Genomic DNA, 115,343 nt, shown 5'->3' on the forward strand with positions numbered 1-115,343 from the left:
AAACGTGCAGTCACTCAGGATGGCCGCGCTCTGCGTCGATATAAGCGTCGCTGGAAAGTCGAACGATTGTTTGCCTGGCTCAACAAATTCAAACGTGTTCTCACTCGTTGGGACCGTTGCGCTGATCGATATACAGGCTTTGTTCATCTGGCTTTCTCTATGATTCTACTTCGAAGATATTTATGAAATGAGTTCTACATACTTGGTATTGGCAAGAAACGGGGCGTTACCAATAATGTGTGCTACGTTTGGCTGTACTTCCTTATTTGCGTCGGTAGCAGCAGTCAACAAGCGAACACTGAGCGGTGTAGTTTGTCCTGCTTGAGTGACCGTGAATGTCGTCACACTCAATGTTGTTCTATTGGCTGAATAAAATGTAATCGGCGAACTCGTCTTTGTAGAATAATCGTTATAGGTTAAATCAGGAAATGGATTCGGAATTTCACCTACCATTGCCAGTGGCAAGTTAGTTTGGCCATCAAACGGATAGTTCGTGGTGAAATTCGACGCATTCACTTGGGATAACGTAGCGCCAAAATCGATGACAACTGGTGTATAAGTGCCACTATTAAAGCTAATACCAACGTCTGTGAACATCTGAAAAGCCAACAGATCGCGATGATAGATGGAATTAATTAGGCCGCGAATACCAAATGGTGCAGCACCAACACCGACCACTTCACCGCCATACGTTCCCAATTTGTAGCCTGCAAAGGCGACACGATCCTGTGGATAAATACCGGTAAAGCCAGGCTTTGCGCCGTCTTCAACGTGACCAAATATTTGATTTGTTGCGATGTAGTTCGCGTGATTTTTAGCGGCGGTATCCAAGGTCAGGCTCTGAGCCAGAAGTCCTAAACCCAATGCTTTGCGAAACCCGTTCAATTCATTGAACGTGATCAGTTCGTCCGACGTGGCAGAGTAGGTTGGCGTAGGAACGCTGGTTTGCAGCGCGACCGCATTGCACGCCGGATAGTTTGTCGCACCATTAAAGCAGGCATTGGCAACTGGTGTAGTTGGGCTGGAAGTCGAGCTACCACCACCGCCGCCACCGCACGCAGCTAACGACGCCGCAATTAACAGCACAGATATTTTTGAGAAGAATTTTGCAAACATGATTTTCCTTTTTTTCGCTTTGATTTTTTGAAAACTTCAAATCCAAAATACAGGAAAAAATGAGCGTGTCAAATTTCAGGTTTTGGTTTGTACCAGTTCAAATTTGAACTGGTACATCGCGTTTGGCGCCTGGTCGCAAATGCTCAAATTATGAGAAACTGCAGCGGGCGTGACGATTCGCTGGCTAGAGACAAACAGACTGCCGTATGGAGAAATATTAGCGTTTTTCTTGCGGCATCGACGGCACTTCACCAAACACACATAACCACGACTGAGCATCATCAACGATAGACCGCGTAATCACAAAACCCCGGCGTCCTTGAAGAGTTCGATCAGGGATGTTGATCGGGTTAGGTAGGACAGCCCTGTGTGTGCAAACATGGCAGGAACCTCTTTGTTTTCGAAGAAATGACCAGACATTACACCAACGAGTCGCGCAGGCCGCCAAGTTGGGTCATTAATGTCTCCTCCGGGACGAATTCCTCTGTTCAAAACAAATACGGGACTTCCGCTCGAACCTGAAAATGAAAGGCCAGATACAAGCATGGCATCAGTCGTTGGGATGTCTTCATGCACGAAAGAGATTCTTGGCCAAGATGCGATAGAACACTGACGGGCTATTGGCAAACCCAAGAAGTTATCTGACCAATACTTACCCTTGGATCCTGGATAACCGATGAAAACCGCTGACTCCATGACTTTGATACTACCCTCTTCGAATTCCTCGATAGTTGCGATATCTTTGAATTTCGTGATATCCGCAATCTGAAATGTTGTTGGGTCGTGGTCGTGCAGATGCGGAGCAAGCAAGACAGCGCAGTCGGCAGTCTTGGAAATGACGAGACTGTCTAAGTTTGAGACTTTAAAAAAAAACGTTTCGGGTAAAGGCACTCCCGACTCGATCCTTCGCAACTCGATTTCCGCAGAATGAAGTTTGAGCTGTGTTTCGGAGCCGAACTTCAGGGTTGGATCAACGTTATGTTTGTTAGTAACGAAATGTCGCCCACCTTTCAGATCGCTAACCCAAAATCCTGTTCCTGTTCGCTGGTTGCCTATTGAGTCGATAAAGGTCGTTTTGAGCCGGTGAACGGTCCAGATCAAGTTTTCATTGGGGGGACTATACATAGTGGTTACCTACCTTGTGGCCTAACGTTAAAATGAGGGGCGGCCGCTTATGGCCTGCCTCTCTCAAATGCAAGGTTAGATTTGAACTTCACCATCTCTATCAATACACAAAATTGCAAGATGCTGGATTATGGGTACAGCTAGGTAGGCAATTTTTTCGTCCTCAGAGTATGGCACCAGCCGAGCTTCTATATTCCCTTTTCTAGTTTTCTTTGAGTGGACTATTGCGCATCTAATTGCGTATAACCAATCAGATATTCTTTGTTCAAGATTCGGTTGCGAAATATTAACCGCATTGATTTTCACTCGAGAAGAGGTGACTAAATCCGCCTCGATATTTTTTTTATAAAAGCCATCCAAAGAGTTAATAAACTTCTTGATATCCCCAGGTGATGCGACCCATCTAACGACACATGAGATTTGCTCACGTTCAGTTTTTGCCACCTCTCCAAGTTCTTTGAAAGCCTCATCAAAAAAGTACTCTAGCACGTTGTAGAAGCATCTGAACTTAGATATCGGAAGGTGTTCTCGAACGGCGGCAAAGTAATATGACAATAAATCGGCATCAAAGTATTTGCTCGCTCGGATTTCCTCTAGAGGGAGTGTGAAGTTGCTATCGGATTTAAAACCTCTAGATATCAAAACCTGCCCATTTTTGACGTCAAGGCGGTGGGGTTGCAGGACTTCAAGCATGCGGGCTTGGTAATAAGTTAAAATTCCATCATCAACACGCACCAAAGGAAGCTCGAACTTACCTGTACCAAGTTCTTCATGATCTTTAATCTCAACTTTAACGGTTTTTTTGAGAAGAGATTGCATTGAATTGACGTAAGTCTCGATATATTCGTTGGTGTAATTGGAAACAAGGCACCAATCATTCCAAGCATCTTTAGTTGGCAAATCGTCGTTACTTACTTCAATTATTGAATCGTCATTCAATGTGTCGAGCGCCAAAGCAAGTGTATTGTTTTCATCGTAACCTAAATACGTGTACCCATCATTTCGCCAGTATTTAAAATCAGTAATCTTGCTTGTTACTTGTTCTTGAGGGTGCTTCTTGCTGTATTCAAATAGATAGTTATCGATTATGTATTCAAATCGACGCTCAAGTTCTCTATCTGATTTGTGTTGAGGAATCAATTCACTCTTCTCAAATCGAATTCGCACTGCTGACTCCATGCGACTCAAATAGTAGAGTGCTTGGGATGTAAGTAGAGGCTCTCCGTGTAACGTAGGCGCGATGATAATTGGAAATTCCAGTCCATCAAAAGACACAACTTTTTTCATGCCACTGGAGTTGGTTAGAGCATATTCGAAATTCTGTGCCATATTGAAATCTAACTTTAATTAGGCGGACAGATGCCGCCCACCTAATTCAACCAATCAAATCCATAGAGAGGCTTGTCACACGGTCATTTGACAATATACTGCATAAAAAATCAGTGCTAAATAACCAAGAAAAACGTCACTCCCAATGCACTGGCTTCAGACGCGGTTTTAAATTCAAAATTGCTCGATCAACTTAAACGTTGTATTCGAGATAAATATTATAGCTTACGCACCGAAGAGGCCTATGTCTATGTCTACTGGCCGCGCTGGTTTATTCGTTTTCATAGCTTGTGTCACCCGGCAGAAATGGGTCTTCCCGAAGTGAACGCATTTGGTGGCTTGTGTCAGGGCAAATCCGAGATTTCAAAAACTTGGGCGCAGCCCAAACCCGCTCTCGCTTGCGAGGCGGCGAGCGCAGGCGTGAAAAGCACACACCTGCCTCTTGCCTGAGCGTTTTTTCGCTGCGATGTTTGTCAAGTGACTTTCGCGGCATAAACGTGGCGGTCAAACTGCCACATTTATTTCACGTTCACTTGACAAAATCTTCGCTCCAGCAAGTTGGGAAAACCAACTCTATTAAAATCAATGACTTAGAAAAATTGATCTGGAAGTGAAAATGTTCGACTAAGCACTCGCGATCCCATTTCCTCCTTCATTTTTTTGATTTCCATTTTTCTCTTTTGGATCAGCGCTGGCAGGTCGCATGTTCGTTTTAATCTGTGCAACGCCAGCCAGAAAATGACTTTTTGCGCGATCATCGGTATCTTTGCCGATCGTGCCAACCACTTGACCACCGACCCAGGAAATGACCTGATCTGGAATAATGTGAATTAAATTAAAGCAGCCATGAATTAGCGTTAGCACAAGGGATACAAACACAAATACAAAACCTACAAACATTACAAAGCCAGTCATGCTATTGAACTGTGCATTCGCCATAGCTGGTGCAAAAAGAACGAGCAAAATTGCTCCCAATACTTTGACCGCGTATGAGCCTCCAAAAAAACCAAACACCATGAGTGTCGGCCTCAGCAGCACGCCGAACAAAAATAAATAGGTGTGCTGTGTTCGCTGTCCCATACCTTCGCCCTCGGCTTCCAAGTGCGCGAACGCGCCGACTGGCGACGCGATCAGTCCCTCCAGAACATTGGCGAACCATGCCATGATTCCGCCGTACCAGATCACAAATGGAAGCATTGGAATATAGACGGAGAGAGTAATACCGAACGCAAACAGGCCAACGATAGCCATGACGGCAAATGGCGAGAATGCGTCAAGCGCCCCTTTTGCTATGCCGCGCAGTGTTCCAACTCCAACGAAGTCAGCGGCCATTCCAACGGCTGAACTTTTGGCTCCTTCCGCAGCACCAGACGCCATATGCGCGATTGCATAACCACTCACTGCAAAACTGCCCATCCAAACCAATCCGTCGCCAAGATTTTTAAATTCAATAATGGGATTGACTACCCCGCCATTACCGGTAATGGTCCAACGCGTGACCATGTTTGTGATAGCTTGCCCGTTGAATAATTTGGAAATAATACCGTCTTCACCCGCAACTGCAGCATCTTTATTAAAGTGCTGTACGTTTGCCAGATTTTTGAGGGCGGCCTTATAGGTATCGTTAAAAGCAAATTTGTCGGGATCTTGCGGTGCCGTGATGGCAGTTTTTCCGCCGGCCACGGCCGTGATGGTGTCACCTATAACCGCTAAGGATTGATAGAAAGACCCAAGTGCCATCCAACCTTTGTTTGTGATTTCGCTCGTAATTTTGCTCATGGCCGCATTTGAAAGCGAACTCGCTTTCGGCGACAGAGCATCCGTAATTGTTTTTTCGTACGCCGCTGCAGCCGCATCAAACTTGGCTGGAAAATCAATCGATCCACCACCACCGTTTGTCGAGTTGAGATAGTCTTGCGCTAATTGCTGCATTGATGCGTTCATTGTGGCCAATGCAGATTGATGCGCAGCCTTTGCGTCGTCTACGATCGACGAAACGTCAATGACATTCGAGTTGGATGCCATTTTTGTGAGCACAATTTTGACATCGCCACAGGCTCCATCGCCGCCCGATGTGATGGGAGCCTGGCGTGAGTAGCTGTATTCAAGCCCATCTGCAGCCATGAATAAAGACACGTTGGTTTCAGGTCCACTGATATTGCCATTGATGTCAATCGCATTCGCACTGGCCATCGAATTATCGTTTGCGACAGACAGCATGCAAAGATTCGAGTTGAACATTGCTTTTGCCGTCTCTTGCGCATTCTGATGAATGACAGCGGATGCGGTATTGAAGCCGCCGAGCGAAGACAAAGCAGCAGCCACCACCAAATTCGCCATGCCGATGCCCATCTTGGCAAAGTACATCATGATGACTTGCGCTCCGCAATAACCGCCAAACATCGGCACGAGCGTCGAGATGCCCACGATGAAACGAATTGGAAACCAAATAGTAGAGAAACGCTGCCCCATGAATTCGCCACCCTCAGCCGTTTGGACTGTTGCAGCGGTAATGTTATAAGAGAACCAGAACACGCCAACCGCTAATAATGCCGCATTGAACGTGCCAAACATCGCCCCAAGCGTTGACCCGGAACCAGATCCGGGCACGCCTGGGGTTTGATAGAACGCTTGCCCAAATGCCTCTGACAAAACTTTACCTGCTAAATCTGTTCCATTGTTGGCCGCGTTGAGCATGCCGTTGGCAGTAATTGTTTGAGAAAAAGACAAGCTGCAACTTAATAGTAATAACAAAAATGGGCCGATGTTTCGGCGGTTGAAGAAGTTGAAGATTGAATTCATACAATCCTTTAAATTTTTAAATTCGAAGCCATTGAGCTAAAAAAATTGAAAGCAGATTTCAGAGAGGAATTTTTAAAATACTTGTGCCTGCTAGCCAAATGGACGGGGTGAAAGAAGCGAGCAAGGCGATTGGAGTCTGATCGGCGCGTAGCGCCGACTGCGCCTGGGCGAAGCCCAGGACACAGCCGAATGGTCAGATGCCGCCGGAGGACGGCACCTTGCCGTATCACGATGCGCCTCAAGCGCATCGCGGGTTAGAGGGCATTTGACATGATGTGAGATCATGATTTCCCTTTTTTCAGCAAAGACCTAACAATTTTCAAATTCTCAACTCCACCTTTTGGAAGACCTTTAATTTTTTCCCGTATTTGAGAGTCATGAAATTGGTAAGATTCGCTAACCCTTTTTTTATTTTTTGTTTCCGCCTCATTATCATTAGGTACAACTACAGGCAAAGAAGAGGTAAAAGTTCCGTTTTTTTGGTTTTCAACAATTTTTGAAAACCAACCAACCAAATTCCTTTTAATTTTTTTTTGCTGAATTGCTAATTGAAGCTCCAAAATCAAGAGATTTGCAATATCTGACTCGAATGGTTGCAACATTTTTAAGATTGCCATTCTTTCGAAATTCGACAATTCTGAAATCTGACCAAGTGGTGAAAATGGTGGTGGTTTTTTTGTAGAATTGTTTGGTGATTCTGGGGGTGACATCTGAAGTCACCCCCGTGGGTGACAATCTGTCGCCCTTGTTTTTAACTTCTATTTTTTTAAGGTTTAGATTCTCGATATTTAATTTATAGCGAGATGAAGTCTGTCGGCCAGCCAGAGTGAATTGCTCTTTTGTTAAAATCCATCCACCATCCTCTAATTTTTTTAACGTCCTTTGAACTGTCCTTTCCGAAACACAACAACGACGTGCAATTGTTGCAACACTAGGAAACGACTCATTTAGCTCATCAGCGTGATCAGCGAGGGCAAGCAAAATCATCTTGTCGGCCGGCGGGGCATATAGGGTCCAAACCCAATTAGACGATAAGACGCTCATAGCCCACTCCTGCTATTCACAAGCTCCCCTTTTTTTGGCCGTCCACGACCTCTTTTTTGCGCCTGCGATTGAGTAAGTTCAGTTAAGACATTTTGACTATGAGTAGTTGAAAAATTTACGACCCGGCCAAAAGTTAAAAACTCTGCCAAATCGCGCGATCTAACATATCCGCGTGAGCCATCTTTGATGATTTCAAATTGAAATGCTCCACGAACAATTTTGTTGTAAATACTTTGTGTTTTGATATTAAAAATTTTTGCGACAACTTTCAGCGGCACAAGAAGGCCGCCGTTGTTGACGCTTAAAATTTGTGCATGATGAAGTTCTAGTTGAGCGTTTTTTTGCAGCTTAACTTTAACTAGGTCGAGTTCGAATGACATTGCATTTCCTTTTCCACTCGCGATCATGAGACGAGCGCGAGCGCCTGATTATTTTTATGCACTGGTGACAGAAGCACAGCGCAGCCAAGAAAATCAGGAAAGGAAGCGTGGGGGTTGGAGAAGTGGTGAGAAGTGAAAGCCGAGGTTGAAGATAGCTGCGACTACTAGAAGCAAAAGAACGCCAAGAAAGCGAAGTTGTATACCTTTAAAAATCAAGCTCAACGCCCAGCAAACAATAATTTGAACTGATAACAGCGCGATCGCGATGGAAATAAAAAAAGAAAAATCAATCACGCCTGCAAAGGCAAGAGCAACAGCGACAAAAATCGACCCGCCAAAAATGGCAGCCACTACCACATGCCTGACAGCTAGATCCTGCGCGGGAAGCACAGTCGATTTTTTGAGTAGCGATGAGTTGAAATTTGCAAACATGAGTTAAGCATAATTAACTCAATTCTAAAATGCAACACATTTTATTTTTTAAACGTATTATGAAACGATCAAGGATTTATGAAACGATTCGAGCACAAATGTGCAGCACAAAATAGAACAAAACGATGAGTATAAACGAGTATTTTTGAGTAGTTCTGAGTAGATTTTAAATCAACATAGACAAAACAACACATACTACCAATACAATTTAAATTGCCTCTCGAAAAAACAAAAAACCCTGTAAAGCCTTGATTTCATTAGCTTTGCAGGGTTTTTGATATTCTAAAGTAGTGCTTGGTGCCCGAGGCCGGAATCGAACCGGCACGCCCGCTATTAACGAAGCGGCGGATTTTAAGTCCGATGTGTCTACCTATTTCACCACTCGGGCCCATCACTACACATGCAGCAAAGCTGCGTGTTTTGGAAAAAAAGCGCTCGAAAGCGCTTTCTGAAACTGGAGGCGGGGGTCGGGATCGAACCGGCGTCTACGGCTTTGCAGGCCGCTGCATAACCACTTTGCTACCCCGCCAAGGGTGCTTATTTATCTCAGATACTAACTCAAGATAAATGTTGATGCACGATACTACTTTTAATAAAAAAGGGAAGCTGTGCTTCCCTTCAGAATCTGGAGCGGGAGAAGAGTCTCGAACTCTCGACCTCAACCTTGGCAAGGTTGCGCTCTACCAACTGAGCTACTCCCGCATTTATACTGCGATACTTCAGGTACTACGCCATTTTGGAGCGGGAGAAGAGTCTCGAACTCTCGACCTCAACCTTGGCAAGGTTGCGCTCTACCAACTGAGCTACTCCCGCATTTACATATTACTTTTCGAAAAAACTTGGAGCGGGAAAAGAGTCTCGAACTCTCGACCTCAACCTTGGCAAGGTTGCGCTCTACCAACTGAGCTATTCCCGCATCAACGAAAGACCAGAATTATATAGTATTAACGCATTCTGTCAAGTCGACTACTCCATCTTTTCCGTCGTTTCCTTGATCAATGGCCACGCGCGACGCAGGTAATAGAACATAGACCAAACTGTTAATACCGCCGCGATCAATAACAGCCAGGCACCGAACAATCGAGTATCAAGTACATCAAACAGAACATCGTAATAAAGCAACATAGGGATGGCGACCATTTGCGCGGTCGTTTTAATTTTCCCCAGTGAGCTCACAGCAACTGATTTGGAGGCGCCTATCAGTGCCATCCATTCACGCAAAGCAGAAATGGTGATTTCTCGACCAATGATGACAAATGCAATCACTGCGCTGACGCGCTGTAAATGAACCAACTCCAATAAAGCACCAGCAACCATTAATTTATCTGCTACCGGATCAAGAAAAGCACCAAAAGACGAAGTCTGTTCCCAACGCCGCGCAAGAAATCCATCAAACCAGTCGGTGACTGCAGCAACAATGAAAATAGTTGTTGATGCAACGCCTTTTTCAAATGGAGACAACCATGTATCTGGAAGATAAAACACACCAACAACCAGTGGAATCAGAGCGACGCGCAACCAGGTCAGCAGAATGGGGAAATTAAAAGGCATATTTTTTTGGTCAACAATCGTGAGCGTAATTATATTTGGCTAACGCAGCCGCTTGTAAATTTCTTCAGCCAATTGCCGTGAAATTCCCTCGACACTCGCAAGATCCTCAACACTCGCGTCAGATACGCCCTTCAAGCCGCCAAATCGAGACAAGAGCCGCTGGCGACGTTTGGGGCCTATGCCCTCTATATCTTCAAGCTGCGATGCCTGTCTTGCCTTATCTCGCTTGGCGCGCATTCCCGTGATGGCAAACCGGTGAGCCTCGTCACGAATTTGCGCAATCAGCATTAGCGCAGCAGACTCTTTTCCCAATTCTTTTTCTGCACGACCATCAACGAATACCAAGGTTTCCAGACCCACTTTACGCCCCTCCCCTTTTGCAACACCAACAATCAGGCTGGTATCCAAGCCCAACTCAACAAATATCTGGCGAGCGACCTCTACCTGCCCTTTTCCACCATCAATCAGGACAATATCAGGCATTACCTGCTCATTCGACAAACCGGGGTCAGCGAATTTTTCATATCGGCGAAACAAGACCTGGCGCATCGCTGCATAATCATCGCCCGGCGTAATATCTTTGATATTGAAGCGGCGGTATTCGCTGCTTTGCATGGCATGATGATGAAACACAACACAGGATGCCTGCGTAGCTTCGCCTTGCGTATGGCTGATATCAAAACACTCAACTCGTAGCTGTTCAATATCAGGAACATCAAGTTCAAGTGCGGTTACAAGTGCGCGAGTTCTTGCTTGCTGAGAGCCCTGCTCTGACAACATCCGCGCCAGAGCAAGCCTGCAACCCTTGATTGCCATCTCTAACCAGATACGACGCTGTTCTTGCGGCTGAAATGACAGATGTATTCGGTGCCCGCATTGTTCAGCAAGCGCCAGCATTAAATCAGGTGCATCAAGTTCTACGTTGATCACCAGAGTAGATGGAATAAACTGATCGACATAATGTTGAGCCAGAAATGCAGACAGTACTTCAACCTCGATTGAATCTTCTGCCGTCAACTGTACATGATCAACGTGAGTCGGAAAGTACGCCCTATCGCCAAGATGGCGCCCACCTCTTATCATTGCAAGATTGACGCAAGCACGACCACCCTCGACGATCACGGCAATGATATCAATATCAATATCACCAGCCGTTTCCATACTCTGTTGATGTAATACCTTGGACAAAGCAGACATCTGGTTACGCACCGCGGCAGCCTGCTCAAACTTTAAATCAGTCGCCAAGGCTGTCATCTTTTTTTCCAGCGCTTGTATCACATCTAACTGGCGTCCTCGTAAGAAGTCTGCCGCATTCGTGACATCATTTTGATAGTCATCTGATGCAATCAGATTCACGCAAGGTGCACTACAGCGGTTGATCTGATACAGAAGGCACGGCCTGGTCCGGTTAGCGAATACGCTATCTTCACAGCTACGCAATAAAAATACTTTTTGCAGTATCTGCATCGACTCTTTGACTGCCCAACCGGAGGGAAAAGGGCCAAAGTACTGATGTTTTTTATCAATCGCACCACGGTAATACATCATTCGAGGTGTTTTTTCAGAAGTGATTTTCAGATAGGGATAAGATTTATCATCGCGAAACAAAATGTTGTAACGCGGCTTTAATGCCTTGATTAAATTATTTTCCAGTATCAGCGCTTCTGCTTCGCTGCGGGTAATCGTTGTTTCAAGACGAACGATTTTCTCCACCATCATCGCAATCCGTGGACTGGAAACGGTTTTCAGAAAATAGCTGGAGACACGTTTTTTCAGATCACGTGCTTTGCCAACGTACAAGACCTGATCCTGCGCATCAAAGTAGCGATATACGCCCGGCAAATGGGGTAATTTCGCAACGGTTTCAATGACCAGCTGCCGCGGATCCTCAGAGGAAGAATCTGAAATATTCATCATGCAGAAAATTTATTCGGAAGTTTTCTCGACAACGACAAACGCCACTGCATAATCACGCTCATCACTGATCGTAACATGCGATGTCAGACCCGAATACTGCATCCATTCAAGCAACTCTCCATTGGCGATGACATGTGGCTGACCCGAATCGGCATTCAACACCTGAACTGACTTCCATTCCATAGGGGCACGCATTCCTAAGCGAATCGCTTTAGAGAATGCCTCTTTTGCCGCAAATCTACTGGCAAGAAAACACCATCCTCTTCGCTCACTCAATGCCAGACGCTGCTGAAAGGCCAACAATTCATCTGGGCCTAGAATTTTTTCAGCGAATCGACCACGAGTAGATATAAGGGCGCGCTCAATACGGGAGATCTGAACAATATCGGTGCCGATGCCGTAAATCATATCAAGAACGGCTTTGCAGTCTTGCCTGAATCATTAAGACCTTCATATCAGCAACAGCCTTTTTCCAACCAACAAATACCGCTTGAGCAACAATCGCATGACCGATATTGAGTTCAGAAATTTCCTGAATGGCCGCAATCGCCTGAACATTCGTGTAATGTAATCCATGACCGGCATTAACTTTCAGGCCGCGCCGTATGCCTTCGATAGCACCAGCACGGACACGCTCCAGCTCAAACATCTGCTGAGCTACATCTTCTGTATCAGCATAGCGCCCAGTATGTATTTCAATCAGTTCTGCACCAGTGTCTGCAGCAGCCTGAATTTGCTCTTGGTTCGCATCAATAAACAGTGAAACCCTGATTCCCTCAGCATGCAATTGTCGTACCGCCGCTTGCACCTGCGAGAAGTAGCGCACCACGTCCAGTCCACCTTCCGTTGTCACTTCTTCCCTGCGTTCTGGTACCAGACAAACATCTTGAGGTTTGATTTTGCAGGCAAAATCCAGCATTTCTGTTGTTACCGCGGCTTCCAGATTCATTCTGGTCAATAGCTGTGGACGTATTCTCTCAACATCAGCGTCTTTGATATGTCGCCGGTCTTCACGCATATGCAATGTAATGCAATCGGCACCCGCCTCTTCGGCCATGAGCGCCGCCTGCAAAGGATCGGGATAAGATGTTCCTCGCGCATTGCGTAGCGTTGCAACGTGATCGATATTGACACCCAGATCGATTAACTGAGACTGCTCGTGAATATTCATAGGTTTTGTAAATCTATTAAAATTTGTCTGGTATTCAGAGGTATTCCATGCAAGTGATGAGACAACAAAAACCGCATCAGAACTTTGCTTTGGAACTGCGTTAAGGGGTTTGTGTAGTCACCATGCTGCATATCAATCAGGGTTTGCCCCATGATTTTAGGTACAGTGTCGCAGGTCAGAGCAGGTCTTGCCCCTAGCTCTGGATCAACGATGTAGTCCAACGATGGCTGCACTGATGTACGTGTTTTTGTACAGAAAGCAAGGTCGCCTATGAGCCCTGATTCCCGCAACAGGGACAATTCAAATTCACGTAAAACAATTGCTGCAGGCTCATTGTGAGCCAATTGGTTGAGCGTGGAAACATAATGATCAAACAGTGCGACATGTGGTTCATCCCGCATCAAAAATTTGATCAATAATTCATTCAGATAAAAGCCACATAACAACGCAGCTTTTTCGAGAGGCAACATCCCTCCGACCCAATCCGCCGCCACGAGTGTACGCAATTCAGAACGACCACTCCAGCCAATCTGTAAGGGCTGAAACGTCTGCAACACGCTGCGTAATTGAGAGTGTGGCCGCTTTGCACCTTTTGCGACAACAGCGATGCGGCCATGATCCCTGGTGAAAAGATCGACAACGAGACTGGTTTCTTTGTAGGGTCGCGAATGCAATACAAAACCCGGCTGATCAAGGATACGAATTTCTTTGATTGCAGATTTAACAGCTCTCACCCGCCCTGACTTCGCCACACCCCGATTTTGGGGTAATACTGCAAGACCATCCAGATGCCTGACGGGAATCATTACATCGCCAGCAGTGACAGTCAGTTCATCCATGCAAGGATTATTCGTAACCGTACGCGCGCAATCCAGCTTCGTTATCTGCCCAACCAGATTTTACTTTCACCCAAATTTCCAGATAAACCGGTCCGCCAAACAATTTTTCCATGTCTTGGCGTGATTGCGTAGAAATATCCTTCAGACGCGCACCTTTATTACCAATCACCATCGACTTATGTCCATCACGATCAACTAAAATTGCTACAAAAACACGCCGCAAATTACCTTCTTGCTCAAATTTCTCAATCAACACAGTACTCGTATAAGGCAACTCATCCCCAACGAAGCGGAATAATTTTTCACGAACGATTTCCGTCGCCAGAAATTTCTCACTTCTGTCAGTAATATCATCCTCACCAAACATAGGTGGATTACATGGCAAATATTGCCTTACTTCACTTTCCAGATTATCCAACTGAAAACGCAGAGTGGCAGACACAGGCACAATTGCTGCAAACGAATACAGCGCTGCTATTTTCTGAGCAAACGGCATCATGATCGCCTTGTCCTTCACGCGATCAGATTTGTTAATAATCAAGATGACCGGTACTTTTTTAGGTAACAAATCCAATACCTGTTGATCTGCGGGACCAAATGTTCCGGCCTCGATGACAAACAAAATCACATCTGCAGCAGTCAGCGTTGTCGTCACCGTACGGTTCAAGGTGCGATTCAATGCATTCGAGTGACGAGTCTGAAAACCCGGCGTATCAACATAAACAAACTGGGTGTTATCTTTGGTCTGAATGCCTGTAATGCGGTGGCGGGTTGTCTGCGCCTTACGAGAAGTGATACTAACTTTGGCGCCAATCAACGCATTCATCAATGTCGATTTACCTACATTAGGACGACCAACAATGGCGATATAGCCACAACGGAATTCTGGATTTTCTATAAGTTCGCTCATGCGGGCTCAGGCTGTTTTAGGATGTGAATGGTGGGGAGTGAGGTTATCACCCGGTAACAAAGTCGCTGAATGAACCTCAGGTTCAGTCAGACTCTTTTGTTTGCCTGCGTGAGACTTAGATTCTGTCGTACTTTCTTTTTGAGGCGTAGCAATTCCCGCCAATTTTAATTGAGCCGCTCTCGGCTTAGGCTTACGTGCAGCGGGCGTTCTGGATAAGATCGTGAGTGCCGTATCCAACGCTAATTTAGCCGCGGCCTGTTCGCCTGCCCTACGACTGCCACCTGTACCAAATACTTGTATATCCAGCTTAGGAACCAGGCACTCAATTTCAAATTCCTGGTTGTGTGCTGCACCATGAGTAGCAACCACATTGTATTGAGGCAAGGCGATTTTTTTACTTTGCAAAAATTCTTGCAAGAGCGTCTTAGCATCTTTTCCTAATGTAGTAGGATCGACAGCCATCAATACGGGCTCATACAACGATTGAATAGCGAGACGCGCTGCATCAAACCCGCCATCCAAGAAAATTGCCCCAAACAGCGCCTCTAATGTATCAGCGAGAATGGAAGGGCGACGAAAGCCACCGGACTTCAATTCACCCTCACCAAGTCGTAAAAACTGTGACAACTCAATTCTCTGAGCAATTTCGTACAAAGACTGCTGCTTCACCAAATTAGCTCTGACACGAGATAAATCGCCTTCATCGATATCAGCAAAGCTATCAAACAACAAAGCTGCGACAACGCAATTTAAAATCGAATCACCCAAAAACTCTAAGCGCTCATTATGCAAAACACTATGACTTCTATGCGTCAAAGCTTGCTGCAACAAAGCAGGATCATTGAACTGGTATCCCAGTCTTTTTTGCAATAATTGTTGATTCATACCCACACTTTTATTCTACTTTTTTAGCAGCGATACCATTTTTCGCTGTAGTACCGGTGTAATCCAATACAAGACTGGCCGGACCAAATAATGGAATTTTCTTCTGATACGCAAAGCTAACTTCGACCTCATCACCGTTTTTAACGATAGACAAATCTTTACCAGAAATAGCATCGAAATAACCTGCAGCAGCCTGTTTATCAAATGACCCCTGAATTTCGCGTACGGTAGAACCTGACACCTTTGCGATATCAATTGCCTTCTTGATAGACATGAACTCAATCACAGTCGGAACAACTTTCATCGCCAGCATTGCCACAAGAACAATCACGCCCAAGGATAAAATCAATCCGATCAAAGATATACCGCGCTGATACTCTTTGGAAATTTGTGCATTGCTCATTGTTTTATTACCTTTCATGTGGCCCAAGGTCATTGAAAACTACCAATTCTTTTAACGTTGCCTAAATTCATCCAGATAAAAAATGCCTTACCAACAATATTTTTATCCGGGACAAAGCCCCAATAGCGACTATCAAGACTATTATCCCGATTATCACCCATCATGAAGTACTGTCCGTCCGGAACGGTGCACGCAAACCCGTCTACATTATAGGTACACATTTCCCTTGAAGGGAAATTATGCGGTTCCCTGACAAATGCTGGCGCCTGCTCATCATTCAAGATGTGATGCGAAACTCCAGTCAGATTTTCTTTTAACTGTTTTGAATAAGTTAAACGCTCTTCATCAAGAAAATCTGGCAATGCTTGATAGTTAAGCTGATTTCCATTGATTGATAAACGTTTGTTTTTATAGACGATTTTATCGCCAGGGACTCCGACAACACGTTTGATATAGTCCACAGCAGTATCTTCAGGATACTTAAAGACCATCACATCACCACGTTGTGGCTGATTAATTTCAATCACTTTTTTATTGATGACAGGCAAACGAATGCCATAAGTGAACTTATTCACCAATATCAAATCACCAACAAATAAAGTTGGCAACATGGAACTGGAAGGAATTTTAAAGGGTTCATATAAAAATGACCGCAAACAAAATACCAACGCAATGACAGGGAAAAAACTACCTGAGTACTCTATCCACAAAGGCTGCTTCAGCATTTTGGCTTCCAACTCAATACGCCCACCATTCTGAAGACGGATGCCTTCTTGCGTTAACTTTGCATTTCGTGCATCAAAGTCTGCTAATGCTTTATCCGCATCCCGCCTTCGCTTCTTTGCAAAAACGAAGATATCAAGAAACCAGATTACACCGGTAACAATCGTCAACACAAATAAAATCAAGGCGAAATTGCCTAACACAGTCTGAAAGTTCATTTATCTTCCACCTGCAAAATAGCCAGAAATGCTTCTTGTGGAATCTCCACAGACCCTACCTGTTTCATGCGTTTCTTACCTGCTTTTTGCTTCTCTAACAATTTACGCTTTCGACTGATATCGCCACCATAACATTTGGCCAAGACGTTTTTACGCAAAGCTTTTACGTTTTCACGGGAAATAATATTGGCTCCAATAGCAGCCTGAATAGCAACATCAAACATCTGTCGGGGAATCAATTCACGCATCTTGGCTGCAACTGCACGACCGCGGTACTGACTATTGCTACGATGAACAATGATCGCCAATGCATCTACTTTTTCACTGTTAATCAGCATATCGACTTTGACCACATCCGCCGCACGATATTCTTTAAACTCATAATCCATCGATGCATAACCGCGCGAAGTCGATTTCAAACGGTCAAAGAAATCCAGAACAATTTCTGCCATCGGCATTTCATAAGTAAGCTTTACCTGACGCCCATGGTAGCTCATGTCCAATTGTACGCCGCGCTTTTGGGTGCAAAGGGTAATAACCGAACCGACATATTCTTGTGGCATGTATAAATTAACAGTCACAATCGGTTCGCGAATTTCTTCGATTTTTGAGGGTTCTGGCATCTTAGATGGATTATCTACCATCAAGATACTGCCATCTGCCATGACAACCTCATACACCACTGTTGGCGCAGTGGTAATCAAATCCATATCGAATTCACGTTCAAGTCGCTCCTGAACGATTTCCATATGAAGCAATCCCAGGAAGCCACACCGGAATCCGAAGCCCAAAGCCTGCGACACCTCAGGCTCATACATCAGCGCTGCATCGTTCAGCTTCAATTTTTCAAGAGAATCACGCAGAGCATCGTACTGATTTGCCTCTACAGGAAACAACCCTGCAAACACTTGTGGCTGAACCTCTTTAAATCCCGGCAAAGGCGATGGTGCTTGCTTACTTGCCAAAGTAATCGTATCACCCACTTTAGCGGACTTAAGTTCTTTAATTCCCGCGATAATAAAGCCTACCTGCCCAGCAGATAGTTGTTCACGACTCAATGATTTAGGCGTGAACACCCCCACACTTTCAACCAAATGCTGAGCTCCCGTCGCCATGAACAGAATTTTTTCCTTCGGACGCAAAGTGCCATTGACGATACGCACCAACATGACAACACCGACGTAATTATCGAACCAGGAATCGATAATCAACGCTTGCAAAGGTGCATCAGCATCACCTTTGGGGGCGGGTACCTTGACAATCAGCGACTCAAGTACATCCTCTACCCCCAAACCAGTTTTCGCGGAACAATGTACTGCATCAGTCGCATCAATACCGATCACTTCTTCAATTTCTTTACAAGCATTATCCGGATCGGCAGACGGCAAATCGATCTTATTTAACACTGGAACAACTTCCACACCAAGCTCAATCGCCGTGTAGCAATTAGCTACAGTTTGCGCCTCAACGCCCTGAGATGCATCCACTACGAGCAAAGCACCTTCACATGCGGAGAGTGAACGACTTACTTCATAACTGAAATCGACGTGCCCGGGCGTATCAATCAAATTCAAATTATAAATTTGACCATCCCTGGCTTTGTAACTCAAGGCGGCAGTCTGCGCTTTAATTGTAATACCGCGCTCACGCTCGATATCCATGGAATCCAGAACTTGAGCTTCCATCTCACGCTCTGACAAGCCACCACATAACTGGATAATACGGTCAGCCAAGGTTGATTTACCGTGGTCGATATGGGCAATAATCGAAAAATTGCGGATGTTATTCATTGAAAAGCCAAAAAAATACAAAAAGGGGCAGATAACAATTAAAAAAAAACGCTCTGATCTGGGCTTTAGTCCCCAGGCGAGCGCCTTCAGTTCGGGTTCTGCAAAGTGCCATTTTACCGGATTTAACAACGGCAAACTAACATTCGGGGATCAAAAGACTTTGAATGGCTAAGTGAAAGATAAAAAATGCATCGTTTCGTCCGCATTTTTCTGCGGCAAGCCCCACTTTTCATCATAATCAATTTTAGCCAAATACAATCCATCAGGCATAAAAGTTGGTGCCGCCAGGCTACGATTACGGCTAAGCAACAGCTCTCGCATCCACTCTGGCTCTCGCCTGCCACCACCAACAAATATCAAAGAGCCAACAATATTACGCACCATATGATGCAAAAAAGCGCTCGCGCATAAGGTGAATACAATCAACTCGCCCTGCTTGCGGATATTAATACTATACATATGCTTCACAGGCGATTTTGCCTGACAACCGGAAGCGCGAAAAGATGAAAAGTCATTTTCACCTAGCAGATAGGTTGCAGCCTCACTCATACGCTCAACGTCTAGCGGAGTAAACGTCCACCCAGCTCGGTTATTCCACATAGGGGAGCGAATTTTACTATTAAACAATACGTAGTGATAAGTTCTCGCTCTCGCACTAAATCTTGCATGAAAATTATCATCAGAATCAGGGACGAAAGTGACCTCTTTTGACCACTGTACAGCAACTGAAGGCGGCAAAAACGCATTTACTCCGTTAACCCAAGAATATGCATTACGCTCGAGTTCCGTATCGAAATGCACGACCTGCTCAATCCCATGCACGCCAGCATCCGTCCGCCCAGCACACGTTGTCTTCACAACAGTACCAGTAAAACGCAAAATGGCCTTTTCCAGAGTGTCCTGTACCGTATGACCATTGGGTTGAGTTTGCCACCCACTCCAACAACTCCCATCATATTGCACACCAAGTACTATACGTTTCACCAATATTCCACCAAAAACAAAAAAAGGGCGCCAGCGAAAGCCGCGCCCACATAACAGTAACGGAAAATTAAGCTAATTGCGGCAGCATCGCTTTTGCCTTTTCTACTTGCTCAGCGGTACCACCTTTAATCACCTCATCCAGCAATTCACGCGCGCCCTCTTTGTCACCAATTTCATGATAGGCAATAGCAAGATCAAGTTTGGTAGACATTTCTGCATTAGATTCTTGCTCTTTGACTGGCTCAGAATGGAGGCTTTCAGCACCCAAGGTAGCAGCATCCAAATCAAGATCGATTCCAGACAAGTCAAATTCGAATGCAGAAGCAGCCGGCTCACTGGACAACTCTACCTCTGGCAGTACAGGCTCAGCGGCTACGGGTTCGAATGACAAATCAAATTCATCATTACTTTTCTCCGACTCGGACAGATCATGTTCCAAATCTGAAGATGCTATGACTGGTTCTTGCACCGGAGGCAAATCAAAATTCAGACCACCGAGATCAAATTCATCATGCCCACTCGCCGACTCAACATTCGTCTGAATATCAGGCAAACTATCAGATGTAACTTCTGTTGCTTCAATCGGTTTAGCGAAATCAAAATCAATCGTACCAAACTCAACCTGTGGCACATCAATCTCTTCAGGTACATGCTTTTGCGGAACAGATTCAGGGATTTTTGGCACATCCTGGTCGGAAATATCCAAATCAAAATCGAGTGCACCATCTAATGGATGCTCAGCTGAGCCAATGTCAGAGTCAGCAAGATGCTCATCGTGAGACGCGGTATCGATGATACTAATCGACTCCAGCATATCTTGAGAAAGCGAGTTTGAGAGTAATGCCTCAGGATCTAAATCCTCTAAAGGTTGCGTACCAGCCCCCAATGCCGATGCCGGATTAAATTCTGCCTTCGCTTTTCCACCAGCATACAGAGGATTGCCTGGTTCAAGCACAACTCCCATTGAAGCGGCCTGCTCCCACTCTTCACCTTCTCCGCTAGTCATTCCATACAATTCACTCGCCAAGCGCTCAAATAATTTGGCGTCTTTACGCGCAAAATAAATTTCGAGTAATTTCACTCTGACTGCATGGCGATCTGGTTGAGTACGCAGCGCCTCTTTCAAAATTTCTTCCGCCTGACTATCTCTGCCGTAAGCAATATAAACGTCCGCCTCAGCGACAGGGTCTACTTCATTTGCATCTAACTGACTTGCAGAGGGTGCAAAATTTGAATTAAACACGCTATTGTTCGTGTCTACACTTTGCCCTCCAGTTGAGCCAAACATGGAGTTTGCCTTCATGCTTGAGCCAGTCAAAATACTGTCTTCAAACTGTTGTAATTTTTTCTTACGCTTCGTAGTGTACAAACCATACCCACCCAACAAAGCGAGGATCGCCGCGCCTGCAGGTAAAAGCATATCCGGCAAACTATCAAAAAAACCTGGCTCTGGCGGTGGAGGTGGTGGCGGTGCGACTATTTTTTTACGAACAACAGGCTTTACCTGAGATGCAGCCACTGCCTCAGACGAGGCCGGAGCCGCCACAGGCGAACTAGCTGGCACATTCGCACTCGATGCAACGGAAGGAAGTGCGGCTGAAGCCGGCGCTGCCTGAACAGACGATGCTGGTGCTGGTTGAGATGCAGCGACTGAATTTGCGACTGGGTTGGTTGTTACTTTTTGATCGGATTGCTTCGCTGCATCTTTAGCGTTAATTTCCGCCTGCTTAGCAGCCAAATCCTTATTTTTGATCTCTAATATTTTCTGCAAATCACCGACGTTTTTTTCAAGCTCTTTTAAACGGGTATTGGATTCCGCAAGCGCTTTTTCTTTGGCCAACTTATCCTCTTCAGCACTACCTTTACCATTACCTGATTTCGAGGAAGATGCTGGTGCAGCCTTGGATATCTCCAACTTATCAGGAGATGTTCCAGATGCAGTTGCTACTTCTTTTACTTTGGTTGTAATAGTGCCGCTACCGCTTTTCTTTACTGGCGTTTTATCCACACTGGACTGGCTGACATGATCTGCCAATTTGTTTCTGTATGCATTGAAATCCGCGGCATGTGCTAACACAATCGATCTAGCTTCAGTACTGGCAACTCCATTACCACGGATAGCATCAGAGTCAGGTAAATTCAATATCTGGCCCGACTTCAAGCGATTCATATTTTTACCGGCAAACGCATCTGGGTTTGCACGGTACAAACTCACCAACATCTGATCAAGCGAAACACCTTCAGACTTATACACCGCTGCGACTTTGCTCAAAGTGTCACCAGCACGCACTTGATATGTACCAGCACCCGGTTTTGATTCGGCAACGACTGCTTTTGGAGGGAGCCTGTTCGCCACATTACTTTTGGCAGTTTGCACGGCAACAGAATTATCTTGCGCAGTCACTGGCTTTGAACTAATTTGAGTGCTTTGCGCCGCGCTCGCTACCGCCGCAGGATTAGCGACTTGAGGGGATTGACTATTGCGAAGCTCAGCAGGATCTAATAAAAATGTATACTCTCTTAACAGCTTTCCATTCGAAGAATTCATCTCGAGCAACATATCGACAAAAGGCTCATTCATCGCCTGTGCGGAGCTAACCCGAATAACATACCCTGAACCACGCTGTTCCACCGCAAATCGCAACGAAAGCAAAGCGGAACTATATTCTATGTTTGCCTGACGGAAGGCTTCTGGAGAAGCCAATTTCGGCACAAGCGAATCAATCTCTTCTTTACTTGGTGAAGTTAATTCAATTTCCGCACGCAAAGGCTGCCCTAAAGAAGAGAGGACAGTTAAACGCCCCAGTCCAGTTGCATGCGCCTGGGATAACAACAAAAACGAAGATGCAACTGCTGCACTCAGTACTTTGCGCCCAAGGAAAACCACAGAAGATTTTTTTTGTTTATGCATTTTGTCAGACATATTGGGAATTTGGCGAACAAAGTCCGCTAAGAGACGATTATTATATTGTCAAGCTAAGCATTATATTGTTTTACGATAACATTACCAACCAAGCGGTGCAAGCTTAACCCGATTTGTTAATATGGTAAATACATTAAGTATCATCGATTGTAGCAGTAGCAGATATGGCTAATACTGACTTCAGCAGCAAATAAAGGTTTAATTGCGATAAATTTTGTTTTTACCCAACCATTTAGAGAAAAAATAAAAAGGGGAGTGCAAAGCACTCCCCTTTTTTACAATTCACTGCAGTCCTGATTCAATTTATATCAAGACTCAATCAAAATACGCAACATACGACGCAAAGGCTCAGCTGCACCCCATAACAATTGGTCACCAACGGTAAACGCCCCCACATATTCAGGGCCCATCGCCAACTTACGAATACGCCCGACAGGGATCGTCATCGTGCCTGTGACGGCAACTGGCGTCAAATCACGAACGCTGGCTTCACGTGTATTGGGCACTACTTTCACCCATTCGTTATCCGCAGCGATCATCGCCTCAATGTCTGCAACAGGAACGTCTTTTTTCAACTTGAATGTCAGCGCCTGACTATGACAGCGCATTGCACCGATACGGATACAGAAGCCATCCACCGGAACCGCAGCAGTACCAAAACCTTCGCCCTGACCAAGTATCTTATTCGTTTCAGCCATGCCCTTCCACTCTTCCTTGGACATACCGTCACCGAGGTCTTTGTCGATCCATGGAATCAGGGAGCCGCCCAATGGCACACCAAAATTGGCAGTTTCAGCAGCAGACAAGGAACGTTGCTTCGCAATGACCTTACGATCAATTTCAAGAATCGCACTTTTAGGGTCGTCCAGCAGATCTCTCACTTCAGCATTCAGCGTTCCGTACTGCGTCAGCAATTCACGCATATGCTGAGCACCGCCGCCAGATGCGGCCTGGTAAGTCTGAGTGCTCATCCAGTCAACCAGACCCGCTTTATACAAAGCACCGACACCCATCAACATACAACTGACTGTGCAATTGCCGCCGATCCAGTTTTTCTGGCCTTTCGCCAGCGCACCTTTAATCACTGGTAAATTGACCGGATCCAGCACAATCACGGCATCGTCGTTCATACGCAAGCTCGACGCAGCGTCAATCCAATGACCATTCCAACCGGCCGCACGCAATTTCGGGAAAACGTCGTTCGTGTAATCACCACCCTGGCAGGTAATAATAATTTCGCATTTCTTCAATGCGTCAATATCATTTGCGTCTTTCAGCGTCTTCTCATTTTTTGCCATCGCAGGCGCTGTACCGCCCGTATTCGATGTTGAAAAGAATACTGGTTCTATATGAGCGAAATCGCCTTCTTCCTGCATACGCTGCATCAGAACCGATCCCACCATCCCACGCCAACCTACCAAACCCACCAGTTTCATCATTTTTCCCTAAAAATTGCAGGACGTCCCTGCCCATCAATAAAAACCTTAACTCGCCAACGCATTCACCACTGCGCGCCCCATCTCCGCAGTACCAACTTTGGTTGTACCCGCTTCGTAAATATCCGGTGTGCGCAAGCCCTGAGCCAGCACCTTCTTCACCGCATTTTCGATACGATCTGCCTGCTCTGCTTTATTCAAAGAGTAACGCAACATCATGGCTGCAGACAGAATCGTCGCCAGCGGATTTGCCACGCCTTTACCTGCGATATCCGGCGCAGAACCGTGTGAAGGCTCATACAAACCCTTGTTATTCGCATCCAGCGAAGCCGATGGCAGCATACCGATAGAACCGGTCAACATCGCGGCGGCATCCGACAAAATATCGCCGAACATATTACCGGTCACGATCACGTCGAACTTCTTAGGCGCACGCACTAATTGCATCGCTGCGTTATCAACATACATGTGATCCAGCGCGACATTCGGGTATTCTTTATGCACATCGGTTACGATGTCTTTCCAGAACTGGAAAGTCTCAAGCACGTTTGCCTTGTCAACACTGGTCAGGCGCTTGTCACGCTTTTGCGCAGTCTGGAAAGCAACGTGGGCAATACGACGGATTTCCGTCTCAGCATAACGCATGGTATCGAAACCCTCACGCTCACCTTTGAACGGGCCGTCAGGACAAACACGCACGCCGCGCGGCTGACCAAAATAAATGTCACCAGTCAATTCACGGATAATCAGAATATCCAGCCCTGACACGACTTCCGGCTTCAGCGTCGAAGCACCCGCCAACTCAGGATACAAAATCGCCGGACGCAGATTCGCAAACAATTTCAGATTCTTACGCAAGCCCAGAATCGCTTGTTCAGGACGCAAAGGGCGCTCCAGCGTATCGTATTTCCAATCACCGACAGAACCAAACAATACAGCATCGGCTTCTTGCGCCAGCTTCAACGTTGCATCCGGCAGCGGATGACCTGAGGCTTCATAACCTGCACCACCTACCGGCGCAGTTTCCATTTCAAATGACTCACCCAGCGCATTCAGCACTTGAACTGCCTGCTCAACGATTTCCGGGCCTATGCCATCACCTGGCAAAATTGCTATCTTCATTTTTCTGTTCTTTATTAAATCGTATTCGCCAACCACGGTTGCGCGGCGATGTGACGTTCTTCAAACGCACGAATTTTGTCTGCCTGACGCAATGTCAGACCAATATCATCCAAGCCATTGATCAGACAATATTTGCGGAAGGCATCAATTTCAAACGGATAACTGACGCTGCCGTTCGATGTCGTCACCATTTGTTTTTCGAGATCAATCACCAGACGAAAACCTGGAAAAGCTTTGACCTCGTTAAATAAATGATCGACCTGAGCCTCACTCAGGACGATGGGCAGCACGCCATTTTTATAGCAATTATTGAAGAAAATATCGGCAAAACTCGGCGCGATAATCGCGCGAAAACCATATTGTTCCAACGCCCATGGCGCATGTTCGCGCGATGAACCGCAACCAAAGTTTTTGCGTGCCAGCAGTATGGAAGCACCTTGATAGCGCGCCTGATTCAGTACGAAATCCGGATTCAGTGGGCGTGCGCTATTGTCCATGCCCGGCTCGCCGTGATCCAGATAACGCCACTCGTCAAACAAATTCGGACCAAAGCCCGTGCGCTGTATCGATTTCAGAAACTGCTTGGGAATGATGGCATCGGTATCCACATTCGCCCGATCCATCGGCGCTACGACGCCATCCAGTAAAATAAATTTTTCCATATAACGGCTTATTTTTTCCCTGCGCCTTCAACAACTTCACCGGCTTTTTTGACATCTTTACCGATACCCTGCACGGTATTGCAAGCGGACAAAGTCAATACACAAGCCACACAAGACAAAATAAAGAAGATTTTTTTCATGATGATTCCTTTTGCAAATGTTTATGACAAGCGACGTACGTCAACAAAATGGCCTTCAATTCCTGCAGCAGCTGCCATCGCCGGAGATACGAGATGAGTGCGCCCGCCCTGCCCCTGACGCCCCTCAAAATTACGATTAGATGTAGATGCGCAGCGTTCACCCGGCTCCAGACGATCGGCATTCATTGCCAGACACATAGAACAGCCAGGCTCACGCCATTCAAAACCGGCGTCGCGGAAAATCTTATCCAGACCCTCGCGTTCCGCCTGCTCTTTGACCAGACCAGAACCCGGCACGACGAGCGCCTGCTTCACGTTGGAGGCACGGAATTTACCGCGCACGACAGCGGCGGCGGCACGCAAATCTTCAATTCGGGAATTCGTACACGAACCGATAAAAACCTTGTCAATACGGATGTCAGAGATAGCAGTATTTGGTTTCAATTCCATGTACGCCAGCGCTTTTTCAATCGCATCACGCTTGACTGCATCTTTTTCCTGATCCGGATCTGGGACGCGGCTATCAATCGCCACCACCATTTCCGGCGAAGTTCCCCAAGTTACCTGCGGCTTGATTTCTGCGGCATTCAAAGTCACTACAAGGTCAAACTTAGCACCGGCATCCGTATGCAAAGTTTTCCAGTATTCAACAGCACGATCCCAATGCGGACCCACCGGTGAGAATGGGCGACCTTTCACATAATCAATGGTTGTCTGATCGACGGCAACCATGCCAGCGCGGGCACCTGCCTCAATCGCCATATTGCAAACGGTCATGCGCCCTTCCATCGACAGACTGCGTATCGTCGAGCCAGCAAATTCAATTGCGTAACCCGTACCGCCAGCAGTGCCTATCTTGCCGATAATCGCCAGAACGACGTCTTTCGCGGTCACACCGGCTGGCAATGCGCCATCGACCTGCACCAGCATGGCTTTGGATTTCTTTGCGATCAGGGTTTGTGTTGCGAGTACATGCTCGACTTCGGAAGTGCCGATACCGTGCGCCAGACAGGCAAACGCGCCATGTGTCGAAGTATGTGAATCTCCACACACAACGGTCATGCCCGGCAAGGTTGCGCCTTGCTCAGGGCCGATAACGTGGACGATGCCCTGACGCTTATCCGCCATACTGAAATACGTCAGACCGTATTGTTTCGCATTTTTATCCAGTGTTTCGACTTGTAAACGGGACGTAGGGTCATCAATGCCATTGATGCGATTAGTGGTCGGCACATTGTGATCGGCGACTACCAGATTCGCGGAATTACGCCAAGGCTGGCGTCCGGCGATCTTTAAGCCTTCAAACGCCTGCGGACTGGTGACTTCGTGTAGCAAATGGCGGTCGATATACAAAATGGCAGTGCCGTCGTCTTCGGAATGAACTACATGAGATTCCCACAATTTGTCGTAAAGCGTTTTGAGCATAATCTGAAGCCTGAAGAAGGTCGTGATGAATTCGAACCGCGAAACCATAGCGGGTCTATTTTTTGTATTTGATTATGCCACAATTGTGCTATGCAAAACCACGCCGCAAGCCAAAAATGGCACCCCACATCAGTAGAAAAATCAGGATTTTAAAAAAATCACCGAATTTTCATCCGTATTAAATGGAATTTTTACAGAATAACCAGTATTTATTCCGTCGAAAATAAAACAGCAAGAGAATCGAAAAAGGGCGTAAAAACAGCCTACGGAAGTCAAAATATACTCTCCCCAGTATATTCAGAAGCCCAGTCTTTATGCTGAGATTAAAGCAAAAAGACTGGATACTCCCCAAAAACACTGAATTTAAAGACAGATTAAATGAGAGTTGGCAGCTTTAGCGTGCAAAAAAGTCCGGAGTGACCACATCACCACATTGCGCCCGGTGACGCAAGGCATGATCCATCAGCACCAAGGCCAACATTGCTTCGGCAATCGGGGTCGCACGGATGCCAACACAAGGATCATGCCGACCGAAAGTTTCCACCATCACCGGCTTACCATCCTTATCAATTGACTGACGCGGGGTACGAATAGATGATGTCGGCTTAATCGCAATCGACACCGTAATATCTTGCCCGGTAGAGATACCACCCAGAATTCCGCCAGCGTTGTTGCCGACAAAACCTTGCGGTGTAATTTCATCACCATGCACAGAACCACGCTGCGCAACCGATTGAAAACCAGCGCCGATTTCCACGCCCTTCACCGCATTGATGCCCATCATGGCAAAGGCAATATCAGCGTCGAGTTTGTCGTAAATAGGCTCACCAAGCCCCACTGGTACATTGGTCGCCACCACATCGATTTTCGCCCCGATAGAATCGCCGTCTTTACGCAAAGCATCCATGTAGTCTTCCAGTTGCGCGATCAATGCAGCATCGGCGGTCGGCGCGAAAAAGGGATTTTCTGCCGCATGCTCCCACGACTGAAAGGGAATCGCAATCTCGCCCAACTGGCTCATACCACCTTTAAATTCCGTACCGAATTTCTGCTTCAACCATTTTTTAGCAATCGCGGCGGCACCGACGACCGGGGCAGTCAGGCGCGCCGATGAACGCCCACCACCACGCGGATCACGAATACCATATTTGCTCCAGTAGGTGAAATCGGCATGGCCGGGACGGAAGGTTTCAGTGATATTGCCGTAATCTTTGCTACGCTGATCCTGGTTGCGAATCAACAATGCAATCGGCGTCCCGGTAGTTTTACCCTGATAGACGCCGGAAAGTATTTCTACCGTGTCGGGTTCCTGGCGCTGAGTAACGTGACGGGAAGTCCCTGGTTTACGCCGGTCCAGTTCAGGCTGAATATCGGCTTCGGACAATTCCATGCCAGGCGGACAACCATCAATCACACAACCGATTGCTGGGCCATGTGACTCACCAAAGGTTGTAACCGTAAATAAAGTACCAAATGTATTACCAGACATAATAATTAATCAAGGATATAGGTCAACATAGAATATTCCCATTCTAACAGTGATGAATGTGTCACGTTCCATCAAAGCCAATTTCCGACTCAGAATCGACAAACTATATCAATTACTTCATCACACATCGCAAATAAAAAATACTGTAACAGTGAGTTTTTTATATTTTTTGCCAACATTTTTGTTTTTCTTGCTGAAGAAGGGGTAATCAGACTTGGCTGGCACGTAATTTAATGTCATAGTTCAACAAGGAGCGAGATTTTATCGGATCTGTACTAGTACATATAAGCCTAAGCTTTGGAGCAGCACCTCAGATGAATGCAACGATCCATTCCGCGGAAGACGATCTCGTCTTTTTGGATGAACCGGAGGGTATCCCTCCTTTAGAAGCAGCCGAGTCAAATTCGACTTGGCGGATCATGATTATCGATGATGATCCAGACGTGCATTCAGCAACCACGTTTGCACTGGGAAGCCTGGAAATTCAACATCGTCCGCTCAGCTTCATACATGCCTATTCCGCAACTGAAGCACGGGAAATTCTTGAACGTGAATCTGATATCGCAATTATTCTGCTTGATGTCGTAATGGAGCAGGAAGATGCTGGCCTGCAGCTCGTCAGCTATATCCGCAAGACGCTCGGTCTCACCGATGTCAGGATTATTTTAAGAACCGGACAACCTGGTTATGCACCAGAAATCGATGCCATCCGCGATTACGATATTAACGATTACAAAACAAAATCTGAACTAACCCGCACCAAACTGTACACAGCAGTAACGTCAGCAATTCGCTCCTATGAACAGATTTGCGCAATCAGCTCCAGCCGGCGCGGACTGGAGATGATCATTCACGCCAGCACTGAATTGATGGCGCTACAAGGTTTGCAAAATTTTGCAGAAGGCGTATTAATTCAGATCACTAGCTTATTAGGGCTAAATACAAGCGGATTCGTTTGTGCGAAAACCAATTTGCAAGGTCGACACTACGAAAATGACAAGCTACACGTAATTGCAGCAACAGAAGATTACCATGACGCTCTGAACAAACCGATTACCGATTTACTTCAGATCAATGCAAAAGAAATTGTGCAGCGCTCTCTGGAGTTGCACCAAAGCGTATTTGAAGCAGACATTACGGCGCTTTATTTCAACAACGTCACACAAAAAGATTTCGCTTTATTCTTGAATACCGGGCTTCGTCTGAACGATATGGATAAGCGCCTCTTAAGCGTATTCTGCAGCAATGTGTCTGTTGGGTTAGATAACGTAATGTTAACCTCCCGTCTTCACAATTATGCATTTTATGATCTGTTAACAGGGCTCGCAAACAGACTGAAGTTACTGCAAACACTGAATGAGACCTTACTGTCGCCAATAAAAAGTCGCAGCGCATTATCCCTGATAGATATTGATCATTTTGCCGAAACCAATGATGCACTTGGACATCAATTTGGTGATTTATTACTTAACGCGGTGGCACAACGCCTCAGAGAAAACTTTGGCAATCAATGTCAACTATCCAGAGTAGGTAGCGACACATTCGCTATGCTAGGCGACAAAAGCCTCGTCTGCCCGGAAACGATATTAGCGCTGTTTAATTCACCATTCAATGTTGATCAGCAAGAAGTGCAACTGTCTGCCACCATAGGATTGATCAAGCTTGACGAATATGATGGCGACGGCTCCGAAGCATTAAAAGACACCAACATTGCCCTCAAACGCGCAAAAACACATCAACGCGGCGGCTACGAATATTTTACAAGAAGTATGGGCGTAGAAATTCGTGAGCGCGTTTTACTGATGCATGCACTCCGCGCTGCTTTTGAACATGAAAAGTTATTTCTGGTTTATCAACCTCAAGTAGACATGCGCTCAGGCAAGGTGTTGGGCGCAGAAGCGCTGCTTCGCTGGAAAACTGATGATGGGCGCTATATTCCACCAGATCAATTCATCCCTATTGCGGAGTATTCCGGACTGATCGTGGACATTGGCGAGTGGGTAATGGAAAGTGCCTGTTATGAATTAATTCATTTACGCAGCCTTGGTTATACCGATTTCCAAATGGCGATCAATGTCTCTCAGGCCCAGTTTTCCCACCCGTTATTCATGCAGACGTTAAGCAAGGTGTTGAAAAGTACTAACGTTCCCGCCAATTTCGTTGAACTTGAGATCACTGAGTCCATGGCAATGAAAGATCCAGATCTGCTGATTAAGACACTCCATCAGATCAAACAATTAGGAGTGAGTATTTCCATTGACGATTTTGGTACGGGATTTTCATCGCTTAGCCATCTGCAAAAACTCGATATAGATAAACTCAAAATCGATCGCGCTTTTGTCAATGATATTCAACACAATGGCAGCGAGGGCAGCATCGCCAAAATGATCGTTCAGCTCGGCCAAAACCTTGGTCTTTCAATTATCGCTGAAGGCGTTGAAAATGAAATGCAGGCGAATGCCCTGCTATCGTTTGATTGCCACCTAGCACAAGGCTATTTTTACGCTAAACCTATGACGAGCGAAGACCTGCACGCATGGTTGAAAAAACAGTCCAGCTGATATCGATATTTTACTCATCGCTCGCTTACCTAACAGCTGCGCAATGACACCTCCACACCTGATACAGATGTGGTTTGCGCAGACTATACCTACTATTTAACGTCCTGTCGCTACCTGCTGGTCATTCCCATCCAAACACATTACATTCACAAAAAGCCTGATTACTCGAAGCAGGCTGCAATCGTCAACAACCTTCGACGCAACGATCATTGTGAGCCGTATGACCACCGCTACTACAATCCAGACCATCAAGACGATAACTTCAGATCTGATTTTTTGGTTGAACAAATTTTTTGATAAAACTGCCGCGTGGGTAACGCGGCTTTCTTGGTGGAAATTTTTCCTCTTTGCTATTCTGACAATGCTTGCCGGCGCTATTCTGCAAGATATGCTTTTTACAGCAGAAGAAAGCGTGGTGGTAACAAAAAAAAATTCACTCAAAAAAACAAAAAAAAATAATCCTGCCAGTGATGAAAATACCAATATTGAAATAGACAATACGGGAATACGCATCAGAAAAAATAATACTGGGAATAAAGGCAAATTAATTGAAATTGATGAGAATGGCGTCCGCATCGGAAAAGAGGAAATAATACCGGGCTCCGTGCAATCGGCCCCTCCTGCGCCAATACCGCCCACACCACCTGACGTAGTCACACCTGCGATAACAGCACCGGCTGAGCATAATGCCAATCAAAATGACATTCATATCAAACTGCCGCCGGATATTGCCAAAGAACTTGGTGAGGATATTAATAATGCTGTAGCAGACGCCGCAGACGAAGAAGTACGAAGTTATAAAAAAACATCCTCAAAATGGTTTATTAATTTCGTGATGCTGCTGATTTTTGGCCTGCTTGGAATGAAGTCACTGATGGGCGGAAAAGTAAGAGCGGAAGAAAAAGCCAAAGAAGCCAGCTCCTCCGCAGAAAAAGAAGCTCTGTTAAGGCAGGTCAGCGAGGCACAAATGCAAATGATGCAAGCGCAGGTAGAGCCACATTTTCTGTTTAACACGCTGGCATCGGTTGAGCACCTCATAGAAACCGATCCGCCACGCGCAGCGGCAATGCAACGTAATCTGATTGCTTATTTACGCGCTGTGTTGCCTCAGATGCGTGAAAATGCCTCCACGACCAATCTCGGCCGAGAAGCCGATATGATTAAAGCCTACCTGGATTTATTAAAAATGCGCATGGAAGACAGACTTAACATTGACTTTGTCATGCCCGAAGGCCTGCGCAGCGCATCATTCCCCCCAATGATGCTGCAATCGCTGGTTGAAAACTCCATAAAACATGGCCTTGAATGCAAAGAAGAAGGCGGAACAATTCAGTTTCGCGCAGAAGTCGCACACAATAAATTACGCGTTACTGTAAGCGATACCGGCCTTGGTTTTGGCGCAATACCAAGTAATGGAACAGGTCTGGGATTGCAAAATATAAGAGAACGCCTGCGATTGATTTACAAAGATAAAGGCCAAATGATCATCACAGCAAATCAACCCAGCGGAGTTTGCGTTACTATAGAAATTCCTTATGAATTAGCCAATTAAACATTATGCCTACTGCCATTCTTGCTGATGATGAACGACTCATGCGCGACCAGTTACGATCTCGCCTTGAACAGGTTTGGCCGGATTTACACATTGTTGGTGAAGCAAAAAACGGCGAGGAAGCAATCAGCCTGACGACGCAATTGCAGCCTGATCTGATTTTTTTAGATATTCGTATGCCTGTCAAAACCGGGCTTGAAGCTGCCAGCCAAATTGCTGGTAAAACGCATATTATTTTTATCACGGCATACGACCAATATGCCGTTGAAGCATTTGAACATGGCGCCATTGACTATGTTTTAAAACCTGCCAGCACAGAACGGCTCAAACTTACAGCAGAACGCTTGAAGCGACGCCTGAATGACAAAGAGCAACCCCACGATATCAGCACGATATTATCGCAACTGGCAAAACAGATAAGTGCGCCAGTAAAGCCAAATTACCTGCAATGGATACAGGCATCGATTGGTCAGGAATTACGATTAATTCCTGTTGAGGAAATTCTTTTTTTTCAGTCTGATGAAAAATATACGAGAGTGCAAACTTCCAATTTTGAAGCATTAATACGCAAACCTGTGAGGGACCTCGCAGAAGAGTTAGATCCCTCATTATTCTGGCAAATTCATCGGTCCACCTTGGTTAATACGAAAGCCATATCTGGAGTAGTAAGGGATCTGCGTGGCCGGCATCTGGTACAAGTTAAAGGATTATCTGAAAAACTCGAGGTCAGCCGCAGCTTCGTACATTTATTCAAACAAATGTAATACAAACTCACACCAATACGTCGCTGATAAATTCCATATCATTGATTCAAGCATGATCAAATGTCGTTACCCAATAAATCAAAAAGCCTGCGTTGAAAGCAGGCTTTTTGATTTATTGGGCAACTAGGGTTTATAAGATATGACGACCTATCCACCATGCAATTGCAGCGACGAATGCAGAAGCAGGAATAGTAAATATCCACGCCCAGATGATATTGCTAGCAACACCCCAACGCACTGCAGACATTTTTTGTGCTGAACCAACCCCAACAATTGCACCAGTCACAGTATGTGTCGTGGATACTGGAATACCAAACGCAGTGGCAAAAAACAAGGTTGCAGCCCCACCTGTTTCAGCACAAAATCCGCCAACAGGTTTTAACTTAGTAATTTTTTGTCCCATCGTTTTAACGATTCGCCAACCACCAAACAATGTTCCAAATCCGATTGCAGCGTAACAACTAAGGACAACCCAGATTGGAGGGGCTTTGTCGGCAGCGGATGAATAGCCTGCAGAAATCAACAACATCCAGATAATCCCCATCGTCTTCTGCGCGTCATTACCACCATGACCCAAACTAAACATCGACGCAGATAACAGCTGCAAACGACGAAACCACTTATCAACTTTGCGCGGCGTTGATTTTACAAACAACCAAGACACAATCAACATCATCAATGAACCAAGGACAAATCCAAGCAAAGGAGAGACAACGATAAATACAATGGTTTTAATCAGACCAGCAGCAACCAATGAACTCATCCCCGACTTCGCAACGGCCGCGCCCACCATTCCACCAATCAAGGCATGGGATGATGAGGATGGAATCCCAAAGTACCAAGTGATAAAGTTCCAGAATGTAGCACCAACCAACGCACCAAAAATAACGTAATGATCAACCACAGAAGGATCAATCGTACCTTTCCCTATCGTTGTTGCCACCGTTAAAGGAAAAACCACTACCGCGATTACATTGAAAAAAGCGGCCATAGCCACCGCCTGATGCGGCTTGAGAACGCCCGTAGACACTACCGTTGCAATCGCATTGGCGGCATCGTGAAAACCATTCATAAAATCAAATAGCAATGCCAGCACCACCAAAGATGCAACAACATAAAACCCAATTTGTGATATCTGCATGAAATTTACTCTACTTTACACAACCGCATTTTCTGAGGTCTATTTACGGATGAAAAACCTTAGATCGACAAATTAACGAACGTAGGTAACATCAGGCGTTTTCTACAATAATACCTTCGATGATATTAGCCACATCTTCACAACGATCTGTCACCGTTTCCAAGATTTCATAAATCGCTTTTAACTTAATCAAATTGCGAACATCAGGCTCGTCACGGAATAATTTAGACATTGCGGCGCGCATGACGTGATCGGCATCAGACTCAAGGCGATCAATTTCTTCGCAAATTAATAAAATTTCACGAGAATTATCCATGTTGTGTAAAAGCGCGACAGCAGCTTTGACCTTTTCCGAGCAAGCGAGGCAAAGCTCAGCAAGTCGCTTTGCCTCAGGTGTAATTTCACGGATATCGTATAAGGAAATTGTCTGAGCAGCGTCTTCCAGCAAGTCCAGAATGTCGTCCATACGTGTAATCAGCTGATGGATATCGTCTCTATCCAGCGGAGTGATAAAAGTTTTATGGAGTAACTCAATAGTATTGTGAGTAACTGTATCTGCCTGTTTCTCAATGCCTTCTATCGCATGCACACGACTTTCAAGATCATTGAAATTTGTCATTAAGGCAACCATCTCCTTAGAGCCTTTGACACACAATTCAGCATGCTGGTTAAAAAGTTCAAAAAATTTGCCCTCTGTAGGCATTAAGCGTCCAAACATTTTTTTCTCACTGAAAATAGAAAATTTCTAACATTGCTTCCGAGTCGCGGCGTACAACCGAAGACTCAGATATATATTCATTACATTGACATGAATGCAATGCCGGTTGCGAGTAACTCGACGTCAAGCAAATCAGCATCACTCCCCGTCGCCGTATATCGACAACGAGCCCACATAATTATCAAACTTCGTATACTCGCCATGAAAGGTAAGCCGCACACTTCCGATAGGCCCGTTACGCTGCTTACCAATAATGATTTCCGCTGTACCCTTATCCGGGGAGTCGGGATTGTAAACCTGATCACGATAAATAAACATAATCACGTCAGCATCCTGCTCGATCGCACCGGACTCACGCAAATCTGACATAACCGGACGTTTGTTTGGGCGCTGCTCAAGGGAACGATTTAACTGAGATAAAGCAATCACCGGACAATTCAGTTCTTTTGCAAGACCTTTTAAATTTCGTGAAATTTCTGAAATTTCAGTCGCACGATTTTCACCCGCAGAATTGGCGGACATCAATTGCAAGTAATCGACAATAATTAAACCTAACTTACCGCATTGGCGAGCAAGCCGACGTGAGCGCGCGCGCAATTCAATAGAACTTAACGCTGGTGTCTCGTCGATATATAACTGGGCATCGTTCATTTTTTGAATCGCATGCGTCAAACGAGGCCAATCTTCGTCGTTCAACTTTCCAACGCGCAAACGACTTTGGTCTAAGCGCCCGACAGAACCTAACATACGCATAGCTAACTGCGCGCCACCCATCTCCATAGAAAATACGGCGACTGGCAATCCGCTATCAATCGCAACATTCTCTCCTATATTCAGGGAAAATGCAGTTTTACCCATGGATGGCCGTCCGGCGACGATAATCAGATCACCAGGCTGGAGGCCGGACGTCATTTTATCCAAATCTGCAAAACCAGTGGGAACACCAGTAATGTCGTTTTGATTGTCACGATTGTAGAGTTCATCAATACGCTCAACAACCTGTGTTAACAATGGCTGAATGGATTGAAATCCCTGTGCACCACGCGAACCTTCTTCCGCAATCGCAAATATCTTTGACTCCGCCTCATCAAGCATCTGCTTTACTTCTTTTCCTTGCGGATTAAAAGCATTTCCTGCGATTTCATCGGAAACTGTAATTAATTTACGCAATACTCCCCGATCTCGCACAATCTCGGCATACCGACGAATATTAGCAGCGGAAGGCGTGTTTTGAGCCAATGCGTTCAGATAGGTCAGGCCACCAACATCATCTGCCTTCCCCATTCCACTGAGAGCCTCAAATACGGTAATAACGTCAGCAGGCTTAGATGAGTTAATCAACTTCACCATGCATTGAAAAATGATGCGGTGGTCATAACGATAAAAATCGTCCTCGCTAATAAAGTCAGCGATACGATCCCAGGCAGCATTATCCAGCAATAAACCACCAAGAACAGATTGCTCTGCTTCGATTGAGTGGGGAGGGACGCGAATGGCGTCAAGTTGTGGATCAGAGGCGACTTTCATGGCGCGCATTATACCTGCTAAATGAAATTGTCTGACATTACAGTCGGAACTGAAATTTCTGTATTTATTTCAAACAATACAGAAAATATTATATAAATAATTTATTATTCAAATAAAAAAAGCCGGGAAATCCCGGCTTTTTCTGAATGAAGCAAACTCGCTTAAGCGTGTTCGCCTACAACAGCAACAGTCACATCAACAACAACATCTGTGTGCAAAGCAACAGATACTGTGTGCTCACCAGCGATCTTCAATGGACCTTGTGGCAAACGAACTTGCGCTTTTTCTACTGCAAAACCTTGCTTAGTCAATGCTTCAGCGATATCAGCGTTAGTAACAGAACCAAACAAACGGCCGTCAACACCGGCTTTTTGAGAGATCTGAACAGTAGAACCACCCAATTTTTCGCCTTGCGCTTGAGCCGCTGCCAATTTTGCGGCTGCTGCTTTTTCCAACTCAGCACGTTTCGCTTCAAACTCAGCAACGGCTGCAGTTGTAGCGCGACGAGCCATACGTTGAGGAATCAAAAAGTTACGTGCATAACCATCTTTAACACGAACTACATCACCCAGATTGCCGAGATTAACGACTTTATCCATCAGAATAACTTGCATATTTTTCTCCTAATACCTTGTCGTCAATTACGCTGTGTGCAGATCAGTATATGGCAGCAACGCTAAGTAGCGTGCGCGCTTGATCGCTGTATCAACTTGACGTTGGTACAATGCTTTAGTACCAGTCAGCCGTGCAGGCATAATTTTGCCGTTTTCTTGCACGAAATCTTTCAATGTGTCGATATCTTTGTAATCAACTTTTTCTACATGTGCTGCTGTAAAGCGGCAGAATTTTTTACGCTTGAACAAAGGGTTTTGTTGTTGGCGCTTTTGTTTCAATTTGCTTTTATCAAATTTTTTACCGAATGCCATTTGTGGCTCCTAATCTAGTAAATTTGTCCGTATTTCATTCACGTGGAATACGAGACTTTTGCTGTTGCGATTTTTGCGTACTAAAAAACCTGTGAACACAACTTCGACATCTAAAGGCAACTCGTGGAACTGACCTGAAATTTCACCTGCTGCTTGCGCAGAAATTTCAAATTCAACCAATCGCTTTTTATCAGCCTCCACCTGCTGAGAACTGTGCATCAATATTGCCGACGCTATCGGTATTCCAGCTGGCGTATATCGTATCGCCGATTTCTCTATGACACGAGCTACAACTGTCAGTTGATTCACTATTTTTTATACGACCTTTTTCAAATCAAATGAAATTAAGCAGCTGGCGCTTCGACGCGCTGAGCTTTAGCTGCATCTTCTTTCTGAACCGCTTTCATCATTGGAGATGGTGCTGTTTCAGCTTTTTTCATTTTGACTGTCAGGTGACGCAGAACGGCATCATTAAATTTGAATGCTGTTTCCAGCTCGAGCAATGTTTCTGCATCGCACTCAATATTCAAACAAACATAGTGTGCTTTGGCCAATTTTTGAATCATGTAAGCCAATTGACGACGGCCCCAGTCTTCAACGCGGTGAACCTGACCACCACGTGCAACAACGCTAGCTTTGTAACGTTCGATCATTGCAGGAACTTGCTCGCTTTGATCGGGATGTACAATAAATACGATTTCATAATGACGCATATATTCTCCTTGTGGACAATAAAAATAGCCCGCCTCGGCGTCAAGACGAGTGCAGGAAGAGGAAAGCCGATAATAATAACCTACTTTACAATTTTATTCAAACAATACAGAGACTTAGCTTATTTTCAGTAAAGAAAATAATTTGACTCTGTTTTTTCTTGCATATATGAAGACACTGTATAAAAATACAGACTGTTTTTATATACAGCGCAATTGGCGCAATTATTGCCACAGGTAATCCGATGCTCAAACTGACCGCTCGCCAGGAACAAATACTCAATCTCATTCGAGATGCCATTCAGAATACCGGCTTCCCGCCCACTCGTGCTGAAATCGCCAGCGAACTTGGATTTCGCTCAACGAATGCTGCTGAAGAACATCTTCAGGCACTCGCTCGCAAAGGAGTCATCGAGATAGCGGCAGGCACTTCCCGAGGGATTCGGCTATTGGAATCAGATTTATCCAGCCATCTCCCGGGCGTACCTACCTCCACACCTGCTTTACAAGCACATTTGAATCTACCGTTAGTTGGAAGAGTTGCGGCTGGATCACCCATCTTAGCCAGTGAACACGTCGAGGCAAATTACCAGGTTGATCCTGCACTTTTTTCAGCAAAACCGGATTTCCTGCTAAAAGTACGCGGGATGTCCATGCGAGATGCCGGAATTCTCGATGGAGATTTGCTCGCAGTCAAGAAGACAGATATGGCCAGAAACGGACAAATTGTGGTAGCCCGTCTTGGTGATGATGTAACAGTAAAGCGTTATAAAAAAAATGGTAACAATATAGAACTCATACCCGAGAATCCCGAATATTCAGTCATCAAAGTAAAGGAAGAAGACGAAGAATTCTCTCTTGAAGGGCTGGCAGTAGGGCTCATGAGAAGCTGGGTTTGATTGTAGATTTATAGGTAATATAAGTACCGCAGCATTTCACCATCTAATCGCTATCAGACACTTTCAGCAACAAATATGAAAAATGCCCGATCAAATATTGATCGGGCATTTTTATTTACGAACCAGCTAGGAACAGTGATCAGTGCTTCACAACTACGGGGTCAGACTGAACTTCTGCCGCCGGAGCTGAAACTGCAGCAACCACCTCATCAGTTAAAGGAATAGGCTGACTTTCCAACGCAATTTCAAGAACCTTATCAATCCAACGAACAGGAATGATTTCCAGCTTATTTTTTACGTTATCCGGAATTTCAGTAAGGTCTTTTGCATTTTCTTCGGGTATTAATACCGTCTTAATACCACCACGATGAGCTGCAAGCAATTTCTCTTTTAAACCACCAATCGGCAAAACTTCACCACGAAGAGTAATTTCACCAGTCATTGCGACATCAGCTCTGACAGGGATTCCAGTAAAAACAGAAACCAATGCAGTAGTCATTGCAATACCCGCAGAAGGACCATCTTTTGGAGTCGCTCCTTCTGGTACATGAATGTGAATGTCACTCTTTTCAAAAACATCAGGTTTGATACCCAAACGCTTAGCTCTGCTACGCACCACCGTACGGGCAGCCTCAATTGATTCCTTCATCACATCACCCAGCGTTCCGGTGCGAATAACTCCGCCCTTCCCTGGCATGGAAACAGCCTCAATCGTCAACAGATCTCCACCCACTTCAGTCCAAGCCAAGCCAACCACCTGACCTATCTGATTTTCCTTGACTGCCACACCAAAGTCATAGCGACGAACCCCGAGATACTTATCAAGATTTTTGGAATTAACCGTGGCCTTTTTCTCGTTCTTTTTAAGAAGCAACATTTTGACCACCTTACGGCAAATTTTTGAAATCTCCCGCTCAAGTGATCTCACACCTGCTTCACGCGTGTAATAACGAATAATGTCGCGGATTGCACTTTCCGCCACGGTGATTTCACCGTCTTTTAAGCCATTATTCTTGATCTGTTTTGGCAACAGATACCTCTGCGCAATGCTTGTTTTTTCATCCTCGGTATAGCCGGAAAGACGTATCACCTCCATACGATCCAACAAAGCAGCTGGAATATTGTACGAGTTGGACGTTGCCACAAACATCACATCGGACAAGTCAAAATCAACTTCAATGTAATGGTCGGAAAATGTGTGATTTTGCTCTGGATCCAATACTTCCAGCAAAGCGGACGACGGATCACCACGGAAATCAGCACCCATTTTATCGACTTCATCCAAGAGGAAAAGGGGATTACGGACACCAACTTTCGCCAGACTTTGCAAAATTTTTCCTGGCATAGAGCCAATATAAGTTCTGCGATGACCGCGAATTTCAGCTTCGTCACGCACACCTCCCAGTGCCATTCTGACGAATTTACGATTCGTCGCACGCGCAATCGATTGACCCAGAGATGTTTTACCAACACCAGGAGGACCTACCAGACAAAGTATAGGTGCTTTCAGCTTATCAACACGTTGTTGAACTGCAAGATACTCAAGAATGCGCTCTTTAACCTTATCCAAGCCAAAGTGCTCATCTTCAAGCACCTTTTCAGCATTGGTTAAATCGTTATTAACTTTAGATTTTTTCTTCCAAGGCAACCCAACAATTGTATCTATATAGTTACGAACAACCGTTGCTTCTGCCGACATCGGCGACATCATTTTGAGTTTCTTTAACTCATTTTGAGCCTTGTCTTTTGCCTCTTTAGGCATTTTGGCAGCGATAATTTTCTTTTCGAGCTCATCGATATCCGCCCCCTCTTCGCCTTCACCCAACTCTTTCTGAATAGCCTTCACCTGCTCATTCAGGTAATACTCGCGCTGCGATTTTTCCATCTGACGCTTGACACGGCCGCGTATCCGCTTCTCGACCTGCAAAATATCAAGCTCACCCTCCAACTGCCCAAGCAAATGCTCCAAGCGCTTCGTCACACTGAATATCTCAAGGATGACCTGTTTCTGCTCAAGCTTTAAAGGCAAATGCGCTGCAATCGTGTCAGCCAGTCGACCTGCATCATCGATACCAGAAAGAGATGCCAGAATTTCAGGAGGAATCTTCTTATTCAGTTTTACATATTGATCAAATTGTTGAACAATCGCTCTGCGCATTGCCTCAACCTCTGAATCATCTCCACCATCAGTCGCAACAGGCGTTACTTCTGCCGTGAAATGGGATTCAGAATCCGTAATTTTTTGGATTCTTGCTCGTTGAGAACCCTCCACCAATACTTTTACGGTTCCGTCTGGCAATTTCAACATCTGCAGAATATTGGCGACACAACCAATTTCGTATATATCATCTGCAGAAGGCTCATCTTTGGCTGCAGCCTTTTGCGCTGCAAGCATTATGCTTTTTCCTTGATCCATCGCAGCCTCCAAAGCCTTAATTGACTTTGGGCGACCAACAAATAAAGGAATTACCATATGAGGGAAAACCACCACATCGCGCAAAGGCAATAATGGCAGTTGAACTTGTTCGGTAATGAGAGTAGTCGTCATGGCGCACCTTTCATAAATACTGATTAATAATGTTGGCGCACTAGGCCAAAACACAAGCCCACCATCAGAAAAAAACAAAAAAGCTACACAGAGAGCTTCTCCGAGTAGCTTGGCGAATGAAGCCTGAATGTTTTCTCAGTTCATTCTACTTCGAATAAAAATAAAGTGTTGAATAGCCCAATAAAAAAAGGGAGCTATTTCTCCCTTTTTTTATATTAAAACCAGAAAATCAAGCACCAGATACTTTAGGTTGCTCGTGATAAATCAGTAATGGCTTCGCAGCATTAGTAATCGTATTTTCATCAATAACAACTTTGGCAACATTCTGATGACTTGGTAAGTCGTACATAATGTCCAGCAAAGCATGCTCCAGAATTGAACGTAATCCACGCGCACCGGTTTTACGTGCAATAGCCTTTTTTGCAATAGACTGAAGTGCGGCCGGACGAATTTCAAGTTCAGTGCCTTCCATTTCCAGTAATTTTGCATACTGCTTGATCAAGGCATTTTTTGGCTCAACCAAAATTTGAATCAACGCTGCCTCATCGAGCTCATTGAGAGTTGCGATGACAGGCAAACGCCCTACCAATTCCGGAATCAGGCCAAATTTAATCAAATCTTGAGGCTCAGCATCCTGCATCACCTCACTGGCACTTTTTTCAGTCTGACTCTTAACGCTAGCGGAAAAACCAATACCGCTCTTCTCAGAACGATCTGAAATGATTTTTGACAAGCCATCAAATGCACCACCACAAATAAACATAATATTTGTCGTATCGATCTGAATGAAATCCTGATTAGGATGTTTGCGCCCGCCTTGCGGAGGCACAGACGCCATTGTTCCCTCGATCAATTTCAACAAAGCCTGCTGAACACCTTCTCCCGATACATCGCGGGTGATGGAAGGATTATCCGATTTGCGGGAGATTTTATCGATCTCATCAATGTAGACAATTCCTTTTTGAGCACGCTCCACTTCATAATTGCAATTTTGCAATAATTTCTGGATAATATTTTCAACGTCCTCACCAACATAGCCAGCTTCGGTCAGGGTCGTTGCATCAGCAATGACAAATGGCACATTCAACATACGAGCCAATGTCTGCGCAAGCAAAGTTTTACCTGAACCAGTTGGCCCTACAAGCAAAATATTACTCTTAGACAACTCCACATCATCTTTTTTACCAAGATGCTTTAACCGTTTATAGTGGTTGTAAACAGCGACAGCAAGGATCCGCTTTGCCGTCTTTTGACCAATAACATATTGATCCAGCAATTCAGTAATCTCTTGCGGCGTTGGCAATTCGGTCTTTGCACTTGCAATATTGTCGATTTCAGATACTTCATCACGAATGATGTCGTTACACAAATCAATACATTCGTCACAAATAAAAACGGAAGGCCCTGCAATCAGTTTTTTAACCTCATGTTGACTCTTGCCGCAGAACGAACAATAGAGCAGCTTCTCGCCACTGGAGGATTTTTTATCGGGCATGATACGAATATAAAATAAACAAAATTAATCTAAATCGAAACGAAAAACATATTACCTGTAAAAACCGATTTCGTCATCGCGCCTTCTCTGAACCGTACAATAAAACTTTTACCGCCATTATAAAGCAGAATAAAAAAACGCCCGGACCTTCGAGGAGCGGGCGTTCGGAATATATAAAATAATCAAGTACGATGAGTCAGCACTTTATCGATCAGGCCATACTCAGCGGCAGCGTCTGCAGACATAAAATTATCCCTGTCAGTATCTTTTGCGATCTGCTCCAAGCTACGCCCTGTATTTTCAGCCAGGATACCATTCAGACGTTCGCGCAAATAGAGAATTTCACGAGCCTGAATTTCGATATCAGATGCCTGACCTTGCGCACCGCCTAACGGCTGATGAATCATAATACGCGAGTTAGGCAAAGAAAAACGTTTGCCTTTAGCACCTGCTGAGAGCAGAAATGCCCCCATCGATGCAGCCAAGCCAGTGCAAAGAGTGGAAACATCAGGCTTAATAAAGCGCATCGTATCGTAAATCGCCATACCAGCAGATACCGATCCACCAGGAGAGTTGATATACAGAGAAATATCCTTATCAGGATTTTCACTCTCTAGAAATAACAACTGAGCAACGACAAGGTTAGCTGTTTGGTCATTAACAGGGCCAACCAAGAAAATGACGCGCTCTTTTAAAAGCCGAGAGTAAATGTCATATGAACGCTCGCCCCGACCACTCTGCTCAACCACCATAGGCACCATGCCCAGCATATTTGTATCCAACGCCGAATTACGGATGATGCCTGTCATGTGATTTCCTTTTACTTAAGCTTGTGCGTTATTGCCCATCAATTCATCAAAAGGCAAAGTCTTATCTGTTACTTTTGATTTACCCAACACATAGTTGACGACGTTTTCTTCTAAAACAAGAGCTTCAACTTCTGCCAGACGATTACGATCGCTAAAATAATACTTTACTACTTGCTGAGGGTCTTCGTAGCTTTGTGCAAAATCTTCAACCTGCGCTTTAATTTGCTCTGGTGTAGCCTGCAGATTATTAGCTTTTACCAATTCAGCCAAAATCAAGCCCAAACGAACACGACGCTCTGCTTGAGCATTAAACAATTCTGTTGGAAACGGAACATCTTTTACATTCATGCCGCGCTGCGCCATATCTTGACGTGTCATTTCAGCCAGACGCTCGCTATCCTGAGAAATCAATGACTTAGGAACATCAAAAGAAACGGCTTTCACCAATGCGTCCATCACGCTTTCTTTGGTTTTTGCTTTTACGCGACCTTTAACTTCGCGTTCGAGATTTTCTTTGATGTCAGTGCGCATTTTAACCAGATCACCGTCTGCCACGCCGAGCATTTTCGCAAACTCAGCATCAACCTCTGGCAAATGTGCCCACTCAAGTTTATTCAGTGTGATAGTGAATTCAGCTGTTTTACCCGCAACATCCTTACCGTGGTAATCTTCAGGGAATGCCAATGGGAAAGTCTTTGCCTCACCGACCTTTAAGCCAATCGTTGCAGCCTCAAACTCAGGCAACATGCGGCCTTCGCCCAAAACGAAAGCGAAACCTTCAGCTTTACCACCTGCAAACTCAACTCCATCAATCTTACCAACGAAATCAACAGTAGCACGGTCACCATTCTGCGCGGACTGATCAGCACCGCCGTCACCATGAGCACCTTGCTCACCTTTAACGTGGTAATGAACACGCTGTTTACGCAAAATGTCGATTGTTTTGTCGATTTCTGCGTCTGTCACTTCAGACTTTACCTGCTCGACTTCAGCGCCAGATAAATCACCAACGACGATCTCTGGATAAACCTCAAAAGTAGCATCAAATGCCAAAGTGCCTTCAGCAACGGATTCGCCTGATTTTGGCTCAATGCTAGGATAACCTGCAACACGCAGGTTGTTTTCGTTTGCAGCAACAGCGAATGCTTGCCCAACTTTATCATTCAATACTTCAGTTTCGACCTGATAGCCGTACTGTGCAGCAACCATTTTCATTGGCACTTTGCCTGGGCGAAAACCTGGTGCTTTTGCTGAGCGTGCGCGCACTTTCAAACGTTTCTCTACTTCCGATTGCACATCAGCGATCGGGAAAGAAATTGTAAGACGGCGTTCCAATTTATCTAAAGTTTCAACTGCAGTTGCCATGAAAATCGTCCAAATAGTAAAAATTCTGTGGTGCGAGGAGGGGGACTCGAACCCCCACACCATTGCTGGCGTCAGGACCTAAACCTGGTGCGTCTACCAATTTCGCCATCCTCGCGGGATGAGTTATGTTACATACCGGTACACATCCAGCACAACCGGTACAAAAGCAAAGGGCGACCCGATATTCAAGCGTCGCCCAAAACTATTGCATGTGGCATTACAACTCCAACCCAATATTCTACTGGATTTTGAATCAATGTGCCGCATTTTTTTGATACCCATAAGAAAACGCTTAGTATCTTTTCAGGCGCCACATGCAATCGTATTTACTTATTAGACCGGCTTCTTTACCCGGAACCAAGCTGCATAAAGAGCAGGCAAAAATAACAATGTCAGCGCTGTGGCAATGATTAAGCCGCCCATAATTGCAACCGCCATCGGCCCCCAGAACACCGATCTGGACAGCGGAATCATTGCCAACACTGCCGCCGCTGCCGTCAGAATAATGGGCCGGAAACGTCGCACTGCTGATTCGACAATGGCATCCCAGGGATTTTCGCCAGCCTGTATATCGTGCTCAATCTGGTCAATCAAAATGACTGAGTTACGAATAATCATGCCAAACAAGGCAATAACACCAAGTTGCGCAACAAATCCAAACGGCCTCTGCAATATTAACAGTGCCATTGCTGCACCAGCCACACCTAACGGACCAGTCAAAAACACCAGTAAAGCACGGGAAAAACTATGCAATTGCAACATCAACAAAGTGAAAATGATAAAAATCACCAAAGGGACGTTCGCAGCAATAGAGTCTTGCGCCTTGCCACTGTCTGCAGCAGCGCCGGCCAGCTCTATTTTAAAACCTGGTAACAAGGTCGCCCGAATAGCGTTAAGCTTGGGTGATATCTGCCCAGATACAGTTGGCCCTTGAATTCCATCCACCACATCAGACTGCACGGTGACAGCCCACTCCCTACCCTCACGCCAGACGACACCCGGCTCCCACACCAACTGAATGCGCGCAAGTTGAGACAAAGGAACAGATTTTCCACTTGCTGTAGGAATGTTTGCATTATCCAGAGCATTAATGGTCGAACGTTCATCAACGGGCTGACGCACAACAATATCAATCAGCTTATTGCCATCGCGGAATTGCCCCACATTAGAACCCGTCAAAATCGTATTAGCAGCGCGCATCACCGTTTGCGATGTTACACCGATGGCTCGCATCTTATCCTGGTCAAGATCTATACGAACCACTTTGACGGACTCATTCCAATTATCGTTAACACCGATCGCATTAGGGTTTTCACGCATGATCTGCTTCACCTGATCCGCGATTTCCCGGACTTTGGCAACCTCAGGTCCAGTGACACGGAACTGCACAGGATATGGCACCGGCGGCCCGTTCGGCAGCATCTTCACGCGACCACGTACATCTGGAAAATCGGTTTTAAATATCTGTACAATTTTCAGACGTAAGGCCTCGCGAGCCGCCAGATTTTTGGGCAGCACGACAAGTTGAGAGACATTCGTTTGCGGAAATATTTGGTCTAATGGCATATAAAACCGCGGACTACCAGTGCCGACATAGGTAGTTACACTCTCAACACCATCTTGCTTTCTGATGAAAGTTTCAAATTTTTTCGCCTGAGCCTCCGTCGCCGCAAATGAAGAACCTTCCGGCAACCACAATTCCACCATCAGCTCCGGACGACTGGAATCCGGGAAAAATTGTTGTTCAATGAAATTAAATCCGAATACACCAAGACCAAATACAGCCAATGTAATTGCAATAGTCGTTTTGCGCCACTCAACACACCATTGCACCAACACTCTGAAGCGACTATAAAATGGCGTATCAAATAGCTCCAGATGCTTTTCAGAGGCATTGTGAGGCTTGATCTTCAACAATAAAAATCCGAGGTAAGGCGTAAACAAAACCGCAGCCAGCCACGAAATGATTAATGCCAGTGCATTCACTGAAAACATAGAGAATGTGTATTCACCTGCCGCTGATTTGGCAAGGCCAATCGGTAAGAAGCCAGCCGCCGTAATCAATGTGCCTGTCAACATCGGCATCGCCGTTGATGTGTACGCAAAAGTCGCAGCATCGAAGCGGGAGAAACCCTCTTCCATTTTACGCACCATCATCTCAACAGCAATAATCGCATCATCCACCAGCAAGCCGAGCGCAATGATCAAGGCTCCCAGCGAGATTTTATGCAAATCAATATCAAAAATGCGCATAAACAGGAAAGTAATCGCCAGCACCAGTGGAATAGTCAACCCAACCACCAGACCCGGCCAGATATCAAGTCGAAGCGGCTTGGTATGCAAACCAAGTGACAGGAAACTCACCGCCAGAACAATAATCACCGCCTCAATCAGCGTGTGCACAAACTCACCGACGGACGACTTCACGGCATCCGGCTGATTAGTGACCTGCTCCAGCTGGATACCAACCGGAAGCTTAGCCTTAATATCAGCAAGGACCTTTTGCAGGTTATTCCCCAAGTCGATGATATTCCCACCCTTCTCCATCGAAATACCTAGGCCGACGACTTCTTTTCCGTTAAAGCGCATTTTGTCTTGTGGTGGATTTTTATATTCACGCTTCACCGTTGCAAAATCTCCCAGGCGGAAGGTTGTTCCATTGGCGCGCAATTGCAGATTTTCAAGGTCTTTAACGGTCATCAAAGCACCGGATATCCTCACCTGCAAATTATCGCTGGAGATCGTCATAACACCGGTACCTTCGATGGTGTTCTGAGAGTTAATCTGTGCCGTCACTGACTCAAACGGAATACCTAATTGTGAAAATTTCTTTTGGGAAAATTCAATATTCAGCTTTTCATCCTGAACACCAAATAACTCCACCTTGGAAACAGACGGAATATGCAGCAATTGTTGCCGGACGAAATCTGCGTATTCCTTTACCTGCTCGTAGGAAAATCCGTCGCCAGACAAGGCAAAAATAGAACCATAAGTATCGCCAAACTCATCGTTAAAATAAGGGCCTTGCACACCTGGTGGCAGCGTTGCCTTGATATCCCCAATTTTTTTACGAACCTGATACCAGGACTGACTGGTTTCTTTTGGCGGCGTCGACTCTCGCAATTGCAAAATAATCAAAGTCTCTCCAGGTTTGGAGTAACTTCTGATCGTGTCGATATAAGGCGTTTCCTGTAATTTTTTTTCAAGCTTATCAGTGACCTGCTCTGCCATCTGCAAAGCGGTCGCTCCAGGCCAAACGGCTCTGACGACCATAGCACGAAATGTAAACGGCGGATCCTCATCCTGCCCAAGCTTGCCGTAACTCAAAATCCCACCGAGTAACAGCACCATCATCAAATATCGCGTGAGCGGAATATGCTCCAATGCCCACCGCGAAAGGTTAAAACCACCAGAGGATTTACTCATTTCTTATCCCCTTTTTCGGCCGCTATTGCTGATACTGCTGTTGCGGCTGTTGCGGCTGTTGCGGCACTAGCTGTTCCACCTACTGCCCCAGCCGTTACTCCGCCTTTTACTTCAGTGGTTGCTGCCTTTGATTCTTGCTTCACTGTTTTATTAGCAGCTTTGTCAACTCCGCTCGCTTGAGCAGGCTCCCCACCGAGAATGCTGACTTTTTGTCCGGACTTCAGCAAATTAACACCAGCAGTCACGACCAACTGACCATTATTGATGCCGCTGGCTATCAAAACATCTTCACCAGCAGTTCCTCCGATTTGTACTGGATACAATTTCACAGTTCCCTTATCCAGCACCCAGACGGAAGTTGTATTTTTTTCCTGAAACAATGCAGTCACTGGCAGTCTTATCATTGCATCTGGATTGATTGCACTGAAATTTACAAATGCAGTCATCCCAAGGCGCACTTCTTTTGCGTCGGCTGGCAAACTCACTTTGGCGATATAGGTTCTGGTCACTGGATCAGCGATAGGAGAAAGCTCGCGCAATTGTGCCTTCATAACCTGATTTGGATTAGCCCATGTCTTAACTGTAATATCTTTCACCTGACGAATAGTGTTAATTTTATCTTCAGGAATACCGACCACAACATCCATCTCACCTAGCTGAGCAACTCGTATCACCGGAGTGCCAGCCGAAACCACCTGACCAATTTCAGCGTCGATTCCCGTTACGACACCATCCACATCCGACGTCAGCGTCGCATACCCGGACTGATTAGACTGATTTTTATACGCTGCCAATGCCTGCTCATAACTGGACTGCGCGGCTTTATACGCAAACTCTTTACTATCCAACACGGCAGGCGAAACAAAATTCTTACTGCGCAACTCCTGATAACGCTTAAACTCAGCAGAGGCAATATCACGATTACTCTCTGCGGCCGCCAGACCTGCTTTCGCCTGCGTCTTTGCCAATTCCAGATCCTGAGGATCCAATTGCATCAATACCTGACCGCGCCGCACCAGCGTTCCTAAATTAACTTTGCGGGTCACTATTTTTCCATTCACCCTGAACCCAAGGCGTGACTCTATGCGCGGACGAACCTCACCAGAAAACTCTGTATTCACTTCCGAGCCACCAGACTGAACCTGCACCACCCTGACCGGGCGAATATCTTCCGTTTTTTCTGCTGGCTTTGAGCAGGCGGACAAAATGGCAATCATCGCCACCGAAAGCGAAAAAGAGAGTAAGGCAGATACATTACGGCGCTGATGAACATCTTGTTTTTTGATGGGATAGCGAGATTCAAGTGTTGACACGGGAATTTTCCTTTACTATGCAGACTTCAAAACCATGGCTATCTCTTGAGAATATGGGCATTGACCCAGCCTGGCGGCAGACTTTAATTATGATGAAAAAGAACACAAATTAATTACTGACTTTTCGGTTAGTTATTATAGTGAAGTGATTTATATTTGCCAATGACTTTTCAGTCATTAAAAATTCCAACTATCTTATGTCGGTAGAACACTACGAAAATTTTCCAGTTGCTTCCATTTTACTTCCCAGGCATTTACGACCCGCAGTGGAAGCCATCTATGCATTTGCGAGGACAGCAGACGATATTGCCGACGAAGGCGATGCCCAACCAGAACAGCGTATCGCACAACTGACAGAATTTGAACATGAACTTGATCAGATAGAGCAGCGCCATCGTAGCGCGTCGCACCTGTTTCAGAATCTGTCGTCCATCATTGAACAATATCAACTGGATTTACAAGCATTCCGTGACCTGCTTTCTGCATTCAAACAAGATGTCGGGATCAAACACTATAACAACTTCCATGATCTGCTGGATTACTGCAGAAGATCCGCCAACCCGGTTGGTAATCTGATGCTGTGCTTATATCAATCGTCAACCCCTCAGAATGTTGCAGATTCAGATGCAATCTGCAGCGCATTGCAGCTAGCTAACTTCTGGCAAGATATTGGTATTGACTGGAAAAAAGAACGTATTTACGTGCCGCTGGAAGATTTACAAAGATTTGGCATCACCGAGCAACAACTGGCAGACAACGCAAACAATCAAACCATTGACGCGCAATGGCGCCACATGATGCTGTTTCAGACCCAAAGAACGCGTGGCATGATGCTCGCCGGCAGCGGGTTAGCGAAACGTCTGCCCGGCAGAATAGGATGGGAATTACGTCTGGTCATCCAGGGAGGATTACGCATACTGGAAAAAATAGAAGCGGTGGATGGAAATGTATTTCGTCATCGCCCTGTTCTTGAAAAATCCGACTGGGCGATCATGCTCTGGCGCGCCATTTGCATGTAGCGTGAAAGAAAATGCCTTCAATGTTATATTCGATTCATCCTGTCCATATTCGCTCCTCAAACCAGCCTCACCTGACGCTTGCGGGCGCGATGATGCGCAAAAATCAGTCAATAAAAATTCATCCGGAGTTTGTATGAGCACTTGTATATCCCGCATTGCTTTCCTAGTATGTATGCTGACATGCATGTTAACGTTGGGCGGCTGCACTGTTCTGGCAGTAGCAGATGCTGCCGTATCAACAACCGTCAAAGTAGGCAGTGCCGTCGTGGGAACAGCCATTGATGTCACCAGGGCTGGCGTCGGCGTGGCAACAGGCGGCGGCAAATAAGCCCTTTCCTTCACAAAAAAAATGAGAGCGATCTGATCATTATGCCCACTGCATCGCAAATCAATGAGCACCGCAAAATCCAGGCAGTTGCCAAATCTGTCCTCGATCATCTGTCTGAAATTATTACCGCGCAGGATACGGAAAAAAGCATTGCGGACAAAGCTTATGAAATGATGCGCATCAATGGCTATCCGGAAACCTGGTACCACAACTGCCCGGCACTGGTGTTACTCGGCTCACGCAGTTGCGTTTCTGTCTCGGGCAGCAATTACGCACCAAGCGACGAGACGGTGGGCATGTCGAACCTGATCACGGTAGATCTGAGCCCTATGCACCAGCATTACTGGGGTGATTGCGCCAGATCATTTGCGGTTGAAAAAGGTCGTGTAACCAGCCATCCGCAGTCGCTGGAATTTCAAAATGGCCTGCATTTTTTGCACCACATGCACACTACGATGCAACGCATAGTCAAGCCAAGTACCACGTTCGGCCAACTATTCGACTGGGCGAATATGCGCATACGCCAGAACGGCTTTGTGAATCTCGACTATCGCAACAACGTCGGACACAGCATTGTGACTAATCGCGATGACCGCGAATATATTCAGGCATACAATCAACTTAAGCTGGAAGATGTCGCATTTTTCAGCTTCGAACCATTTGTTCGCCTGAAAGGTGGGCACTGGGGCTTTAAACGCGAAGGTATCTTCTACTTCGATCAGCAAGGAATTCTTGAGGAGTTGTAACTTTTAGCGTGCTCACCATCGCACAGCAAGTGACAAACAGCACACAAACATCAAAAACATCAAAAAAAACAGCCTGAAAGCAGAACATCATCTGCAAACAGGCTGTTTTTTACCAATACACGTTTTAACTGATCAGTCATCACTGATACATGGCGTTCATTCTTACATTCTTAATGTACATTACACAAAAAATCACACCAAACTGTCAGTATTGATGGCATTCACAATATAAATAATTCATGACATTGATTTTACCGGCTTGATTTCACGGTATTCATTTCATCAATTTTTAACGCATTTCACCGCAATATTGCTGGCGCCAGTCGGGTTCGCCAGATCAGCAACGCCCGCACCATTGCTGACAGTGCAAGTTTGCCCACTTGGCTGAGTATCCACTGAGGCTGAATAATTTGCTCCGGTCAGCAAACTCCAGTTAAAGCTATAAGTACCATCAGCTGTGACCGCATATTTATCAACGATGCCGATCGCTGTATCCGCCATCACCAAGGTTGAACCTGATGTCAGTCCGCTGACAGTAAATTTGACAGGAACCGCAGGAGCGCAAGTCACCGCCACATTACTGCCACTCAGTAAATTGGAATTATTGACCGTACCGGCGCCATTGGCTACGGTACAGAATTGTCCTGCAGGCGGTGTCGATACAGCAACTGAGTAAGGATTGCCGCTCACCACATAGCTGGCAAACTGAAAAGCGCCGTTCGCCGACAATGTCAGAGTACTAGTCGCGTTATTGCTCAATATGATAGTGCTACCATCAGACATTCCTGACAAGGTTCCGGCAACTGGTACGTTCGGAACACAGTTCACCGATACATTCGTCACCGCGGCATCGCCAGTCATCGTACCGGTGCCATTGGTCAAGGCGCAGCTCACCGAATTTGGCTGGGTTAATATGCTGATAGCGTAGCTGCCATTACTGGCAACATTGAATGCAAATGTTCCGTCTGCGGTTAATGTTTTTGTGTAATTAGCATCATTACGCAATACCAGTGAGTCACCAGAACCAAGGCCTTTGACCGTTCCACCAACTGTGGTGTAAACAAAGCCACCACATCCGGCAAGAATGAGGCCAATGGAACCAGAGATGAATGCGAGTGTCGTTTTATTCAAAATATATATCCAAATTGAGTGATTTCGTGTCAAAAGCCAGGCTCTTCCGGTGAGAGCGATACTATAATGCGCGCACTATTATACGAGCTGACACCGCTCAACAAAGCGATTGTGTCTTAAGATTACATTCTGTTACCCATTGAGTTACCAATGGAATTACTCAGGATTGATGCAAAATTGCTCCAGCAAGGCCAAACAAGCTTTCTGTACTTTGAAAAACATCATTTGCAAGCGATGTTCGTTGCGCCAACAGGCAACACCAAAGTGGCGATGGCACCAGCTGTACCGGGCTTGTCGAGGCTTGCACTCGGCTTGTAAAGAGCTTTACAACAAGGCGTCGTAACGCCGTCGAACAGTTTTGCGCCAGTTCTGTCAGTTCTGTTACTGGCAAAGTAGTCCATAAAGTAATCATGGTGAGAGATTTACAGCTGCATTAACAGTTTCATTGGCAGCTACATCTTGCGGTCATGAGACAGTCGTACCATAGTCAGACCGTGTTGAACATTTTTTCCGTATACCAGCTTAGCGACTCAATGAGTCGCCTACATTTACAAAATAAGTATGTCTCCAGACGAATATTGCCAGCAAAAAGCAGCCCAGAGTGGCTCCAGTTTTTATTACAGTTTTCTGTTTCTGCCTCAAGGCAGACGGCACGCAATCACCGCACTGTATGCATTTTGCCGGGAAGTAGACGATGTCGTCGATGACAGCACAGATGACATGGTCGCACGTTCGAAACTGGGATGGTGGCGCAAAGAAATCAAGGCCATGCTTGATGGTGCCCCCACTCACCCAGTGACCAAAGCACTATCACCACATATGTCTGAGTATCAACTGGATGGAGCTCATTTGCTGGCGATTATCGATGGTATGGAAATGGATCTGAACCAGACGCGCTATCTTGATTTTCCTGCTTTGCAAAAATACTGCTGGCATGTCGCCGGTGTGGTAGGCGTGCTGTCTGCCAGCATCTTTGGCATTCGCAATCCACAAACGCGACTGTTTGCTGAAAAACTCGGCCTTGCTTTTCAAATGACCAATATCATCCGTGATGTCGGCGAAGATGCCCGCAAGGGACGCATTTACCTGCCAGTCAACGAATTGCAACAATTCAAAGTGACGGCTGCTGACATCCTGAACTCTCGCCATAGCCCGGAATTTGAAGCCTTGATGCAATTCCAATACGCTCGTGCGCAAGCGTTGTACGACGAAGCTCTTTCCCTGCTGCCACCGGAAGACCGCCGAGCGCAGCGGACAGCGTTGATTATGGCTGCAATTTATCGGGCGCTATTGGTCGAAATTCAACGTGATGGATTCCATGTGTTAAACCAGCGGATTTCGCTGACGCCTATCCGTAAATTGTGGCTGGCGTGGAAAACCTACATCCGTGGCTAAACGCACTTACAGAATTGCCGTCATTGGTGGCGGCTGGTCAGGCTGCGCAGCAGCCGTGGAACTGGCTCGGCAGGGGCAACACGTCAGCCTGTTTGAAGCCGCCCCACGACTTGGCGGACGCGCAAGAGCGACAAAGGTTCATGATCATGTCGTGGATAACGGGCAACATATCATGCTGGGGGCATATCGCGAATGTCTGCGCCTGATCCAACTCGTTGGTATTGATCCGCAAAAGGCATTTCTGACATTGCCATTGCAAATGATCTATCCGGCATCGACCATCAATCATGGCAATGATAGCCAAAATAACAATCACAGCGGTATGCATTTTATCGCTCCCCGCTTGCCTGCTCCCTGGCATCTTCTGGTTGCGCTCTGGCGCGCAAAGGGACTCAGTTTTGCGGACAAAATGGCGCTTGCCAGATTTTCCACGACGGCGCGCTGGATGGGCTGGACGCTGCATCAGGACTGCTCGGTCAGCGAACTATTACAACGTTTTGAACAAACAGACCATCTGTGTCAGCTGATGTGGAATCCTTTATGTGTTGCAGCCTTAAACACACCACCAGAGCGAGCATCAGCACAAGTTTTCCTTCATGTATTGCGGGATAGCCTCGGCTCCAGTCGAGCCGCCTCGGATATGTTGCTGCCAAGATTAGACTTGTCGGCGCTTTTTCCAGAGGCCGCAGCCAACTACATTCAAGCCCGTGGCGGCAGGAGCAAGACGGGTGCAGCAGTCAAATCGCTGACCAGACATACTCATTCATCATCCACCGATAGCAACTCAGCTCGCTGGAACTTACAGCTGGCGAGCGGGCATCAGGAAGAAAACGAAAAAAATAACAAAGAAGGCAGCGTTGACAGTAGCGGTGAAAATAGCAACGAACATAGTAACGACAGCCAGGAATTTGATGCAGTTGTGCTGGCCACGGATATCGCCAATACAAAACGGCTGCTGGGGACATTGCCGGATATAGAGTCGAATACGCATCTGCCGGACTTTGACTACGAAGCGATCATCACCTGTTACCTGCAATATCCAACGGAGATACGACTCTCCAGAGCCATGTTTGCCTTGCGCGACGATCCGCAGCAACAGCGATGGGGTCAATATGTATTCGATCGCGGCTACTTACATCAGGATCAGGCAGGCTTGCTTGCGGTTGTTATCAGCGCATCACAAGTAAGGGATATGGGCGATCATGCCAGCATTGCCGCAGCGGTCGCGCAACAACTCGCCAACAGCTTTGGACGAATAGAATTGTCTATGCCGACATGGCATAAGATTATTTCAGAAAAACGGGCGACGTTCAGCTGTCACCCTTCTATCGTCCGACCCGCGAACACTACCAGCCTGCCTGATCTGATGCTGGCAGGCGACTACACACAATCCGACTATCCAGCCACGCTCGAAGCGGCCGTTCGCAGTGGAGTGACCGCTGCAACATTGTTAATGCAGCAGATGAAATAGTGTCTGCTGTCATTGCGACCGTAGTTGCTGATTCAATGAGCGACTCAGTGACCAATTCAGTCGCTGATGCCATTACTGATGCGGCAATTGACGCAGCACCTGCCGATGCAAATTTTTAACAGGACTGACGCTACATTGTCCTGGCAAGACATGACAATGAACGCAGCACGGGGTCGCAAGAGACGTTAAGAAGCTCATAAAGGACTTACGCTGGGACATTGACAAAGAACCTTCACAAGGCTGAGGCGATATTAAGCAGTCATGCTTAAAATGCCTGAAAACGCCCCTAAAAATACTACCCCCAGTATATTTAAAGCCACCTTATAATCCGTGGACTTCCAGCGGTTTTTGTATAATTCAGGGGGGAGTATATGGAAAGTATGCAGAAACACACCAACAACCCCAACCTTGAGCAAAGAAAGAACCAGCTCGTCCGATCAAGACAAACACAAGCAGCGTGCCCCACTCACCATCATCACAGCACAGCATATCAAGCAATCAACGCGCCACCAAATGATCAGCACGCCAAGGGTAAGCAGATCAGCTCAAACATTCCGCTCAACCCGACCCAAATCAGCTCACGATGCATCATCCACGTCACGAATTTTACTCATGGCTTCGTCAATTCTGTCGACACCTACAATCGTCAAACCCTCTATCGGTTGCTTGGGAGCGTTTGATTTAGGAATCATGGCAATTTTAAATCCAAGCTTGGCCGCTTCACGCAAACGCTCCTGACCACGGGGAGCAGGCCTGATTTCACCCGCCAACCCCACCTCGCCAAACACCACCAGTCCGCGAGGCAAAGGTTTATTGCGCATGGATGAATTGATCGCCAGCAGCACTGCCAGATCGGCTGCGGGCTCGGTGATTTTAACGCCACCAACAGCATTGATAAACACATCCTGATCAAACGCCGCCACTCCCGCGTGCCGGTGCAATACCGCCAGCAACATTGCCAGCCGATTCTGCTCCAATCCAACAGACAAGCGGCGGGCATTGGGGGCGTGTGAGCTATCGACCAGCGCTTGAATTTCCACCAGCAACGGACGGGTTCCTTCCTGCGTCACCATCACACAAGAACCGGGCACTTGCGTATCGTGCTGCGACAAAAACAAAGCAGAAGGATTCGATACTCCCTTCAATCCTTTTTCTGTCATGGCAAATACGCCTAGTTCATTGACGGCACCAAAACGATTCTTGATGGCACGAACAAGACGAAAACTGGAATGCGTATCACCCTCAAAATACAGCACCGTATCAACAATATGTTCCAGCACCCGCGGCCCGGCCAATGCTCCTTCCTTCGTCACATGGCCGACCAGTATCATCGTGATATCCATTGTCTTGGCGACCCTGGTCAGTTGCGCTGCGCACTCCCGCACCTGCGCCACCGAACCCGGAGCCGAACTCAGTGCGTCTGAATACATGGTCTGAATCGAATCAATCACGACCACTTCCGGCTTGTGTTCAGCCAGCGTCACCAGGATTTTTTCCAGTTGTATCTCCGCCTGCAAACGCAAGTCTTTGGCGTCAATCATCAAACGTCGCGCGCGCAAGGCAATCTGCGCACCGGACTCCTCGCCGCTGACATACAATACTTTTTTGATCTGCGTCAGATTAGCTAACGCCTGCAACAGTAGCGTAGATTTACCGATACCCGGATCGCCACCGATCAGCACCATACCACCCGGCACCAGACCACCGCCCAATACACGATCAAACTCATCAATACCAGTGCCAAAACGAGGAATATCGACGGCCTCAATTTCGGCCAGATTCAACACCGGCGCAGTTTGCGCCAGACTCTGATGCTTACCCGAAAAGCGGTTCCCGACATTCTCAATCACGGTTTCCACCAATGTATTCCACTGCCCGCAGGCGCTGCATTGCCCTGCCCATTTACTGGCAATGCCGCCACATTCAGTACAGGTGTAATTGGTTTTTGCTTTGGCCATTTTTTTAATCTATTTACTAAAGTACTGATATTTTAACCAGTATTGTGCAGCAAGCTTGTCCTATTTCACGAATGCAGCCCGTTTTTCGTGGTATAAAGCAAGCCGTAGACACTTTGTAACAGGCAAATACTAAGCATGAAACGCGGTTTTTATACGATCATGGCGGCACAGTTTTTTTCGTCACTTGCCGACAATGCTTTACTCATTGCCGCGATGGCATTACTGGTGTCGATGCAATCTCCGGGTTGGATGACACCACTCCTGAAACTGTTCTTTGTGCTGTCATATGTACTTCTGGCAGCCTTTGTCGGAGCATTCGCCGACTCCTTGCCCAAAGGCAAAGTCATGTTCCTGACCAACATGATCAAGGTTGCCGGATGTGCACTCATGTTTTTCAACGTACACCCTTTATTGGCGTATGCCGTGGTTGGTTTTGGTGCGGCAGCTTACTCGCCCGCCAAATACGGCATCCTGACGGAATTACTCCCCCCGGAAAAACTGGTCGCGGCCAACGGCTGGATTGAAGGGCTGACAGTGTCCTCCATTATTCTGGGGACGGTACTCGGCGGTGCGCTTGTGAATCCGCAGATATCAGCACGGCTGCTCAGCATCGATTTCCCTGTCGTCGACTTCCCGATTTACACTCCCACCGAAGCAGCTCTATGTGTGATTACCGGCTGCTACGCCATCGCTGCGATTTTTAATCTGAAAATTCCGGACACAGGTGCCCGCTATGAGCATCAGGAACGAAATCCAGTCAAACTGGTTGTCGATTTTGCCGGTTGCTTCATGACCTTATGGCGCGATAAATTAGGACAAATTTCACTTTCAGTCACGACGCTGTTTTGGGGTGCGGGTGCCACACTGCAATTCATCGTACTGAAATGGGCAGAAAAATCTCTGAAGATGCCACTGGATAAGGCGGCAGCACTGCAAGGGGTGGTCGCGATCGGTATCGCCCTCGGTGCAGTTGCAGCAGCGCGCTTCGTTCCTTTGAAAAAATCACTATCCGTCATGCCACTCGGTATTGCCATGGGATTGGTTGTCACCACCATGATACTGGTACACAACGTCTGGATTGCCTATCCTTTGCTGATTCTGGTCGGCGGGCTGGCAGGTTACTTTGTCGTGCCAATGAACGCCTTATTGCAGCATCGTGGTCATGTGCTGATGAGCGCTGGTCACTCGATCGCAGTTCAGAATTTCAATGAAAACTTATCTGTTCTGACGATGCTGGCGCTGTATGCACTGATGATTTCATTTAATGTCGACATTCAGTTCATCATCGTTTTGTTTGGCCTGTTTGTGGCTGGCACCATGTTCATGGTCATGAAAAAACATCAGGCTAATCAGAAAGAGCACGATTCTCTTGCGCTGATTGGCGAACACAAGCACTGAACAATAACTGCTCTGCAACGCGCCATCACCGATTGATGGCGCGTTGCCACCAGTCATCCGGCACCAGCATGCCACGACATAACTCTTGCGCACACCCCTCATTCACCCTCATACCCGCCACCAATAACGGTGTTGCGGACAAGGAAAAATGTGTGGCAACAGCATCCGACAACTGAGAGATTGAGCGTACAGCTGCCACGTCGCACTGCGCTGGCGCCAGCCAATCCAATCTATCCAGAATAACGCCGGCATCAAATGCGGTTACAGCCACATGGCAAAATTCCGCTAAAGTCCATATGTACCCACGCGCATGTTGGGGAGCAATTCCTTCCAATAGGATGCTCGGGGCCTCCGTATCTTCCGTCTCTTCAGCCCCTTTCACACACCCCATTCCTGGCATGCTGTCCGATCCTGCCACTCCCGACGAACCATAAAATAGCCAGCCTTTGATGAATGCCTGAGCAGATATCACCGGCTCAGGCAAAGCGGAAACAGCCAGAGGATGAGAGGCCAGACGCAATTGTTGATGCAGCATTTTGTGCATTTTCAGCGCCAGATTATCCTGAAGATTCGGACCGACATAAGCATCGAAACCGACATTGAAACCATGAGTAGTTGATGAGCCGGATGTGTTGGCTGGGCAAAAAAGATAAAATTTGGTTGCCAGTTCCCAGTGCGCTAATGCGTCGCCCTGCCTGACCAGAAAATCAAACTCACCTACTGTTCGCCCCTGCGCATCCCTGACCTGCAAACCGCGAGCATACAAAATACCGTGTTCGGCAAAATAAAATTCCAGCAAGGTTTCAGCATACAAGCCCAGTCGCCGGTGCTTTTTTCTTGCCAGCATCAGGTGTAACTGCTGCAATTGCTGCGGGCTACTGTCCAACGACAGTAGCCAATCCACCACACCCGAGATAAAGGGAAGTGGCGGATTCAAGCTGGCACCAAGCCATACAGGAGACAAATGCTCCAAAAGATCGGGTGATGTCAGCAACCACGCGAGTGAGCGAACGTGAGGATCAGCCAGTTGTTGCCACTGGCGATGGAATTCAGATTGAAATGCAGTGATCAAGTGTGATGGCCTGGCACTAATGCCGTCGCCATACACAAGTCCGCCCATGCCTTTCGTTTGTCTGCCGGTTTGCGCAATAAATAAGCAGGATGATAGGTTACAACGACAGGGATCGCCTGATATCGATGTGTTTTTTCGCGCAACTGTCCAACCGGCGTTTCTGGAGACATTCCCAACAAAGAAACGGCTGCCGTTTTTCCGAGCGCAACAATCATTTGAGGTTGAATTAATTCAATTTGCCTATGCAAATAGGGCAAACAAGCGGCAACCTCATCAGCGGTCGGCGGTCGATCTTTACCATGCTCGTCTGTTGGCCGGCATTTAACGATATTGGCAATAAAAGTCCGGCGATCTCGCTGCAACCCCAAAGAACGCAACATGTTGTCCAGCAATTGCCCGGCAGCGCCGACAAAAGGCTTACCCTGAATATTTTCATTGTAGCCAGGCCCTTCACCGACAAACATCCAATCCGCTTTACGGTCACCAACACCGAATACTGTATTTTTACGGCTGTGGCACAAATTACAGGCCTGACATTCACTGACTGCAAGCTGCAACTCATCCCAAGTCATTTGTTCAACAGGCGTTTTTCCCTGCTGCACGACAATCGCCTGAGCTTGCTCCGGCAAAGGAGTGGCAAACCCCGGCACCAACGACGATGCCGTTATCTCAGGAATCGCTGACACATCAGATACATCTGGCATCTCAGGCAACTCTGCGTTGATCGCAGTCGCAGGGGGAGCATTGATGTCTTTTTCAGGTAAATGTGCAGATACCGGTGCAGGCACGGACGCGGACTCAACGAGACTGAACACCGGCACAGGTACAGCGATCGCTGCCTCAGTTTTTGCCTGCAACTCCGGCTCACGCAATTGCCACATTGGCCCCAAACCCATTTCTCGCAACAAATGGGAGCGTTCACCAGACTGTTCAAACAATGAGCTCAACACATTCTCCGCATCACAATCGCATCTTCACGCGTATTTCCTTGGGCAGGATAATAAGATTTGCGTTTCCCGATCTCTGAGAAACCAGCCTTCAGATACACCTCAATCGCCCTTTGGTTACTACATCTTACTTCCAGCAAAATAGACTCTGCCTGCTTCTGCGCAGCATAATCAAACATTTTACTGATTAACTGACGCGCATATCCCTGCCCCTGATACTCAGCGCCAACAGCCAAATTCAATAAGTGCAACTCTTCCATCACCGGCATCATCAGAAAATAGGCAAATAACTGCTGCTGGCTATTGCGAAAGCCGAATGCATCATGGGCGCTTAAAAAAGAATCCGTAAAATTGCCTCTCGACCATGGGTGAGAATAAACTTGCTGCTCAATATCAAGCATCTGGTCAATATCCGCAAAACCTAACTGACAATAAGCAGGACTTGTCGCTATCACTGCCATTCCTAAACTCCCTGTCCTTGCAACGCTTCTTTCGCCAGCAATCGCTCTGCGGTGGTCAATGCGATTTTATTTCGCAAATACAAAGGCTGAGCCATTTCAGCTGGCAATGCCAACCCCTGCTGGAAAGCTACCCGTGCAAGATGCGCAATATCCCGCGCGTGCGGTGCACACAAAATGACAGGAAACGCCTGAAGTGTCTCAGGCAACGCGACTCCCTGGCCAAGTACAAATAGAGTTTCAGCAGAAAAATCTTGCTCGCTAAGCTGCGCCAAAGTCGACAGCGCAGGTGCCGTAACCTGCTGGCATGCAGCACCATCAAAATGATAGTGAGCCCAATACACTTCTGCCATACGCGCATCCAGAATACAAACAAAGTCAGTTCCCGGACGCAATGCCTTCGCGCCCGCTGCCATTGCCTGCAGGCTGACAACAGGAAGTACAGGCAAATCTGCACCAAAGGCCAACCCCTGCACAATGCCACATGCGGTGCGAATGCCAGTAAACGCCCCAGGTCCACACCCGAACGCGATTGCATCACAATCGCTCAGCCTCACACCTGCTTCCACCAGAAGACTTTGTATCGCCGGCAAAATAGCCTGGGAATGGGTTTGTACACCAGATAATTCTCTGGAAAAAATATGCTCACCGACCAGCAGAACAGCAGTTGCAAGTTCGGTAGAGGTTTCAATAGCTAAAATCGTCGTCATATTGGTATTTTACCGTGTTCAACACGGGCTCATGCTGGATTTATCAGGAACGGATGTTGGGTTAAAATGTAAAAATGAAATCAACCGACAATATTGAAGACCTGACACATATTCGGGAAAACCTGAAAAACAGTCCGTGGCTGATTGCCTGCCTTTGCGCCGCCTGGTGCGACACCTGCAATCAATATCGCAGGCCTTTTGAACTACTGGCCAGCACACATCCGGATAAATGTTTCGCCTGGATCGACATCGAGGATCAGGCACATCTGGTTGACGAAATAGACATTGAAAACTTCCCCACTATTTTGATTCAATACGAGGATAGCGTTGCATTCCTGGGAACCATGCTGCCAGACACATCACAATTGCAGCGACTCCTAAGTTCCGTAATGGAAAATGCGATTACGGGTAACATTAAGCGCAGCTCACTGAATCAGGAAGCACCAGAAGGCTGGAGCCTCAGGCGACTAATTACAGCATCACATCAATAAATCACAAGATAGACGTCGAACACCGCATTGCACTGAAACAGGTGTGAAAGCAATAACAACACCCTCTTGTTTGCAACTGAAGCAACTACCTATCTGAATAGGACTTACGCAAAATTGTTCCAGCAAGGCATAGTGACGAAGGCCGTGTCGCACAACAAGGAGTCATAACGCCGCAGAGGCGGTTTTGCGCAAGTTTTACCAAAAAGAAAAAAGGGACTAGATTTGCATCTAGTCCCTTGAATCTGGTGCGGCTGGCAGGAATCGAACCCACGACCCCTTGGTTCGTAGCCAAGTACTCTATCCAGCTGAGCTACAGCCGCGAAGAAGAAGATTATAGCACAACGAAATGCCGGATTTAAAGCCCCTGCCCTCAATTTAATTATCAGTTAACGAATAATCGGCATGAATGAGGAAGGAAGATATCGCAACACGAGAGAGATTTGCTGCTTATCTGGAATGCGATACAGGAAACTGAAAGGAAAAAGAAAAAAGGGACTAGATTTGCATCTAGTCCCTTGAATCTGGTGCGGCTGGCAGGAATCGAACCCACGACCCCTTGGTTCGTAGCCAAGTACTCTATCCAGCTGAGCTACAGCCGCGAAAAACAAAATTATAGCATAGCCACTTGCACTTGATAAGTCCCTCTGTATGCTTTTTTAAATTTCTACCTGGGACCCCACTTCAATGACTCGGTTGCTCGGAATTTGGTAATAATCCGCCGCATCGCGCGCATTGCGCGACATAGTGACAAAAATTCCTTCACGCCAATTTGCCATACCACCATCGGGACTGGAGATGATTGTCTGTCTGGAAATAAAATAGGAGGTTTCCATAGGTTCAAACGCCAGACCATGAGGCGCACATAACTCCAGCGCCTTCGGAATATCTGGTTCATTTTTAAAGCCGTAAGAAATATCCACCTGATAGCAATTGTGCCCAAGGTCAGTCACGGCAATACGTTCATTGAACGGCACCCACGGTATTTCTTTATTATGGAGTGTCAAAAACACGACCCGCTCATGCAGTATTTTGTTATGCGACAAATTATGCAACAAAGCATGCGGCACACCGTCAGCCTCTCCCCTCAGGAATACGGCAGTTCCAGACACGCGGGTCGGCGCAGAAACGAAGAGAGAGTCCAGGAATTCCTCGAGCGGAATCGCATGTTTTTTAAGATTTTCAAAGACCAGCTCACGCCCACGCTTCCAAGTCAGCATTGTCGTAAAGATAATCAATCCCAGTACAATCGGGAAATAGCCACCATGGAAAAACTTCAAGGCGTTGGCTGAAAACAGAGAAATATCAATCGTCAGAAAGAAACCTGTCGCCGCAATACAAAGCAGGAAATTGTATTTCCAGCCAAATCGGATAACAAAAAATGTCAGCATCGAAGTCACGAGCATGGTGCCTGTATTGGCAATACCATAAGCCGATGCCAGATTCGAGGAAGATCCAAAACCAATCACCGCCCCAACAACAACCGCCAGTTGCAACCAATTAACGACTGGAATATAAATCTGACCAATTTCTTTTGAGGATGTATGAATAATCTTCATACGCGGTAAAAACCCTAACGAGATCGCCTGCTTTGTCATAGAGAATGTGCCGGAAATTGTTGATTGTGACGCAATCACCGCAGCCACCGTGGACAATACAACCAAGGGATAAATACTCCATGCACCCAGCTGATAATAGAAGGGATTGGTGACTGTTTCGGGATGCATGACCAACAAAGCACCCTGCCCCAGATAATTTAACGCCAGCGACGGAAATACAATAAAGAACCAGGCCGCACGAATTGGCTTGGAACCAAAATGGCCCATATCTGCATACAGTGCTTCCGATCCTGTGAAAGCCAGCACCACCGCACCCAGTGCAATGAATGCTACCCAGCGATATTCATTCACAAAAGTAATCGCATGCACAGGATTGAACGCCCCCAGAATACCCGGGAAACGGATGATGTTATAGAGACCCATGGCCGCCAGCACCAGAAACCAGATCAACATTACCGGACCAAATAGCTTACCAATACCAGCAGTTCCTTTGCGTTGTGCCGCATACAAGCCGATCAACACAATCAATGTCACAGGCACAACCACAGGTTTAAAACTTGAAGTCGCGACTTCCAATCCTTCCATTGCCGACAATACAGACATTGCCGGTGTAATAACACCATCGCCATAAAACAGCGATGCGCCAAACAGTCCCAAGACTGTCAAAGGAAAATAAAGTGAGGATTTTTTTGAAACAGACTCCAGCGCCAGCGCCGTAAGCGCCATGATCCCGCCTTCACCACGGTTATCTGCTCGCAATACCAGCGTGACATACTTAAGTGAGACGATAACAATCAAGCCCCACAAAATAAGCGAGACAATACCAAATACATTGGCTTCGCTCAATGGAAGTCCATGCTCTTTAGAAAAAACCTCTTTCATTGTATAGAGAGGACTCGTTCCGATATCGCCATAAACGATACCAACAGCCGTTAACGTCAATGCTGCAAGGCTGCTTTTTGTGTGATGATTAGCCAATTATGTACCTTGTAATTATTGGTGCATTGCACAATAGGTGATTCCATCCCCAATTTCAATAGAGTGATGTAAAAAAGCATACGGTTGCGAAACGAAAACAACACGTCGATCAGACGTTCTTGCACATTATCCTTATCTAAGTGTATGCAAGCGCTCAATACTAGTCAGTATACGGATACATTCCTATGCGCAATCAATCAAAAATTGCTCTTCATCTCTACAAGCTCATTGGCAAATCCATCGTGAACGTGGTACCTATTCCGACGATACTCTTAACATTCAACTGACCATGCAAGATAGACGTCACAATATTATAAGAAATGTGCAAACCCAAACCGCTCCCTCCCTGCCCCAGTTTCGTTGTGAAAAATGGATCAAAAATGCGTTTTAAATTTCCTTCGGGAATACCACAACCATCATCCGTCAATTGAATGACGACTCTTGCATTGTCTACCTGCGCGGCACTCAGCATCAGGCACCCCGGACCGCCTTGATCAAATGCATGCAAAATTGCATTCTCGATCAGATTAGTAATCACCTGTCCCAATGATCCAGGGTAACTATCCATCACAATGCCTTCCGGCACATCCGTTGACAAAGTATGCCCAGCGTGGCCGATACGGATATTCAAGGTCGCCACTATATCCAGTAATACTTTTCGCAAATCAAATGGCCGTCGCTGCTCTGAAGTTCGATCAACCGCAACCTGTTTAAAACTACTGACAAGATTGGCTGCACTGCCAAGACTGCGCATTAAAATATCAGAAGAACCAGCAACTTCATCGCAATAACGGTTGAGTTCGGAACGCCGCAAATTTTGCTCTTTTAATTTTTGTAGCACATCACGGGTTGAGTCCTGCAAAGTGCTTGCGACCAAAAGGCAATTTCCGATCGGGGTGTTTAATTCATGCGCAACACCAGCTACCAGCGCACCCAGAGCAGCCAACTTTTCCTGCGCAATGAGGTGCTCCTGCGCCTGCTTCAAGCGCAGATATGCATCTGCATTACCCAGCGCAATCGCACCATAGGCCGACAAGGACCGAAAAATCATTCTCTCCCTATCGCCATACGCCCTGGCTCTGGAGGACTGTATTGTCATCACGCCCAGCACCTGCTCGCCGATCATTAATGGGGCAAATAACATGCTAAGGACGCGCTCAGTTCCCGGAATCAGGCCTGGCACCTCATCATCAGGAGAAATATCGACCAGAATTTCTCGTCGTTCTTTCACTGAACGGACGGAATTGGACACTGCGCTCGACATGGGTATTGAATCCGACTCAATAGCCTGCCCATTTTCGACACCGTATGCCGACGTCATGCTTTGCAAATCAGCATCCATCAGATAAATCACAAAAGCAGTCACATGCAATAAGCCATGTACATGCCTGTTTAACGCATCAAATACCGCCTCCGCATCCAGACTCGCCGTAATCTCCTGGCCAATCGTGCCAAGGCGCTCCAGAATTGCACTCGACTGTGCCAACACCTCCGCGCGTTCCGCTTCTGCTTTCGCGAGTTGGCGCAAATGCTCACTCTCCGCGCGCATACGATCGGTTTGCCGGCTAACTTCCATGGCATTTGCACGGTTCGTGACTTCTTTTGTGTGTATCGCTGCCCGCGCGTCAATTGCTAAACGACTGTAGCGAAATGCTTCCTGATAATTACCGCAAGCAGCATGCGCATCCGCTATTTCTTCCAGCAAATCCCCTGATACGTTATAACCATCAATCTCTGCAGCAATTTCCAACGCTTGCTTCAGGTAATGCAATGATGCGCTTGGCTCTTCCATCTCCTGAGGTGATGGCAAGACATGCCTGGTATGCAGCGAAGCCAATACGCGCAAGACATCAATATGGCGATAGCTATCACGACGATTCTCTGTCAGAGTCAATGCCTCATGCGCAACAGACAAGGCTTCATCGGGCTGATCAAGCAACGACATGACATGCGCATAGCCGCGACGCGCGCCAATGCGAAAATCCAGATAGTCTTTCTGATCTGCCCATTGTTTTAACAAGGAAAAATTCAATAAGGCTGCCTGATAGTCACCGCGATCCAGCGACAAATCCCCAAGATAACGCAGTGCCAGTAAATGAGTGCGCGAACCGGTCACATTGTTCAACAACGTCAAGACCTCTTCCAGCATATCCTTGGCGGCATCCAGTCGTCCCAGACGACGCAGCGTTTCTGACATCTGTAATAAGCAATTGCCAATACTGACTGGCCAGCCTGTTTTTCTGGCGATCTCATGACCGGTTTCTATCCATTTCAGTGCAGCCTGATGATCATTCAGACTATTGAACGCGTCACCGATATTGCCTGCAACATTGATGGCACGCTGAACCTGCCCATATTGCAATGCGCATTCAAATACCTGGATGCCGCATGCAACAGACTGCCCAAAATTACTGGACAAGGAAGAAACGTACATCTGGAATTCATGGGAGTAACTGGCGATCAGTGAATCATCCGGCACAGTCGGAGGTCGAAACTGCCGCCCCCAACGTTGCATCGCGAGAGGCGAGTTCCGAAATACCATCTGATTCGCCAAAAAAGATTCTGCGACCCTGACCCTCAGCCCATCTTGAGCACGTGTGGCATAGGTAATCGACTGCATCATCGCTGGCTCAACAGCCGCAAGTTCACCCCGATGCAACATCAAACATGCCTGTAAATAGTAGGCATCAGCCAACGCGCTACCAGCCTCATGCCGGTTCAAGGTATCTAATTGTGGCAACGCTGAACTCAATAACTGTTCGGCGCGATCAATATCACCATGCAAATAGGCAATCTCTGATCTCAGTAAGAGTAAGCGAGGGAAAATGAAATTGATTTTGGGATCAGGCGAACTGGTGATCGCTTCCAGTGCGATGCCGTCTTCTGCCTCGTCTGCAAGCATGATAGCCAGCTTGCTATCCCGTTGACGCAAGTCCCAAGCCAATGTCACCAGTAGTCTCAGGCGCTCAATGCCACGTGACTGCTGTAATACATACTCACGTTGCGCCACTTCGGCATTGGTAACGAATATTTCCATAAGATGAACAACATCGCCGAAGAGTAATGAGGTAATGGAAGAGAAAAATGATCAGCAGTAAATAGTAACAGATAGTGACAAAAATAAAAGCCTGATGAATACCTGACGTCATCCGTTTCTGTGATGACTCAATCGCAATCTCCGATGGTGTCAGGACTTACCTTACAACGTCCTGGCTACGTTATGAGCGCTTGCAGTACAAGCCCTGAAGCCTGTAACACTCTCGCTGTCATTCCTGACCAAAACAATTTGGCGTTAGTTCTGTGGATGATATATCGCAAAAAAACCCTGAGCAGACTTAAATTCCGCTCAGGGTTGATCCATTCACCATGTAGTGTTCAATGACGACACTATTCAATGAACGATATCTGAATGGCAACTTTGGCATCCAAGAGAATGCCAATACGCGCATTACTGTGCTTTTTTAGCAACCAGCGTCAAAATATCATAAGAAGCAACCAGCTCATTATCCTGATTCGTCACTTCCACATCCCAGGCCACAACCCCCTGCCCGACACCATTCGTATCTTTTTTCTGGCGATCGATTTTGCGCTTGCATGTCAGGCGTGCGCGAATCGTGTCACCGATACCTACCGGTTTCACAAAACGCAATGTGTCCAGGCCGTAGTTTGCCAGCACAGGGCCAACACCAGGAGAAACAAACAAGCCAGCTGCTGCCGACAGGACAAAATAGCCATGTGCAATACGCTTGCCGAAAGTACTTTCTTTCGCCGCAATTTCATCAAAGTGCATATAGAAATAATCGCCTGACAAGCCACCAAAGGCGCAGATATCTGCCTCGCTGACAGTACGGCGATGTGTCAGCAGTGAGTCCCCGATATGTAAATCCTCAAAATAATGACGGAAAGGATGTACCACGGACTCACGTACCGCTGCACCGCGGACATGTTCGCGCGTGACTGCGGCGAGCATCGTTGGTGATCCTTGTATTGCCGTTCTTTGGAGATAATGCTTGACAGCTCTGGCACCGCCCAGTTCCTCGCCGCCGCCAGCACGCCCAGGGCCGCCGTGTTTTAACTGCGGCAAAGGCGAACCATGTCCTGTTGATTCCACTGCCGCTTCGCGGTCAAGTATCAGCAAACGTCCGTGCCATGCGGCCATCAGAGGAATCGCCTGCGCCGCAATCCCTGGATCTTTTGTCACCAGAGATGCAACCAGACTACCACGCCCCTTCGCTGCCAGCGCAATCGCATTGTCGATATCATCATATGGCATCAACGTGCTGACAGGGCCGAACGCCTCAACATCGTGCACACGCGGATGTGCCAATGGCTGGCGACAAACAATCAATGTCGGCGACACAAAAGCGCCATGCTCTGTCGCTTCACCGACTGGCTTGACAGCATCTACGCCACCAAACGCAATTTGGTTACCCTCTGCAAGAATAGCAATACGCTCGCGCACATCATGTTGCTGGGCTTTGGATGCCAAAGGCCCCATACGCACACCATCAACACGCGGATCACCCACCACCACTTTTGCCAAACGAGCACTGATGCGTTCCGCAACGATATCGATATATGCCTGTGGAACAATAACACGGCGAATAGCAGTACATTTTTGACCAGCCTTCGTTGTCATTTCTCGCACAACTTCCTTGACGAACAAGTCAAATTCCTCATCGTCCGGGCTGACATCTGGCCCCAGAATTGCACAATTAAGTGAATCTGCCTCTGCCGTAAATGGAATGGAGCGTTTGACCAGATTCGGTGTAGCTTTCAGTTTGGCTGCAGTATCTGCCGATCCTGTAAATGTAACCAGATCAGATTCTTCCAGGCGATCCAGCAGATCACCGGTAGAACCGATGACCAGTTGCAAACTACCAGCTGGAAGAAGTCCAGATGCCTCGATCAGACGCAACAGCTCTTCAGTCAGATAACTGGTTGCACTGGCGGGTTTGACGATACATGGCATACCAGCCAGGAAAGTAGGCGCGAATTTTTCCAGCAATCCCCAAACCGGAAAATTAAATGCATTGATGTGTACAGCCACACCACGACGTGGAACCAGTATATGCGTTCCTGCAAAATGCCCTTGTTTACCCAGAGGAAAAGCCGGCCCCTCATGAAACACATTACCAGATGGGAATTCGTTAGTACCGATGCTGGCATAGGCGAATAAGGTACCTGCGCCGCCTTCGATATCGATCCAGCTGTCATTGCGTGTTGCGCCCGTGTGCACGGACACCGCATACAACGCTTCTTTGTGCTCATTCAGGTATTTAGCCAATGTGCGCAAAATACTGGCACGTTGTTGGAAATCCAGTGCCAGCAAATTTTTCAAACCTTGTTCACGGGCAAAAGTTAATGCCGCAGCAAAATCAGGCGTTTCTGCATGGGTGTGATACAACACACTGCCATCAATCGCGCTTTGTAATGGCTGTGCAGCGTGTTCGCCTACCCATTCACCAGCGATAAAACTTTGCAGAGTTTTCATGAATACCATTTCCTCACTTATTGAATTCAATCAGATGCCACTGTGCACACCGGCACGGGCAAGATAATTACTTTGATTTAGGCCTATGTCCGGGCATGGAACTATCACGCGCCATACGCGGCCTGTCTGGTTCCACTTCTGTCAACGCATCGACTTCCTGCATCGTCTCCAGCGAGCGTCGGGTCAGCGTGTGATATTCCGCCGTTCCCTGCGTCTTCCATTGCACTTCGTCATCAGTCAGCTCCCGCAGTACACGTGCAGGCATACCAACGACCAGATGGCGTGGTGGTACTTGCATACCCGCTTTGACAAACGACATGGCGGCGACAATCGATTCAGCACCGATCACGGCTTTGTCCATAACGACAGCATTCATGCCAACCATCGCATTACGTCCAATACGACAACCATGCAAAACCGCACCGTGTCCGATATGACCATCCTGTTCAACGACCGTATCGCTATCGGGAAAACCATGCATGACGCAGGTATCCTGGATATTGGCACCCTCTTCGAGTATCAGACGACCAAAGTCGCCACGCAGACAAGCAGAAGGACCAACGTAACAACGAGGGCCGATAATGACATCGCCGATCAGCGTCGCTGTCGGATGAACATAGGCAGTCGGATGAATGACCGGCGTGATGCCATCAATGGAATATACCTTCGTCATAATGATCGCTCCTTCCGACTGTCTTAGTTACTGTCAGCGCGCTCGATAATGAGCGCAATTCCCTGACCAACGCCAATACACATCGTGCACAGTGCATAACGCCCGCCAGTGCGCTCCAGTTGGTTTAGCGCTGTTGTCACCAGACGTGCGCCAGAGGCTCCGAGTGGATGACCAATCGCAATTGCACCGCCATTCGGATTAACATGGGCAGCGTCATCCGGCAAACCCAGATCACGGGTGACTGCCAAGCCTTGTGCAGCAAATGCCTCATTAAGTTCAATGACATCCATCTGCTCCAGCGTCAACCCGGTTTGCGCTAATACCTTGCGGCTTGCTGGTGACGGACCAAAGCCCATAATGCGTGGCGCCAGACCAGCGGTAGCCATGCCGACGACACGCGCACGCGCCTTCAAGCCGTATTGTTTTACAGCATCCGATGACGCCAGCAACACCGCGCAAGCGCCGTCATTCACACCAGACGCATTACCGGCAGTCACACTACCATCCGGTTTCACAACGCCCTTCAGACGTGTCAGCATTGCGCTGTCAGTGTCAGGACGAGGATGTTCATCCGCAGAAAATACTTTTGGATCGCCTTTTTTCTGTGCGACGCTGACCGGCACAATTTCGCTATGAAAGAAACCAGCCGCATTAGCCGCAGCCCACCGTTGCTGACTACGTATCGCAAAGGCATCCTGATCGGCACGGGAAATATTGAACTCCTGCGCCACGTTTTCCGCAGTTTCCGGCATGGAGTCAATACCATAACTAGCCTTCATCAGACTATTAACAAAACGCCAGCCTATTGTCGTATCTTCAATTTTTGCAGTACGGGAAAAGGCACTATCGGACTTCCCCATCACAAAAGGCGCTCTGGTCATGCTTTCTACGCCACCGGCAATAATCAAATGCGCTTCGCCCGATTTAATTGCACGGGCTCCAATACCAATGGCATCCAGACTGGAGCCACACAAACGGTTAATCGTATTGCCAGGCACATCCACTGGCAAGCCTGCCAGCAATGCCGCCATACGGCCGACATTACGATTATCTTCTCCCGCCTGATTGGCACAACCATAATAGACGTCGTCGACTTTCGACCAGTCAACTGTGGGATTGCGCTCTATCAGTGCTTTGATTGGCAACGCGGCCAGATCGTCTGCACGCACGCTTGCCAATGCACCACCATAACGTCCAAACGGTGTTCGTATTGCATCACAAATCCATGCATCCATTACGCCCTTTGTATCCTTTTCAGCCATTTATTGCTCCTTCATTCCTGTCATATTCCATCGTTACCTGATCACCAGTGACGCTTACCCCACTTCTCACATAGAGGTTTATTAAGAGACAAGCGCATGGCTTTTTGTGCAAGGACGCTGATACAGCGTCCGATCAGGCATCCTTTAAACGTTCATTAATGTTCATTAACGTTCAGCAAACGTCCACCAAACATCAATTAAACGCCGATTTTTGGTCGTTTATCGATCACGCGACGGGCTTTACCGACGGAAGTGCGCTCAATGCTGTTCGCTGCCAGCACCCGGACTTTACTGCTGACACCCACAAAAGTCTTAATATCGTGCTGCAACTGACGGTTCAGTGCTTCCATTTCGATTTCAGATAATTTGCCGGAAACCTCGGGACGCAATTCAGCGATGATATCGAGTTTATCCATGTGGTTTTCACGTGTGACAACCAATTGATATTGCGGTGCCAGTTGCGGATGCTTCAGTAACAGTTCTTCAACTTGACTAGGGAACAGATTCACGCCACGGATAATCAACATGTCATCAGAACGTCCGGTGATTTTGCCAATACGGCGCATAGAACGTGATGTCGGAGGCAACAAGCGTGTCAGATCGCGCGTGCGGTAGCGAATGACAGGGAATGCCTGCTTTGTCAACGATGTGAATACCAGTTCACCTTCCTCGCCGTCCGCGACAACTTCACCCGTTTCCGGATTAATAATTTCCGGATAAAAATGGTCTTCCCAGATCACCGGACCATCTTTACTCTCGATACATTCACAGGCAACGCCTGGTCCCATCACTTCGGACAAGCCATAGATATCCATAGCATCAATACCGGCACGACTTTCGATTTCACTGCGCATCGCATCAGTCCAGGGTTCAGCACCAAAAATACCGATCTTCAAGGAACTTTCAGCAACGTCAAGACCCTGACGAGAAAATTCTTCGATGATGTTCAGCATATAGGATGGCGTAACCATGATGATTGATGGCTTGAAATCCTGTATCAACTGCACTTGCTTCTCAGTCTGACCACCTGACATTGGCACCACGGTACAACCCAGACGTTCAGCACCATAATGCGCACCAAGACCGCCGGTAAACAAACCATAACCGTAAGCGATATGAATCATATCGCCAGCACGACCGCCAGCAGCACGTATGGAACGGGCAACCAGATTCGCCCAGGTATCGATATCATCCTTGGTATACCCGACGACGGTTGGCTTGCCAGTGGTTCCGCTGGAAGCGTGAATCCGGGATACCTGTTCGCGCGGAACAGCAAACAAACCAAACGGATAATTGTCACGCAACTCCTTTTTACCTGTGAAAGGAAACTTGGCAATATCCGCCAGTGTCTTCACATCATCAGGATGCACTCCGGCAGCATCAAAGGCAGCGCGATAATGCGGCACATTATTGTAAGCGTGTGACAAAGTCCATTTAAGACGCTGCAACTGCAATGCCTGCAATTCGTCTTTACTGGCGGTTTCGATAGGGTCTAATTCTTTTGGATCTGGAACTCGGCTAGTCATGATGGTCTCCTCTGAACGTATTCGATGTAGTAATAGATAAAAAATATTGCTGGCAGATTGTGTGCGCCATGACAAATACCCTTGTCAGGCAGCCACATGAATCGTCATTGCGACTCTTGCACCTGCTTCTTACGCGATCTGTGTTGCTGATGCAGTCTCTCCACCGGCATCCGGAGTCGGAATTACTTCTCCCTTGATGCGATGCGACTTTCCTCGGAATATGGCAATTAAATGTCCATCCTGATTGCTGACCTTAACGTCGTAAATGCCAGTTCGTCCGACCAGCGTCTGCTCGCTTGCTACTGCGGTCAGAACATCACCCTCGCGGCCTGGTGCCAGATATTCAATACTGCAACCGGCAGCCACAGTCGCGTGATTGCGACTATTGCAGGCAAACGCAAAGGCACTGTCAGCCAGCGCAAACAGGAATCCACCATGACAGGTAAGGTGACCATTCAACATATCGGAACGCACACGCATCGTGAGTGTTGCCTGCCCTTCAGCAACGGAAGAAATCTGCATGCCAAGTCCACGCGTGGCAGCATCATTCGCAAACATGGCAGCAGCGGTTGCTTCAGCCAGCTGCTGGCCATGTGCGTAAATAGAATTAGTCATAAAATTTCCTTCCATTGATTTTTTTTCTTTGCAGCAGTGGAGAAATACGATAACGATCTTCGCCATACCAATCTGCCATGTTCTGCAAGACCGTGACGATGTGCGCAATACCTGCGGTATCGGCCCATTTCAATGGCCCGCGCGGATAATTGACCCCTTTTTGCATTGCGGCATCCACAGCAGCAACGTCACAGACGCCCTGATTGACGGCATCTGCGGCTTCGTTAGCCAGCATCGCTACTGTGCGCATCACGACCATTCCTGCCGCATCATCCACACGCGTAACGGCATAACCCGCAGTTTGCAAAGTACCGACTACTGCCTGATATGCCGCAATGTCACATTGATCAGCCACCGCCAATACCAGTCGTTTGCTGGTGAGAGCATCGAATGCCAGATCCAACAAAATCGTATTGGCAACCTGATTCTGGTCTGCTCTCAATGTCGCAGTACGACCATCTGTCAGATATACATGCGCTCCGCCGCAGACCAGCAAAGGAGTATCAATACCATCCTTCAACGCCTCAGTAACTTTGATGCCTGTCTGTGTCAGGCGTTGCTGTAATGCCTGCGCTAAAGGATCAGCACTGGTGATCACGACATCATCAGCCATTGCCAGCAACACTTCGGAATTCCCCGCCGGAGGAGTGACGCCGGCACCGTACTGATAAAATCCACGTCCAGTTTTTTTACCCAGGAATCCGGCACTCACTAACTCCTGCTGCAATAACGAGGGAGTAAAACGCGGGTCATTGAAATACGCCTGGTACACCGTATTCGTGACGGCAAAATTCACGTCGTGACCTATCATGTCCATTAACTCAAATGGCCCCATGCGGAAGCCTCCTGCTTCACGCATGATCAGGTCAATCGTCGCCGGTTCAGCAGCCTGCTCATTCAACAAGCGTAAGGCTTCCGCGTAATAAGGGCGAGCAACCCGATTAACGATAAATCCCGGTGTTGATTTGGCGTGTACAGGATGTTTGCCCCATGCCAGAGATGTGGCGTACAAGGTCTCGGCAACAGCTTCATCCGTCGCCAGACCACGAATGATTTCCACCAGTGCCATCAATGGAACAGGATTGAAAAAATGCATGCCGACAAAACGTCCTGGCAAGCGCAAACGCGCGGCCAGTGCCGTGATAGAGATGGAAGATGTGTTAGATGCGAGTATGCAATCATCCGCTACGACTGCTTCCAGATCGGCAAAAACAGCTTGTTTGACAGAGAGATTTTCAACAATCGCTTCTACTGCCAGTCCAACGTCTTTCAACTGTGCCAGCTCCGTTGCCACATGCAATCTCTGAGCAGAAGCTTGCGCCAGATCAAAGGACATTTTTCCTTTTTCTGCCAACATATTAAAAGTGCGCTGGATACCCGCCACCGCTTTTTCAGCAGCTTCAATACGGGTGTCATACAAGAAAACCTGATGGCCTGCTGCCGCAGCGATCTGGGCGATACCTGCGCCCATTGCACCAGCGCCAATCACTGCGACCGCAGTGTCTTTTGATAATCCACTCATCTGTACTATGCTCCGGTAAATTGAGGTGCGCGTTTTTCCATGAATGCATTCACGCCTTCACGATAGTCTTTGCTGTGCCCCAATTCACGCATGCAGCCAGCTTCCAATGACAACTGCTGCTCCAGCGTATTACTACCACTGGCGTAAATCGCCTGCTTGGTCAATGCCAAACCTTTCGTCGGTGCACTGGCAAAGTGTTTTGCCAGTGCCAGCGTTTCGGCCTGCAATTGATCGTCATCCACACACTTCCAGATCAGTCCCCACTCCGCGGCTTGCGTTGCCGTTATTTTTTCGCCCAACATGGCTGCACCGATGGCGCGTGCAGTACCCAGTGCCCGTGGCAAAAAGTAAGTACCACCAGTATCCGGAATCAGCCCTAAGCGACAAAATACTTCAACAAAACTGGCAGAACGTGCCGCCAATACAATGTCACATGCCAAAGGTAAATTGGCGCCAGCGCCTGCTGCAACACCATTCACCGCACAGATCACTGGCATCGGTAAAGCGCGCAGGGCGAGCACCAGCGGGGCATAATATTTTTCAACGGATTCACCCAGATCAACAGCTGCACCACCTGGACTGACAGCACGATCACCCAGGTCCTGACCCGCGCAAAAACCACGACCAGCACCGGTCAGCACCATGACACGAACAGACGCGTCAGCCTTGATTCTGGCGATCGCATCCTGCACTTCTTTGTGCATTGCCACGGTAAAACTATTGAGCTTATCGGGTCGGTTTAATGTCAGATGCGCAACGCCACCTTCGATCTGAAACAAAATATTTTCATACGTCATATCAGTTCTCGCTATCAAAGTCTAAAACCAGTTTATCTGTCACGGGGAAACTCTGACAGCTAAGAACAAAGCCACGCGCCACTTCATAATCTTCCAGAGCATAATTGGCATCCATGTCCACTTTACCTTCTGCAACCTTGCAACGGCAGGTAGAACATACGCCTCCCTTGCATGAGTAACGCATATCAATCCCCAGCTTAAGCGCCGCATCCAATACGGACTCTTTGTCTTTATCCATCACAAAATGAGTGTGATTTCCGTCCATGACGAGCGTCACTTCACATGCAGAGCGACCGATCAATGGGCGCTCGCCAGCCACATGCGCACGCTTTGGCACACTGGAGGCAAACAACTCAATCTTGATATTCTCTTTTGCCAGACCATTCGCCTGCAATACGTCAGAAACTGCATGAATCATCTCTTCAGGGCCACAGATAAATGCGGTATCGATGTCACTGACGGATATCCAGTGCTTGAGCAACTGTTCGCATTTCTCTTTGGTAATGCGACCGTTGAATAATTCAATATCCTGCTGCTCGCGGCTCATGACATACACCAGATTGAAACGTCCCAGATAACGGTCTTTCAGTTCTGCCAGAGTTTCTTTAAAAATGACGGTCGATGATGCGCGATTTCCATACACCAGCGTGAACTGACTGTCAGGCTCGGTTTGCAAGGTTGTTTTAATGATGGACAGCATGGGTGTGATACCACTACCGGCAGCAAAGGCCAGATAATGCTTTTTATTTCCAGCAGCCAGCGGCACATTGAAATGCCCCATCGGCGGCATCACATCAATCGTGGCACCTGCTTGTAACGTGTCGTTTGCCCATGTCGAGAATGCACCGCCTGGAACACGTTTGATAGCAACACTCAGATTGCCGTCCTGCACGCCGGAACAGATGGAATATGAACGACGTACATCTTCACCATTAATAAACGTACGCAAGGTCAGATACTGTCCCTGGGTGAAATGAAATGCATCCTGCAATGTCTCGGGAACATCAAATGTCACCAGCAATGCATCACGGGTTTCGTGTTTGACCTGACTGACACCGAGTGTGTGAAATTTAATCATCTTACTTTGTCTCCGCTATATATCTGTATTGGGATTACTATCGACAGCTGATCAGACTTGACGCTGATTTTGCCAGTCTGATTTTGCTAACGGAATCGAGCCTTGCGTGACCCTGTCCTCATTACCCTTACCGCACCTCATCCGATGTATGCATAAACACTTGGCATCGGCTCGGCCTACCCTACCTCTTGTTACGATTTCATTCGCTGCTTATCAATAATCAATGGCACTTGAAATAATCAAATGGTTCCAGACAGCTTTTGCAGGTATACAGGGCTTTGCAGGCCGTTGAACCAAATTGACTGACCAGCCTTGTTTCGGATGACCCGCACTGCGGACAAGGAACCACAGGATCATTGATCGCATGACGACGAATGCCGCTCAGATTAATCACCTGCTGTACCGGTGGCGCAATGCCATATCCCTGCAATTTCTGCTTACCAGCTTCGCTCATCCAGTCGGTGCTCCAGGCGGGTGACAACTGAGTTTCCAGGCGAACCTGATGAATACCCTTTGCCAATAACGCTTCCCGTATTCCAGTGGCGATCACTTCCATTGCCGGACAACCAGAATACGTCGGAGTGATTATCACCACACATTCGGGCGCATCTGACTCAGCAGTTTGCTGCCAGCGAACGTCCCTGACGATGCCCAGATCAATGACGGAAATGACCGGAATCTCTGGATCAGGTACTTGATGTAACCAGTCGCGTATCTGCTCTGCGCTGGGCAATTGCTGCTGTGATGTCATATTCTTCCCATTCACTCCCATTGATTCCGATAGCGGACTGCAAGCCAGAATTTGTATGGCTCACTGTACGGTCATTTGCAATGCCGTTCAGATGCTTGTCGATACGAGGATCAGAGCATTACCACTGCGCACCAGGATACGCACGTTGCAGGAATTGCATTTCCGCCAGGATATAACCCATATGCTCAGTATGCACACCTTGCTTGCCACCTTTCAGCATCCAGGCATTGGCAGCAGGCAGGCGCAAGGTTGCTTCAGCCATGACTTCAGCAAGATGCGCCTCCCAATCTACCTTCAAAGAAGACGGATCGGGACCAAGACCCTGTGCAGCAATTGCGGTATCCAGATCATCAGCAATAAACATCTCACCAGTAAAACGCCAGACTTCATCCAATGCTGTCTGCATTTTTTCCTGGCTCACAGCAGTACCATCGCCAAGACGTACGACCAGATCACCACTGCGACGTAAGTGATAGGAAACTTCTTTCAGGGATTTTTCTGCGATCTCGGCAATTCGGCCATCCTTGGAAGCACACAAGGATTTCAACAAATAGTAATGCCAGGTATCGAACAAAAATTGACGCATCAGCGTATCGGCATAATTGCCATTCGGCTGTTCTACCAATAACAGATTATGAAACTGGTGAGCATCACGCAAATAAGCCAGATCATCTTCAGTACGACCAGCACCTTCGATCTCAGCAGCATAGGAATACCACAGGCGTGCCTGACCTATCAGATCCAGGGCAACATTCGTGAGCGCCATATCTTCTTCCAGCGCCGGCCCTTTGCCGCACCACTGCGTCAGCCGCTGACTCAGGATCAGAGCATTATCTGCCAGGCGCAACACATACTTAAACGTATCATTTGACATGCATTATCTCCGTTGCGCGATTACAGATTTTTGACTTCTTCCGGCATAGGGAAGAATGTCGGATGGCGATACACCTTGCTATTGGATGGCTCAAATAAAGCTTCTTTGTCGCCCGGGCTGCTGGCAGCAATATTGTCTGCCAGCACTACCCAGATGCTGACGCCTTCATTACGGCGGGTGTACACATCGCGTGCGTTATTAATCGCCATTTCAGCATCAGGCGCATGCAAACTGCCTACATGCTTATGAGCCAGGCCGTGCTGACTACGGATAAAAATTTCCCACAATGGCCATTCTTTACTCATGTCGTCTCTCCTTATCGTTATTGATCGTCTCAGGCAACCTTAGGCTGCATGGCATTTTTCTGCGCCTGCTTTTCGGCGTTCGCCACCAGCGCATCGCGGAACCATTCTCCGTCGTCATAGGCATTCACGCGGGTACGCAAGCGTTCACGGTTACAAGGACCGTTTCCTTTCAGCACCTGGTAAAACTCGTCCCAGTTGATTTCACCGAAATCATAATGGCCACGCTCTTCATTCCATTTAATCGCAGGATCAGGCAATTCCAGACCGAGATATTCGATCTGCGGCACAGTCTGATCGACCATGCGCTGACGCAATTCATCGTTGGAAAATAATTTGATACGCCATTGAGCCGATTGCGCGCTGTTGACGGATGCGGCATCAGAAGGACCAAACATCATCAATGCTGGCCACCAGTAGCGATTCAATGCGTCCTGCGCCATCGCTTTTTGCTCGGGAGTGCCGCGGCACAAGGACATCATGATGTCGTAACCCTGACGCGCATGGAAAGACTCTTCCTTACAGACGCGTATCATGGCGCGGGAATAGGGGCCGTAAGAACAACGGCACAAAGGAATCTGATTAATAATCGCGGAACCATCCACCAGCCAGCCGATGGCACCCATATCTGCCCAGCTCAGGGTCGGGTAGTTAAAAATACTGGAATATTTCGCTTTACCAGAATGCAAATCTGCCAACAAATCATCGCGTGAAACACCGAGGGTTTCCGCCGCGCTATACAAATACAGGCCGTGGCCAGCTTCATCCTGAATCTTCGCCAGCAAAATAGCTTTACGCTTCAGACTAGGTGCGCGGGTAACCCAGTTCCCCTCCGGCAACTGTCCCACAATTTCAGAATGTGCATGCTGGGAAATCTGGCGTATCAATGTTTTGCGATAGGCCTCAGGCATCCAGTCTTTTGCCTCAATCTTGATGCCTGCATCAATGCGCTCCTGAAACGCGCGCTCTTCCGCACTCAACTCATCCGCCGTGCGGACTTTGGATAAACCTGTCTCGACTAACTGTGCATACATTTTTGTCCCCTCAAAAATCGCCGTGGTTTTTGCCTGCGCAAACAACATGAGGCGCGTTGATATTATTGATCCACATCAAAATTATATGATACGTATTTTTTAATGTACACAATTTTTTCGTATCACATTAAATATCTGTATCATTTATTACTGCAATTAATCACTTGTCGGTAAAATTACATACTCAGGGCTGATGCAAAATTCTCCCGGCAAAGCATGGCGACGAACTCAATACAGATTGCAGCCATCACAGCACCAGAGCAGTTTTGCGCCAGTCTTAATACTGACACTGTACTGACACTAATATTCAGTATTGCCACATGAACAAAAACTGGTAACGGTTGCGTCTGACCGGATCTTTTGCCTGGCAATAATCTGTGTTACCGCATCGCAAGATGCGCCCCTATCGGGCTTAACTAGTGGGCTTGATTCAGCTTAGAACCTAATGACACCAATGCAAAGCACAATAAAAGTCCACGAATGGATCAGCCAACTTCTCGAAAAAGACCCGCCGCGTGCAAAATCGCTGGTGATGACACTGTTTGGTGATGCCATTGATCCGCACGGGGGAAGCGTCTGGCTGGGAAGTCTGATCTCGCTGATGGGGCAATTTGGTATCAGCGACAGGTTAGTCAGAACCAGCGTCTTCCGGCTGACAGAAGAAGGATGGCTGGAAGCCACACGCGACGGGCGTCGCAGCAGCTACAAACTGGCAGCCGCAACATCAAAACGTTTTCAACGCGCCTATCGCAGAATTTACACCCCGAGCAATCTGCATTGGGATGGCAACTGGACGCTGGTATTTATTTCCACCAATGAGCTAAGCGCTGCTGTGCGCGGCATGCTGAAAAAAGAATTATTGTGGGAAGGCTACTGTATGATCAGCCAGGGCATCTTTGCGCATCCACTCGCTGACCGCGAAGTACTGGAGGAAATCATTGAGCGCACTGGTCTTAAGGGACAGCTCTTCGCTTGCAGAGCTGTTGATCTGAAAGGAGTCAGCCAGCGACCACTTAGCGAACTGATCAACACAGAATGGGAGCTTGATACTGTCAATCAAAGCTATCAGCAGTTTATTGAAAAATTTTCTCCGCTTCTGAATTTATTACGTGACACCGACGTAGATGGCACGATGGCATTGATCATCCGCACATTGGTGATACATAGCTTCCGTCGTACGCAATTGCATGATCCGCAGTTACCAGTCGATCTGCTACCGGCCTCCTGGCTCGGTACCGAGGCCTATACGCTATGTCACGAGCTGTATCAGGCATGCTTCGCACCGGCAGAGGAATATCTGATGCATACGCTGAGACAAGAGGACGACAATGTCCCTGCGGCTGCCAGCCAGTTTTACAAGCGTTTCGGCGGCCTGATTTTTTAAGCAAAACAGGTACACAACAGTGCCTGAGCAAGGCATGGGGACGCAAGCCGTGTCGGCACATACTTGCCCCATCGTAGGCAGCAAGGGAACTTGCGCAACAAGAACCAACCACCATCGGCGTGGCTTTGTGCAAGTCTCGCAAAAGAAATTGCCAGACAAAGTACGTCGTGAGATGTGTAGAAATAATGGGGTCAGCGCTATACTGCTGCTTCCGCCCTATTTCAAATATCATCATGTCCTCTAACTGGCAAACCCTGCGCGCGCAGCTCGAATACTTCACAACGCCTTTTCCACGCGCAGCGATCGTCTTTGCTGAAGAACATCGAGCTGAGCTGACACCCTATCTGATCAAGGTTCTCGACGATATTGCGCAGGACCCGGCACTCGCTCGCAACGGTGATTACATGTTGCATATGTATGCCATGCATCTGCTAGCAGCATGGCGGGAAACCAGTGCCTATCGCGCCATGCTTGCCATCGGCGCCTTTGGCGATGACGTCATAGAAAGTACGATGGGCGATGTTGTGACAGAAACCTATGGTCGTTGCATTGCTTCTGTCTGCGATGGCAACATCACGCCATTACAACAAAATTTTGAGAACCAGAGCATCAGCATCTGGTCTCGTACCGCTGCCTTGATTGCCTGGCAAGTGCGCGTCATTGCCGGAGAAAATGACAGGACAGAGCTAATCAACTATCTGATACAACAGGGAGACGCGCTCGCACATCAACGCCGCACAGCACAAGAGGGAGATGCCATATTACTGGAAACCATTGTTGACGTCGCCACAGCATTATGTGCAACAGAAATGAAAGAACAAGTAAATCAATGGTTTGACGACAAACTGCTTGATCCGCAAATGAGCGACCGAGACTGGTTTAACGAACACATTCACCTTGATTACAATGCCAGTCGTGCACTGGAGCTGGAACATGGTAAAGGCTACATCCATGATATTGAGAGAGAAATGGAGTCATGGGCGCATTTTCAAGAAAATCAACCCGATACCTTCCGGAAAACTTATACCGAACACACCATTCGTAAAGAAGCCAAAATTGGCAGAAACGAGCCATGTCCCTGTGGCAGCGGCAAGAAATATAAAAAATGTCATGGCGTGAATGTTTGAACCACATTTCTAACGCCTCGCCATTGTTTCTGGCGAGGCGTTTGACGCGATGTTGCCGCAACACTCACTACATTCAGGGCATGCATCACAGCCAGTACGCCGTTTATCGCTGCATACTTTCCCATACTTTTTGCAGGCGTTTGACAGAAACCGGCATCGGCGTTTTTAATTCTTGCGCAAACAGAGATACACGCAACTCCTCCAGTAACCAGCGGAATTCCAGCATTTTCGGATCAATATCCGATCCATGCCCGGATTTGCGTGGCGCACGCACCCAACCTTGCGCTGCACTGTTCCACTCGGCCATCTGACGTGCATCACGCGCCGGATCTGCGCGCAGCTTATCCATACGTATCGTGATCGCTTTCAGATAACGCGGAAAATGCGCCAGCTGGCTGAAATCTGTCTCTGCAATAAAACGTTTAGTGATCAACATCTGCAACTGATTCTGGATATCGGCTGCTGCTTGCGCATGGGCTTTGATACCCTGAATTTTCTTCGGCAGGCTGTGATATTCCGCCAGAATCTGCCCCGCCATACGGGCGATTTCATTTGCCAGCAAATTCAGGCGCGCCTTTCCTTCCTCGCGGCGGATATTGAATTCACCCGAATTGCCTGGCAGCGGCTGCTGCAGACACGCGCGTTCAATCGCGGTCTGGATAATCTGTTCGCGCAATTCTTCCTGCGAACCCAGCGCCATGAACTGCATGCCCATTTGCTGCAGACCCGGAATATTTTTCTCAAGGAACTTCACCTGCTCCTTGAGTTGCAAGGCAAACAGACGGCGCAAGCCTATGCGGTGCACCCGCGCTGCTTCGTCAGGATCATCAAACACCTCGATATGACAATGCGTGAGCTTGTCCACCAGCGCCGGATAACCGATCAGGGTTTGCTTACCCTGCTGTACTTCCAGCAATTCCGGCAAGCTGTCAAAAGTCCAGCCGGTAAAATTTTCCTGCTTCAGCGCAGGCGCAGGCATTGCGCCAGCCGACGCCGCATTTCCATTTTTATTCGCTGCGGAGGCGCGTGAGGTCTCTGCCGTTGCGGACGCTTTACCCTGATTTGCACCACGCACATTTGCTGCCTGTGCATCCAACAACGCCAGCTTTTCTGCACTCGCAATCTTCTGGAAACTTTCTCGCGCCTGACCGCCAAATTCAGCGCGCAGATTCGCCAGATTCCGCCCCATTTCTAACTGGCGGCCATGTTCGTCCACCACTTTAAAATTCATCGTCAGATGTACAGGCACGGTTTCAAATTTAAAGTCCGTGGTTTTGCACAGCAAACCTTTTTGCTCGCGGATATCGGCAATCACGGCATCCAGAAAATTGCCCCTACCAAAGTCATTGCGTTCACAAAATCCTGCCGCATAGTCCGGCAAAGGCACGCAATGGCGGCGTATTTTTTGCGGCAAGGACTTGATCAGCAAATGCACTTTTTCTTTCAGCATGCCGGGCACCAGCCACTCACAGCGTTCTGCCGATACCTGATTCAGCGAAAACAAAGGCACGGTCAATGTCACGCCATCACGCGGGCTGCCGGGTTCAAAATGGTAGCTGAGTTGCAGCGCCACACCAGACACCTGCATGGTTTTCGGGAATAAATCCGTCGTCACGCCTGCTGCCTCATGGCGCATCAACTCATCTTTATTCAGATGCAGTAGTTTGGGATTGGCTTTGATGATTTCTTTATGCCACTCCTCAAACAACACAGCGTTATACACGTCAGGCGGAATCAGCTTGTCGTAAAACGCCACGATCAGCTCAGCATCGACCAACACATCGAGCCGGCGCGATTTGTGCTCCAGATTTTCAATCTCACGTACCAGTTTCTGGTTGTGCACAAAGAACGGCGCACGCGTCTCGAACTCACCTTCCGTTAATGCTTCGCGGATAAAAATCTCACGTGCTTCGACCGGATGATACAAACCATACTGAATCCGGCGCTGGCTGTACACAACCAATCCATACAGGGTCGCTCGTTCAAACGCCGACACCTGACCCGTCCGCTTTTCCCAACGCGGCTCGCCATAGGACTTTTTCAGTAAATGACCGCCGATTTTTTCCAACCATTCCGGCTGTATTTGTGCGATGCAACGGCCATACAAGCGCGTCGTATCGACCAGCTCTGCCGCCATAATCCAGCGTCCGGCTTTTTTCGCCAGACTGGAGCCGGGCCAGATATAAAATTTGATACTACGGGCACCAAGATAATGCGCTTCTTCCTCGGATTTATAACCGATATTCCCGAGTAAGCCAGTCAGTAAAGACAAATGCAGTTGTTCATAAGTGGCGGCAGTTTCATTTAGGCGCCAGCCCTGCTCTTTCACGATGGTCAGCAATTGCGAATGCACCTCGCGCCATTCGCGCAAGCGCATCTGGCTCAGGAAATTGCTACGGCAATTATCCTGCAACTGACGGTTCGTTTTTTTGTGTTCTATCGCGTCTTCAAACCATTTCCAGATTTTCAGATACGAGATGAATTCAGATTTTTCATCAGCAAATTTCTTATGCGCCTGATCCGCAGCCGCCTGCGCGTCCATCGGCCGGTCACGCGGATCCTGCACCGATAAAGCCGCAGCAATGATCAGCACTTCCTGCAAAGCCTGATTATCACGCGCTGCGAGGATCATGCGTCCGACTCGCGGGTCCAACGGCAATTTCGCTAATTGCCGACCGACTGCTGTGAGCTGATTGGTATCATCCATCGCCCCCAGCTCTTGCAAGAGCTGATAGCCATCGGCAATCGCCCTGCCCGGCGGCGGTTCGATAAACGGGAAAGTTTCCACATCGGTGAGTCGCAAAGACTTCATCCGCAAAATAACGGCCGCCAGCGAGGAACGTAAAATCTCCGGTTCTGTAAACCGGATGCGTTGGTTAAATTCCTGCTCGTCAAACAGACGTATGCAAACGCCGGCAGAAACCCGCCCGCAACGGCCTGCGCGCTGGTTAGCAGCCGATTGTGCAATCGATTCAATCTGTAATTGTTCTACCTTATTCCGGTAACTGTAACGCTTGACGCGCGCCAACCCAGTATCGACCACAAACCGGATGCCCGGCACCGTCAGCGAGGTTTCAGCCACATTCGTCGCTAGCACGATGCGGCGGGAATTCGACACTTTGAACACTCGCTCCTGCTCTTGTGCCGACAAGCGTGCAAATAAAGGCAGTATCTCGACATGTGGCGGATGATGCTTACGTAAGGCTTCTGCAGCATCGCGAATCTCGCGCTCGCCCGGCAAAAATACCAGCACATCGCCGGAACCGATACGACATAACTCATCAACCGCATCAGTGATCGCCGTCATCAGATCGCGTTCTTTGTCTTTATCAGTATCCTGCACTGGGCGATAACGTAGTTCCACCGGATATAGCCGTCCCGATACTTCAATCACCGGCGCAGGTTTGGGTTCACCACCACCACGGGTATCAGCAAAATGATTCGCAAACCTTTGCGCATCGATCGTCGCGGACGTGATGATGATCTTCAAATCGCGGCGCTTGGGCAGCAATTGCTTGAGGTAACCCAGCAGGAAATCAATATTCAGGCTGCGTTCATGCGCCTCATCGATGATGATGGTGTCATATTGACGCAGCAAAGGGTCGGTCTGCGTTTCTGCCAGCAAAATACCATCGGTCATCAGTTTGACCGAAGCGCCTTTACTCAAGGTATCGGTAAAACGTACTTTAAAACCGACATGCTCGCCGAGTGGCGAATTCAGCTCCTGCGCAATCCGTTTGGCAGTTGATGAAGCCGCAATCCGGCGCGGCTGAGTATGACCGATCAGCCCTCGGCGTCCACGCCCGAGTTCCAGACATATTTTCGGCAATTGCGTAGTTTTACCAGAGCCGGTTTCACCGCAGACAATGATCACCTGATGCTTTTGCAAAGCTTCTGCAATCTCGGCACGCTTGCCGGATACCGGTAATTCTTCCGGAAACGTGATGACAGGCGGCGGATTACGGAAAGGCAGGTTGCTTTCATCGGTTACAGCAACTGCAGCAGCGGAGGGTTTCGCGCCAGCACGCACCTGTGACTGTCCGCCAGGCTTAGCCGCAGCTCGCTGAGGACGCCCACGCTGATCTGGCGATGATGCCGACGATGCTGATGACACTGGTTGCCGCACCTGCGCAGACGGCGGCTTCGTTGCCAGCGTTGCCGTTTTTTCTGCCGCAGATGCAGGTTTTTCCGCCGTCGGGGCGGCCTGGCGCAATTGTTGACGTAGCTCGCGCAACCCCGACAAACCATCTATCGTGGTGGACGTTGCTTTTTTTGGGGAAATTTTAGGAGAATGATTAGAAGACATAGCGACGCGCATTATAATCTGCGGATGGAAAATCCTGTTCAATTCGTTCAATGGCTGCGCTCAGTCGCGCCTTATATTCATGCCTTCCGTGGCAAAACCTTTGTGGTCGCCTTTCCCGGCGAACTGGTCATGGCAGGTGCACTGCCCGTGCTGGCACAAGATTTGTCTTTATTGCATGCACTTGGTATCAAAATTGTCATCGTCCACGGCTCACGCCCACAGGTCGCTGAACAACTCGCCTTGCGTAATGTGGAAGGTCGTTTTCACAATGGTATCCGGATTACCGATATTGCCGCGCTCGAATGCTCGAAAGAAGCCGCTGGTGAATTGCGTCTCGATATCGAAGCGGCATTCAGTCAGGGCTTGCCCAACACGCCAATGGCGCATGCCGCGATACGCCTGATTTCCGGTAATTTCGTCACTGCCAAACCGATAGGCATTGTCAATGGCATTGATTTCGGCCTGACAGGCACAGCGCGTAAAGTCGCTTACGACACTATTGGCCGTATTCTGGATGGTGGCAGTCTGGTGCTGCTGGGACCGCTCGGTTTTTCTCCCACCGGCGAAGCATTTAACCTGACGATGGAAGATGTTGCCGTCTCAGCGGCAAGTGCGCTGCGCGCCGACAAGCTGATTTTTATTTCAGAGACGCCGATGATGGTGGATCGCGAAGGTGCTGAAATCCGCGAACTTTCCTTCATTCAGGCAGAAAAAGAACTGGCTGCCAATTACCTGCCACCCGATTCCGCATTTTATCTGGAACATGCAGTCAAAGCCTCGCGTGGCGGTGTGCCACGTATTCATATCGTGCCGTATGAAATGGACGGCTCCGCATTGCTGGAATTGTTTACGCATGATGGCGTCGGCACGATGGTATCGTCGGAAAATCTCGAAAGTCTGCGCGAAGCGACGATTGAAGATGTCGGCGGCATCATTAAGCTGATAGAACCTCTGGAAGCCGACGGCACGCTGGTCAAGCGTGGCCGCGAGCTGATAGAACGCGAAATCAATTACTTCTCAGTCATCGAGCATGATGGCGTGATTTTCGGTTGTGCCGCCTTGTATCCATTCCCGTTTGAAAAAATGGGCGAAATGGCTTGTCTGACAGTTAATCCGGACGTACAAAGTCAGGGCGACGGTGAGCGTATTCTGAAACACATAGAAAAACGCGCGCGCCGGGCTGGCTTTCATTCGTTGTTTGTGCTGACGACCCGCACGGAACATTGGTTCCTGAAACGTGGTTTTGTCAAAGCGACCGTCGATGATTTGCCGAAAGACCGGCAAAAAATGTACAACTGGCAACGAAAGTCTTTGGTACTGATCAAGCAGCTGTAATTAGCTGGCTTTATAATGCAGCCTGTTTCAGAAACAGCGAAGGAACCGGAGCAATATGATTTTCAGCTACATAGAACAAGTTGCTGACCAATTTACTGCCTCGGTTCGACAATATATTAAGGAGTAACACCATGGCGCGTACTATTCACTGCATCAAATTAGACAAAGAAGCTGAAGGTCTGGACTTTCCACCTTATCCGGGTGAACTGGGCAAAAAGATTTATGAAAGCGTCTCCAAAGAAGCATGGGCTGGCTGGATGAAGCACCAAACAATGCTGGTCAATGAAAATCGCCTGAATCTGGCAGATACCCGCGCCCGCAAATACCTGGCGACGCAAATGGAAAAACATTTCTTTGGTGACGGCGCAGACGCAGCGGCTGGCTACGTTCCTCCGACCGAATAATTCAGAATTTCTCGTTTTTTAAAAGAAAAAGCCCACGTCATGGCGCGGGCTTTTTCTTTATTTCATCCTGAAGGTAGTCATTCAATGTGTAACGCTCATTCAAGCAACCAACTTATTAGCCGATAAATCACTTAATCAACCAATCAAACAAACACTTGGTTGATGAATCAATGAATATTACGACTTAAACATACTCCCACCCAGTATCAAAATCAGCCCTTTATTTACAACGTGATGAAGGCAGTTTTATATTATTACAGGGGGAGTATGCAAAATAAGCAGCTTTAACGTTCATTGAAACGAACAAATTCAAGCGTAGCCAGCAACACTTAAAACTTCAGCGTCTTTACTCCATCTGCCGTTCCTAACAAGCAGACATTAGCACCCTGACGTGCAAACAAACCGACGGTGACGACACCAACAATATTATTGATCTGTGCTTCCAGAGCGACTGGATCAGCAATGTGCAAGCCGTGAATATCCAGAATCATATTGCCATTATCTGTCAGTAATGGCTGCCCGTCTTTCATACGCAGGCGCGCCTCGCCACCGATTGCATTGAGTTTGCGCGCAACCACGGCATGCGCCATTGGAATGACTTCTACCGGCAACGGAAACTTGCCCAGCAACTCCACCAGCTTGGAACCATCTGCGATACAAATAAACTGATCGGCCACTGATGCCACAATTTTTTCTCTGGTCAGTGCAGCACCGCCGCCTTTGATCATCGCGCCCTGCGGCGTGATCTCATCCGCGCCATCAATATACACAGGCATAGAGGTTACTTCATTCAAATCCAGCACAGTAATACCATGACCGCGCAAACGCTCGGCAGTCGCTTCCGACGAGGCCACTGCCGCTTTGATTTTGTGTTTGATTTTTGCCAGTTCATCAATAAAAAAATTGGCTGTCGATCCTGTACCGACGCCAACAATCTCATTTTCAACTACATACGCAATGGCAGCCTGAGCTACCGCGAGTTTTAATTCATCTTGTGTCATGGTGTTTCTATCAAATTCATTCAAACAAACCGCCATTTTACCGGAAGCGCAACGATGATAGTCTAGATTGGCCATAACGGCGGCTCGTCCATTAACGCCACTTGCTCCCGCAACTCCAAAATCCGGTCTTGCCAATAGCGCTGGGTGTTAAACCAGGGGAAGGCAGCAGGAAATGCCGGATCATCCCAGCGTTGCGCCAACCAGGCAGAATAATGAATCAGACGCAAGGTTCTCAATGCTTCGATCAGATAAAGCTGACGCGAATCAAACTCAAAAAAATCTTTATATCCAGCCAGAATATCCGTCAGTTGAATGCACATTTCGCTACGGGAGCCAGATAACAACATCCACAAATCCTGTATGCCAGGTCCCATCCGGCTATCATCAAAATCAACAAAATGCGGCCCGGCCTGCGGCCCCGAGTCCAGCCACAATACATTCCCCATGTGGCAATCGCCATGCAGGCGGATCAGAGGCACCTCCCCTGCACGCTCATAACAACGCAACACGCCATCCAGCGCTTGCTGACTGACACTGCTATACGCCGCCAGCAAATCAGGGGGAATGCAATGCTGTTCCAGCAAATATCGCCGTGGCGTAATACCGAACGTATCAGGATTCAAGCCAGGACGCGCGACATAAGTCTGCAACGCGCCGACAGCATGAATACGACCAATAAAACGCCCCAGCCATTCCAGCGTCGCAGTGTTACCGATTTCAGGAGCACGACCACTTTGGCGCCGAAACAATGCAAAACGATGCCCCTGAAAATGGTGCAGGCTACGCCCTTCTGCATCCTGCAATGCGGGAACAACGGGAATTTCCTGCTCCACTAATTGCTCAACAAAAGCATGCTCCTCTTGAATAGCCTCGTTCGACCAACGGCCTGGCCGATAAAATTTAGCGACAATAGGCGCATCAGTATCCATGCCGATCTGATATACCCGGTTTTCATAACTGTTCAGCGCCAACAAACGGCCATCACAGCGCAGGCCTGTACTGTCAACGGCATCCAGCACCAGATCGGGAGTAAGGTCGGCAAACGAATCGGAGAGTGGGAAATGTGTCATGACGACTATTGTACGTGGATGTCTGTTGCGAGTTGTCAAAAGTCCTGCACAGCTGACACACAAAGCGCTAAACTTCCGGTATTTCATCACATTATAAGAGCCACACCATGCATCTCGACGAACCACTCAACGACAAAGAATTCAATGAACTCGATAAATTCCTCATGTCCGACAAAGTTGGTGACGATGGCATGACCATGGACGCCTTGCACGGCTATCTGACTGCCATTGCACTCGGACCAGAAATGATTCCGATGACGGAATGGCTTCCACTGGTATGGGGTCTTCCCGACCAGGAGGAACCTAAATTCAAAAATGAGAAAGAAATGCAGCGTGTCACTCAGTTGATTGCGCGGTTCATGAATGAAATCCAGATTACATTTGAAGTAGCGCCTCAAGAATACGAGCCCTTATTCTGCGTCATGGAACAGAATGGCAAAGAACTGATCGATGGCGAAACCTGGGCCTGGGGTTTCTGGGAAGGTATGCAGTTACGTGAAGAAGCTTGGGAAGCAGCCTGGGAATCAGAAGAAATCGGCCCGTTGTTGCAACCGATCTATCTGCTAGGCGCAGAAGAGATAGAAGAAGAAGAAATGAAATTTGTGGATACACCAGAAAAATGCCACGCCCTCGCATTAAGTCTGGAAGCCTCTCTTCCTGCGATTCGCCGCTTTTGGGCTCCAAGACGCAAATCTGGCGTGACTACGGTAAAGCGCGAATCCCAAAAAGTCGGCCGTAATGATCCATGCCCTTGCGGCAGCGGCAAAAAATACAAAGTGTGCTGTGGCGCAGAACCTACCTTGCACTGATTGTTATACGCAATCAACAATCAACATCGCTGCAACGACTATCCAGCCAATGGGTAAGTCATGAATAAATCATCGTCAAATAGCAGGCAAGCAATAGAACTGTGACAAAAAATAATGCTTGCCTCGACTTTTAAACCTTCCACATACCACACGACCAGATGCGCTTGAGGGAATCCTCTAGCGTATTGCTGGTCGTGTGTCGTTGAGTCGTGCTATTTTTGCCTTTTCAACATCGATATCCGCATCGCTATCGCGCGGAAGAACAGAGACTATATGAGCTTACAAGCACAATTTACACAGGCCTTGACTGACTCCAAAAACCTGCCAGAACGCCCTGATAATGGCACCCTGCTCAAAATTTACGCTCTGTTCAAGCAAGGTAGCACTGGCGATGCAACAGGCGATCGCCCTGGCATGACCGACTTCGTGGGTCGCGCCAAATATGACGCGTGGGCCGGACTCAAAGGCACCAGTCAGGAAACCGCTATGCAACAATATGTTGACCTCATCAATAGTCTGAAAGACTGATTATCCTGATTGGCAATGGCAGACCAGGGTAACCCCAGATTGTCTGCCATTACCAGTCATTGACCCGTCATTGACTCTGAATATACCCGACCGGCCTGAACGAACTACGCCGTCGTCAGCAGATTCGGCGGTGTTTTTCCGCTCAGACCCGCAATCAGATTATCCGCAGCACAATTTGCCATTGCGCGTCGCGTTGCTTCTGATGCGCTGGCAATGTGCGGCGTCAATACGACATTCGACAGTTCCAAAAAGTCTGGATGAAATTTCGGCTCGTTCTCAAACACATCCAGACCTGCTGCAGCAATACGCCGCTCGCGTAAAGCGCCAATCAAGGCGACATCATCAACAATACCGCCGCGTGCCAGATTCACCAGTGTTGCCGTCGGCTTCATGATTGCCAACTCAGCAGCGGCGATGGTGTGATGAGACGCTGGAGAGTATGGCAGCACCAGTACCACATGATCCGCCTGACGCAATAAGTCTTCCTTTTCAAGATACGTCGCATTGTTCGCATAGGCCTCATTATCAGGACTCAAACGCGAGCGATTGTGATAAACGACTTTCATATTAAAACCTATTGATCGCCGGGCAATCGCCTGACCAATCCGTCCCATGCCGATAATTCCAAGGGTTGATCCATGAATATCCGGTCCCAAAAAATAATCGTAGCGCCATTTCTTCCACTCACCAGCGCGCAACCAATGCTCAGACTCCGTAATTCTGCGCGCTGTCGCCATCATCAGCGCCCAGCCAAAATCCGCTGTGGTTTCATTTAAAACATCCGGTGTGTTACTTGCGAGAACACCGTGAGCACGACAGGCAGCCAGATCAAAATTATCGTATCCCACGGCCATATTGGCGACCATTTTCAAGTCTGGTAATTGCTGCAATAAATCCTCATTAATACGTGCGCTCGCCGTCGTCATAGCACCGGCTTTACCCTTGAGTTTGTGCGCTAACTCAGCAGGGGTAAACACCACATCATCCTGGTTTGATTCAACGTCAAAATGCTCGCTGAGTTTTTCCAGCACTTCGGGAAAAATAGCGCGTACTACTAAAATCGCAGGCTTCATGAATGGTTTTCCAAAAAAATAAAAAATGATCAGACTACGCAGAAGTCAGGCAGCAATCTCTCAAAGTCGTGCTTAACGAACATCAGTTGCCAGTGATGTTCGTTAAGCACAGGAAGCCTGTCTGACCTACCTGGGCCATTTTGCGTAACTCCTGATAATGAGTCGTCGTGGATAATATTAACGGTAAATACTAATTTTTTTCATGTACTCAGGACGAATAGAAAATTTTCATCACAACGATGCCAAATATAAGAAATTTCATCCTTGATGACACACATCAATGCAAGCTTTGTCTGATTCCTTTACAATCCGGTCTTCCACGCGGCTTCATACGAGCATGTCTGCAAGCAAACCACGGCCAGACAACCGCATTTGCTTATGCGCAAACTATATAAGCCTGATTTGTGAGAACCGTTAAATTGCCTTAAAATACAAGGCTTTGCAGCTCAGGCTTGCGTATTTTGCGATCTGACTGTACCAAACCCCCCGAATTTTTAAGATTGGACTGTTATGACCCACGTTGTGACCGAATCCTGCATACGTTGCCGTTACACCGATTGTGTAGATGTCTGCCCGGTAGATTGCTTCCGCGCAGGACCAAATTTCCTGGTAATTGATCCAGATGAATGCATCGATTGCGCTGTCTGCGTTGCAGAGTGCCCGGCAAATGCCATTTTTGCAGAAGAAGATGTACCTGCAGATCAGCAACAATTCATCAAAATCAATGCTGATCTGACTCGCAACTGGCCATCCATTACAAAAACTGTGAGCCCATTAAGCGATGCCGACGACTGGAAAGACGTCAAAGACAAATTACAATATCTGCAGCGCTGATCCGCTGAAGTGAATCACATAGTCAGTTTTTAGCATTATCAGGACACATCAGGAATTATTGAGTCGTATGGAAAATATACAAACAACCCAGGCAACCGCAGTCATTGAAGCAGATGCCGTCATCGTTGGCGCAGGCCCAGTTGGCCTGTTTCAGGTATTCGAATTAGGCTTGCTTGAAATTAAAGCCCACGTGATCGATTCTTTGTCTGTCGTTGGCGGACAATGCGTTGAGTTGTACCCTGACAAACCAATTTATGATATTCCTGCTGTTCCAGTCTGTACTGGTCAGGAGCTGACTGATAACCTGCTGAAGCAAATCGAGCCATTCGAACCCACTTTCCATCTGGGTCAGGAAGTAACGCTGGTCGAACGTCGTGAAGATGGTCGCTTTGATCTGGAAACATCCACTGGCACACGCTTTATTACCAAAACGATTTTCATTGCTGCTGGCGTAGGATCATTCCAGCCCCGTACATTAAAAGTCGATGGCATCGAAGCCTTTGAAGGTTCGCAAGTATTTTATCGCGTTAAAGATCCTAGCCAGTTCCACGGCAAAAACCTGGTAATTTGCGGCGGCGGCGACTCTGCGCTTGATTGGGCATTGAATCTGGTTGGTAAAGCTGAATCCGTCGTTCTTTTGCATCGCCGTGATGATTTCCGTGCGGCACCGGCATCTGTCGCCAAAATGAAAGAATTGTGCGACAACTACGAAATGCAATTGACTATCGGTCAAGTTACCGGCATTGAAACAAAAGACGATCAATTATCTGAGATTAAAGTGACAGGCGCAGATGGCGTCACACGTCGTATGCCACTCGATACCTTGCTCGTCTTTTTTGGTTTATCACCAAAACTGGGGCCGATTGCAGAATGGGGTCTTGATATTGAACGCAAACAATTAAAAGTCATGAACACGGAGAAGTTCGAAACCAATGTTCCTGGTATTTTTGCTGTTGGAGATATCAATACATATCCTGGCAAAAAGAAATTGATTCTTTCTGGATTCCATGAAGCAGCATTGGCTGCATTTGGTGCCGCACCGTATATTTTCCCTGAAAAGAAAATCCACATGCAATACACCACAACATCACCAAAGCTGCATAAAATCCTGGGCGTGGAAACACCAACGTTCGATTAAACAGCAGTATCGACAAAAAAAACCCGCAGAATTTGCGGGTTTTTTTTACTATTCATTTATCTACCGGATCTGTTTTGTTTATTTTTTGCACTTTCGCATTGCCTGCTCTACTGCGCAGTCACCGATGCCCATCGATCAAAAAAACCTTGCAGTTCATTCTCCTCTGACTCCCGGAACCGCAACGCTATTTGGTGGAACTGATCTGCAATTTGCAGAAACACATCCAAAATATCAGGATCAAAATGGCTGGCACGCCCTTTTCGCATCAGACCAATCGACTCCTCATGACTAAAAGCTGGTTTATAAACACGTCGGGAAATTAACGCATCATATACATCCGCAATCGCCATCAAACGCGCAGAAACAGGAATGGCATCACCCACAAGATTTTCAGGATATCCGGAACCATCCCATTTTTCCTGATGCGAATACGTGATTTCGCGCGCAAACCTTAAGAACTCATTGCTTTCCCCCAGATATTTTTCAACCGATAAAATCGTTTCACGCCCATATACCGTGTGCAATTTCATGATTTCAAACTCGTCGGCGTTCAATTTGCCCGGTTTCAGGAGAATAGTGTCAGGAATACCCACCTTACCAATATCATGCAAAGGTGCCGATTTAAATAACAAATCGATATTTTCATCCGTCAACTCTGATGCAAAGCGAGGATGGTTTTGCAATGCTCGTGCCAGCGCAGCAACATAATGTTGCGTTCGGCGAATATGGTTCCCAGTTTCATTATCACGGGTCTCAGCCAACGATGCCATGGCCATGATCGTGGCATCCTGCATTTTGGCGAGCTTACGGGTTCGATCAAGCACCAGACTCTCAAGGTGCCGATTCTGATCCTGCAACAGATATCTTGCCCGCACTAAATTCAGTTGCGTAGCGACTCTTGCCAGCACGATTGGAGGACTAATGGGCTTGCCGATGTAATCGACAGCACCTAACCGCAAACCCATTTCTTCATCTTGCACCTGACTTTTCGCTGTCAGGAAAATGACTGGGATATCGGCTGTACGAGGATTTGCTTTCAGTCTGCGACAGGTTTCGTAGCCATCCATTTCTGGCATCATCACATCCAGCAAAATTAAATCCGGCGCAGGGTCCAACATCGCTACCTGCAACGCTTTCAAACCATTCGTCGCGATTTTGATTTTATATTGGCTCTTCAACAATCCCGATAAAAGAGAAATATTATCAGGCGTATCGTCAACGATCATCACGATTTGCCTGGCACTCTGTTCTGCGAAAGCATCCATATCAAACTCCGTCAACAACGACCAATATAAAAGCCAATGGCGTGAAACACTTCATTCATTCGCACATCGTCACGACTCACCTTCTGGCACAGGCAGGTCATAACCATGATAACTGGCTGCCTGTCGCAGTAACGTATTGATTGAGTCAAAATCAAACTGACTTACGGCCCGCATTATCTGCTTTTGTAATTCATGACCAAATGCATGAGCAATCTGATCGCTACTCTCCATTAAAAGATCAAGCGCCTCGCCATCATAATCCTTCAGTAAAACGTAACACTGGCTTAACAGCGTCTGCACACCCTGATGATCAACAGGTAGCATCTCTGGCTCAGAATGATAAGCTTCCGGTAAATTTTGCCTCTCTCTGGACAATACCTGCTCAATCGCAAAAATAGTAGATTGCAAACGTTCGCTGCACTCAGCCAATACCGCCTCCAGATCAATACCCTCACTGTACGCATGAAATGTATTTTCTAACTGATCTGCCAGCGCATAAATAGCATGTGCACCGATTAATCCAGAAACACCTTTCAAGGTGTGTGCGATACGCTCCGCCAGCAACACATCATTCGCCTGTATCGCCTGACGCATCTTATTCACGGCCTCACACTGATCATCACAGAAACGTGCGAGCAACTCCAGATAAAACGCACGATTTCCCAAAGTGCGGCTCAAACCCTCGTCAACATCAACGCCATCAATATGCAACTTATTTTTCATTTCATAAAACACCGGTTGTACGAGATCGGCCGATGTCTCTGACAAATTGCCAGGGCACCAGAGAGATATCGTCTGATAAAGCTCTTTAGGATGGATAGGCTTGGCCAGATGCCCACTCATCCCGGAAGAAAAACAGCGCTCACGCTCTTCTACCATCGCATGTGCCGTCATGGCAACGATAGGCAAATGAGTGAAACGACCATCTGCTCGTATTAAACGAGTAGCCTGATGCCCATCCATTGCGGGCATCTGAATATCCATAAAAATCATGCCGTAATAATCAATAGGAGCAGAAAAAACCGTATTCACTGCGACTTCACCGTTATCAGCAATATCGACAGCAATTCCTGCTGCCTCCATTAACTCTATTGCAATTTGCTGATTAACTTCATTATCCTCTACCAGCAAAACACGTAAGTTCTGGTAGTGCGGTACCGACACTCCCGGTTGTTGTGCCGCCAAAAATAATTGATCGGAAAATAATTCCGCCAGACAATTCATCACATTGGAAGCATTGACAGGTTTAGACAAAAACCCATCAGGCATGAATACGCCTGCTTTATCACTTAATACCTGAGTACCATGCTGGCTTACCAACACAGTCTTGGGAGCCGGCTCCAGATTGGCATCTCGTTTCAATACTTCAATCAATGCCAATCCATCCATCCCATCACCTTTATCGTTGAGCCTCAGAGTGACAAAGACAATGTCAACTACTTGTTGCGTTGGTGACTTCCCTATAAGTTGCAAGGCCGTTTGAGCACTATCAGCAACACTCACTGAAACTGGCAATATCAACAGAATTTCTCGCAAAATTTCTGCTGCCAAAAGATGACTATCTACAATCAAAATATGTTTGCCATTGATACCAGCAGGAACCACGGCACGATCCATCAGCGGTTGTGCGATACCAAACCAGCTGCTGAAATGCACCGTAGTTCCCAGTCCGTTTTGACTCTTCAGAGAAATATCCCCGCCCATCAATTCCACCATCCTCTTGGAGATAGATAAGCCAAGACCAGTTCCGCCGAATTTACGGGTTGTCGACTCATCCGCCTGGCTGAAAGGTCGAAATAATTTTTCTGCCTGATCCTGACTCATACCAATGCCGGAATCCCGCACTTCAAACCCCAGTTTAATTCGCTCACCAAGTGATTCCAGTATCTGGCATCCGACATACACTTCGCCATGCGGCGTAAATTTAATCGCGTTATTGACGAGATTAATCAACACCTGTCCCAGTCGCAAAGGATCACCAACTAAACAGGAAGGAATACCGGGTTGCATACGAAACATCAACTCCAGCCCTTTTTCCGTGGCCTTTTCAGAGGTAATGACAGACAGGTTATTCAACACATCATCAAGGTTAAAATCTACCTGTTCTATATCGAGTTTCCCTGCTTCTATTTTGGAAAAATCCAGAATGTCGTTAATAATGCCCAACAATGACAGTCCTGCTTTGTTGATTTTCTCAACATAATCACGCTGCCGGGGATTTAAACCCGTGCTCATTGCCAAATGAGACATACCAATAATCGCATTCATCGGCGTGCGAATTTCATGACTCATATTGGCCAGAAACATCGATTTTGCCTCTGTCGTTTCCTCGGCATGGCGACGAGCTAATTCTGCTTCTTTTAACTCATTCCTGATGTGCAAAGTCTGCACATGAATACGGGTCGCCTGCCCCTGGGCTTTGGTGAATAACTCCAGATAACGCTGTTGCTCGAAATATGCCTCTTTCCATTCACCCTGCTCTGAAAAAATTTCTCCAAGCTCCTTGATAGCGCGTAATGGCATGTAGATATATCCATTGTCTGCGACTTCATCTATCGCCCTGCGCAAATCCCTGATCGCTTCAGGATAACGTTGATGTCGCCTGTGCAAATGCCCACTGACCCACCAGCTATAAGGCTTGAGATGTTTATCCTCAAAGCTGCCAAGTAAGCTCATCGCCGTATCACTGAGCGTATCCGCAGCACTCAGATCACCGCGCATGGCTAACGTGTAGGCAGCAACAGAGGCACAAAAAGCGCGGCTGGCGGCATCAACCCTCTGCCCAGACTGAATATCGTTGATGTAGCTTTCTACAGTCTGATACGCCTCTTCGTATTTATCGAGTGAGACCTTACACAAGGCAAGCATGGTTGAAATAAAAGGAGCAAGCCAGCGCTCAGATGAGGCCAACGCAATATCACGCGCTTCTTCCAACAAAATTTCTGCGTCTTCGGCGTTACCGCTGACGTAAAAAATTTCTCCCAGATTAGCAATTACTTGAGAAACCCGGTTAGGAATATCCAACACGCGCGCATGATTTAAGGCCATATACAAATGACGTATCGCTTCTTCTGTATAGGAATTTTCCTGGGCCAGGATACCCAAGGTGTTGTAAATAAGCACAGAAAGGCGACTTGGCCCCGGCTTGAGCAAAGGAAGTATCTGCGCGTGGCAGGTAACATACGCTTGCTGCGTCATTCCCAGCTTGCGCCAGACTGCAACGCTGCCAAACAGCGCAAATGCAGTGCCATCCGTTTCACCGATGAGTTCAAACATGGCTGCCGAACGTTCAAATACAGGTGCAGCCAGAGCAAACTTACCTTCGAAATAATCTGCAAATGCATAGAGCATATCTGCAGCAATTCCGAGTGAGAACTGATGCGCGCCTCCGTTGGCCTCCCCGCGCATAGCGGCCGCAACTTGCCTTCCACTATCAGGTTCATCACGCATCAGGTCCAGTGCATCAAAACTACGATCCAGCCAACGCAAATCTGATGTAAAAGACATCTGTTAATACTCCCAGCCTGTTCTTTAAAACAGTATATCGACGATAAAGAAGGTGCTTTTCAATGAAAAGCAACAGTATATATAACAACTTTATTGCCGTTAATTTAACAATTTAACATTAATTCACCTCAACTGATGAGACAAATTATCTGGTCAGACACAAATTTAAAAAACTGGTTTATGATGCATCGCAATAACCCCGTTTTTATTGTTGTACAAATTTATAAGTCCAAACGAATTTTTTGGCAAAAAAGATTTGTTTTACTATGTTTCAAACAGGTTCCAGGTCACTTATCAGAAAGACTTCATCATGCTTTATCAAATTCATGAACTGAACCGCGCATTCCTGAATCCATTGACGCAATGGGCAGAGGCCTCTTCTAAATTATTTACGAATCCCATTTCTCCTTTTGCACATACGCCGTACTCGCAACGCGTTGCAGCAGGATATGAATTAATGTTCCGGCTTGGTAAAGCCTACGAAAAACCAGAGTTTGGAATCACGTCCACGACAATCGATACGCGAGTCGTCGAAATTGAACAGGTAACAACGAAGATCAAACCGTTCTGTAAACTGTTGAATTTCAAAAAAGTCATTCCTCAGGGCGAAACGCAACTGAAGCAAGCAAAAGTATTGTTAGTGGCGCCATTGTCAGGACATCACTCCACATTGTTGCGTGATACTGTGCGTGGATTGCTGCCGCAGCACGATGTCTACATTACGGACTGGACAGATGCACGCATGGTTCCACTGTCTGAAGGCGCGTTTCATCTGCATGACTACATCTATTATGTGCAAGATTTCATCAGATTGCTGGGGCCAGATGTCCATGTCATCTCCGTCTGCCAACCTACCGTACCGGTACTGGCGGCGATCGCCTTGATGGCAACGGATAATGATCCTAAGTTGCCTAAAACGATGACGATGATGGGCGGTCCTATTGATCCTCGTAAATCACCGACCGAAGTCAATAATCTGGCGACAGAGAAAAAGTTTTCCTGGTTTGAAAATACGGTGATTTACAGCGTACCAGCCAATTATCCTGGCTACGGTCGCAAAGTGTATCCAGGCTTCCTGCAACATACTGGCTTTGTTGCCATGAACCCAGATCGCCATGCACAAAGTCACTGGGACTTTTACCAGCACCTGATACAAGGTGACGATGAATCGGCGGAACAGCACCGTAAATTTTACGATGAGTACAACGCGGTTCTCGATATGCCTGCGGACTACTACCTGGAAACCATCAAAACTGTGTTCCAGGAGTTTCATTTACCAAAAGGCACATGGGAAGTAGAAGGGAAACCAGTCCGTCCGGAAGATATCAAAACCGTGGCGTTGTTCACGGTAGAAGGCGAACTGGATGATATTTCCGGTCCCGGCCAGACTCAGGCTGCACACGACTTGTGTAGCAGTATCCCGGCAAATATGAAGCAAGATTTTGTTGCTCCAGGCTGCGGACATTACGGTATTTTCTCAGGTCGTCGCTGGAGAGAAATTATTTGTCCAAAAATCGGTGAATTCATCAAAGCACATTCCTGATATTCGCCAATCATCAAAAAGCCATCATGTATCAATGATGGCTTTTTTTATGCCTCTGTCATTTGCGCTATCGATTGTTTTGTTTGTTGCATTCTTAGTTTAAGTGGATAATCTGATTTTTCACGCTTTCAACTTTGCTGCCGTGTCACTGAATTTAGTAGAACAAATAGATCGACTGTTACCCCAAACACAATGCACTAAATGTGGCTACCCTTCCTGCCACCTTTACGCACAAGCAATTGCCAATGGTGAAGCCAAACACAATCAATGCCCTCCGGGTGGTAAAGAAGGCATATCGCGCCTGTCGCAGCTACTGAATTATCCAGTTCTGGCACTGGACAATAGTCATGGACTAGAACGCGAACGATCGGTTGCCGTGATTGAAGAAGCCTATTGTATCGGCTGCACTCTATGTATACAGGCATGTCCTGTTGATGCAATCATTGGTGCACCAAAACAAATGCACACAGTACTTGTAGATTTATGTACAGGTTGTGATTTATGTGTTTCTCCATGCCCCGTTGACTGTATTTCAATGGAAGTCGTCACTCCCGGAGAAACCGGATGGCAAGCATGGTCACAAGCGCAGGCAGATCAATCTCGTCATCAGTATGACTTCCGTCAACAAAGGCTACAACGGGAAAAACAGGAAAATGACGCCCGCTTGTTATTAAAAGCAACCGCGAAACTCAAAGCACTGGAGGATGAACCTGCACAAAGTGCAGAAGAGTTACAAAGCAAAGAACGCAAGAAAGCCATCATCGCAGCTGCCATAGAGAGAGCGCGTATTAAAAAATTGATGGCAGAAAAACCGGAAACAAAATCATGAATGCAGCAAAACGCCATCAGATTTTCAGCCGCTTGCGCGAACAAAATCCACATCCAACTACTGAGCTGGAATATTCATCGCCGTTTGAGTTGTTGATTGCCGTACTACTATCCGCTCAGGCAACTGACGTATCTGTCAACAAGGCCACCAGAAAACTGTATCCTGTCGCCAACACGCCAGAAACTATCTATGCATTAGGAGTGGATGGCTTAATTCCCTACATCCAGACTATCGGGCTGTTTCGCACAAAGGCAAAAAATGTCATTGAAACCTGTCGACTCTTAATTACTGAGCATCACAGTGAAGTGCCCAACAACAGAGAAGCCCTGGAATCCCTGCCAGGAGTCGGTAGAAAAACGGCAAATGTGGTGATGAATACTGCGTTTGGCGAACCAACGATCGCCGTTGATACGCATATTTTCCGGGTATCAAATCGGACAGGAATCGCCCCAGGAAAAAATGTCGATATCGTTGAAGAAAAATTACTTAAATTTGTACCCGCAGAATTTAAGCTCGATGCGCACCATTGGTTGATATTGCACGGACGTTATACTTGTATTGCACGCAAACCCAAATGCTGGAATTGTATGATTGCAGATCTTTGCGAGTTTAAACAAAAAACACCTTTACCCGACTCGGTGTAAAGGTGTCGCGACATAAGGCAAGCGCGTCAGATGATCTTACATGCCTCTTCAAATGCCAAACGAGGCGAGCGTGGAAATACCTTAGAAGCATCGCCGTATCCAAGATTACAAATGAAATTCACTTTCACGTTGGTGCCAGCAAAAAACGTAGCATTCACCTTATCAGCATCAAAACCTGACATAGGCCCACAATCCAGTCCAACTGCACGCGCAGCCAGCATCAGATATGCGCCCTGCAAGGAAGAATTGCGAAAAGCAGTTGCATCAATCATGGCCTGATTACCCACAAACCAGGAGCGCGCGTCTGCATGAGGGAACAGCTTTGGCAACTGATCATAAAACGCCATATCCATCCCAATAATCGCCGTCACTGGTGCAGTTTTTGTCTTTTCGAAATTTCCAGCAGAAACACAAGTCAGCAACTTCTCTTTTTCGGCTTCAGATTGAACAAAAACGATTCTTGCCGGAGAGGCGTTTGCGGACGTGGCACCCCATTTCAAAAAATCATAAATCTCCTTCAATTGCGCATCTGTCACCGCTCGGTCTTGCCATGCATTGTGAGTACGGGCTTCAGTAAATAAGATATTGAGTGCTTCTTTGGTCAACATGACATTTCCTTTTCAATAAACACAACGTGAATTTTTCATTAGCGCTGGATAATAACCGAAATGAAAAAAGTCATCAGAGCGATCAAGGTAAAATCCTTTTACAATACACCTCTCACGCACTGCTTTCTCTTTTCATGTTCAATCCCAGCCAACAAGACGTACGGCGTTTTTTTTGTGAAGCATTTCGCAAACTGCATGCCAATGAAATTCTGACACCACTCGAAGCAATTGCTTCAGACTGGATCAGACAACATCCAGAGTATGACGATATCCTCGCTGATCCTGATTCTGCTTTGGAAGCAAATTTCAGTGTGGATCAAGGACAAACAAATCCCTTTTTGCATCTGTCGATGCATCTATCAATTGCAGAACAAATCTCTGTAGATCAGCCTAAAGGGGTCAAAAAGGCATTCCAGTTACTTGCACATAAGTTCAATTCGGAACATGAGGCTCATCATCAGATCATGGAGTGTCTGGGAGAAATGATATGGAATGCGCAAAGAACCGGATCTCCTCCAGATGGACAAGCTTATATAGAATCACTGGAAAAGCGCTGTCGATAAAAAAAAGCCACGATTGAATCGTGGCTTTTTTGCAAACTGCCGGTTTAAGCAACGAGCAATTTATTTTTTCAATACCAGACTACCAGGCAAGCTGTGCAAGTAGGCCGCAATATTTTGTATATCGGTATTTGACAACGCCTTAGCCTGAGCACCCATGATTGCATTTCCACGACCATTTGCCATATCAGCACCGCGCTGGTAAGACTTGAGAGCCTGAGCAATATAGTCTGCGTGCTGACCAGCAAGTTTAGGATATGTTGGATCAACTGGCGTACTGAAGTCTTTTCCGTGGCAAGAAGCGCAATTGAATTTTTCGGCGGCTTGCTTACCTGCATCAACATTACCACCAGCCAATGTCGTAAACGATACGGCAGACAACAAAACTGCTAACAGTGTTTTTTTCATATCAGGCTCCGTTATTATTTTTGTTGAGAATAGTAAGCTGCGAGATCAGCAATATCCTGATCTGACAAACTACCTGCGATACCACGCATCGTCGGATGCTTACGATCGCCCTTCTGATAGGCCTTCAAGGCACTCTCGATATACTTCGCTGATTGTCCACCGATCATCGGCACCTGATATACCTCAGGAAAAGTCGCTTTATAACCAGGAATCGCGTGGCAACCTATGCACATTGCCACTTTTTTATCAGCGGCATCTTTTGCATTACCAACCACTTCGGCTGCAAATGCAGCCTGAGCTAAACTCGCTAAAGCGAGGAGTGCGAACAGTTTTTTCATAGTAGCGAAGATAAATTAAGCAGACAGATCAATAAAAGAAGCGCTTTGAGATAACGCAACATTTTATCTGATTAAAATCAAATTTGCGTAAAAAACACAGCCAGACAACAACAAACAGACACTGATGCCGGATGAAATACCACACTAACGAATACCGGATTAAACAGATAAAACTAAAAAAGAACATACGTTCACAAGTAAATGCATTCTGCCTTATACTCGAAGAGATCCAATAACCAACCATAATTCATCCACCATGACGCAGGATAAAAGCACTCTCCGTTTTGATGGCGCAGACAACTATGTCGCGACCGATGACCTCAAACTAGCTGTCAATGCAGCATTAACACTGCAACGCCCATTACTGATCAAAGGCGAACCTGGTACAGGCAAAACAATGCTGGCAGAAGAAGTAGCAGCTGCGCTGAATATGCCTTTATTACAGTGGCACATCAAATCGACGACCAAGGCGCAACAAGGTCTGTACGAATACGATGCAGTTTCTCGCTTACGGGACTCTCAACTCGGCGACGAACGAGTCAAAGACATACATAACTACATCGTTAAGGGCGTTTTATGGCAAGCGTTCACAGCTGATCAGCCCGTCGTCTTGCTTATCGATGAAATTGACAAGGCAGATATTGAGTTTCCCAACGATTTACTCAGGGAACTTGATCGTATGGAATTTTATGTGTACGAAACACGTCAAATGGTTCGTGCTGTGCATCGCCCTTTGGTCATCATCACATCCAATAACGAAAAAGAACTACCCGATGCGTTTTTGCGTCGTTGCTTTTTTCACTATATTAAATTCCCGGACAAAGACACCATGCAGCAGATCGTGGATGTCCACTTTCCAAAGCTGAAATCAGATTTATTAGCAAATGCCTTGCAAACTTTTTATCAGGTAAGAGATGTCGCTGGTCTGAAGAAAAAACCATCAACATCAGAACTAATTGACTGGTTAAAACTACTGCTGGCGGAAGATATTCCTGCTGAGGCGCTGCGCAGCAAGGACAATAAAGCAATTGTTCCTCCGCTGCATGGCGCTCTATTGAAAAATGAACAAGATGTCCATTTATTTGAACGTTTGGTCTTTATGTCTAAAACCAATCGCTGATATTAAAATCACATTACTATTTCAATACTCAACTCAATACTGGTAATCCCAGTAGCTTCTTCCAGTAATATCTTTAAATAAAAAAAAGCACTGTTATTCCACAGTGCTTTTCTAATATTACCGGTATTTATACTGATGCTCCCGTCGAACGCGGGAGCTGTCGGTATTCTTTTCTCTTACTGCGCTTGCTTCAATTGATCCAAAATCGCTGGATTTTCCAGTGTAGAGATATCTTGCGTAATTTCCTCACCTTTCGCAAGGACACGCAGTAGGCGTCGCATAATCTTACCAGAACGCGTCTTCGGTAAGTTGTCTCCAAAGCGAATTTCTTTTGGTTTTGCGATTGGACCAATTTCTTTCGCGACCCAATTACGTAATTCTGTCGCAATCTGTTTCGCTTCATCGCCAGTTGGACGAGAGCGCTTCAGCACAACAAACGCACAAATCGCCTCCCCTGTAGTTTCATCTGGCTTACCTACGACAGCAGCCTCTGCCACTAACGGATTTGCTACCAGCGCGGACTCAATTTCCATGGTACCCATACGATGACCAGATACATTCAGGACATCATCAATACGGCCGGTAATCGTAAAGTAACCAGTATCTTTATTACGAATGGCGCCATCACCGGCAAGATAAACCTTGCCGCCAAATTCCTCGGGGAAATAGCTCTTTTTAAAGCGCTCAGGGTCACCCCAGATATTGCGTATCATTGATGGCCATGGGCGTTTAACAACTAAAATACCGCCTTGTCCGTTAGGTAAATCATGTCCGGTTTCATCAACAATCGCCGCCATAATTCCTGGCAAAGGCAATGTGCATGAACCTGGCACCAAAGGTGTCGCACCAGGAAGCGGTGTCATCATATGCCCACCTGTTTCAGTCTGCCAGAAAGTATCAACAATCGGGCAGTTATTACGACCGATATTTTTGTGGTACCACATCCATGCTTCCGGATTAATAGGCTCACCCACTGAACCCAACAAACGCAGACTGGATAAATCAAATTTATCAGGATGCACGTTAACATCAGCGTCTGCAGCTTTGATCAGGGAACGGATTGCCGTTGGTGCTGTATAGAAGATGCTAGCTTTGTGCTTTTCTATCATGCTCCAGAAACGCCCTGCATTCGGGAACGTAGGAATGCCCTCGAACACGATTTCTGTCGCACCGACCGCCAGAGGCCCATAAGTAATATATGTATGACCTGTTACCCAGCCAATGTCAGCGGTACACCAGAACACATCTGATGGCTTGATATCAAAAGTCCACTTCATCGTGAGAATGGCCCACAACAAATACCCACCGGACGAATGCTGTACACCTTTCGGTTTCCCTGTAGAGCCCGATGTGTACAGGATGAACAGCGGGTGTTCCGCATTCACCCATTCAGGCTCACACTCGGCAGACTGATTCGCCATCAGTTCATGCATCCATAAATCGCGGCCAGCAGCAACATTGATATTGCCACCAGTACGTTTATAGATCACAACATGATTCACTTTCTCGCAATCTCCCAGAGCCAATGCCTCATCGACAATGGCTTTCAAAGGCAAATGCTTACCGCCACGAACTTGCTCATCAGCTGTAATCACCGCGACAGCACCAACGTCCACGATACGCTCTTGCAATGATTTTGCTGAAAAACCGCCAAAAACAACGGAATGCGTTGCACCGATACGGGCACAAGCCTGCATCGCCACCACCCCTTCGACAGACATTGGCATGTAAATCACAACCCGATCACCCTTGACGATACCAAGAGACTTCAGACCATTTGCAAACTGACAAACCTTTTGATGCAACTCAGAATAAGTCACCTTCGTCACTTCGCCACCATCAGCTTCAAATATCACTGCAACCTTATCGCCATTACCTTTTTGCAGATTGACATCAAGACAGTTATAAGAAACATTTAACAGTCCATCATCAAACCATTTGTATAAAGGCGCATTCGACTCATCCAAAGTCGTCGCAAATGGCTTGTGCCAATGAAGATTTTCTTTAGCCAGACGTGACCAGAAGCCCTCATAGTCTTGTTCAGCCTCTTTACACAAGGCATGGTACGCATCCATGCCGGAAATGGTGGCATCAGCAGCAAATGCTGCTGGCGGTGGGAAAATACGTGATTCGGCTTTTGTATTGTCGAGGTCTGACATGATTATCTCCGGCTTGTTTTTTGTAGGAAGTCGTTTTATGCAATGACTTACTGATCATTGGTGCTGGTTGACACATTATGAGGGGAGCCTTACTCAAGCCTTACGTCTTCACGATCAGATAAATGTTTTACCACACACCGGCACCTACTAATGTACTGATGCACACTGATGCGATGACAGGAGTGTAAAATAACGCTTTCTGTTATTGGCCTGCCATTTCAAGGCAAGCGTTTGCATCATGTCAAAACAAAACACGCCAATCAAATTATCTCCCCTTGCCAATCTGATATTTTTTAGTCGCTGGCTACAACTCCCTCTTTATCTTGGACTCATACTCGCTCAAGGTGTGTATGTCTATCATTTTTGGGTCGAGTTGAGTGATCTGATCGGTGCTGCCTTGGGTAATCAATCCGCATTGCAACATATTCTGGATGCAGTGGCTGTGGGTGGCGAACGTCCGACTAAATTGACTGAAACGACCATCATGCTGGTCGTACTGGGATTAATCGATGTAGTGATGATTTCCAATTTACTGATCATGGTCATCATCGGGGGTTATGAAACCTTTGTTTCCCGACTGGGACTGGAGGGACATCCAGACCAGCCTGAATGGCTGTCCCATGTGAATGCATCGGTGCTGAAAGTCAAACTGGCAATGGCTATCATCGGTATTTCGTCTATTCACCTGTTGAAAACCTTTATTAACGCTGCAGTCTATGATCCTAAAACCCTGATAGCGCAAACCGGTATTCACTTTACGTTTTTGCTTTCAGCGCTGGCGATCGCTTACTGCGACCAGATCGTTACAAAAACACAAAAAGAAACTGATACACACTAGTTAGCTCCACCGCAAACAATTTTGTTTTTTACTACACCAAGAGTCCATTATGACAGTCATCAAACAAGACGATCTGATTGAATCCGTTGCAGCTGCCCTGCAATACATCAGCTACTACCATCCAGCAGACTATATTGCTCATCTGGCTCGCGCCTATGAAGCAGAGCAAAGCCCGGCGGCCAAAGATGCGATTGCACAGATCCTGACAAATTCACGCATGTGCGCTGAAGGCAAACGTCCAATCTGCCAGGACACGGGTATCGTCAACGTGTTCCTGAAAATCGGTATGGGCGTGCGTTTTGAAGGTTTTTCCGGCTCGATTATCGACGCCGTCAACGAAGGTGTACGCCAAGGTTACAACCTAGCTGAAAACAAGCTGCGCGCGTCTATCGTTGCTGATCCGCAGTTTGAACGTAAAAACACCAAAGACAACACACCAGCCGTGGTTCACATGGAACTGGTACCGGGCAATACCGTTGACGTCAAAGTCGCTGCGAAAGGCGGCGGCTCTGAAAACAAAACCAAATTCGTGATGCTGAACCCTTCTGATTCATTGGTGGACTGGGTTATGAAAACCGTCCCGACAATGGGTGCAGGCTGGTGTCCGCCAGGCATGCTGGGCCTGGGCATTGGTGGTACGGCAGAAAAAGCGATGTTGATGGCAAAAGAATCCTTGATGGACGACATCGACATGTACGAACTCAAACAACGTGGTCCACAAAACAAACTGGAAGAATTGCGTATCGAGCTGTGCGACAAGATTAATGCACTCGGTATCGGTGCGCAGGGTCTGGGTGGCCTGACGACAGTACTGGACGTCAAGATCAATATGTATCCTACCCATGCAGCATCCAAACCAGTTGCCATGATCCCTAACTGCGCAGCAACACGTCACGCGCACTTCGTACTCGACGGTTCCGGCCCAAGCTATATCGAACCACCGAAACTGTCCGATTGGCCAGAAGTACACTGGACACCAGATACAGAAAAATCCAAGCGCATCGATCTCAACACCCTGACCAAAGAAGAAGTCGCTTCATGGAAACCAGGCCAGACCTTGCTGTTGAACGGCAAAATGCTGACTGGCCGCGATGCAGCCCACAAGCGCATTCAGGACATGCTGGCAAAAGGCGAATCCTTACCTGTCGATTTCACTAACCGCGTAATCTACTACGTTGGCCCGGTTGATCCTGTGCGCGATGAAGCAGTTGGCCCGGCTGGCCCGACAACGGCAACCCGCATGGATAAATTTACCGACATGATGCTGGAAAAAACCGGCCTGATCTCGATGATCGGTAAAGCCGAGCGCGGCCCGGTTGCGATCGAATCCATCAAGAAGCATCAATCTGCCTATCTGATGGCGGTCGGTGGTGCAGCGTATCTGGTATCGAAAGCAATTAAGTCAGCCACCGTTGTTGGCTTTGCCGATCTGGGTATGGAAGCCATCTACGAATTCGATGTAACAGACATGCCGGTCACCGTGGCAGTAGATTCTCAAGGTACTTCAGTTCACAACACTGGCCCGAAAGAATGGCAGGCAAAAATCGGGATTATTCCAGTCAATTGATTCATCATTGATATTCAACTGATCCAGATTCACCGCCCGCATTGGCAGTAATCAACATGCTCTGTTCTGCCCACAGAACAGAGCATTTTTCATTCATGTCTGGCACAATTCTCTTCTTACTCATTTAATCTTGGCAATTGACTAGCATGCTGCCCTCCCCTAGCGATCCAATAGGTATTTTTGATTCTGGCATTGGCGGATTGTCTGTACTTCAGCATATCCGTCAGTTGCTCCCGCATGAAAAACTGATTTACTTTGCGGACTCATTTTTTGCCCCTTACGGAGAAAAAAATGAGCAAGCGATCATTGATCGCTGCCAGTCAATTACGGACTTCCTTTTACGGCAACACTGCAAAGCAATTGTAATTGCCTGCAATACCGCAACTGCCGCCGCTGCTAAAGTGCTGCGCACCAAATACCCAACGCAAATACTGATTGGTATGGAACCTGGCCTGAAACCAGCTTGTCAGCATACCCGCACAGGAGTAATCGGCGTGATGGCGACACAGGGAACGCTGAATAGCCAGAAATTCCGGAATTTACGCGAGCAACTAAGTACCACCCACCAGGTTAAATTTGTAGAACAATCCTGCACGGGACTGGCGGATCAGATTGAAAAAGCAGAATTCAGTTCTCCGAAAACCCTCGCGATGCTGGAGCAATATCTGACACCTCTACTGGAATCCGGCACCGATACGATCGTACTCGGATGTACCCACTACCCGTTCGTAAAACAGCAGATAGAAGCACTCATACAACACAAGTGCGGGAATGGTCTACCGTTAGAACTGATCGATACAGGGCTTGCCGTTGCCAGACACTTGCAAGCGCAGTTACAAAGCCATGGGCTGCAATCCACAAATTCAGAAACATCCATCATTCACGCTTACACTAGCGGAACCCCACAACATCTGGAAGCGGCATTAGCACAGCTTTTGCCACAGTTACACAGTCATATCGTCGTACATGCTGCGACTGAACACATTACGACCGAGGAAGAGCCAATATAGAAAGCGGTCCCCAACGCTGTTTTCCCATAAAAAAACGCCAGCTGAACCGCTGGCGTTTTTAGTACAGCAAAAATCAAGTCATCAAGCCAACACTGCTGCTATCGCATTCGCTGTTGCCTCAACATTGCCACTATTAAGCCCGGCAATACACATGCGACCAGAGCGCACCAGATATACACCGAATTCCTCTTTCAACCGATCGCATTGTTCTGCAGTCAGGCCGGTATAGCTGAACATGCCGCGCTGAGTCAGGAAATAGCTGAAATCACGACCTGGCAATTTAGCACTCAGCACATCATGCAACTGACGACGCATGGCCTGAATGCGATCACGCATTGCCACTACTTCAGCTTCCCACATCGGACGTAATTCAGAATCAGACAAGACTCGAGCCACCAACTGACCACCATGCATCGGCGGGTTGGAGTAATTACGGCGAATAGTCGCCTTCATCTGACCCAACACATTCACCGCCTGCGCAGCATCCGGGCAGACCACACTCAGGGCACCACAGCGTTCACCGTACAGACTCATGCTCTTGGAAAAAGAATTCGCAACAAAAAAACTCAGTCCTTCAGTTGCCAGCAGACGCACAGCGTACGCATCTTCCTCGATACCATCGCCGTAGCCCTGGTAAGCCAGATCAAGGAAAGGAATCAGCTCACGCTCTTTCAATACTGGCACCAGCGCCTGCCATTGCTCCTTGGTCAGATCAACGCCAGTCGGGTTATGGCAACAAGCATGCAGCAGGACAATGCTTTTCTTTTCTGCCGCTTTCAGTGCCTCAAGCATAGCGTCAAAACGCAAACCGCCAGTCGCGGCATCATAGTAAGGATAGGTTTTGACCGTAATGCCAGAACCTTCAAAAACTGCACGGTGATTATCCCAGGTAGGATCACTGACCAGCATCGTCGACGCAGGGAAATAGCGCTTGATAAAATCACCGCCTACTTTCAAACCACCGCTGGAACCGACCATCTGTAATGTCACAACGCGACCTTCCTTCACAGCAACATGATCCGCGCCAAACAGTAAATGCTGAACTGCTGTACGGAAATTTGCCGCACCTTCCATTGGCAGATAAGGACGTGCACCAGCTTCCGCCACCACTTTCAACTCCGCTGCACGTACTGATGGCAACATCGGGATTTTTCCTGCATCATCAAAATAAATACCAATGGATAAATTGATTTTATTTGGCCGCGGATCCTTACCAAATGCTTCATTCAAAGAAAGGATAGGATCGCCAGGATAGGCTTCAACGTGCTGAAACATGGTATGACTCCGGATGGTTATAGATAAATACCGCATTGTTGTGGCACTACATGCAACACAAAAACTCGGTCAGGCGCCATTTTGACATAAATGTGTCATAAAACAGGATACACATGGTGTTTTTACGGGGTTAAACTGTATCCGTAGAGATGTAATCAGACTCTTGAAGTTCAATCTCAGCGCTTGTGTCGCTCCCCCTATCATCGCCAATCACGGCATCCCCCAAAAGACGTATAGCAGCAGGCATCACTTTAGTTTACGCTGAGATCAGCCGGATGCGATCGGCAATCGTTTCAGACAGTTCTTTTATACCACCACGATGTCGACATCAGTTTTCCAGCACTGCATGAATAGCAGTCTCCTTCTGGAGAATACAACACGTCCTCATCATCCTTTGAGAGGTATGTTTTATGAAGCTCATAATTAAAGCGGCTTGTACCCTATTAGCGATGACCACTGTCCTGATAGCTACCCCTATCGCTGGCGCAGCGGGCAATGGCAAAACCG

General features: G+C 47.2%; 98 protein-coding genes, 8 tRNA genes and 3 pseudogenes (1 of these 109 running past the window's edge). 31 read left to right on the plus strand and 78 right to left on the minus strand.

Features of this window, described 5'->3' with window-relative positions; genetic code table 11:
• Positions 1-186, plus strand: a pseudogene (locus tag ACO0LB_RS09220) (IS5/IS1182 family transposase); the annotation flags it as partial.
• On the opposite strand, the gene ACO0LB_RS09225 reads toward ACO0LB_RS09220, so the two are convergent.
• The 3 genes from ACO0LB_RS09225 to ACO0LB_RS09235 form a co-directional block, all read right to left on the minus strand.
• Positions 181-1,116, minus strand: coding sequence for a CAP domain-containing protein (locus tag ACO0LB_RS09225; protein WP_423048699.1), 936 nt, complete (start codon positions 1,114-1,116; stop codon positions 181-183). The pseudogene ACO0LB_RS09220 and the gene ACO0LB_RS09225 sit on opposite strands and share 6 nt — an antisense overlap.
• Positions 1,117-1,416: 300 nt before the next feature.
• A complete protein-coding gene (locus tag ACO0LB_RS09230) occupies positions 1,417-2,241 on the minus strand; it encodes a hypothetical protein (RefSeq protein ID WP_423048700.1) in 825 nt (274 codons plus the stop codon).
• A 75-nt stretch (positions 2,242-2,316) separates the two neighbouring features.
• Positions 2,317-3,570: a hypothetical protein gene (locus tag ACO0LB_RS09235; protein WP_423048702.1), complete on the minus strand. Its 1,254-nt coding sequence runs from the start codon at positions 3,568-3,570 to the stop codon at positions 2,317-2,319.
• Between the two features lie 150 nt (positions 3,571-3,720).
• Between ACO0LB_RS09235 and ACO0LB_RS09240 the strand changes: the two are divergent.
• Positions 3,721-3,903: pseudogene (locus ACO0LB_RS09240) on the plus strand (phage integrase N-terminal SAM-like domain-containing protein); the annotation flags it as partial.
• Positions 3,904-4,194: 291 nt separating this feature from the next.
• Here the strand turns inward: ACO0LB_RS09240 and ACO0LB_RS09245 are convergent.
• The 28 genes and pseudogenes from ACO0LB_RS09245 to aroC form a co-directional block, all read right to left on the minus strand.
• On the minus strand, positions 4,195-6,372 hold the full coding sequence (locus ACO0LB_RS09245) for a DotA/TraY family protein (RefSeq protein WP_423048704.1): 2,178 nt from the start codon (positions 6,370-6,372) through the stop codon (positions 4,195-4,197).
• Between the two features lie 281 nt (positions 6,373-6,653).
• Complete coding sequence (locus ACO0LB_RS09250; protein WP_423048999.1) at positions 6,654-7,082, minus strand: hypothetical protein; 429 nt, start codon at positions 7,080-7,082, stop codon at positions 6,654-6,656.
• Positions 7,083-7,230: 148 nt separating this feature from the next.
• Positions 7,231-7,416, minus strand: a pseudogene (locus ACO0LB_RS09255) (helix-turn-helix domain-containing protein); the annotation flags it as partial.
• Positions 7,413-7,796, minus strand: coding sequence for a hypothetical protein (locus tag ACO0LB_RS09260; RefSeq protein ID WP_423048706.1), 384 nt, complete (start codon positions 7,794-7,796; stop codon positions 7,413-7,415). The pseudogene ACO0LB_RS09255 and the gene ACO0LB_RS09260, both read right to left, overlap by 4 nt.
• A gap of 93 nt (positions 7,797-7,889) precedes the next feature.
• Positions 7,890-8,228 carry a hypothetical protein gene (locus ACO0LB_RS09265; protein WP_423048708.1) on the minus strand — a complete coding sequence of 113 codons (339 nt, stop codon included), beginning with the start codon at positions 8,226-8,228 and terminating at the stop codon, positions 7,890-7,892.
• Between the two features lie 295 nt (positions 8,229-8,523).
• A tRNA-Leu gene (locus ACO0LB_RS09270) sits at positions 8,524-8,616 on the minus strand.
• 67 nt (positions 8,617-8,683) lie between these two features.
• Positions 8,684-8,757, minus strand: a tRNA-Cys gene (locus tag ACO0LB_RS09275).
• 97 nt (positions 8,758-8,854) lie between these two features.
• A tRNA-Gly gene (locus tag ACO0LB_RS09280) sits at positions 8,855-8,930 on the minus strand.
• Positions 8,931-8,965: 35 nt separating this feature from the next.
• A tRNA-Gly gene (locus ACO0LB_RS09285) sits at positions 8,966-9,041 on the minus strand.
• Positions 9,042-9,068: 27 nt separating this feature from the next.
• A tRNA-Gly gene (locus ACO0LB_RS09290) sits at positions 9,069-9,144 on the minus strand.
• 50 nt (positions 9,145-9,194) lie between these two features.
• On the minus strand, positions 9,195-9,779 hold the full coding sequence (pgsA, locus tag ACO0LB_RS09295; RefSeq protein ID WP_423048710.1) for a CDP-diacylglycerol--glycerol-3-phosphate 3-phosphatidyltransferase: 585 nt from the start codon (positions 9,777-9,779) through the stop codon (positions 9,195-9,197).
• Between the two features lie 39 nt (positions 9,780-9,818).
• Positions 9,819-11,693, minus strand: coding sequence for an excinuclease ABC subunit UvrC (uvrC, locus tag ACO0LB_RS09300; RefSeq protein ID WP_423048988.1), 1,875 nt, complete (start codon positions 11,691-11,693; stop codon positions 9,819-9,821).
• Between the two features lie 12 nt (positions 11,694-11,705).
• Positions 11,706-12,104 (minus strand): holo-ACP synthase, encoded by a 399-nt coding sequence (acpS, locus tag ACO0LB_RS09305; protein WP_423048712.1) that lies wholly within the window; start codon positions 12,102-12,104, stop codon positions 11,706-11,708.
• 1 nt (position 12,105) lies between these two features.
• Complete coding sequence (pdxJ, locus tag ACO0LB_RS09310; protein WP_423048714.1) at positions 12,106-12,867, minus strand: pyridoxine 5'-phosphate synthase; 762 nt, start codon at positions 12,865-12,867, stop codon at positions 12,106-12,108.
• Positions 12,864-13,706: a DNA repair protein RecO gene (gene recO, locus ACO0LB_RS09315; RefSeq protein WP_423048716.1), complete on the minus strand. Its 843-nt coding sequence runs from the start codon at positions 13,704-13,706 to the stop codon at positions 12,864-12,866. Before recO ends, pdxJ begins: the two co-directional genes overlap by 4 nt.
• 7 nt (positions 13,707-13,713) lie before the next feature.
• Positions 13,714-14,616, minus strand: coding sequence for a GTPase Era (era, locus tag ACO0LB_RS09320; protein WP_423048718.1), 903 nt, complete (start codon positions 14,614-14,616; stop codon positions 13,714-13,716).
• Between the two features lie 6 nt (positions 14,617-14,622).
• Positions 14,623-15,501, minus strand: coding sequence for a ribonuclease III (gene rnc, locus ACO0LB_RS09325; protein ID WP_423048720.1), 879 nt, complete (start codon positions 15,499-15,501; stop codon positions 14,623-14,625).
• A 10-nt stretch (positions 15,502-15,511) separates the two neighbouring features.
• Positions 15,512-15,922 carry a DUF4845 domain-containing protein gene (locus ACO0LB_RS09330; RefSeq protein WP_423048722.1) on the minus strand — a complete coding sequence of 137 codons (411 nt, stop codon included), beginning with the start codon at positions 15,920-15,922 and terminating at the stop codon, positions 15,512-15,514.
• An 11-nt stretch (positions 15,923-15,933) separates the two neighbouring features.
• Positions 15,934-16,845: a signal peptidase I gene (lepB, locus tag ACO0LB_RS09335; RefSeq protein ID WP_423048724.1), complete on the minus strand. Its 912-nt coding sequence runs from the start codon at positions 16,843-16,845 to the stop codon at positions 15,934-15,936.
• Positions 16,842-18,635 carry a translation elongation factor 4 gene (gene lepA / locus ACO0LB_RS09340; RefSeq protein WP_423048726.1) on the minus strand — a complete coding sequence of 598 codons (1,794 nt, stop codon included), beginning with the start codon at positions 18,633-18,635 and terminating at the stop codon, positions 16,842-16,844. Before lepA ends, lepB begins: the two co-directional genes overlap by 4 nt.
• Before the next feature lie 168 nt (positions 18,636-18,803).
• On the minus strand, positions 18,804-19,619 hold the full coding sequence (gene truA, locus ACO0LB_RS09345; RefSeq protein WP_423048727.1) for a tRNA pseudouridine(38-40) synthase TruA: 816 nt from the start codon (positions 19,617-19,619) through the stop codon (positions 18,804-18,806).
• A gap of 67 nt (positions 19,620-19,686) precedes the next feature.
• Positions 19,687-22,530 (minus strand): FimV/HubP family polar landmark protein, encoded by a 2,844-nt coding sequence (locus ACO0LB_RS09350; RefSeq protein ID WP_423048728.1) that lies wholly within the window; start codon positions 22,528-22,530, stop codon positions 19,687-19,689.
• Positions 22,531-22,850: 320 nt separating this feature from the next.
• On the minus strand, positions 22,851-23,981 hold the full coding sequence (asd, locus tag ACO0LB_RS09355; protein WP_423048730.1) for an aspartate-semialdehyde dehydrogenase: 1,131 nt from the start codon (positions 23,979-23,981) through the stop codon (positions 22,851-22,853).
• A gap of 45 nt (positions 23,982-24,026) precedes the next feature.
• Positions 24,027-25,100: a 3-isopropylmalate dehydrogenase gene (gene leuB / locus ACO0LB_RS09360; protein WP_423048732.1), complete on the minus strand. Its 1,074-nt coding sequence runs from the start codon at positions 25,098-25,100 to the stop codon at positions 24,027-24,029.
• Positions 25,101-25,114: 14 nt separating this feature from the next.
• The gene (leuD, locus tag ACO0LB_RS09365; RefSeq protein ID WP_423048734.1) at positions 25,115-25,762 is read right to left on the minus strand and encodes a 3-isopropylmalate dehydratase small subunit; all 648 of its coding nucleotides are present in this window, start codon (positions 25,760-25,762) and stop codon (positions 25,115-25,117) included.
• A gap of 8 nt (positions 25,763-25,770) precedes the next feature.
• Entirely contained in the window at positions 25,771-25,902 is a 132-nt protein-coding gene (locus tag ACO0LB_RS09370) for an entericidin A/B family lipoprotein (protein ID WP_186883672.1), read from the minus strand.
• A 21-nt stretch (positions 25,903-25,923) separates the two neighbouring features.
• Positions 25,924-27,327: a 3-isopropylmalate dehydratase large subunit gene (gene leuC, locus ACO0LB_RS09375; RefSeq protein WP_423048736.1), complete on the minus strand. Its 1,404-nt coding sequence runs from the start codon at positions 27,325-27,327 to the stop codon at positions 25,924-25,926.
• 394 nt (positions 27,328-27,721) lie between these two features.
• A complete protein-coding gene (gene aroC, locus ACO0LB_RS09380) occupies positions 27,722-28,816 on the minus strand; it encodes a chorismate synthase (protein ID WP_423048738.1) in 1,095 nt (364 codons plus the stop codon).
• Positions 28,817-29,130: 314 nt separating this feature from the next.
• Between aroC and ACO0LB_RS09385 the strand changes: the two genes are divergently transcribed.
• The 3 genes from ACO0LB_RS09385 (at position 29,131) to ACO0LB_RS09395 (ending at position 33,693) form a co-directional block, all read left to right on the plus strand.
• On the plus strand, positions 29,131-31,377 hold the full coding sequence (locus tag ACO0LB_RS09385) for a bifunctional diguanylate cyclase/phosphodiesterase (RefSeq protein WP_423048740.1): 2,247 nt from the start codon (positions 29,131-29,133) through the stop codon (positions 31,375-31,377).
• Positions 31,378-31,597: 220 nt separating this feature from the next.
• A complete protein-coding gene (locus ACO0LB_RS09390; protein ID WP_423048989.1) occupies positions 31,598-32,929 on the plus strand; it encodes a sensor histidine kinase in 1,332 nt (443 codons plus the stop codon).
• A 5-nt stretch (positions 32,930-32,934) separates the two neighbouring features.
• Positions 32,935-33,693 carry a LytR/AlgR family response regulator transcription factor gene (locus ACO0LB_RS09395; protein WP_423048743.1) on the plus strand — a complete coding sequence of 253 codons (759 nt, stop codon included), beginning with the start codon at positions 32,935-32,937 and terminating at the stop codon, positions 33,691-33,693.
• Positions 33,694-33,823: 130 nt separating this feature from the next.
• Here the strand turns inward: ACO0LB_RS09395 and ACO0LB_RS09400 are convergent, their stop codons facing one another.
• From ACO0LB_RS09400 to rpsF, 7 genes are all read right to left on the minus strand, one after another.
• Positions 33,824-34,834, minus strand: a complete 1,011-nt coding sequence (locus ACO0LB_RS09400) for an inorganic phosphate transporter (protein ID WP_423048745.1) — start codon at positions 34,832-34,834, stop codon at positions 33,824-33,826.
• Positions 34,835-34,925: 91 nt separating this feature from the next.
• Positions 34,926-35,552 (minus strand): DUF47 domain-containing protein, encoded by a 627-nt coding sequence (locus ACO0LB_RS09405; protein WP_423048747.1) that lies wholly within the window; start codon positions 35,550-35,552, stop codon positions 34,926-34,928.
• 138 nt (positions 35,553-35,690) lie between these two features.
• Positions 35,691-37,079 (minus strand): replicative DNA helicase, encoded by a 1,389-nt coding sequence (locus ACO0LB_RS09410; protein ID WP_423048990.1) that lies wholly within the window; start codon positions 37,077-37,079, stop codon positions 35,691-35,693.
• 161 nt (positions 37,080-37,240) lie between these two features.
• A complete protein-coding gene (rplI, locus tag ACO0LB_RS09415) occupies positions 37,241-37,693 on the minus strand; it encodes a 50S ribosomal protein L9 (RefSeq protein ID WP_423048749.1) in 453 nt (150 codons plus the stop codon).
• 27 nt (positions 37,694-37,720) lie between these two features.
• On the minus strand, positions 37,721-38,005 hold the full coding sequence (rpsR, locus tag ACO0LB_RS09420) for a 30S ribosomal protein S18 (RefSeq protein WP_110252960.1): 285 nt from the start codon (positions 38,003-38,005) through the stop codon (positions 37,721-37,723).
• Positions 38,006-38,014: 9 nt separating this feature from the next.
• Positions 38,015-38,314, minus strand: a complete 300-nt coding sequence (priB, locus tag ACO0LB_RS09425; protein WP_423048751.1) for a primosomal replication protein N — start codon at positions 38,312-38,314, stop codon at positions 38,015-38,017.
• Positions 38,315-38,349: 35 nt separating this feature from the next.
• A complete protein-coding gene (gene rpsF / locus ACO0LB_RS09430; RefSeq protein WP_423043851.1) occupies positions 38,350-38,718 on the minus strand; it encodes a 30S ribosomal protein S6 in 369 nt (122 codons plus the stop codon).
• Between the two features lie 242 nt (positions 38,719-38,960).
• Here rpsF and lexA point away from each other — a divergent pair, with 242 nt between their 5' ends.
• Positions 38,961-39,614, plus strand: a complete 654-nt coding sequence (lexA, locus tag ACO0LB_RS09435) for a transcriptional repressor LexA (RefSeq protein ID WP_423048753.1) — start codon at positions 38,961-38,963, stop codon at positions 39,612-39,614.
• Positions 39,615-39,753: 139 nt separating this feature from the next.
• Here the strand turns inward: lexA and lon are convergent, their stop codons facing one another.
• From lon to ACO0LB_RS09470, 7 genes are all read right to left on the minus strand, one after another.
• Complete coding sequence (gene lon, locus ACO0LB_RS09440; RefSeq protein WP_423048755.1) at positions 39,754-42,162, minus strand: endopeptidase La; 2,409 nt, start codon at positions 42,160-42,162, stop codon at positions 39,754-39,756.
• Positions 42,163-42,391: 229 nt separating this feature from the next.
• On the minus strand, positions 42,392-43,657 hold the full coding sequence (clpX, locus tag ACO0LB_RS09445) for an ATP-dependent Clp protease ATP-binding subunit ClpX (RefSeq protein ID WP_423048757.1): 1,266 nt from the start codon (positions 43,655-43,657) through the stop codon (positions 42,392-42,394).
• A gap of 182 nt (positions 43,658-43,839) precedes the next feature.
• Entirely contained in the window at positions 43,840-44,466 is a 627-nt protein-coding gene (gene clpP / locus ACO0LB_RS09450) for an ATP-dependent Clp endopeptidase proteolytic subunit ClpP (protein WP_423048759.1), read from the minus strand.
• 15 nt (positions 44,467-44,481) lie between these two features.
• Positions 44,482-45,831: a trigger factor gene (tig, locus tag ACO0LB_RS09455; protein WP_423048761.1), complete on the minus strand. Its 1,350-nt coding sequence runs from the start codon at positions 45,829-45,831 to the stop codon at positions 44,482-44,484.
• A 28-nt stretch (positions 45,832-45,859) separates the two neighbouring features.
• Positions 45,860-45,946: transfer RNA gene (locus ACO0LB_RS09460), tRNA-Leu, on the minus strand.
• Positions 45,947-46,164: 218 nt separating this feature from the next.
• Positions 46,165-49,257 carry an efflux RND transporter permease subunit gene (locus ACO0LB_RS09465; RefSeq protein ID WP_423048763.1) on the minus strand — a complete coding sequence of 1,031 codons (3,093 nt, stop codon included), beginning with the start codon at positions 49,255-49,257 and terminating at the stop codon, positions 46,165-46,167.
• Complete coding sequence (locus ACO0LB_RS09470; protein ID WP_423048765.1) at positions 49,254-50,570, minus strand: efflux RND transporter periplasmic adaptor subunit; 1,317 nt, start codon at positions 50,568-50,570, stop codon at positions 49,254-49,256. Before ACO0LB_RS09470 ends, ACO0LB_RS09465 begins: the two co-directional genes overlap by 4 nt.
• Positions 50,571-50,767: 197 nt before the next feature.
• Here ACO0LB_RS09470 and hpnC point away from each other — a divergent pair, with 197 nt between their 5' ends.
• The 3 genes from hpnC to ACO0LB_RS09485 all read left to right on the plus strand — a co-directional run bounded on the left by hpnC (position 50,768) and on the right by ACO0LB_RS09485 (position 52,663).
• Positions 50,768-51,589 carry a squalene synthase HpnC gene (hpnC, locus tag ACO0LB_RS09475; RefSeq protein ID WP_423048767.1) on the plus strand — a complete coding sequence of 274 codons (822 nt, stop codon included), beginning with the start codon at positions 50,768-50,770 and terminating at the stop codon, positions 51,587-51,589.
• A gap of 184 nt (positions 51,590-51,773) precedes the next feature.
• Positions 51,774-51,917, plus strand: coding sequence for a hypothetical protein (locus ACO0LB_RS09480; protein ID WP_423048769.1), 144 nt, complete (start codon positions 51,774-51,776; stop codon positions 51,915-51,917).
• Between the two features lie 41 nt (positions 51,918-51,958).
• Positions 51,959-52,663, plus strand: a complete 705-nt coding sequence (locus tag ACO0LB_RS09485; RefSeq protein ID WP_423048771.1) for a M24 family metallopeptidase — start codon at positions 51,959-51,961, stop codon at positions 52,661-52,663.
• Between the two features lie 282 nt (positions 52,664-52,945).
• On the opposite strand, the gene ACO0LB_RS09490 is transcribed toward ACO0LB_RS09485, so the two are convergent.
• Complete coding sequence (locus tag ACO0LB_RS09490; RefSeq protein ID WP_423048773.1) at positions 52,946-53,794, minus strand: hypothetical protein; 849 nt, start codon at positions 53,792-53,794, stop codon at positions 52,946-52,948.
• 150 nt (positions 53,795-53,944) lie between these two features.
• Here ACO0LB_RS09490 and ACO0LB_RS09495 point away from each other — a divergent pair, with 150 nt between their 5' ends.
• The 3 genes from ACO0LB_RS09495 to hpnE all read left to right on the plus strand — a co-directional run bounded on the left by ACO0LB_RS09495 (position 53,945) and on the right by hpnE (position 56,660).
• A complete protein-coding gene (locus ACO0LB_RS09495; RefSeq protein ID WP_423048775.1) occupies positions 53,945-54,112 on the plus strand; it encodes a hypothetical protein in 168 nt (55 codons plus the stop codon).
• Positions 54,113-54,355: 243 nt separating this feature from the next.
• On the plus strand, positions 54,356-55,189 hold the full coding sequence (hpnD, locus tag ACO0LB_RS09500) for a presqualene diphosphate synthase HpnD (RefSeq protein ID WP_423048777.1): 834 nt from the start codon (positions 54,356-54,358) through the stop codon (positions 55,187-55,189).
• Entirely contained in the window at positions 55,182-56,660 is a 1,479-nt protein-coding gene (hpnE, locus tag ACO0LB_RS09505) for a hydroxysqualene dehydroxylase HpnE (RefSeq protein ID WP_423048780.1), read from the plus strand. The genes hpnD and hpnE overlap by 8 nt, the downstream gene beginning before the upstream one ends.
• Positions 56,661-57,238: 578 nt before the next feature.
• Here hpnE and radA read toward each other — a convergent pair.
• Positions 57,239-58,618: a DNA repair protein RadA gene (radA, locus tag ACO0LB_RS09510; RefSeq protein WP_423048781.1), complete on the minus strand. Its 1,380-nt coding sequence runs from the start codon at positions 58,616-58,618 to the stop codon at positions 57,239-57,241.
• A 135-nt stretch (positions 58,619-58,753) separates the two neighbouring features.
• On the opposite strand from radA, the gene lplT reads away from it, so the two are divergent.
• On the plus strand, positions 58,754-60,016 hold the full coding sequence (gene lplT, locus ACO0LB_RS09515; RefSeq protein WP_423048783.1) for a lysophospholipid transporter LplT: 1,263 nt from the start codon (positions 58,754-58,756) through the stop codon (positions 60,014-60,016).
• Positions 60,017-60,041: 25 nt separating this feature from the next.
• Here the strand turns inward: lplT and ACO0LB_RS09520 are convergent, their stop codons facing one another.
• From ACO0LB_RS09520 to tsaB, 4 genes are read right to left on the minus strand one after another with little or no spacing between them, the layout of a single operon-like run.
• Positions 60,042-61,136, minus strand: a complete 1,095-nt coding sequence (locus tag ACO0LB_RS09520) for a DUF1853 family protein (RefSeq protein ID WP_423048785.1) — start codon at positions 61,134-61,136, stop codon at positions 60,042-60,044.
• A complete protein-coding gene (locus ACO0LB_RS09525; protein WP_423048787.1) occupies positions 61,085-62,035 on the minus strand; it encodes a uracil-DNA glycosylase in 951 nt (316 codons plus the stop codon). Before ACO0LB_RS09525 ends, ACO0LB_RS09520 begins: the two co-directional genes overlap by 52 nt.
• Positions 62,032-62,496: a ribosomal protein S18-alanine N-acetyltransferase gene (rimI, locus tag ACO0LB_RS09530; RefSeq protein ID WP_423048789.1), complete on the minus strand. Its 465-nt coding sequence runs from the start codon at positions 62,494-62,496 to the stop codon at positions 62,032-62,034. The genes ACO0LB_RS09525 and rimI overlap by 4 nt, the downstream gene beginning before the upstream one ends.
• A 2-nt stretch (positions 62,497-62,498) precedes the next feature.
• Positions 62,499-63,203 (minus strand): tRNA (adenosine(37)-N6)-threonylcarbamoyltransferase complex dimerization subunit type 1 TsaB, encoded by a 705-nt coding sequence (tsaB, locus tag ACO0LB_RS09535; protein WP_423048791.1) that lies wholly within the window; start codon positions 63,201-63,203, stop codon positions 62,499-62,501.
• Between the two features lie 74 nt (positions 63,204-63,277).
• Between tsaB and ACO0LB_RS09540 the strand changes: the two genes are divergently transcribed.
• Positions 63,278-63,694, plus strand: a complete 417-nt coding sequence (locus ACO0LB_RS09540) for a thioredoxin family protein (protein ID WP_423048793.1) — start codon at positions 63,278-63,280, stop codon at positions 63,692-63,694.
• A gap of 243 nt (positions 63,695-63,937) precedes the next feature.
• Here ACO0LB_RS09540 and ACO0LB_RS09545 read toward each other — a convergent pair.
• From ACO0LB_RS09545 to paaA, 16 genes are all read right to left on the minus strand, one after another.
• Positions 63,938-64,014 (minus strand) — tRNA-Arg (locus ACO0LB_RS09545).
• A gap of 202 nt (positions 64,015-64,216) precedes the next feature.
• Positions 64,217-64,293, minus strand: a tRNA-Arg gene (locus ACO0LB_RS09550).
• A 57-nt stretch (positions 64,294-64,350) separates the two neighbouring features.
• On the minus strand, positions 64,351-66,228 hold the full coding sequence (locus ACO0LB_RS09555) for a potassium transporter Kup (RefSeq protein ID WP_423048795.1): 1,878 nt from the start codon (positions 66,226-66,228) through the stop codon (positions 64,351-64,353).
• 217 nt (positions 66,229-66,445) lie between these two features.
• The gene (locus ACO0LB_RS09560; protein WP_423048797.1) at positions 66,446-69,265 is read right to left on the minus strand and encodes an ATP-binding protein; all 2,820 of its coding nucleotides are present in this window, start codon (positions 69,263-69,265) and stop codon (positions 66,446-66,448) included.
• 411 nt (positions 69,266-69,676) lie between these two features.
• Complete coding sequence (gene paaZ / locus ACO0LB_RS09565) at positions 69,677-71,722, minus strand: phenylacetic acid degradation bifunctional protein PaaZ (RefSeq protein ID WP_423048799.1); 2,046 nt, start codon at positions 71,720-71,722, stop codon at positions 69,677-69,679.
• A gap of 67 nt (positions 71,723-71,789) precedes the next feature.
• Positions 71,790-72,395 (minus strand): phenylacetic acid degradation protein PaaY, encoded by a 606-nt coding sequence (paaY, locus tag ACO0LB_RS09570; protein WP_423048801.1) that lies wholly within the window; start codon positions 72,393-72,395, stop codon positions 71,790-71,792.
• A 23-nt stretch (positions 72,396-72,418) separates the two neighbouring features.
• Entirely contained in the window at positions 72,419-73,630 is a 1,212-nt protein-coding gene (gene pcaF / locus ACO0LB_RS09575) for a 3-oxoadipyl-CoA thiolase (protein ID WP_423048991.1), read from the minus strand.
• Positions 73,631-73,854: 224 nt separating this feature from the next.
• On the minus strand, positions 73,855-75,183 hold the full coding sequence (gene paaK, locus ACO0LB_RS09580) for a phenylacetate--CoA ligase PaaK (RefSeq protein ID WP_423048803.1): 1,329 nt from the start codon (positions 75,181-75,183) through the stop codon (positions 73,855-73,857).
• Between the two features lie 129 nt (positions 75,184-75,312).
• Complete coding sequence (paaI, locus tag ACO0LB_RS09585; RefSeq protein ID WP_423048805.1) at positions 75,313-75,798, minus strand: hydroxyphenylacetyl-CoA thioesterase PaaI; 486 nt, start codon at positions 75,796-75,798, stop codon at positions 75,313-75,315.
• Positions 75,791-77,320 (minus strand): 3-hydroxyacyl-CoA dehydrogenase PaaH, encoded by a 1,530-nt coding sequence (paaH, locus tag ACO0LB_RS09590; RefSeq protein WP_423048807.1) that lies wholly within the window; start codon positions 77,318-77,320, stop codon positions 75,791-75,793. The genes paaI and paaH overlap by 8 nt, the downstream gene beginning before the upstream one ends.
• 5 nt (positions 77,321-77,325) lie before the next feature.
• Positions 77,326-78,117 (minus strand): 2-(1,2-epoxy-1,2-dihydrophenyl)acetyl-CoA isomerase PaaG, encoded by a 792-nt coding sequence (paaG, locus tag ACO0LB_RS09595; RefSeq protein WP_423048809.1) that lies wholly within the window; start codon positions 78,115-78,117, stop codon positions 77,326-77,328.
• Position 78,118: 1 nt separating this feature from the next.
• Positions 78,119-79,195 (minus strand): 1,2-phenylacetyl-CoA epoxidase subunit PaaE, encoded by a 1,077-nt coding sequence (gene paaE, locus ACO0LB_RS09600; protein WP_423048811.1) that lies wholly within the window; start codon positions 79,193-79,195, stop codon positions 78,119-78,121.
• A gap of 220 nt (positions 79,196-79,415) precedes the next feature.
• Entirely contained in the window at positions 79,416-79,946 is a 531-nt protein-coding gene (gene paaD, locus ACO0LB_RS09605) for a 1,2-phenylacetyl-CoA epoxidase subunit PaaD (RefSeq protein WP_423048813.1), read from the minus strand.
• Positions 79,947-80,064: 118 nt separating this feature from the next.
• A complete protein-coding gene (gene paaC, locus ACO0LB_RS09610; RefSeq protein WP_423048815.1) occupies positions 80,065-80,820 on the minus strand; it encodes a 1,2-phenylacetyl-CoA epoxidase subunit PaaC in 756 nt (251 codons plus the stop codon).
• Positions 80,821-80,840: 20 nt separating this feature from the next.
• A complete protein-coding gene (gene paaB / locus ACO0LB_RS09615) occupies positions 80,841-81,125 on the minus strand; it encodes a 1,2-phenylacetyl-CoA epoxidase subunit PaaB (protein ID WP_423048817.1) in 285 nt (94 codons plus the stop codon).
• Positions 81,126-81,154: 29 nt separating this feature from the next.
• Positions 81,155-82,156: a 1,2-phenylacetyl-CoA epoxidase subunit PaaA gene (paaA, locus tag ACO0LB_RS09620; protein ID WP_423048819.1), complete on the minus strand. Its 1,002-nt coding sequence runs from the start codon at positions 82,154-82,156 to the stop codon at positions 81,155-81,157.
• 454 nt (positions 82,157-82,610) lie between these two features.
• Between paaA and paaX the strand changes: the two genes are divergently transcribed.
• Both paaX and ACO0LB_RS09630 read left to right on the plus strand, forming a co-directional pair.
• A complete protein-coding gene (paaX, locus tag ACO0LB_RS09625) occupies positions 82,611-83,540 on the plus strand; it encodes a phenylacetic acid degradation operon negative regulatory protein PaaX (RefSeq protein WP_423048821.1) in 930 nt (309 codons plus the stop codon).
• 233 nt (positions 83,541-83,773) lie between these two features.
• Positions 83,774-84,667: a DUF1186 domain-containing protein gene (locus tag ACO0LB_RS09630; protein ID WP_423048823.1), complete on the plus strand. Its 894-nt coding sequence runs from the start codon at positions 83,774-83,776 to the stop codon at positions 84,665-84,667.
• Positions 84,668-84,770: 103 nt separating this feature from the next.
• On the opposite strand, the gene hrpA is transcribed toward ACO0LB_RS09630, so the two are convergent.
• A complete protein-coding gene (gene hrpA, locus ACO0LB_RS09635) occupies positions 84,771-88,910 on the minus strand; it encodes an ATP-dependent RNA helicase HrpA (protein ID WP_423048992.1) in 4,140 nt (1,379 codons plus the stop codon).
• A gap of 87 nt (positions 88,911-88,997) precedes the next feature.
• Here hrpA and argA point away from each other — a divergent pair, with 87 nt between their 5' ends.
• Together argA and ACO0LB_RS09645 are read left to right on the plus strand one after the other, a co-directional pair.
• Positions 88,998-90,308: an amino-acid N-acetyltransferase gene (argA, locus tag ACO0LB_RS09640; protein ID WP_423048825.1), complete on the plus strand. Its 1,311-nt coding sequence runs from the start codon at positions 88,998-89,000 to the stop codon at positions 90,306-90,308.
• A 131-nt stretch (positions 90,309-90,439) separates the two neighbouring features.
• On the plus strand, positions 90,440-90,712 hold the full coding sequence (locus ACO0LB_RS09645) for an oxidative damage protection protein (RefSeq protein ID WP_423048827.1): 273 nt from the start codon (positions 90,440-90,442) through the stop codon (positions 90,710-90,712).
• A gap of 329 nt (positions 90,713-91,041) precedes the next feature.
• Here ACO0LB_RS09645 and rpiA read toward each other — a convergent pair whose 3' ends face one another.
• Together rpiA and ACO0LB_RS09655 are read right to left on the minus strand one after the other, a co-directional pair.
• Entirely contained in the window at positions 91,042-91,713 is a 672-nt protein-coding gene (gene rpiA / locus ACO0LB_RS09650) for a ribose-5-phosphate isomerase RpiA (RefSeq protein WP_423048829.1), read from the minus strand.
• A 62-nt stretch (positions 91,714-91,775) separates the two neighbouring features.
• Positions 91,776-92,783, minus strand: a complete 1,008-nt coding sequence (locus tag ACO0LB_RS09655) for a serine/threonine protein kinase (RefSeq protein ID WP_423048831.1) — start codon at positions 92,781-92,783, stop codon at positions 91,776-91,778.
• A 107-nt stretch (positions 92,784-92,890) separates the two neighbouring features.
• Here ACO0LB_RS09655 and ACO0LB_RS09660 point away from each other — a divergent pair, with 107 nt between their 5' ends.
• Positions 92,891-93,592: a UPF0149 family protein gene (locus tag ACO0LB_RS09660; protein WP_423048833.1), complete on the plus strand. Its 702-nt coding sequence runs from the start codon at positions 92,891-92,893 to the stop codon at positions 93,590-93,592.
• A gap of 273 nt (positions 93,593-93,865) precedes the next feature.
• Complete coding sequence (locus ACO0LB_RS09665; protein WP_423048835.1) at positions 93,866-94,120, plus strand: acyl-CoA-binding protein; 255 nt, start codon at positions 93,866-93,868, stop codon at positions 94,118-94,120.
• A gap of 104 nt (positions 94,121-94,224) precedes the next feature.
• Here ACO0LB_RS09665 and ACO0LB_RS09670 read toward each other — a convergent pair whose 3' ends face one another.
• A complete protein-coding gene (locus tag ACO0LB_RS09670) occupies positions 94,225-95,193 on the minus strand; it encodes a 2-hydroxyacid dehydrogenase (RefSeq protein WP_423048837.1) in 969 nt (322 codons plus the stop codon).
• A 510-nt stretch (positions 95,194-95,703) separates the two neighbouring features.
• Here ACO0LB_RS09670 and fdxA point away from each other — a divergent pair.
• Together fdxA and ACO0LB_RS09680 are read left to right on the plus strand one after the other, a co-directional pair.
• A complete protein-coding gene (gene fdxA, locus ACO0LB_RS09675) occupies positions 95,704-96,027 on the plus strand; it encodes a ferredoxin FdxA (protein WP_423048839.1) in 324 nt (107 codons plus the stop codon).
• A 67-nt stretch (positions 96,028-96,094) separates the two neighbouring features.
• A complete protein-coding gene (locus tag ACO0LB_RS09680) occupies positions 96,095-97,165 on the plus strand; it encodes an NAD(P)/FAD-dependent oxidoreductase (protein WP_423048841.1) in 1,071 nt (356 codons plus the stop codon).
• Positions 97,166-97,272: 107 nt separating this feature from the next.
• On the opposite strand, the gene ACO0LB_RS09685 is transcribed toward ACO0LB_RS09680, so the two are convergent.
• Both ACO0LB_RS09685 and ACO0LB_RS09690 read right to left on the minus strand, forming a co-directional pair.
• A complete protein-coding gene (locus tag ACO0LB_RS09685) occupies positions 97,273-98,430 on the minus strand; it encodes a response regulator (RefSeq protein WP_423048843.1) in 1,158 nt (385 codons plus the stop codon).
• Between the two features lie 69 nt (positions 98,431-98,499).
• Positions 98,500-101,937 carry a response regulator gene (locus tag ACO0LB_RS09690; RefSeq protein WP_423048845.1) on the minus strand — a complete coding sequence of 1,146 codons (3,438 nt, stop codon included), beginning with the start codon at positions 101,935-101,937 and terminating at the stop codon, positions 98,500-98,502.
• A 310-nt stretch (positions 101,938-102,247) separates the two neighbouring features.
• On the opposite strand from ACO0LB_RS09690, the gene ACO0LB_RS09695 reads away from it, so the two are divergent.
• The 3 genes from ACO0LB_RS09695 (at position 102,248) to nth (ending at position 104,953) form a co-directional block, all read left to right on the plus strand.
• Positions 102,248-103,480, plus strand: a complete 1,233-nt coding sequence (locus ACO0LB_RS09695; RefSeq protein WP_423048847.1) for a polyhydroxyalkanoate depolymerase — start codon at positions 102,248-102,250, stop codon at positions 103,478-103,480.
• A 115-nt stretch (positions 103,481-103,595) separates the two neighbouring features.
• Entirely contained in the window at positions 103,596-104,309 is a 714-nt protein-coding gene (rsxB, locus tag ACO0LB_RS09700) for an electron transport complex subunit RsxB (RefSeq protein WP_423048993.1), read from the plus strand.
• On the plus strand, positions 104,306-104,953 hold the full coding sequence (nth, locus tag ACO0LB_RS09705) for an endonuclease III (protein ID WP_423048849.1): 648 nt from the start codon (positions 104,306-104,308) through the stop codon (positions 104,951-104,953). Before rsxB ends, nth begins: the two co-directional genes overlap by 4 nt.
• 26 nt (positions 104,954-104,979) lie before the next feature.
• Here the strand turns inward: nth and ACO0LB_RS09710 are convergent, their stop codons facing one another.
• The gene (locus ACO0LB_RS09710) at positions 104,980-105,561 is read right to left on the minus strand and encodes a malonic semialdehyde reductase (protein WP_423048851.1); all 582 of its coding nucleotides are present in this window, start codon (positions 105,559-105,561) and stop codon (positions 104,980-104,982) included.
• 134 nt (positions 105,562-105,695) lie between these two features.
• On the opposite strand from ACO0LB_RS09710, the gene ACO0LB_RS09715 reads away from it, so the two are divergent.
• Positions 105,696-106,124, plus strand: coding sequence for a DUF1841 family protein (locus ACO0LB_RS09715; RefSeq protein WP_423048994.1), 429 nt, complete (start codon positions 105,696-105,698; stop codon positions 106,122-106,124).
• A gap of 60 nt (positions 106,125-106,184) precedes the next feature.
• On the opposite strand, the gene ACO0LB_RS09720 is transcribed toward ACO0LB_RS09715, so the two are convergent.
• Together ACO0LB_RS09720 and ACO0LB_RS09725 are read right to left on the minus strand one after the other, a co-directional pair.
• Complete coding sequence (locus ACO0LB_RS09720) at positions 106,185-106,529, minus strand: c-type cytochrome (protein WP_423048853.1); 345 nt, start codon at positions 106,527-106,529, stop codon at positions 106,185-106,187.
• A gap of 14 nt (positions 106,530-106,543) precedes the next feature.
• The gene (locus ACO0LB_RS09725) at positions 106,544-106,867 is read right to left on the minus strand and encodes a c-type cytochrome (RefSeq protein ID WP_423048855.1); all 324 of its coding nucleotides are present in this window, start codon (positions 106,865-106,867) and stop codon (positions 106,544-106,546) included.
• Between the two features lie 256 nt (positions 106,868-107,123).
• On the opposite strand from ACO0LB_RS09725, the gene ACO0LB_RS09730 reads away from it, so the two are divergent.
• Positions 107,124-107,987 carry an AAA family ATPase gene (locus ACO0LB_RS09730; protein WP_423048857.1) on the plus strand — a complete coding sequence of 288 codons (864 nt, stop codon included), beginning with the start codon at positions 107,124-107,126 and terminating at the stop codon, positions 107,985-107,987.
• Positions 107,988-108,163: 176 nt separating this feature from the next.
• Here the strand turns inward: ACO0LB_RS09730 and acs are convergent, their stop codons facing one another.
• Positions 108,164-110,146, minus strand: coding sequence for an acetate--CoA ligase (gene acs / locus ACO0LB_RS09735; protein WP_423048859.1), 1,983 nt, complete (start codon positions 110,144-110,146; stop codon positions 108,164-108,166).
• A 238-nt stretch (positions 110,147-110,384) separates the two neighbouring features.
• On the opposite strand from acs, the gene ACO0LB_RS09740 reads away from it, so the two are divergent.
• The 3 genes from ACO0LB_RS09740 to murI all read left to right on the plus strand — a co-directional run bounded on the left by ACO0LB_RS09740 (position 110,385) and on the right by murI (position 113,561).
• On the plus strand, positions 110,385-110,984 hold the full coding sequence (locus tag ACO0LB_RS09740) for a TIGR00645 family protein (protein WP_423048861.1): 600 nt from the start codon (positions 110,385-110,387) through the stop codon (positions 110,982-110,984).
• Between the two features lie 49 nt (positions 110,985-111,033).
• Positions 111,034-112,551, plus strand: a complete 1,518-nt coding sequence (locus ACO0LB_RS09745) for a fumarate hydratase (protein ID WP_423048863.1) — start codon at positions 111,034-111,036, stop codon at positions 112,549-112,551.
• Between the two features lie 146 nt (positions 112,552-112,697).
• Positions 112,698-113,561, plus strand: coding sequence for a glutamate racemase (gene murI, locus ACO0LB_RS09750; protein ID WP_423048865.1), 864 nt, complete (start codon positions 112,698-112,700; stop codon positions 113,559-113,561).
• 81 nt (positions 113,562-113,642) lie between these two features.
• Here the strand turns inward: murI and ACO0LB_RS09755 are convergent, their stop codons facing one another.
• Entirely contained in the window at positions 113,643-114,836 is a 1,194-nt protein-coding gene (locus tag ACO0LB_RS09755) for an aromatic amino acid transaminase (RefSeq protein WP_423048867.1), read from the minus strand.
• 449 nt (positions 114,837-115,285) lie between these two features.
• Between ACO0LB_RS09755 and nirK the strand changes: the two genes are divergently transcribed.
• Positions 115,286-115,343 carry the start of a copper-containing nitrite reductase gene (gene nirK, locus ACO0LB_RS09760; RefSeq protein WP_423048995.1) on the plus strand. 1,400 nt of this gene lie beyond the right edge of the window, so the window shows 58 of its 1,458 coding nt (coding positions 1-58); the start codon lies at positions 115,286-115,288; its stop codon lies off the right edge, out of view.

The sequence above is a fragment of the Undibacterium sp. SXout7W genome, from assembly GCF_049339385.1.
Taxonomy (GTDB): domain Bacteria; phylum Pseudomonadota; class Gammaproteobacteria; order Burkholderiales; family Burkholderiaceae_D; genus Undibacterium.

Coding starts and splice junctions, on each gene's coding strand:
- ACO0LB_RS09225 (WP_423048699.1), bottom strand. CDS start 1,116: ATGTTTGCAAAATTCTTCTCAAAAATATCTGTGCTGTTAATTGCGGCG.
- ACO0LB_RS09230 (WP_423048700.1), bottom strand. CDS start 2,241: ATGTATAGTCCCCCCAATGAAAACTTGATCTGGACCGTTCACCGGCTC.
- ACO0LB_RS09235 (WP_423048702.1), bottom strand. CDS start 3,570: ATGGCACAGAATTTCGAATATGCTCTAACCAACTCCAGTGGCATGAAA.
- ACO0LB_RS09245 (WP_423048704.1), bottom strand. CDS start 6,372: ATGAATTCAATCTTCAACTTCTTCAACCGCCGAAACATCGGCCCATTT.
- ACO0LB_RS09250 (WP_423048999.1), bottom strand. CDS start 7,082: ATGTCACCCCCAGAATCACCAAACAATTCTACAAAAAAACCACCACCA.
- ACO0LB_RS09260 (WP_423048706.1), bottom strand. CDS start 7,796: ATGTCATTCGAACTCGACCTAGTTAAAGTTAAGCTGCAAAAAAACGCT.
- ACO0LB_RS09265 (WP_423048708.1), bottom strand. CDS start 8,228: ATGTTTGCAAATTTCAACTCATCGCTACTCAAAAAATCGACTGTGCTT.
- pgsA (WP_423048710.1), bottom strand. CDS start 9,779: ATGCCTTTTAATTTCCCCATTCTGCTGACCTGGTTGCGCGTCGCTCTG.
- uvrC (WP_423048988.1), bottom strand. CDS start 11,693: ATGAATATTTCAGATTCTTCCTCTGAGGATCCGCGGCAGCTGGTCATT.
- acpS (WP_423048712.1), bottom strand. CDS start 12,104: ATGATTTACGGCATCGGCACCGATATTGTTCAGATCTCCCGTATTGAG.
- pdxJ (WP_423048714.1), bottom strand. CDS start 12,867: ATGAATATTCACGAGCAGTCTCAGTTAATCGATCTGGGTGTCAATATC.
- recO (WP_423048716.1), bottom strand. CDS start 13,706: ATGGATGAACTGACTGTCACTGCTGGCGATGTAATGATTCCCGTCAGG.
- era (WP_423048718.1), bottom strand. CDS start 14,616: ATGAGCGAACTTATAGAAAATCCAGAATTCCGTTGTGGCTATATCGCC.
- rnc (WP_423048720.1), bottom strand. CDS start 15,501: ATGAATCAACAATTATTGCAAAAAAGACTGGGATACCAGTTCAATGAT.
- ACO0LB_RS09330 (WP_423048722.1), bottom strand. CDS start 15,922: ATGAAAGGTAATAAAACAATGAGCAATGCACAAATTTCCAAAGAGTAT.
- lepB (WP_423048724.1), bottom strand. CDS start 16,845: ATGAACTTTCAGACTGTGTTAGGCAATTTCGCCTTGATTTTATTTGTG.
- lepA (WP_423048726.1), bottom strand. CDS start 18,635: ATGAATAACATCCGCAATTTTTCGATTATTGCCCATATCGACCACGGT.
- ACO0LB_RS09350 (WP_423048728.1), bottom strand. CDS start 22,530: ATGCATAAACAAAAAAAATCTTCTGTGGTTTTCCTTGGGCGCAAAGTA.
- asd (WP_423048730.1), bottom strand. CDS start 23,981: ATGATGAAACTGGTGGGTTTGGTAGGTTGGCGTGGGATGGTGGGATCG.
- leuB (WP_423048732.1), bottom strand. CDS start 25,100: ATGAAGATAGCAATTTTGCCAGGTGATGGCATAGGCCCGGAAATCGTT.
- leuD (WP_423048734.1), bottom strand. CDS start 25,762: ATGGAAAAATTTATTTTACTGGATGGCGTCGTAGCGCCGATGGATCGG.
- ACO0LB_RS09370 (WP_186883672.1), bottom strand. CDS start 25,902: ATGAAAAAAATCTTCTTTATTTTGTCTTGTGTGGCTTGTGTATTGACT.
- leuC (WP_423048736.1), bottom strand. CDS start 27,327: ATGCTCAAAACGCTTTACGACAAATTGTGGGAATCTCATGTAGTTCAT.
- aroC (WP_423048738.1), bottom strand. CDS start 28,816: ATGTCTGGTAATACATTTGGTACTTTATTTACGGTTACAACCTTTGGT.
- ACO0LB_RS09385 (WP_423048740.1), top strand. CDS start 29,131: ATGAATGCAACGATCCATTCCGCGGAAGACGATCTCGTCTTTTTGGAT.
- ACO0LB_RS09390 (WP_423048989.1), top strand. CDS start 31,598: ATGACCACCGCTACTACAATCCAGACCATCAAGACGATAACTTCAGAT.
- ACO0LB_RS09395 (WP_423048743.1), top strand. CDS start 32,935: ATGCCTACTGCCATTCTTGCTGATGATGAACGACTCATGCGCGACCAG.
- ACO0LB_RS09400 (WP_423048745.1), bottom strand. CDS start 34,834: ATGCAGATATCACAAATTGGGTTTTATGTTGTTGCATCTTTGGTGGTG.
- ACO0LB_RS09405 (WP_423048747.1), bottom strand. CDS start 35,552: ATGTTTGGACGCTTAATGCCTACAGAGGGCAAATTTTTTGAACTTTTT.
- ACO0LB_RS09410 (WP_423048990.1), bottom strand. CDS start 37,079: ATGAAAGTCGCCTCTGATCCACAACTTGACGCCATTCGCGTCCCTCCC.
- rplI (WP_423048749.1), bottom strand. CDS start 37,693: ATGCAAGTTATTCTGATGGATAAAGTCGTTAATCTCGGCAATCTGGGT.
- rpsR (WP_110252960.1), bottom strand. CDS start 38,005: ATGGCATTCGGTAAAAAATTTGATAAAAGCAAATTGAAACAAAAGCGC.
- rpsF (WP_423043851.1), bottom strand. CDS start 38,718: ATGCGTCATTATGAAATCGTATTTATTGTACATCCCGATCAAAGCGAG.
- lexA (WP_423048753.1), top strand. CDS start 38,961: ATGCTCAAACTGACCGCTCGCCAGGAACAAATACTCAATCTCATTCGA.
- lon (WP_423048755.1), bottom strand. CDS start 42,162: ATGACGACTACTCTCATTACCGAACAAGTTCAACTGCCATTATTGCCT.
- clpX (WP_423048757.1), bottom strand. CDS start 43,657: ATGCCCGATAAAAAATCCTCCAGTGGCGAGAAGCTGCTCTATTGTTCG.
- clpP (WP_423048759.1), bottom strand. CDS start 44,466: ATGACAGGCATCATCCGTAATTCGGCGTTGGATACAAATATGCTGGGC.
- tig (WP_423048761.1), bottom strand. CDS start 45,831: ATGGCAACTGCAGTTGAAACTTTAGATAAATTGGAACGCCGTCTTACA.
- ACO0LB_RS09465 (WP_423048763.1), bottom strand. CDS start 49,257: ATGAGTAAATCCTCTGGTGGTTTTAACCTTTCGCGGTGGGCATTGGAG.
- hpnC (WP_423048767.1), top strand. CDS start 50,768: ATGTCGGTAGAACACTACGAAAATTTTCCAGTTGCTTCCATTTTACTT.
- ACO0LB_RS09480 (WP_423048769.1), top strand. CDS start 51,774: ATGTTAACGTTGGGCGGCTGCACTGTTCTGGCAGTAGCAGATGCTGCC.
- ACO0LB_RS09485 (WP_423048771.1), top strand. CDS start 51,959: ATGCCCACTGCATCGCAAATCAATGAGCACCGCAAAATCCAGGCAGTT.
- ACO0LB_RS09495 (WP_423048775.1), top strand. CDS start 53,945: ATGGAATTACTCAGGATTGATGCAAAATTGCTCCAGCAAGGCCAAACA.
- hpnD (WP_423048777.1), top strand. CDS start 54,356: ATGTCTCCAGACGAATATTGCCAGCAAAAAGCAGCCCAGAGTGGCTCC.
- radA (WP_423048781.1), bottom strand. CDS start 58,618: ATGGCCAAAGCAAAAACCAATTACACCTGTACTGAATGTGGCGGCATT.
- lplT (WP_423048783.1), top strand. CDS start 58,754: ATGAAACGCGGTTTTTATACGATCATGGCGGCACAGTTTTTTTCGTCA.
- ACO0LB_RS09520 (WP_423048785.1), bottom strand. CDS start 61,136: ATGGGCGGACTTGTGTATGGCGACGGCATTAGTGCCAGGCCATCACAC.
- rimI (WP_423048789.1), bottom strand. CDS start 62,496: ATGGCAGTGATAGCGACAAGTCCTGCTTATTGTCAGTTAGGTTTTGCG.
- tsaB (WP_423048791.1), bottom strand. CDS start 63,203: ATGACGACGATTTTAGCTATTGAAACCTCTACCGAACTTGCAACTGCT.
- ACO0LB_RS09540 (WP_423048793.1), top strand. CDS start 63,278: ATGAAATCAACCGACAATATTGAAGACCTGACACATATTCGGGAAAAC.
- ACO0LB_RS09560 (WP_423048797.1), bottom strand. CDS start 69,265: ATGGAAATATTCGTTACCAATGCCGAAGTGGCGCAACGTGAGTATGTA.
- paaZ (WP_423048799.1), bottom strand. CDS start 71,722: ATGAAAACTCTGCAAAGTTTTATCGCTGGTGAATGGGTAGGCGAACAC.
- paaY (WP_423048801.1), bottom strand. CDS start 72,395: ATGACGAAGGTATATTCCATTGATGGCATCACGCCGGTCATTCATCCG.
- pcaF (WP_423048991.1), bottom strand. CDS start 73,630: ATGGATGCATGGATTTGTGATGCAATACGAACACCGTTTGGACGTTAT.
- paaK (WP_423048803.1), bottom strand. CDS start 75,183: ATGACTAGCCGAGTTCCAGATCCAAAAGAATTAGACCCTATCGAAACC.
- paaI (WP_423048805.1), bottom strand. CDS start 75,798: ATGACTAATTCTATTTACGCACATGGCCAGCAGCTGGCTGAAGCAACC.
- paaH (WP_423048807.1), bottom strand. CDS start 77,320: ATGAGTGGATTATCAAAAGACACTGCGGTCGCAGTGATTGGCGCTGGT.
- paaG (WP_423048809.1), bottom strand. CDS start 78,117: ATGACGTATGAAAATATTTTGTTTCAGATCGAAGGTGGCGTTGCGCAT.
- paaE (WP_423048811.1), bottom strand. CDS start 79,195: ATGATTAAATTTCACACACTCGGTGTCAGTCAGGTCAAACACGAAACC.
- paaD (WP_423048813.1), bottom strand. CDS start 79,946: ATGACATCACAGCAGCAATTGCCCAGCGCAGAGCAGATACGCGACTGG.
- paaC (WP_423048815.1), bottom strand. CDS start 80,820: ATGTCAAATGATACGTTTAAGTATGTGTTGCGCCTGGCAGATAATGCT.
- paaB (WP_423048817.1), bottom strand. CDS start 81,125: ATGAGTAAAGAATGGCCATTGTGGGAAATTTTTATCCGTAGTCAGCAC.
- paaA (WP_423048819.1), bottom strand. CDS start 82,156: ATGTATGCACAGTTAGTCGAGACAGGTTTATCCAAAGTCCGCACGGCG.
- paaX (WP_423048821.1), top strand. CDS start 82,611: ATGCAAAGCACAATAAAAGTCCACGAATGGATCAGCCAACTTCTCGAA.
- ACO0LB_RS09630 (WP_423048823.1), top strand. CDS start 83,774: ATGTCCTCTAACTGGCAAACCCTGCGCGCGCAGCTCGAATACTTCACA.
- argA (WP_423048825.1), top strand. CDS start 88,998: ATGGAAAATCCTGTTCAATTCGTTCAATGGCTGCGCTCAGTCGCGCCT.
- ACO0LB_RS09645 (WP_423048827.1), top strand. CDS start 90,440: ATGGCGCGTACTATTCACTGCATCAAATTAGACAAAGAAGCTGAAGGT.
- rpiA (WP_423048829.1), bottom strand. CDS start 91,713: ATGACACAAGATGAATTAAAACTCGCGGTAGCTCAGGCTGCCATTGCG.
- ACO0LB_RS09655 (WP_423048831.1), bottom strand. CDS start 92,783: ATGACACATTTCCCACTCTCCGATTCGTTTGCCGACCTTACTCCCGAT.
- ACO0LB_RS09660 (WP_423048833.1), top strand. CDS start 92,891: ATGCATCTCGACGAACCACTCAACGACAAAGAATTCAATGAACTCGAT.
- ACO0LB_RS09665 (WP_423048835.1), top strand. CDS start 93,866: ATGAGCTTACAAGCACAATTTACACAGGCCTTGACTGACTCCAAAAAC.
- ACO0LB_RS09670 (WP_423048837.1), bottom strand. CDS start 95,193: ATGAAGCCTGCGATTTTAGTAGTACGCGCTATTTTTCCCGAAGTGCTG.
- fdxA (WP_423048839.1), top strand. CDS start 95,704: ATGACCCACGTTGTGACCGAATCCTGCATACGTTGCCGTTACACCGAT.
- ACO0LB_RS09680 (WP_423048841.1), top strand. CDS start 96,095: ATGGAAAATATACAAACAACCCAGGCAACCGCAGTCATTGAAGCAGAT.
- ACO0LB_RS09685 (WP_423048843.1), bottom strand. CDS start 98,430: ATGGATGCTTTCGCAGAACAGAGTGCCAGGCAAATCGTGATGATCGTT.
- ACO0LB_RS09690 (WP_423048845.1), bottom strand. CDS start 101,937: ATGTCTTTTACATCAGATTTGCGTTGGCTGGATCGTAGTTTTGATGCA.
- ACO0LB_RS09695 (WP_423048847.1), top strand. CDS start 102,248: ATGCTTTATCAAATTCATGAACTGAACCGCGCATTCCTGAATCCATTG.
- nth (WP_423048849.1), top strand. CDS start 104,306: ATGAATGCAGCAAAACGCCATCAGATTTTCAGCCGCTTGCGCGAACAA.
- ACO0LB_RS09710 (WP_423048851.1), bottom strand. CDS start 105,561: ATGTTGACCAAAGAAGCACTCAATATCTTATTTACTGAAGCCCGTACT.
- ACO0LB_RS09715 (WP_423048994.1), top strand. CDS start 105,696: ATGTTCAATCCCAGCCAACAAGACGTACGGCGTTTTTTTTGTGAAGCA.
- ACO0LB_RS09720 (WP_423048853.1), bottom strand. CDS start 106,529: ATGAAAAAAACACTGTTAGCAGTTTTGTTGTCTGCCGTATCGTTTACG.
- ACO0LB_RS09725 (WP_423048855.1), bottom strand. CDS start 106,867: ATGAAAAAACTGTTCGCACTCCTCGCTTTAGCGAGTTTAGCTCAGGCT.
- ACO0LB_RS09730 (WP_423048857.1), top strand. CDS start 107,124: ATGACGCAGGATAAAAGCACTCTCCGTTTTGATGGCGCAGACAACTAT.
- acs (WP_423048859.1), bottom strand. CDS start 110,146: ATGTCAGACCTCGACAATACAAAAGCCGAATCACGTATTTTCCCACCG.
- ACO0LB_RS09740 (WP_423048861.1), top strand. CDS start 110,385: ATGTCAAAACAAAACACGCCAATCAAATTATCTCCCCTTGCCAATCTG.
- ACO0LB_RS09745 (WP_423048863.1), top strand. CDS start 111,034: ATGACAGTCATCAAACAAGACGATCTGATTGAATCCGTTGCAGCTGCC.
- murI (WP_423048865.1), top strand. CDS start 112,698: ATGCTGCCCTCCCCTAGCGATCCAATAGGTATTTTTGATTCTGGCATT.
- ACO0LB_RS09755 (WP_423048867.1), bottom strand. CDS start 114,836: ATGTTTCAGCACGTTGAAGCCTATCCTGGCGATCCTATCCTTTCTTTG.